We start from the raw sequence: 115,343 nt of genomic DNA on the forward strand, positions 1-115,343 counted from the left end.
TCGATGCAGAGTGCGACGCCGTCGTTCATGGTGACGGCGAGCGGCTGGGCGCCGCCCATGCCGCCCAGCCCTGCGGTCAGCGTGATCGTGCCCGCGAGCGAGCCGCCGAACTTCTTCGCGGCGACGGCGGCGAAGGTCTCGTAGGTGCCCTGGAGGATGCCCTGGGTGCCGATGTAGATCCACGAACCCGCGGTCATCTGCCCGTACATGGTCAGACCGAGGGCCTCCAGGCGGCGGAACTCCTCCCAGGTCGCCCAGTCCCCGACGAGGTTGGAGTTGGCGATCAGGACACGCGGCGCCCACTCATGGGTCTGCATCACGCCGACGGGACGGCCGGACTGGACGAGCATCGTCTCGTCCTGCTTGAGGTTCCGCAGCGTGCGGACCATCGCGTCGAAGGAGCGCCAGTCCCGCGCGGCCTTGCCGGTACCGCCGTAGACGACGAGCTTGTCGGGGTGCTCGGCGACCTCGGGGTCGAGGTTGTTCTGCAGCATCCGCAGAGCGGCCTCCTGCTGCCATCCCAGGGCGCTCAGTTCCGTACCGCGCGGTGCTCGAACGGGCCGGGGTCCTGACATGGTCTGCCTCCTGGTGGACGACCGCACGCGGCCGGTGGCGCGCGGGACTGGTGCAGTTGTTATTCACATCCTGGCGACCTGAATAGATGTAGTCAATACGTTCGTGTGCCAGCGGCGCGGCGACAGGGGTGTTTGGCTGGATGCATGTCCGCAGAAGGTGACAGGGGAACGGGGGACACGGTGACAGCAAGGGACAACGAGACGGAAGTGACGGCAGGGACCGGGCATCCGGCGGACGCCGGACGGGCGGCGCGTCGGGACGAGGCCGTACGGAGCGCCGTCGAACAGGGCTTGCTGGGAGCGGACGCTCCCATCGTCGGGCTCCTGGACATCGCCGGCATCCGGGACTCGGCGGCGGAGTTGCGGGCGGCCTTCGACGCGGTGGTCGCGCCGGGCACCCCGGTGCTGCACGCCTTCGCGGTGAAGGCGACACCGCTCGTACCGGTGCTGCGGCTGCTGAGCGAGGCCGGCCTCGGAGCGGAGGTGGCGAGTCCGGGGGAACTGGCCCTTGCCCGGGCGGCCGGGACAGCGCCGCAACGGACCGTCCTCGACTCGCCCGCCAAGACACCGGCGGAACTGCGGGAGGCGCTGGCACTGGGCATCGCCGTGAACGCGGACAGCCCGCAGGAACTGGCGCGACTCGACGACCTGGTCCGCACGACCCGGACGGACTCCCCCCTGGGGATCCGGGTGAATCCGCAGATCGGAGCCGGTTCGATCGAGGCACTGTCGACCGCGACGGCCACGTCCAAGTTCGGGGTGGCGCTGCGGGACGAGGGGGCGCGCGAGTGGGTGGTGCGTGCCTTCACCGAGCGGCCGTGGCTGACGCGGCTGCACGCGCACTCCGGCTCGCAGGGCGTGCCACTGTCGCTGATGGCGCGGGGCATCGCGGAGACGTACGCGCTCGCCGAGGAGATCAACCATCAGGTGGGACGCCGACAGATCGACACGATCGACATCGGCGGCGGGCTGCACGTGAACTTCGCCTCCGAGGTCACGACGCCCACGTACACCCAGTACGCGCGGCTGCTGGCGGAGGCGGTGCCGGGACTGTTCGACGGACGGTACGGGCTGGTCACCGAGTTCGGGCGGTCGCTGCTGGCCAAGCACGGCACCGTGGTGGCGCGGGTGGAGTACGCGAAGAGCGCGGGCGGCCGGGCCGTCGCGGTCACGCACGCGGGCGTACAGGTGGCGACCCGCACGGTGTACGCGCCGGCGTCCTGGCCGCTTCGGATCGCGGCGTACGACGCGAAAGGGCGCCCCAAGGAGGGTCCCGACGTGGTGCAGGACGTGGCGGGCCCGGCGTGCTTCGCGGGCGACCTGCTGGCCGAGGGCCGCAGTCTGCCGCTCCTGGAGCAGGGCGACTACGCGGCGGCACTGGACACCGGGGCGTACTACTTCGCGCACCACTACGCGTACAACTCCCTGCCACGGCCGGGGGTGTACGGCTACGCGCGGGGCGAGGGCGGAGGGATCCGATTCGCCCTCGCACGGGAGCCGCAGAAGGTCGAGGAGATCGTGGCGGAGTCGGGCGGAGCACACGCGGGTGCGCTGACGGCGCTGTGACCGCGCCCGTACGCGCCTCGCCCGGACACCCGCAACATCGGCACGAACACACCAAGACGACCCTCAACGCCCTTGACAGGGAGGTCAATCGACTCACTCTAGTAACCCCGCGCATGTCCCACTGGAAAATGCCAGAAGCCTCACTCCGTCGCACATACGTTGCGTAGCCTCGGCGTTACTCAGCCGTACCCGAGGTCGGGAGGGGGCGACGGTGCCCGGAATCGACGAGTGCCTGCTGGAAGCCATGCGACTGCCCGGTGCCCGGGGCGCCGCGGTGGTCGACTGGACCAGCGGGCTCGCCCTGGGCACGGTCGGGGAATCGCCTGGCGGTGACCACGAGCGGACCGCCGCGGAGGCGGCGGAACTGGCCCGCCTGGCCGCCGAGCACCGCGCGTTCGCCCCGGAGGGGGATGCCGAATGGTCCGAGAACGCATGCCCGGTCGAGGACCTGATCATCGCCAACCGGGACAGTTACCACCTGCTGCGGTTCGTCCCGACCACCTTCGACAGCAGTGTCTTCCTGCATCTGTGGCTGGCCCGCGAGGAGGGCAACCTGGCCCTCGCCCGCATCCGGCTCGGTGAGATGGCAGGACGGCTGGTGCTGGGATGACGACGATCAGCACGCCTCCGCCGCCCCGTCTGCCCACGCGAGAGCGGGCCCAGATGCCGGGCGGCGGCCTGTCCCCCATGCTCAGTCGGCTCGCCGACGAACGGGCCACCGGAGTGCTGATGCGCGAGGGCGGCATGCTCCACCTGTCCGAGGGCCAGGTGGTGTACGCCGAGAGCCCCGCCACCCCGGGCCTCGACGCCCTGCTCATCGCCCGCGGCACGCTCGACGAGGACGGCTGGCGGGAAGCGTTCGCGCAGGCGGGGGAACGGCAGCGGGTGGGGCGGTTCCTGGTCGACAGCGGCCGCATCGGCAAGGGCGCGCTGGAACTGTGCCATCTGGGGGCGCTGTACGACGCGGCGTACTTCGTCCTCGGCCCGAGCAGCGCCCCGGTCCGCTTCCGCTACGGCGAGGCGCACTGGCTGGGCCCCGTGCATCCGGTCCCGGTCGCCGCGCTGGAACGCGAGACGCTGCGCCGCCGCGAACTGCTCCATGGGATCTGGCCCGACTCGAGGACGGACGACGCCCCGCTCGTCCGTGCCGCCCACACCGCGGGACGCACGGTCACACCCCGCCAGGGGGCGGTGCTCGACCGGATCGACGGAGTACGCACGGCGGCCGACATCTCGCGCTCGCTCGGCCGCCCCGCCTTCCACACGCTGGTGGACGTACGGCGCCTGGCCGCAGCGGGCGTCGTCACGGCCGGCACGGGCGGCGGCCTGCCGCCTGGGGAGCCCGCGCCCGTCGACCGGGCACCCGCCCCCGGCGCGCCGACGCCGCCGCCTTACGCCGACCCACACGTCACGTTGCTGAAGAGGCTCAGGGATGCGCTGGAGGCCCTTTGACCGGATCGAACGGCAACGCCTTGCCGAGAGGAGACCCCTGATGGACGCGGAGCCCGAGATCCTGGCCGAACTCCACCACCTGCGAGCCCGCATCCCCCAGCTCACCGGTGCCCTCGCCGCCAGCGTCGACGGACTCGTCCTCGCCCAGGACACCCCGGGCATCGAGGCGGAGGGCGTCGCCGCGCTCACGGCCGCGGCACTCGGCGTCGCCCTGCGGATGGCCGACGCCACCGGCCAGGGCGACTTCCGCGAACTGCTCGTCCGCGGCGTCCACGGCTATGTGGCCACGTACGCGGCGGGCCGCAGCGCCGTCCTGACGCTGCTGGCCCAGGACCGCGTCAACGTAGGCCGACTGCATCTGGAGGGCCGCCGCGCCGGCACCCGGATCGGGGAGCTGGTCGATGAAGCCGCCGCCCGAACCGAGCCCGCACCGCAGTCCCGTGCCGCCAGGACCCCGCCGAAGAACACCGCCGGGCCCACCCCACTGCCGACCCGCACCCCGCGCACCACCGCGCGCCCCCGACCGGCCGCGAACGCGCGTACCACCACCGAAAGTTGAAAGGACGCACCCCGAAATGGCCAACACCGAAACCGCGTTGAAAGAGGCGCTCTCCTCCATCGAAGGAGCTACCGGAGTCGCTCTCGTCGACTACACCAGCGGCATGGCTCTGGGCACGATGGGCGGCAGCAAGAGCTTCGACCTGACGGTCGCGGCCGCGGGTAACACCGATGTCGTACGGGCCAAGCTGCGCACCATGGAGCACCTGGGGCTCAAAGGGCAGATCGAGGACATCCTGATCACCCTGAGCGACCAGTACCACCTGATCCGGCTGCTCACCGGCCGCGGCGGCAACGGTCTGTTCCTCTACCTCGTCCTGGACGCCAAGCGCGCCAACCTGGCGATGGCCCGTCACCAGCTCAAGAAGATCGAGGAGGAACTGGAGGTCTGACTCTCCGGCACGCCCGCTGTCCGCGCGGGCCGCACGAGCGCTGTGGTACGGCGGCGCACCCCGCCCGGGGCCGCGCCGCCGGCCGCGACGCCGGTGCCGCGCCGGCTCATGACCGGCCGTCCCGCCGGCGCGTCGCCGGGCGGGCGAGTCCGCCGCCAGGGCGGCAACGGGCCCGGAGCGCCGGCACCCGCAGGACTACTCCACGAACAGCCCCCTGGCTGCCGCCCGCGCGTCGAACTCCTCGAGCCTGGCCTGGGCGTCCGGCAGGTCGTCGCACATCGCCTCCAGCAGGACCCGGCCGAGCAGCATCGGCGCGCAGACCGTGTCGAAGGCGAGCCCGGTACCGACCGCGGCCGGCAGCAGCAGGTCCGAGACCTTCGCCACCGGCGCGAACGCCGAGTCGGCGACCGTGACCACCGTCAGGCCCGCCTCCTGGGCATACGCCAGCGCGTCCACGACCTCGCGCGGATGCCGGGGCAGCGCGAAGCACAGCAGGGCGCTCGCGCCCGCCCTCACGGCCGCGTCGACACGGTCCTGGAGCATCGTGCCGCCCTCGTGGAGCAGCCGTACATCCGGGTGGACCTTCGCGGCGAAGTAGGCGAAGCCGTACGCCTGCGAGGCCGCGGCCCGCAGGCCGAGCACGGGCAGGGGCCGCGAAGCGGCGAGGATCCGTCCCGCCCTGCGCACGGGCCGCGGATCGGCCAGCACCTGAGCCAGATGCCTGAGGTTCTCGATCTCGGCCTCGACGGCCTGCTGGTACTCGTTGCAGGAGCCGGAGTCCACCGTCGGTTCGGCGGGCGCGACCTCGCGCAGGTGCCTGCGCAGCGCGGGGTAGCCGTCGAAGCCGAGGGCGACCGCGAACCGGGTCACGGAGGGCTGGCTGACCCCGGCGAGTTCGGCCAGTTCGACGCTCGACAGGAACGGCACGTCCGAGGCCCGCCGCACCATGCTGTGCGCGATGCGCCGCTGGGTCGGCGTCAGCCGGTGCCCCTCGAAGAGCGCCTGCAGCCGTGCTGCAGGGCTGTCGGTCACGCTCATGACGTGCTCCCCCTCTCGAACCGGACATCGAAGCGTCCCACCACCACGATGACCAGCGAAGAACGCTGACCCATCAATAACCTATTCAAACACCAGGGAACCTGCATGGCGATATGCAAGCCGGTCATCCGGGCGCGCTTCCGGCAGCCCCCAGCCGGACCAGGGGGCTACCCCCAGTGCGTCAGGCGCACCGGCTCTCTACTGTGGTGCTCATGACCGGTATGGACGAGCGGGACGCCGACCTCAAGAAGGAACTCGACGCCAGCCTGCGGGCCCGCAAGGACCTGGGCGAGGAGTACGAGTCGGCTCTGGTCGAGTCCTTCCTGGAGAAGGTCGACCAACGCATCGACACCACGATCGACCGCCGGGTGCGGCGGCAGTTGGCCGAGCAGCAGATGGTGGTCGCGCGCGGCACACGATCCCCGAACGCGACGGACTCCTGGGCCGAACGCTTCGGCTTCGGCGTGGTGTCGTTGGTTCTGGCGATCCCGCTCTCGGCGATCGGCGGCAGCCTCGCGGACATGACCGGTCTCGTGGCCACCTGGGTCGGCATTGTCGGCGTCAACGTGGCGCAGGCAGCGCGCACCAACCCCGACTTGTTCGGCCGCCGCAGCAGGTCCTCCCGGGACGGCGACTGGCAGGACTGAGCACGCCTGCCGGCGCCCCCTGCCCCCTGTACTCACCCCCACCGCACGATGGACGCGTGCCCGGGGACCGCGTGGCCGACGGCCCGCGCACGAGCTGACGCACCACCAAGTACATGCGCGGGAACCGCCACGCTCCCGTTTCCGGGGGTGGAACGACGGCGGTCCCCGCGCGGGCCGACGGGGCCGGGCGTCCAGGGATGTTGACTACTGCTTTCCACCCTTGGCCAGGAAAGCCAGCAGGTCCTGTCGGCTGACCACTCCGGTGGGCTTGCCCTCGACGAGCACGATCGCCGCGTCGGCCGTACCGAGCACGGACATCAGGTCCGCCACCGGCTCGCCGGAGCCGACCTGCGGCAGCGGCGCGGACATGTGCTTCTCCAGCGGGTCCTCGAGCGAGGCGCGCTTGGTGAACAGGGCGTTCAGCAGTTCGCGCTCGACGACGGATCCCACGACCTCGGCGGCCATCACGTCCGGGTGGCCCGCGCCCCGCTTGACGATCGGCATCTGCGACACGCCGTACTCGCGCAGCACCTCGATGGCCTGGCCGACCGTCTCTTCGGGGTGCATATGGACGAGGGAGGGGATGGAGCCACCCTCCTTGTCGTTGAGCACGTCACCGACGCGAGCGCTCGGGCCGGTGTCCTCCAGGAAGCCGTAGTCGGCCATCCACTCGTCGTTGAAGATCTTGCTGAGGTAGCCGCGGCCGCTGTCCGGCAGCAGCACGACCACGACGTCGTCCGGGCCGAGCCGCTCGGCGACCCGCAGTGCTGCCACGACCGCCATGCCACAGGAGCCGCCGACCAGCAGCCCCTCCTCCTTCGCCAGCCGCCGGGTCATCTGGAAGGAGTCCTTGTCGGACACGGCGACGATCTCGTCCGCGACGGTGCGGTCGTACGCGGTCGGCCAGAAGTCCTCGCCGACGCCCTCGACGAGGTACGGGCGCCCGGAGCCGCCGGAATAGACGGACCCCTCGGGGTCGGCGCCGACGACCTTGACGCGCCCGTCGCTGACGTCCTTCAAGTAGCGCCCGGTCCCGGAGATGGTCCCGCCGGTGCCGACGCCGGCGACGAAGTGGGTGATCTTCCCCTCCGTCTGCTCCCACAGCTCCGGGCCGGTCGAGTGATAGTGCGAAAGGGGGTTGTTGGGGTTGGAGTACTGGTCGGGCTTCCAGGCGTCGGGGGTCTCACGGACGAGGCGGTCGGAGACGTTGTAGTAGGAGTCGGGGTGCTCGGGCGCGACGGCGGTCGGGCACACGACCACTTCGGCCCCGTATGCGCGCAGCACGTTGATCTTGTCGGTGGACACCTTGTCGGGGCACACGAAGATGCACTTGTAGCCCTTCTGCTGAGCCACGATCGCCAAGCCCACCCCGGTGTTCCCACTGGTCGGCTCGACGATCGTGCCCCCCGGCTTGAGCTCGCCGCTCTTCTCGGCCGCCTCGATCATGCGCAGGGCGATGCGGTCCTTCACGGAACCGCCGGGATTGAAGTACTCGACCTTGGCGAGGACAGTCGCCTGGATGCCGGCGGTCACGCTGTTGAGCTTCACCAGCGGGGTATTGCCGACGAGGCTGATCATCGAGTCGTGAAAATGCACCGTTGTCTCCGGTCGCTGCAAAAAACGTGGTCGTGATGGTCCCGCCAGCGTAAGCGTTCCCGTGGCCGGGCGGTCCCCAAGCAGCGAGCCGTCCCGGGTGTTCACGCCCTGTCGAGATTGGGCGACGGGGCGTACGGGGCAAGCACTGGGTGTACGGCTACGAGGAGGTGGCGGCGACGCATGTCGAGCATGTCCAGAGCGAGGGTGGCCCGTCGCATCGCGGCGGGCGCGGCGTACGGCGGTGGCGGGATCGGTCTGGTGGGCGCGGCCGCCGTGGGGCTGGTGCTGGCGGAGGTGCAGATGGCCAAGCGCCACGTGGGCAACGGACACAGCCCGCACCCGCCGAGCGCCGACGGTCTGTACGGATGGATGTCCCCCCGTGCCGAGTGCGGGGAAGAGTCCACACCCCGGGACGAACCGCACCTGAGACTGACCATGCTCGGCGACTCCACGGCCTCCGGGCAGGGCGTGCGCCGCTCCCGCCAGACACCTGGCGCACTGCTGGCGTCAGGACTGGCGGCGGTGGCGGAGCGCAGGGTGGAGCTGCACAACGTGGCACTTCCCGGGGCCCAGTCGGACGACCTGGACCGCCAGGTCACACTGGCGCTACAGGACCAGGAACGCCTGCCCGACGTCTGCGTCATCATGATCGGCGCGAACGACGTGACACACCGCATGCCGCCGACGCGCTCTGTGCGCCATCTGTCGGCTGCGGTTCGCCGGCTGCGCACGGCGGGCGCGGAGGTGGTGGTGGGCACCTGCCCCGACCTGGGCACGATCGAGCCGGTCCAGCAGCCGCTGCGCTGGCTGGCCCGCCGGGCCTCCCGGCAACTGGCCGCGGCCCAGACGATCGGAGTCGTCGAACAGGGCGGCCGCACGGTGTCGCTGGGCGATCTGCTGGGCCCGGAGTTCGAGGCGAACCCGCGTGAGCTCTTCGGCCCCGACAACTACCACCCCTCGGCAGAGGGCTACGCCACGGCGGCGATGGCGGTCCTGCCGACGGTCTGCGCGGCCCTGGGCCTGTGGCCGGCGGAAGAGGAGCGCCCGGACGTCTTCCGCCGCGAGGGCTTCCTCCCGGTGGCCCGCGCCGCGGCCGAGGCGGCCTCGGAGGCGGGCACGGAGGTCACGGCCGCCATGCCGACGGGCCCTCGGGGCCCATGGGCCCTCCTCAAGCGCAGGCGCCGTCGGCGTCTCCCGACTCCGGACGCCACACCGGACCCCGCCCCGGAGCAGACAGTGTGATCACCGAGTTCCCTCGCCCTACCGACCCTGCCCGTCCCCTCGAGGGCACGGGACCCCTGGCCCCGGACTGGGGGCCGTATCCCCGCATCCGTCCCCCCAGGGCAAAGCAAGCGCTTAGGAAAGTGCGGCCCGCGTCACACCGCCGCGCCCGTGACCTCCACCGTACGTACGGGTAACTTCGCCCACAGCCCCTGCCTCCCCTCGTGCAATGGAGCCCTGATGCCCGAAGCCGTGATCGTCTCGACCGCCCGCTCCCCCATCGGCCGCGCCTTCAAGGGCTCCCTGAAGGACCTCCGCCCCGACGACCTCACCGCCACGATCATCCAGGCAGCCCTCGCCAAGGTCCCCGCGCTGGACCCGAAGGACATCGACGACCTGATGCTCGGCTGCGGTCTGCCCGGCGGCGAGCAGGGGCACAACCTCGGCCGGATCGTCGCCGTGCAGATGGGAATGGACCACCTTCCGGGGTGCACCATCACCCGTTACTGCTCTTCGTCCCTGCAGACCTCCCGTATGGCTCTGCACGCCATCAAGGCCGGCGAGGGCGACGTCTTCATCTCCGCCGGCGTCGAGATGGTCAGCCGCAGCGTCAAGGGCACCTCCGACGGCCTCCCGGACACCCACAACCCCCTCTTCACCGACGCCGAGGCCCGCACCGCCGCCGTCGCCGCGTCCGAGGGCGCCGACTGGCACGACCCACGTGAGGACGGCCTGCTCCCCGACGCGTACATCGCGATGGGCCAGACCGCCGAGAACCTCGCCCGCCTGAAGGGCGTCACCCGCGAGGAGATGGACGAGTTCGGCGTCCGTTCGCAGAACCTCGCCGAGCAGGCCATCGCCAAGGGCTTCTGGGAGCGCGAGATCACCCCGGTGACCCTCCCGGACGGAACGGTCGTCAGCAAGGACGACGGCCCGCGCCCCGGTGTCACCGTGGAGGGCGTCGCCGGCCTCAAGCCCGTCTTCCGTCCCGACGGACGCGTCACCGCCGGCAACTGCTGCCCCCTCAACGACGGCGCCGCCGCCCTGGTGATCATGAGCGACACCAAGGCCCGCGAACTGGGGCTCACGCCGCTCGCACGCATCGTCTCCACGGGCGTCTCCGGGCTCTCCCCCGAGATCATGGGCTACGGGCCCGTCGAGGCCAGCAAGCAGGCCCTGAAGCGGGCCGGCCTCACGATCGACGACATCGACCTGGTCGAGATCAACGAAGCCTTCGCCGCCCAGGTGATCCCCTCCTACCGCGACCTGAACATCCCGCTGGAGAAGCTGAACGTGAACGGTGGCGCCATCGCCGTCGGCCACCCCTTCGGCATGACCGGCGCCCGCATCACCGGCACCCTGATCAACTCGCTCCAGTGGCACGACAAGCAGTTCGGCCTGGAGACCATGTGCGTCGGCGGCGGCCAGGGCATGGCGATGGTCATCGAGCGCCTGAGCTGACGGGCCTCCACTCCCGCGCACGGCCCGGAGCCCCGGATCCTTCGAGGCTCCGGGCCGTTCCGTGACTCAATCTCCCCCAGGATGTGACCTTTCTCCCTCCGCATGGGATCGGCGCAGGTCAGAGTCCGTTCACTGGGAAGGCCCCAAGTCAGGACCCTGTCCGTTTCGTGACGTTACGCACTGACAGCCGGTGAGGGTGCCCTTCAACCTGATGTAGGAAGTCGAGGGTCGACTGTGAACCGGGAGTACGTTCAGTGAGCACCATGCCGATCGCTCTGCTGCTCACCACGGCCGCCACCGCGGGCGTGGGCGTGGCCGTCCTGTGCTCCGTGCGGGCGCTGCGCCGACAGGTCGTGGCCCTGCGCAGCGAACTCGCCGCGAGCCGCGCCGCGCACACGCGGGCGCCGGTGCCCGCCGCCCGCCTCACCGCCGACGCGGCGGAGATACGCGCCGCCGTGTCCGAGGCGCTCGCCGAGGAGCGGGAGCGCGAGCTGGCCGAGGCGCGTGCCTTCTGGGCCGCCCAGGAGGCCCGTGACACCGCCGACTTCCCGCCTCTGCTCGGCCTGCCCGACACCGAGCTGTTCCTGCCCCGCCAGTCGGACCTCGCGGGCCCGGAGCACGACAGCCTGGAGCCGGTGGCCGAGTCCGCCGCCGACGAGAGCGAGTTCGCCCCAGACTCCCCCGAACTGGCCGCGGCCCGCCGCCGTCACCCCTCGCACCCCGACTTCGTGCCGTCCCCGTCACCGGTCGTGAGCGACCACGAGCGTACGGTCGCCTGCCTTGAGGGCCTGGCCTCCGCCCGCACCGAACTCGCCGATGTCCGCCCGGGCCCGCTGGGCACCCTGGACATCTACGTCTTCGCGGACGGTACGACGCTGTGCATGACCCCGGGCCACCGCGAGACGGCGGAGCGCCTTGCCGCGGCGCTGAGCGCCGGCCGTACGCCGGTCCTGCTCGGCGGTTCGGGCGTCTCGGGCGCGTACGCCCTCACGTTCGAGTGCGGCGACGAGAGCGTCTACGTCCTCGCGGACCGCGTCGTCGCGTCCCTGTAGGCGACGCCCGCCTCGCGTCGTCGCGGCCCGGGGTTCCGTCGCGGGTCAGACCCCGGCGCGTTTCAGCGCCTCCTCCACGAGGGACACCGCCTCCGCGAGCTCCTTCTCGTCCCGCAGGACCAGTGCCAGGTCGTGCGCGGCGACCGTGATCTGGTCGGCTGCCGCGAACATGCCCGCGTCCGGCATTTCACGCGGCTCGGCGGAGGGGTCCTCGATGAGCTGGGCACGCCGTGCCAGTTCCCTGGCCAGACCGAGCGCCTCGGCCGCCGCACTCCGCTGGAGCCTGCTCTGCGGAGCGGCCCGCAGCCGGTCGGCGAAGTGATCAACGGCCCGGGTCAATGGCGTCGTATCAAGCACTCCGCGAGACTACGCGCCCCAGTTGGACTGTTGCCAACACACGAACGCTCAGGCACGGTGACCTGAAGGACCGGCTTCAAGCGTCCGGAGGCGCCGATGTCCCGAGTCTTCTCCGAGGAGACCCATCGCAATCTGCTCGCCCACATCCCCCAGTGCACCGGTCGTGAAGTCTCCGACTGGCTGCGCACCGTCGAAGAAGGCCCCGCTCTCTGCTTCGAGGAGAAGGTCAGCTGGCTTCGGTACGAGCACAACCTCGCGTACGGCCACGCCAAGGCGATTGTTCATGAGTACGACCTGAGGAGGGCCGCGCGCAAACTCCGGTAGGCGCGGGCCGTCTGGACGACGAAGAAGGGCCCCGGTGGAACCGGGGCCCTTCTTCTGTCAGCTGTGAGCTGTCAGCCGTGCGGTTAGTCGCTGCTGTTGAGGATCGCGATGAGCCGCAGGAACTCCAGGTAGATCCACACCAGCGTCATCGTCAGACCGAAGGCCGCGAGCCAGGCCTCCTCGCGCGGCGCTCCGTACGCGATGCCGTCCTCGACCTGCTTGAAGTCCAGGGCCAGGAAGCAGGCACCGAGCAGGATGCCGACGATGCCGAAGACGACACCGAGCGTGCCGCTGCGGAAGCCGAGGCCGTCACCACCGCCGAAGACGGCGAACAGCATGTTGACCATCATCAGCAGGACGAAGCCGAGCGCGGCCGCCATGACGAAGCCGTAGAAGCGACGGTTGACGCGGATCCAGCCCGCCTTGTAGGCGATCAGGACACCGGCGAACACCGCCATCGTGCCGAGCACCGCCTGCATGGCCGCGCCGCTCGCGATGCGGTTGTCGACGATGCTCGAGAGGACGCCGAGGAAGACACCCTCGAAGGCCGCGTACGACACGATCAGCGCCGGCGAGGCCTTGCGCTTGAAGGACTGGACGAACGCCAGGACCATGCCGATCAGCGCGGCGCCGATGCCGATGCCGTAGGACCGGCTGATGTGGGCGTCGTCCACCGGCAGCAGCGCCCAGGCGAGCGCGGCCGTCACGATCAGGGTGCCGAGGGTGGATGCCGTGCGCAGCACGACGTCGTCCATCGTCATCCGGCCGGCGGTGGCCGGGGCCTGCTGCAGGTCCTGCTGGGCGTAGGGGTTCTGCGCGTACGGGTTCTGCGCGTAGGGGTTGCCCGCCTGCTGGGCGTAGGGATCGCCCTGCGCGTACGGGTTGCCCTGCGTACCGGCAGCGGCTCCCCCGGCCTGCGGCGCGGTGTTGAAGCCCGCGTAGCCGTTGTCGCGGCTGAACCCCCGTCGCGAGAAGACCGGGTTGCTGCTCCTCATTTCACTCCTCCATGGCCACCCTGCGCGGCCTTGGGCTCAAGAGTAATAGGTAGGCAAAGGATTGATGCTAGTGCTTGGGGAGGATCTTTCCCTGACCGTTGTCCGCAACACGCTACGCGCACGGCCGATTCCCCGCGTGGACCCCCTCCCTTCCATGACCGACTCGAGACCCGGTCGATACCGGCCACTCACCCAACGGGTGCTCCACGTCACTCGAATGGGGCATGGCGGGTGTCACTCGCACGGGAAACCCTCGGAGCACGGCGTACGCCTTTCCCGGCGGTGAGGACGGGTCAGGCCCCCGCGGGAATTCCGACGCGATACGACGCGGCTCCCGTTCCGCGGTGCGTGGCCGCCGGGTCGGCCGGGCCGAGGGGCTGTGCACATCGGACCGGCAAGCAGGACCATTGACCCTGGAGAGGATGAGATGGATGTCTTCCGGGCGAAACGGCTCCGATGTGCCTCTGTCCGCGGGACCACGCGATCTCTTCAACGCGTCCAGTGACGCGACGGCGGTGGTCCGCGCCGACGGTGTGGTGCTCGGCTGGACTCGCGCGGCGGAAGCGCTCCTCGGCTACTCCGCCGAGGAGATGGTCGGCCGCTCCGCGGCGCGTCTGCTGGCCATGCCGGGAGATCCGTTGCGTGTCGCCGGCGTCGCGGAGCGTTGCCGCGCGGGGATGGGGTGGAGCGGTCTGGTCCTCCTGGGACACCGCGGCGGCAGTCGTATCGAGGTCGACCTACGGGTGTCCGCGTCCTTTCGGATCGGCGCGGACGAGTGTTTCCTGATCTCGGCACGGGAGCGGAAGCAGCAGTGGACGGTGGGCCAGTCCGTCCTCGACGGGTTCGTCACCCGCTCGCCGGTCGGCATGGCGGTGCTGGACGTCCAGCTGCGCTACGTCTGGCTGAACGACACACTGGAACGTCTCGGCGGTGTGCCCCGTGAGCAGCGGATGGGGCGTCGTCTCAGTGAGGTTCTGCCGGGTTTGCAGGCGGACATCCTCGAGGACCTGATGCGCAAGGTGCTGATCACCGGAATACCGGTCGTCGACCATGAGTACGAGGGATGGAGCTGGGCCGATCCGCATCGGCCGCGCGCCTACTCCGGCTCCTTCTTCCCTCTGGTGGACGCCGACCAGTCCGTCACCGGCATCTGCTACATGGTCGTGGACGTCACCGAACGGTGGAACGCCCGCCGGATCCTGTCGCTGATCAACGAGGCCGGAACCAGCCTGGGCAGGACCCTGGACGTGATGCGGACGGCTCAGGAACTCGCCGATTTCGCCGTTCCCCGCTTCGCGGACTTCGTCGCCGTCGATCTTCTTGAGACCGTCCTCAGCCCCGAGGGGCGTGAGGTGTGGCAGCCCGATACCGGACCGCCGGCCGTCAGACCGGTGATGCGACGGGCGGGTATGAGCTCGGTGCGGAAGGGCTGTCCGGAGGCGGTCGCGCGGATCGGGGAGAGGGTGGACGTCGACCCGGTGCCCGCCAGGGTGAACCTGCTCATCCATGGCGAACCGGTCTTCGTACCGGTCCTCGATCCGGCCACCCCCGTGTGGGCCGCAGACCAGTCCGCCAGGTATGCACGCATCAGCGAGTTCGGACTCCACTCCCTCATCTGTGTGCCGTTGCGGGCGCGGGACACCGTCTTGGGCCTCGCCACGTTCATACGGTCGGTCAACCCGCTCTCCTTCGACCCGGACGATGTCCCGCTGGCCCGGGAGCTGGTGGCGCGGGCAGCGCTGTGCGTCGACAACGCCCGCCGTTACAGCCGGGAACACGCGGCGGCGGTCACGCTTCAGCGCAGTCTGCTGCCCCACGCCCTGACCGGCGGATCGGCGCTGGAGGTGGCCTCGTACTATCTGCCGGCCAACGCGAGCGGCGGGGTCGGCGGCGACTGGTTCGACGTGATCCCCCTGTCCGGCGCCCGTGTGGGCCTGGTCGTCGGCGATGTGGTCGGTCACGGCATCACCGCGGCCGCGGCCATGGGCCGGTTGCGCACCGCGGTGCAGACACTCGCCGACATGGACCTGCCGCCCGATGAACTGCTCGCCCACCTGGACGACCTCGTGCTCCGGCTGAGCGAGGAGGAGGAAGGTGACGAGACGGCCGGCGGGACCGGCTCGACCGTCCTCGGAGCAACCTGCCTGTACGCCGTCTACGATCCGGTGACGCGGCGCTGCACGGTGGCCCGGGCCGGGCATCCGCCGCCTGTCGTGGTAACCCCTGACGGGCAGGTGTACTACCCGGAGCTTCCCGCCGGTCCGCCGCTCGGGCTGGGCGGGATGGCGTTCGAGGCCGCCGAGATCGAGCTCGCCGAGAACAGCTTGCTGGGTCTCTACACCGACGGCCTCGTCGCGGGAACCGACCGCGACATGGAGCTGGGCCTGACTCGTCTCGGAGACGCGCTGTCCCAGCCCTCCTCCCACCTCGAAGCGCTGTGCGCGACCGCCGTGGCGCACCTCGTCCCCGTGCCCCAACCGGACGACGTCGCGCTTCTGCTGGCGCGCACGCACGCCTTGAGCGCCGACCACGTCGCCTCCTGGGACGTGCCCGTCGATCCGGCCGCCGTCGGTGAGGCCCGCGCCCGGGTGACGCGCCAGCTGGAGGCGTGGGGCCTTGAGGAGTTGGCCATGACGACGGAACTCATCGCCAGCGAGCTGGTGACCAACGCGATCCGCTACGCATCGGGGCCCATACGCCTACGACTGCTCCGCAACTCCTCCCTGACCTGCGAGGTCGCCGACGCGAGCAGCACGGCCCCACGGCTGAGGCACGCCCGGAGCACCGACGAGGGCGGCCGTGGCCTCTTCCTCGTGGCGCAGCTCGCCCATCGCTGGGGCACCCGTCATTCGGCCGCAGGAAAGACCATCTGGACCGAACAGGAAATCCCCTGAACGGGGGCGGTGACACCACGCGGCAGGCCAGGCGGCCGAGGCCGACCGTTCGCGTGGAAAGCAGGAGGGCTTGCTCCAGGGGGCTCCCACAGAGCGGCACGGCACCTTCCTGCCGTTCTGACAGGTCAGGTGCCATGAGTCGGAGGTGCCCGGAACCGGACTCGAACCGGCACGCCCGCGAGGGGCAGCGAGGTTTAAGCTCGCCGTGTCTGCATTCCACCATCCGGGCAGGCCATGGCCTCCGCATCTTGGCTCCGAGCCTATCGGGGCGCATCCCCCGAACAGCGGGTGGTCGATGCGATGTTGTCTTATTTTATTGATGTCTGAGGGTGCATCAGCACTCGGTACGGGCCATCCACACTTGCCGACAGCCTTTCTGGCCACCGCGGCCCCCGCATGTGGAATGACGGAATTTCACCGCCCGGGATGAGGCGGTGGGAACGGTTCCGCATGACGTGCGCAATCGCCTTCCCCTCAGGAGGGTCTCAGGGGAACATCATCCCCAGGTATGACCCGGGCCGGAGCGGTCCGACCCGAGGCTGCCCCCAGAACCGGAACAGGGGGTGACTACACGGCCCTGATCAGCGGGGATGATGGAACATGTCCCCTTTGACCGACGTCCTGACAGGAGCACCCTCCCGTGACCAGCACCCCCCTCGCCGACCGGACCACCGCAGTGGCCGCCCGTGCCACGGATCTGTCGAAGGTCTACGGGCAGGGTGAGACCCAGGTGGTGGCCCTGGACCGGGTCACTGTCGACTTCCAGCAGGCCCAGTTCACGGCGATCATGGGGCCGTCGGGCTCCGGCAAGTCGACGCTGATGCACTGCGTCGCCGGGCTCGACTCCTTCTCCTCCGGCTCGGTCCGCATCGGCGACGTCGAACTCGGCTCCCTGAAGGACAAGCAGCTCACCAAGTTGCGCCGGGACAAGATCGGCTTCATCTTCCAGGCGTTCAACCTGCTGCCGACACTGACCGCGCTGGAGAACATCACGCTGCCGATGGACATCGCCGGCCGCAAGCCCGACAAGGAGTGGCTGGACCGCGTGATCCAGATGGTCGGCCTGTCGGGGCGGCTCGGTCACCGGCCCTCGCAGCTGTCCGGTGGCCAGCAGCAGCGCGTCGCGGTGGCGCGGGCGCTGGCTTCCAAGCCGGAGATCATCTTCGGTGACGAGCCCACCGGCAACCTGGACTCACGCTCGGGTGCGGAGGTGCTGGGCTTCCTGCGCAACTCCGTACAGGAGTTGGGGCAGACCGTCGTGATGGTCACCCACGACCCGGTGGCGGCGGCATACGCGGACCGGGTCATCTTCCTGGCGGACGGGAGGATCGTGGACGAGGTGTACCAGCCGTCCGCTGACGCGGTGTTGGACCGGATGAAGCGGTTCGACGCGAAGGGCCGTACCAGCTGAGCCCGGGGGCCCGCCCCCGGGCTCAGCCCCCCAACGCACCTTCGACCCATCCGTCGCACCACCCATCCCCTGGACAGAGAGAATGTTCCGTACTGCCCTGCGCACCGTGCTCGCGCACAAGGCCAGGCTGCTGATGACCGTGCTCGCCGTGATGCTCGGCGTGGCCTTCGTGTCGGGCACCCTGGTCTTCACCAACACCATCTCGGACGCCTACCAGAAGAGCTCCGCCAAGGGCTTCGACCATGTCGACGTGGCCGTCCAGCCGGAGGACCGCAAGAACACCGGCGACACACTCGGCAAGAAACCCGAACTGACGCAGGCCCTCCTCGACAAGGCCGCCGGGGTGCGGGGCGCCGACTCCGTCATCGGTGTGGTCGGCGGCTTCACCGCCATCGCCGACAAGGACGGCAAGCTCATCGGCAACGGCTTCCAGTCCAACGGCGGGAACTACTGGGGCACCAAGGACTCCCGGTACCCACTGGTCAGCGGCCACGCGCCCAAGGGAGCGGACCAGGTCCTCATCGACTCCAAGACCGCCGAGCGCGCCGGATACAAGGTCGGCGACACCGTGCGGATCTCCATCGACGGGCCCGTTCTCACCCCCGAGATCACCGGCGTCTTCACCACCGATGACGGCAACGTCGCCGCGGGCGGCAGCCTCGCCCTGTTCGACACGGCCACCGCCCAGCGGCTGTTCCACAAGACCGGCACGTACGACGAGATCGACGTGAAGGCCGCCCCCGGCACCAGCCAGGTCGCGCTGCGGAACGCGCTCGACGAGGTCCTGCCCAAGAACATCGCCTCCACCACCACCGGCAAGAAGCTCGCCGACGACCAGGCACAGCAGATCTCCGACGCCACCAGCAGCATGCGCACCGCCCTGTTGGTCTTCGCGGGCATCGCACTGTTCGTCGGCACGTTCATCATCGCCAACACCTTCACCATGCTGGTCGCCCAGCGCACCAAGGAGTTGGCCCTGCTGCGCGCGGTCGGCGCCTCCCGCCGTCAGGTCACCCGGTCCGTACTCATCGAGGCGTTCGTGGTCGGCGCGGTCGCGGCTGTCGCCGGCCTGCTGGCCGGGATCGGCATCGGCGCCGGCCTGCGTGCCCTGATGAGCTCCTTCGGTGGCAGCGTGCCGGACGGGCCGCTCGTCATCAGCCCGGGCACGGTCGTCGCCGCCCTCGCCGTCGGCATCGTGATCACGATGCTGGCCGCCTGGCTGCCGGCCCGCCGCGCCGCGAAGATCCCGCCGGTCGCCGCGATGAGCAGCGTCCATGCACAGGCGACCACCAAGTCCCTCGTCGTGCGGAACACGATCGGCTCCCTGTTCGCCGGGGCCGGCGTCGCCACCGTCCTGTACGGCACCACGCTGAACAGCACGGACGGCCAGGCCCCGATGGGTATCGGCGCGGCGCTCCTGGTCATCGGCGTCTTCGTCCTCACCCCGCTGCTGTCCCGCCCGCTGATCGCCGCCGCCGCACCCCTGCTGCGGGTCTTCGGGATCTCCGGCAAGCTCGCCCGGCAGAATTCGGTGCGCAACCCGCGCCGCACCGCGGCCACCGCCTCGGCCCTGATGATCGGTCTGACCCTGATCACCGCGCTGACGGTGATGGCGGGTAGCCTGCAGACGGCGATCGACAAGATGGCGTCCTCCTCGATCAAGGCGGACTACGTGGTGTCGATGGCTACCGGCAATCCGCTCTCCCCCGACGTGGAGAAGACGCTGAGGTCGACCGACGGCGTCACCGCGACCAGCGCGCTGCGCTTCGGGCCGTCCCGCATCGACGGCGAGACCGAGTACCTCACCGGCGTCAACGGCGCGACGATCGGCAGCCTGACCGACCTCACGGTCAAGGACGGGTCGTTCACGGTCGGCGGCACCCGGGTCGTCGTCGACGAGGACACCGCCAAGCACCACCACTGGACCGCGGGTTCGCGCTTCACGGCCTCCTTCGAGGAAGGCAAGAAGCAGCGGCTGACGGTCGCCGGGATCTACCACGGCAACGAGATGATGCGCGGCATCATGCTGGACAACGCGACACTCTCCGCGCACCAGAGCCACCCGTCCGACGTCCAGGTCATGGTCAAGACGTCCGGTGGCGCCGGCTCTTCGGTCAAGAACAAGCTGGAGAAGGCGCTGGGCTCCAACCCGGCCATCCAGGTCCAGGACAAGAAGGACATCTCCAACAGCATCGGCCAGATCTTCACGATGATGCTGAACATGCTCTACGGTCTGCTGGCCATGGCGGTGATCGTCGCGGTCCTCGGCGTCATCAACACCCTCGCCATGTCCGTCTTCGAGCGCTCGCAGGAGATCGGGATGCTCCGCGCGATCGGCCTGGACCGCAGGGGCATCAAGCGGATGGTCCGTCTGGAGTCCCTGGTGATCTCGCTCTTCGGCGGCGTGCTCGGCATCGGTCTGGGCGTGTTCTTCGGCTGGGCGGCCGGTCAACTCGTCGGAACGCAGATGGCGACGTACGAGCTGATCCTGCCGTGGGGACGGATGGCCGTCTTCCTTCTCCTGGCGGCGGTCGTCGGCGTGCTGGCCGCCCTATGGCCGGCCCGGCGTGCAGCCCGGTTGAACGTGCTGACGGCGATCAAGTCGCAGTAACAGCAGTCGTGTCGGGGCCCCGTCCGGTCGTCTTTCGCCGGGCGGGGCCCCTTGCCGTTCGCGGATCGGTTCCGGGAACGGGGTCGGTTCCCGAGGACCGGATCAGTTCCAGGTACGGGACCTCAGCGGCGTCCCGGACGCTCCCGATTCCGGCGTCCGTACCGCGAGGACCTGGTTGACGCCGATGCGGTTGCGTTCGAAGGCGAGGGCCGATGCGGCCATGTAGAGGCGCCAGACGCGGGCCCGGCCCGGGCTGGTGAGGCGCCGCGCCCGCTGCCACTGCGCCTCCAGGTTGGTGACCCACTGCCTCAGGGTGAGGGCGTAGTGCTCGCGCAGGGACTCGACGTCGCGGACCTCGAACCCGGCTCGCTCCAACTGGGTCACGGTGGTGCCGATAGGCGCGAGTTCCCCGTCCGGGAAGACGTAGGCGTCGATGAACGCGTCGACCGCGTACGAGGACTCGTCCCGCTGGGGCCTGCGCGCGATCTGGTGGTTGAGCAGCCGCCCGCCGGGCCTCAGCAGGGCTTGCAGGGCGCGGGCGTACTCCAGGTACCGCTCGGCGCCGACGTGCTCGGCCATGCCGATGGAGGAGATGGCGTCGTACGGCCCGTCGGCCACGTCGCGGTAGTCCTGTACCCGGATCTCGACGCGATCGGTGAGTCCCTCGTCGGCGACCCGCTTGCGGGCGTAGGTGGCCTGTTCTTCGGAGAGGGTGATGCCCACGACGCTCACGCCGTGCTCGCGGGCCGCGTGGATGGCCATGGAGCCCCAGCCGCAGCCGACGTCGAGCAGCCGCTGACCGGGCTTCAGGTCGAGCTTGCGGCAGACGAGTTCGAGCTTGTCGCGCTGGGCGTCCTCCAGGGTGCCCTCCGGGGAGTCCCAGTAGGCGCACGAGTACACCATGGACGGGCCCAGGACGATCTCGTAGAAGTCGTTCCCGACGTCGTAGTGGTGACTGACGGCGTGTTTGTCGCTGCGTCGGGTGTGGAGGTGGCCGCGAGCTTTGCGGACCTCCTCGCGCGGGGGCGAAGGCGGCGGCAAGGGACCGGCCAGCCTGGCCAGGCCGCGGACGGCGGCGCGGACGTCCGGGTCGCGGAGGGCCTGGGCGAGGGTGCGGGCGTCCTCGCCGCGTTCCCAGATGAAGCCGGCGAGGAGGCCGAGGGCGGTGTAGAGGTCTCCGTCGATACCCAGGTCGCCGGCGACCCAGGCGCGGGCGAGACCCAACTCGCCCGGTTTCCACAGCAGACGGCGCAGCGCCCGGCGATTGCGTACGACCAGGACAGGAGTGCCTGGCGGGCCGGCCTCCGAGCCGTCCCAGGCGCGGACGCGCATCGGGAGCGGGGCTCCCAGCAACTGTTCGATGAGGCTCTTCAACCGCAGTGCCGCGTCAGCCATGGCGCACACCTCCGTGACAGGATCCCGGAATGTCCAACACCACGTAAACATCTACGGGCCCGCGCCACAGTCCCCCGTTGGCGTCACGGCTCGGCAAAATGCTGTGCGCACACCGCGAACCTGCCCCCCAGCCCCCGGCTCGTCGACGGCTGCCGGGGCCGGACGCCGTCGCCGGACGCCGAAGGGCCTCCCGCACCACGGATGGCGGGAGGCCCTTGGACGGATCAGTGCCGGAAGGTCAGGAGGCCTTGGCCTTCTCCTCGGTCTTGCTCGCGGCACGAACCGGGGCCGGCTTCGCGGCCTCGTAGAACTCCTCGCGCGGAGACTCGATGGCGCCGAGCGAGACGACCTCGCGCTTGAGGAACATGCCCAGTGTCCAGTCGGCGAAGATCCGGATCTTCCGGTTCCACGTCGGCATCGCCAGACCGTGGTAGCCACGGTGCATGTACCAGGCCAGGCGACCGCGCAGCTTGATCTTCATCTTGCCGACGACGATCATCGCGACGCCCTTGTGGAGGCCGAGGCCCGCCACCGCGCCCTTGTTGGCGTGGCTGTACTCCTTCTGCGGGAAGCCCCGCATACCGGAAAGCACGTTGTCGCCGAGCACCTTCGACTGACGCAGCGCGTGCTGCGCGTTCGGCGGGCACCAGGCGTTCTCGTTGCCCGCCTTGCGGCCGACGAGGTCGGGCACCTGGGCGTTGTCGCCCGCGGCCCAGATGTAGTCCGTGCCCTGGACCTGGAGGGTGGGCGCGGTGTCCACGTGGCCGCGCGGACCGAGCGGCAGGCCGAAGCGGGACAGCGCCGGGTTCGGCTTGACACCCGCGGTCCACACGATGGTGTTGGAGTCGACCTCGAGGCCGTTCTTCAGCACCACGTGGCCGTCGACGCAGGAGTCCATGGAGGTGGACAGGTAGACCTCGACTCCGCGGCCCTCGAGGTGCTCCCTGCCGTACTGGCCGAGCTTGGGGCCGACCTCGGGGAGGATCTTGTCGGCGGCGTCGACGAGGATGAAGCGCATGTCCTCACGGGACACGTTCTTGTAGTACTTGGCCGCGTCCCGGGCCATGTCCTCGACCTCGCCGATGGTCTCCGCGCCGGCGAAGCCACCGCCGATGAAGACGAAGGTGAGCGCCTTGCGGCGGATCTCCTCGTCGGTCGTGGAATCGGCCTTGTCGAGCTGCTCCAGAACGTGGTTGCGCAGGCCGATGGCCTCCTCGACGCCCTTCATGCCGATGCCCTGCTCGGCGAGGCCGGGGATCGGGAAGGTGCGGGAGACCGCGCCCAGCGCGATGACGAGGTAGTCGAAAGGCAGCTCGTACGCGTCGCCGACCAGCGGGGCGATCGTGGCGACCTTGCGGTCCTGGTCGATGGTGGTGACCCGGCCGGTGAGAACCTCCGCCCTCCGCAGCACGCGTCGCAGCGGGACGACGACGTGCCGAGGCGAGATGCTGCCGGCGGCGGCTTCGGGCAGGAAGGGCTGGTAGGTCATGTACGAACGCGGGTCGACGACCGTGACGGTCGCCTCGCCGTAGCGCATCTTCTTGAGAATGCGGCGAGCTGCGTACAGGCCTACGTACCCACCGCCTACTACGAGGATCCTGGGACGCTCCGTGGTGCTCATGCCATCGAGTATCCACCTGCCCCCCAGGGGTCGCTCGTGCGCCCCTTCACAAGCTTGCACAAGGGGTCTGCTACACTGCGCGGCCCACGTGACGAACGTCATGGTGCCGCGGCGGAACCACCGCGCGGGGCGGCCTGCCGTCAAGGCCGCGTGAGCTGCCCTTCCGGATGTTCCGAAGATCTGCTGCGGAGGCGTTCCGCCACCGGCGGGAGACCGAAGGAACACTCGCTCGAGCGGCCGTACGGGAGCCTCGGACCCACAGGACGGTCTCGCGGGCCCAAAACGTCGCCCAGCAGGGGCGATTTCTTGTGAAGAACTTCACAAAGCTTTCCGGCGGCATGCTGTCACAGAGGTTCTCGAGGCCCCCCGGGAGCCCGCTCACACGTTATCCGACCTGCTCAGGAGAAGCTACTTGCGAGTAGCAAAACGGCGGCCGGAGCAGTCCTGAACGGCTGTCAGGCCTCACGCCGTCCGCCGGGGTGAGCCACCCGCCGAGTCCCGTCGCCGAACTCCCGCCCGCCACGCGGGCGAACGACGGGAGTTCCACGACGGGGCCCCGGTGTCGCGACGGACGAACGTCGCCTGCCGGGGCATCAGGCAAGGGACCAGGCGATGCCGTCGAGGATGTCGTGCTCGCTCACCACGACCTCCGCCGCCCCGATCCGCTCCATGACGGCGAGCAGGACGAGGGCGCCCGCACCGATGACGTCCACCCGGCCCGGGTGCAGGGAGGGGATCGCCGCACGCTCGGCGTGCGTGGACCTCAGCAGCCGGTCGGTGATCTCCCGGACGCGGTCATGGGAGACCCGGGAGTGGTGGATCGCCGTCGAGTCGTACTCCGGGAGGTTCTGGGCGATCGCCGAGACCGTGGTGACCGAGCCCGCGAGTCCGACCAACGTACGCGCCTGGCTCAGCGGCACCTCCCGCTCCACGAGGTCCAGTGCGGCTTCGATGTCGGACCGTATGGCCGAGATCTGCTCCTCGGTGGGCGGATCGGTGACGACCCCGTCGCGCACCAGGTGACGCTCCGTCATGCGGACACAGCCGACGTCGACGGACCGTGCGCCGCGCACATGGTCGTCACCGACGACGAACTCCGTGGACCCGCCACCGATGTCCACGACCAGATAGGGCCTGACGAGGTCGGTGCGGCCCGCCAGTTCCCTGGTCGCGCCCGTGAAGGAGAACTCCGCCTCCTGGTCGCCGGAGATGACCTCGGGTTCGACGCCGAGGATGTCCACGACCCCGCGGACGAACTCGTCACGGTTCTCGGCGTCCCGGGACGCGGACGTTGCGACGAAACGGACGCGCTCGGCGCCGTGCTCCTTGATGATCCCGGCGTACTCCCGGCAGGCGACGAACGTGCGCTCCAGCGCCTCGGGCGCGAGCCGGCCGGTCCGGTCGACGCCCTGACCGAGCCGGACGATGGTCATCCTCCGGTCCAGTTCGGTCAGCTCGCCCGTGGCCGGCTCGATGTCCGCGACCAGGAGCCGGATGGAGTTCGTACCGCAGTCGACGGCGGCGACGCGCGTCACGCGCCCGCCTCCCCGGAATCGACGGGCCCCGCGGCGAACCAGCCGGAGTCCGACGTCTCCGCCTGCCACTCGTCACCGGACGGCCCTCCCGCGGGCGTCACGCACGATCCCTTGCGCCACCACTCCGGCAGCATCGCGATCGCCTCGTCGCCGAGCGGGTTGACACCCGGGCCGGCGGCCAGCGAGTGCGCGACGAGCACGTGCAGGCACTTGACCCGGTCGGGCATGCCGCCCGCGCTCGGGAAGCCCTCGAGGACCTCGATGGCGTCACGGCGGGCGATGTAGTCCTCGTGCGCGGCTCGGTAGGCGGCGGCCAGCTCGGGGTCGGTGGCCAGGCGCTCCGTCATCTCCTTCATGACGCCGTTCGCCTCCAGCGTGCCGATGGCGGAGGCTGCGCGCGGGCACGTCAGGTAGTACGTCGTCGGGAACGGCGTGCCGTCGGGGAGCCGCGGCGCCGTCTCCACGACGTCCGGCTGCCCGCACGGGCACCGGTGCGCGATCGCGCACAGCCCGCGCGGCGTGCGGCCGAGCTGCTGCTGGATGGCCGCGATGTCCGCGTCCGTGGGCTCGGTGCGAGGGGTGGGCGGCGGAGGGGTTTCCATGGCTGTCTTTCCGGCTGTCTTTCGTGTCGGTCCGGCGCGGCTCGCCGGTTCAGTGGTCGGACTTGTCGGGATTGTCGGCCTTGTCGATCCCGTTCCAGAGACCGGTGTACCAGGGACGCGCGGCCGTCGTCAGGTCCGTGCGCGACGGCTTGGCCGCTTCCGGGTCGACCACGATGTAACCGGTCTCCCCCGGCATCACATAGTGCAGCCGCTGCCGGATCTGCTGCTTGGCGTACGCGTCGTCCTGCCAGCGTGCCTTGAGGTCCCGCAGTTGTTCGACCCGTTGGTGGGCCTGCTCCTGTTGCCGCTCCATGTCGGCGATCTGGGCGCGCTGGGAGAAGTACTGCCGCATCGGGTACGCGAGTGCCACGATCAGCGAGCACAGGACGAGCGCGAGGAGGGCGGCCCGGCCGGTGAGCCGGGAGCGACGGGCCTGCCGTTTGGTCTGGGAGCGGTAGACCCGGGCCGCTGTCTGCTCGCCGAGCACCCGCAGCCTGGTCGCTGTGGAGAACCGGTCGCGGTCCTTCACGGCCATCTCTCCCGCCTCCCCTTCACACGTACGTACGTCCCCGCACACGGTACGGGACCGAATACGGGGACGTACGGGCGACGGGCTCAGGGCTGTCCCGTAATCCCTGGGGGATGGCCTTGAACCGTCAGCCCTTGAACCGCGGGAACGCGCTGCGGCCGGCGTACACCGCGGCGTCGTCGAGGATCTCCTCGATGCGCAGCAGCTGGTTGTACTTGGCGACGCGCTCGGAGCGCGCCGGGGCGCCGGTCTTGATCTGGCCGCAGTTGGTGGCGACGGCCAGGTCGGCGATGGTGACGTCCTCGGTCTCGCCGGAGCGGTGGGACATCATGCACTTGAAGCCGTTGCGCTGGGCCAGCTCCACGGCGTCGAGGGTCTCGGTCAGCGAGCCGATCTGGTTGACCTTGACCAGCAGGGCGTTGGCGGCGCCCTCCTCGATGCCCCGGGCCAGGCGCTCGGGGTTGGTGACGAACAGGTCGTCGCCGACGAGCTGGACCTTGTCGCCGAGCCCCGCGGTGATGGTCTTCCAGCCGTCCCAGTCGTCCTCGAACAGCGGGTCCTCGATGGAGACCAGCGGGTACGCCTCGACCAGCTCGGCGTAGTACTCGGTCATCTCGGCGGCCGAGCGCTGCTTGCCCTCGAAGACGTAGGAGCCGTCCTTGTAGAACTCGGACGCGGCGACGTCGAGCGCGAGGGCGATCTGCTCGCCGGGGGCGTAGCCGGCCTCCTTGATCGCCTCGAGGATGAGGTCGAGGGCTTCCCGGTTGGAGCCGAGGTTCGGGGCGAAGCCGCCCTCGTCGCCGAGGCCGGTGGACAGGCCCTTGTTCTTCAGCACCTTCTTGAGGGTGTGGTAGACCTCGGCGCCCCAGCGCAGGGCCTCGGAGAAGGACTCCGCGCCGATCGGGGCGATCATGAACTCCTGGATGTCCACGTTGGAGTCGGCGTGCGAGCCGCCGTTCAGGATGTTCATCATCGGCACCGGCAGCAGGTGCGCGTTGGGGCCGCCCAGGTAGCGGAAGAGCGGGAGGTCGCTGGCCTCGGATGCGGCGTGGGCGACGGCGAGGGAGACGCCGAGGATGGCGTTGGCGCCGAGGGAGCCCTTGTTGTCGGTGGCGTCCAGGTCGAACATCGCCTGGTCGATCAGGCGCTGCTCGGTGGCGTCGTACCCGACCAGCTCCGGGCCGATCTGCTCGATGACGGCGAGAACGGCCTTCTCGACACCCTTGCCCTGGTAGCGGCCCGGGTCTTGGTCGCGGAGCTCGATGGCCTCGAAGGCACCGGTGGAGGCGCCGGACGGGACGGCGGCACGACCCGTGCTGCCGTCGTCGAGGCCGACCTCGACCTCGACCGTGGGGTTGCCTCGGGAGTCCAGGATTTCCCGGGCTACGACGACGTCGATGGACGGCACGAGCATCTCCTTCTGGGATGTGACGCTGAGAGTGCGGGGCACCTTGCGACTAGAGCCTATCCGTCTGGGGGTCCCGGCCGACCGACCGACCGTCCCGCGGACAGGGTGACGGTCCATGTTGTTTCAGCGCGGAACGGAACGAGGTCGTCGCGGGGCGCGAAGGCAGTGAAGCCCCGCTCCGGCACGTACGGGGGAACACGCACCGGAGCGGGGAGTTCGTGGGGACGGGGGCCCTCTCCACGCGACCTCGCTCCGGAGGCCGCGTGGAGAGGGGGCTGTGGCCCGGCTACCGAACGCCTGTCACTTCAGGTGGAGCTGCTGGCCCGGGTAGATGAGGTCGGCGTTCTCGACGATGTCCTTGTTCAGCTCGAACAGCTTGTGCCAGCCGCCCCGGACGTGATGCGTCGCGGCGATGGAGCTGAGGGTGTCGCCCTTGGTGACCCGGTACTCGCCGTCACCCTTCTTGACCTTCTTGCCGGTCGGGGTGGTGACGGTCTTCTGCGCCACCGGGCGTTCCGACGAGCGGGCCGCCCGCTGCTCGGTCGGGCGGGACGCGGTGCCGCTCTGCGCGGAGTCGCTGGAGGAGCTGTTGCCGCTGGAGGAGCTGTTGCCGCTGGAGGAGGCCGCGCCGCCGTTGTAGGCAGTGCTGGACAGACCCTTGCCGCAGACCGGCCAGGCACCCTTGCCCTGGCCCGCGAGGACCTTCTCGGCGACGGCTATCTGCTGCGCCTTGGTGGCCAGGTCGGCGCGCGAGGCGTAGGCGGTGCCGCCGTACGCGGCCCAGGTGGAGTTGGTGAACTGCAGACCGCCGTAGAAGCCGTTTCCGGTGTTGATGGACCAGTTGCCGCCGGACTCGCACTGGGCGACGGCGTCCCACTCGGCGGCGGTGGCGGCGGAGGCATTGCCGGCCGCCATCAGCGGGGCGGCGACGGCGGCGCCGGTGACACCGGCGAGCGTGATGGCGCGGACGGCCTTGGACGGGCGACGGTGCTTGCCCTTGCCGGAAGACAGCATGGTTCGTTCCCCTCACCGACGCCTGCGAGGTGAGCTGTCGGGTTCGGGCCGGTTGAGTCGCCCGGCCGCGCACCTGAGGGCACGCGGCTTCACCCCAAGCCGCCCCGGTCAACTCCCGGGTGCGGCACTTACCTTGGGTCCCCCGCTCCTGCCTACGGCGCTTGACGCGACGACTGTTCCCGGGCGGCCGCTGGCAGGATTCGGCGTTGCGACCGTCGGGGCCCGCTGTGGCGAGCGGTCATGACCGTAAGCAGCCGATCCGTCGAATTTCAAAGACGATCAGCACTTATGAGACTCATATCTCACTCTCGCCAAAACGGACATTCAACTCGAAGTAGGACGTGAACTGTCGTCAGAGGAGCGACAGTTCAGCGCTCCCCCTCGGTCCGCTCACCCTGCAACGCGAGGTTCTGACCGGGGAAGATGAGGTCGGGGTCGGAGCCGACCGTCTTCTTGTTCGCGTCGTAGAGCGCGCCCCATCCGCCGTGAAGGTCAAGCGAGTCGGCGATGGCGGACAGACTGTCTCCGGGGCGGACGGTGTACGAGCCGTCGACGGGGCCGTGCGCGACGTGGGAGTCACGCGAGCCATGCCGACCGGCCGAGTCACCCCCATGCCCCTTCGTGCCACCCTCGTCGGCACTGCCGCCGCGGTGACGCCCCCCGCTGGAGGCCCGGCCCGCATCCACGTCCGAAGTGTCTCCACTCGGCACGGACTTGTCCGACTTGCCGTGCTTCGTCGCATCCTCCGACGGTCCACGGGACTCCCGCGCGTCGCCCGCACCGGCGTCGTTCGCGGTCGAGCCGGCGCTCGGCTTCGCATGAGAGGAGGAGTCGGGCGCGGAGGACGACGGGGACGTCGAGGGCGCGGGGGAGGAAGAGGGAGAGGGAGAGGAGGGGGAAGCGGGAGAAGCGTGCGACGGTCCGGCCGACTTGGAAGAGCCGTGCGAGTGGGACCGGCCGTGGCCGGGCGTCGAGTCGGCGGTGGGGCGGGAGGAGTCGTCGGCGACGCCCGTGTCCACACGGGTCGAGCCGGAGTGCTTGTTCAGGCCGGAGACGGGGGCGCAGGTGTGCCACGCGGAGACACCCTGGTGGGCCAGGAGCCTCTCGGCGACGGCGATCTGCTGCGAGCGGCTGGCCTGGTCCGCGCGGGGCGCGTACTCGAGGCCGCCGTACTTCTCCCAGTCCGCCTGCGTCAACTGGAGCCCGCCGTAGCGTCCGTTGCCGGTGTCGGCGCTCCAGGAACCGCCGCTCTCACACATCGCGACCTGGTCCCAGGCGGTGGCGTCCGCCGCACTCGCACTGGTGGCACCGAGGAGCGGGATCGCGATCGCCGATCCGGTCACTCCGGCCGCGACGATGAGGGCCGGGGCTTGACGGGGGCGACGGTGACGGCCGTTCCCGGGGAGCATACGGTTGCCTTTCACACGACAGCAGGGGCCAACGCCGGCGGCCGTGACGCACCGCCGCGTTATTGCGTGAACGTATCGGCAGTCGAACGCTTGTCACAAGTTAATGCAGCGTAGATCACGCAAACATCACAGAGTTGTGGAAGCGTCATGTTCCGGGTGACCCCGACGCGTTCGCCGCGTCGTACGGATCCTCAACGGCCCGGTACCGAAACCGGTGTGAACTCCACGGGCAGGGAGCGCAATCCCCGCATGATGAGCCCGCCACGCCAGCGCAGATCGGCGGGATCTCCCGCCAGCCGCAGGTCGGGGAGGCGGGTGAGGAGCGTGGCGAGCGCGGTCTGACCCTCCAGGCGGGCGAGCGGAGCGCCGAGACAATAGTGAATGCCGTGCCCGTACCCGAGGTGCTGGTTGTCACGGCGGGAGAGGTCGAGGAGGTCGGGGTCGACGAACCGCTCCGGATCCCGGTCCGCGGCGGCGAGGACGACAAGGACCGGGTCGCCGGGTGCGATGTCCTGCCCTCCGATGGTGAGCGGCCGGGTGGCGAACCGCCAGGTGGCCAGCTCGACCGGCCCGTCGTAGCGGAGCAGTTCCTCGATGCCGGTTTCGAGGAGGCCGCGGTCCCCGACGGCGAGGTCCTGCTGCAGGCGGGTGCGCTGCTCGGGGTGGGTGAGGAGGGCGTACGTACCGTTGCCGATGAGGTTGACGGTGGTCTCGAACCCGGCGAAGAGCAGGATGAAGGCCATGGCGGCGGCCTCGTTCTCGGTGAGGTGCTCGCCGTGGTCGGAGGCGCGGATGAGCGCGGAGATGAGGTCCTCGCCGGGGCCGGGGGTGTCGGACAGGGCGGCGCGCTTGCGGTGGATGAGGTCGGAGAGGTAGCCGCGCATCTTCTTGACCGACCGCGCGACCCCGCCCCTGGGTCCCCCGCCGTGCCGGATCATCATCCCGGCCCAGTCCCGGAAGTCGTCCTGGTCCTCGCGGGGAACGCCGAGCATGTCGCAGATGGCGTAGATGGGCAGCGGGAAGGCGAACTCGTGGATGAGGTCGGCTTCGCCCCTGCCGGTGAACTGGTCGATGAGGTGATCGGTGAGTTCCTGGACGCGCGGCGCGAACTCGGCGACGCGCCGCGGGGTGAACGCCTTCGAGACGAGCCGACGCAGCCGGGTGTGGTCCGGCGGGTCGATGTTGAGCAGGTGGGTCATCAGCTCGGCCTTGCGCTCGCCGGGGATGCCGGTCTTGCCCTTGGCGTGCGCGGGCTCGTCGTGGTGCGCCGGGTTCTTGCTGAGCCGCTGGTCGGCCAGTGCCTGCCTGGCGTCGGCATAGCGGGTGACCAGCCAGGCCTCCACACCGCTGGGGAGTGTCGTCCGGTGCACGGGTGCGTGCTCGCGCAGCCAGGCGTAGGCGGGGTACGGGTCGGCCGCGAACTCCCAGGTGAAGAGTTCGGGGGCGGGAGAGGGAGAGGCGGGCTGGTGCTGGTCGGTCACCCCTCGACGGTATCCGGCGGGGCGGGATGGTCCGCGACCCGCTCCGCCTCGGCCTTCGCCTCCACGGTCGTCACCTCAGCGACGCCGCGTCTGGAGCCGCGGCGGGCAACGGCGCTCAGTCCCCGCTCTCCACTCCTCGGATTGCATCCCGGTAGGCCCGCGCCGCCGCCCGCAGGGCTGCCTCCGGGTCCACTCCCTCGGCCTCCGCGCGCGCGGCTGCCGCCAGCAGTTCGTAGCCGACGCCCTCGCCCTGCGGGAGCGGGACATCGAGGCCCGCCGTGCGGACACGGGACGACAGTTTGGCCGCCAGGGCGAGGCCGGGCTGGCCCAGGGGAACGCCCTCCGTCACCGAGGTGCGCCGCTTCTCGACCGCCTTCGTGCGCAGCCAGTGCTCCTTGACCTCCTCCGGCGTCGTCGCCCTCTCGTCGCCGAAGACGTGGGGGTGGCGGTGGATCAGCTTGGCGACGATGCCGCCCGCCACGTCGTCGATGGAGAAGGGCGCGTCCGGGTCCTCCTCGGCTATCCGGGCGTGGAAGACGACCTGGAGCAGGACGTCGCCCAACTCCTCGCGCAGCTCGTCGCGGTCGCCCTCCTCGATCGCCTCGACCAGCTCGTAGGCCTCCTCGATGCCGTACTTCGCCAGGCCCTTGTGGGTCTGCCGGGAGGACCAGGGGCACTCGGCACGGATGCGGTCCATGACCTGCACGAGGTCGAGCAGGCGGGCACCCGGGAGGTCGTAGGAGGCGGGCAGCAGCTCCAGCTCCGGCATGTTCACGCGACCGGAGCCGGCGAGACGGGCCAGGCCGTCGGTGAGGCGCGGCTCGCCCTCGCCGGTCGCCACCACGACGACCGTGTGCCCGCCCGCGCAGGCGTCCACCAGGTCCTGCGCGGTCGGGGCGCTCTCCTCGACGGCTATGCCCGCCTCGCGCAGATACGGAAGCTGCGGATGCGCCCCGTCCGCGCACAGGACCCGGTCGGCCTCTCGCAGCGCCCGCCAGGCGGGCCAGGACAGCAGCCCGGGGGCGACCCGGTGGCTGGTGGTGAGCAGGACGATCCGGCCGGGGGCGGCGGCCGCCTCCGGGCCCTGGGCGCCTTCGAAGCTGGTTGCGTTCACCCCTCGAACGTAACGCACGGCACCGACCGCCTCGGTAGTTGTCCACAGGCCGGTGGCCTTGGGGACCGGTCGTCCACAGGCGGCGATCGGTCCCCGGCGAAACGCCGCGGGCTACGCGGGCTGCTGCTGTGTCGCCGCCACCGCCGTGACCTCCTTGACCCACGGCGTCTTCGCGTCCACCCGGCTGCTCTTGCGCACGTCCCAGGTGCCGTAGCGCGGGTTCAGGTCGACGTGGAGTTCCTTCGACGCCTGCGACATCGCCTTCCAGAAGGTGTTCTTGCCGTCGATCGTGGTCATGTCGGCGCCGAGCGCGGCGGCCAGCTTCTGCGCCTCGATGTTGGTGCGGAGGTTGTCGTCGACGCGCCCGGGGGCCACTCCGTACTGCTCCAGCCAGGCGGTCTCCAGCGCCTTCGCGCCGCCCGCCTGTCCCTCCAGGCTCGTACGCAGGTCCTGGATGTCCTTGCGGGTGACGCTGACGCCCGCGTCCTTGGCGGCACGTTCCAGGACCCGGTCGAGGACCAGGCTGTGCAGGGTGTCCCGGGTGAGGCTGCCGGTCCGGGCGACGGTCTGCTGGTACTGGGCGTCGTTCGTGGCGGCGGCGCGCTGAGCGGTACGCACCTCGTTCACCCGGTTCTCCAGTTGTGCGACCGTGATCCGATCCTGCCCGACGACGGCCGCGGCGCCCGGATGCGGGGTGCCGCCGCAGGCGGTGAGGAGGAGGGCCGCGGCCAGAGCGGCGCTGAGGGCGATCGCGGTGCGACGGCGGTGCAAGGTGGCCTCCCTGGGAGCTTGTGCGATGGTGCACAAAGTCTTGCGATGATCGATGGTAGGCAGTGGCCCAGCTCTGGCCAACCCATTCGACCAACGATTCAACGGGAGTTCGGGCACCGTCGGACCTGCGACGGCCGATTCCTCGGTGCCCTGCGTGCATCGGTGATGCGCGCAGGGCACCCTGTCTCAGCCGGTGATGGCGACGGGTGCGTCCCATGTGTCACGGTCCACGGTGATCGTGTACCCGCCCCGCGTCTCCTTGCTGTTGACCATGTACTGGTGGCCACGGCTGTGGTCGGTGAACTGGGTGGAACCCCACGGCCAGTCCGCGGTCGTGGTGTCCTTCTGGTCCCACAGCGCGTACCAGAGGTTGCCCGGCAGGTCGGTCTTGTTGGTCGCGGTGGCGATGGCCTTGGCGCTGGAGCTGGTGAAGCCGTAGTAGCCGGCGCGGTAGGTCTTGGCCCGTAGCTGCTTGTCGAAGGCGCGGACGTACGTCAGCACGGCGTCGTTGCACGCCTTGTTGGTGATGTCGTACGGCTCCATGTCGAGGTAGATCGGGCTTCCGGCCTTCATGCCGAGCGCCGACGCCTTGGCCACCGCGTCCGTCGCGTCGCTCGTGCCGAGGGAGGCGGCGTTGGAGGCGGTGAGCTTTTCGGGGTTGGCGCTGGTCTGGCAGGGCGGCTGGGCGCCGACGTAGATCGGGATGAGCTTCCAGCCGATCGAGCTGACGGACTTCACCCAGGAGGCGGTGAGGTTGGGCTGGTTGCACCCGCGGTTCTTGCCGCCGACGTAGACGGCGGCCGCCCCGTAGTAGCCGGTGTGCCAGGCCTTCATCGCGGCGAGCGACGGCGCGGTGCAGGTGTCGAAGGCACGGCCGGTGAACGTCTTCTGGGCGGGCCAGGTGGTGGCCGCCATGGACGTCTGCGCCGCGATCCCGGCGCCCGCGACGACGGCGACGCCGGTCACGCCCCAGCCGATGTATCTGCGCTTCCTGGACAGTCGATGGCTCGACATGAACGGCCCACCCCTGATGGTGCGATCTCCGTGTTTGACACAAGCTCAGGCAACTTATGGGACGGCGTCTCTTCGGTCGGAAAACGGACCCCCTGACATCGCACAAGTTTTCCTCAAGTCACTGCAAACCCGGGCGCGCCGTGCGTGTCCTCAGACATGCACCTGCCCCAGCCACTGCAGGGTCCGGCGGATGTCCACTGCCAGCGGATGACCGGGCCCGTGCAGGCGTTCCACGTCGTGCAGGAGTCGCACCAGGGTGTCCTGGGCGGCCACCCGGTCACCCAGGGCGAGCAGCAGATGGCCGATGCGGCGGCGGACCTCCAGGGCGAGTTCCGGGTCTCCCGCCACGTACTGGTTCTCGTAGTACGGCAGCAGGGCCCGGTACTCCGCGAGTGCCGCCGCCGGTTCCCCGAGCTGTTCCAGACACTGGGCGGCGTCGTAGCGGAAGCGCAGGGACTGGGGGTCGGCCTGGCCCGACTCGGTGGCGCGTTCGTCGGCGAGGCGGCGCAGTTCGGGCAGCGCCCGGCGGTACTGGCCGTCGTCCATGAGGGTGGCCGCGTACTGCTTGCGCAGGGTGCGGACGACTGGCGAGTGCTCGCCGTGCTGGGCGGCGGCGGCCGGGAGGATCGCGCCGAGGATGTCCACCGCCTGGGTGACACGGCCCTCTCCGAGCAGCCGCTTGACCTCGTCGACGGCGCCCGCGACATCGGGTCGACCGACCGCCGTGGCCGACTGCGGCCGGGGCGCCGGGACGCGGGCTCGGTACGGCCACGGGGCATGCGGGCGAAGGAAGGGGCGCGTGGGGTCGAGGGGGGCGCCCGTGGGCGTGCCACGCGCCGGGATGAGTGGGAGTAGCTGCTCGTAGGTCTCCTGGGCCGAGGCCGGGCGGTGCTGGGGGTCCTTGGCGAGCAGGTGCAGAACGAGCGTCTCGAGTGCCTCGGGCACCTCGGGGCGCAGGCGGCGCACCGGGACGGGCGGGTCGTAGAGGTGGCGGTGCAGCACTCCGAGGGCGGTGGTCCCGGTGAACGGCACCTGTCCGCTGAGGAGTTCGTGCAGGAGCACCCCGAGCGCGTACAGGTCGGTGTAGGGGCCGACCGCTCCGCCCATCGCCTGCTCGGGCGCCATATAGGCGGGCGAGCCGATGGGAGAGCCGGTGTGGGTGAGGCGGGTCGTGTCCGTGTCCATCACCGAGGCCACACCGAGGTCGAGGACGGTGATCGTGCCGTCCGGTCTGACCATCACGTTCCGGGGCTTGAGGTCCCGGTGCACGATCGGTACGGCGTGCACGGCGGACAGTACGGCGCACAGTTGTGCGGCAACGGCCACCGCCCACTGCCAGGGATAGGGGTCGTGCTCGGCGAGGTGGTCGGCGAGGTCGGCCCCGTCGACGTACTGCATCACGAGATACAGCTCCTCCCCCTCACTGCCCGCGTCGTGCACGGTGACCAGCCCGGGATGGTCGACCTGCGCGGTCACCCGGCACTCCCGCACGAAACGGCGGCGCAGTTCGTCGGCCTCCTGGCCGGCCACCTTGTCCGGGCGCAGCAGCTTGACGGCCACGCGCCGGTCCAGGCGCTGGTCGTATCCCGTCCAGACCTGTCCCATGCCGCCCTGGCCGATGAGCGTGGACAGTTCGTAGCGGTCGGCGATGACGCGTCCGCTCGCCATGGTCACCGGCCGTCCTGGTGCTTGCGGAGATAGTCGCTGAGCTCGTCGAGTTCGGCCCGGACCTGGTCGATGCGTGCGGGAGCGGGATGCTGCGGCTGCGGGGGCGGCGGAACTGTCGGGTACGGGGCCGGCGGGGGCTGGGTGGCGGCGTACGGCTGCACGGTCGGGTAGCCGTAGCCCGGCTGCGGCGGCGCGGGGACCGGGTAGCCCGACGGCACGGTGGCCGTGGTCTGCGGCGGCATCGGCCCGAAGGGCGAGGCGACGCGGTGGTGACGTATGTCGAAGACCAGGAAGTAGGCGGTGCTGAACGCGCCGAGGAGAAGGAGCACGCCCATCGCGATGTCGCCCCGGAAGTCACTGTCCGGGAGGGTGCCGACGACGGCGAAACCGGCGACGGACAGCGGCAGGCTGAGCCAGGCCAGCAGCCAGTCCCCCCGCCTGCCGCGCAGCATGGCCACCCGGAACAGCGGAAGGCAGGCGAGCAGTCCACAGCTGAGCAAGCCGACGACGGCGAACAGTACGCGCAGGAAGATGACCGTGCCCGAAGTGCGGGTGGGCGGCTGCACACCGTGGCCGTACATGGCTGCTCCAAGGACCTTGGTGAGGACGGACGAAGGTCGGAGTCCGAGCGTATAGCCCTCCCCGGACACCTGGTCACGGGTGGGGCGTCACCTCTGTTGCTCCGGTCGGACGGTACGGGCGGGGCCGCCGCGGGTGCGGCGCGCCCCGCGGCGCCCCAGTTGCTCGTCAGTCCGGTGTGACCGTACCGTCCGTCAGTCCGTCGTACAGGCCGCGGACGAGCTGTTCCCCGAGGCGGCCGGCGAGGCGCAGCGTTTCCTCGAACGCGGCGAGCGCCTGGAAGCGTTCGCCGTAACGGCGCTGTCGGTCCAGCGGGAGCCGGGGGAGCTGGAGGCGGCGCACATCGAGCCGGGTCGCGGTGGAGGCATAGCTGCTGGCCTGGCGGTTGTTGGCGGTACCGCGCAGAAAACCGGCGAGGAACCAGGGGTCGAGCGCGGCCGGGTCGGGACGCAGCAGCGTGAGGTTGCGCCCCAGGGCGGCTCCGGCGGTCGCCCGGTCGATCACCCGCGCGACGGCGCCGCCGCCCAGGACGGGCACGACGACGTCGCCCTCCTCGACGAGGACCGGCTCCTCTCCGACCGCGGGCAGCGTGCCGGACGGCGCGGTGCCGGCCAGGACGTCGTGGTCGGTGAGCACACGCGCGGAGGGGCCGTTTCCGCCGGTGCGCATCACCAGGGCGGCCCCGCGGGCGAGTTCACCGACGGTCGTGAGCGACCAACGGGTCTGTTCGGCGGTGCCGAGGGGGGCGCCGCCGGGCCCTGATGCGGTCGAGGGCGCGGGGAAGGGCGGGGAGAGTTCGGCGGTGCGGCGGAGAGTCTCGCCGAGGCGTGCGCTCAGGGCCGTGAGCTCCTCGGCGCCGCCGCCCGCCGCGGGCGGCGGGAGATGGCGGGCAGGGGTCAGGTCGACGTCGTCGTCGAGGAGTTCGATGACGGGTACCGAGCGGCTCACGCCCGGCACCTCCGACGCGCTGCCGCTGCGCGCGAACGGGCGCCAGGCGTCGAGGACCGCGGTGCGCACGGTCTCCCAGTCCGGGCCGCCGCGCGCCTCGGCGGTGGCCGCGCCGCCGTCCGCGACCAGCAACTCCGGGTGCGTGGGCGCCCCTTCGGGGCGGCGCAGCACCCACAGGTGCAGCGGGATGTTGTACGGGGGCGCCGCGCCGGCCGGCAGGGCGATCACGGCGCGCAGGGCGCCGCGGCGCAGCAGATCGGCCCGGATGCGGCGGCCCGAGCGCCGGGAGGCGGCGGCGGGCGGCATCAGCAGGACGGCCGTGCCACCGTCCCTGAGGCGGGCCAGCACGTGCTGCACCCAGGCGAGTTCGGATTCCGTACGGGCCGGGAAGCCGTACTCCCAACGGGGGTCGTAGGCGAGTTCGTCGTGGCCCCAGTTGCGTTCGTTGAACGGGGGGTGGCACAGCACCACGTCCGCCTTGAGGGTGTCGAACGCGTCCGCCCGGAGGCTGTCCCCGGCGGCGGTGCGCACGGCGGCCTTCGTGTGCAGGGCGAGGCGCAGCGCGGTGAGTGCGGCCAGACCGGGGTCGCTGTCCTGGCCGTAGAGCCGCTGGTCGGGCACGGGGGCGACGGCGCGCAGCAGGGCTCCGGTGCCGCAGGCCGGGTCGAGGACGGTGTGGGCGGATCCCGCGATGTCGGCCATCAGGGCGGCGGGGCCGTCCGGGGTGAGCGTGTACTGGCGTGGGTTGGCGTCGAGGTGCCGGCGGAGCAGGAACTCGTACGCGTCCGGGGCACCCAGTTCGGCGGCGAGTTCGGCGACGCCGCGCAGCAGCGGAACCGACGACTGGAGCCGCTCGGGGGCCGGGATGGGCAGGGCGGACCCGTGGAGCGTGCCGGAACGGACCATGAGTACCTGTTCGAGGGCGGTGGGCAGCAGTTCGGCGAGGTGGGCGTCGGAACCCGCGCTCGCCTCCTTCCAGTCCCCGGGCCGGTCGTGGACGAGCACCAGGACGCAACCCGCGAGGACGAGCGCCGTCAGAGGCCCTTCCGGGTGGCCGGCCAACTGCTGCCACACCCGCTCCCGCAGCGGTACCTCCGCGAGCTTGCCCTGGCGGCGCAGCCAGTCCTCCACCTCGGCGAGCGCGAAGGAGGGGCTGGTCTCCGTGCCGCCGACCGGCTTGGGGAAGTCGGGGTGGCGGCGGCGCCAGTTACTGACGGCGGCCCGGCCGACTCCCGCGAGCCGCGCGATACCGGCCGCGGTCACCTCTGTCCCGTTGTCCTCCACCCACCGGCTCCCCTCTGCCCCGTGCGGCCGTTGACGGTGCGGCGTCTCCTGGTCTCCGCGGCGCCCGCACTCCGTGTGTCATCGAGCATACCGACGCACGCAACAGATTCCCCTTCACAACTGTGCACGAGGCCCAACCTGTGAACCGTGTTGACTCGGTTCACAAGCTCTGCTGTTATTGACGCATCGAACGAGCGATCGCCGGACACCGGCGTATCGCCTGGGGGGAGGAATTCGCCATGGGTATGAAGGGCAAGATCGCGCTGGGCGTGGTGGTCGGGGTCGTCGTCATCGGCGCGGTCTCCGCGAACGCGGGCAACGACGAGGACAAGAGCGGCAAGGACGCCTCCACGGCCTCGGGGCAGCACTCCGGAACCGGATCCGGCCAGGACTCCGGCCACAAGGCCGAGTCCGGCAAGAAGGACTCGGGCGGCAAGAAGGACGCGGGCGGCAAGGCCCCCGCGTTCGGTGGCGAGGGCAGCTATGTGGTCGGCAAGGACATCAAGCCCGGCACCTACCGGACGGCCGACAACTCCGACAACTGCTACTGGGAGCGCGCCAAGGACGCCTCGGGCGAGTTCGAGTCGATCATCGCCAACGACAATGTCACCGGCACGAGTTACGTGACCATCAAGGCGAGCGACAAGCTGTTCAAGACCAACGGCTGCAAGGACTGGCAGACCGTCGAGGGGAAGCCGTCCGGCGCGCCCGGCACGCAGAAGGTCGACGGCGACGCGGGGATGCTCAGGGTCGGCGTCGACATCGCCCCCGGCACCTACAAGTCCGCCGGCAACAAGGACGACGGGTGCTACTGGGAACGCACCAAGGACGCCCTGCACTCCCTCGAGTCCATCGCGGCGAACGACAACGTCACCGGGACCGCCGTTGTCACGGTCGCCGCGAACGACGCCTACTTCAAGACCACGGGTTGCAAGGACTGGACGAAGTCCTCCTGACCCGCCGGATCCCGGGGTCTCCCGGCCGGGGCGGCCTGTCTCGCCGCCCCGCCCCGGCACCTCCCACCGCACCACATGTCACATCACCCTCAAGGAACTCCCATGCGTCGCACCGCATTTGCCGCCCTCTGCCTCGCCGCCGCAGCCGCCGCCGGAGTCACCGGCTGCCTGCCCGGCGGGAAACAGGCCGACGACAAGCCCAAGGAACCGTTCGCCGGAATCTCCGGAGGAGAGATCGTCCAACGCGCCGTGAAGGCCACCACCGGGGCCTCTTCGCTGCGCATGACGGGGGACATTCACGACGACGAGAGCGGCGGCACGATCCGGATCGACATGGCCCTGAACAAGAAGGGCGAGTGCGCCGGCACGATGCGCATGGAGGGAACCGGCAACGCCGAGCTGATCAAGACCGGCGGCACCCTCTACATGAGGTACGACGAGCAGTTCCTGCGCGCGCAGAGCGAGGGCGACTCCAAGGACGAGACCGACGCGGTGGTGTCCATGATGGCCGGGAAGTGGACCAAGATGGCGGCCACGGGCAAGGACGCCAAGGACATCGCGGGTTTCTGCGATGTGAACACGGTACTGGCCGGGGCCGCCGAGGGGTCCACGGACGCCAGGCGCGGCGCGACGACCAAGGTCGACGGCACCCCGGCGCTCGTCCTGCGCGAGAAGGACGGCAAGGAGACCTACACGGCCTATGTCGCCACCGAGGGCAAGCCTTACCTGCTGAAGATCACCAGCGACTCCAAGACGGACCCGGTGGCGGTGGCCTTCACCGACTTCGGGAAGCCGGTGAAGGCCACCGCACCCCAGGGCAAGATCCTCGACCTGGACGAGCTGGGCAAGTGACGCGAGCGGGCGACGCCGTGTGATCCGGGCCGTTGGAGGGGGCGGTCCGGATCACACGGCGTCGCCCGCCTCACACCCCGAACGTGACCGGAAGACTTCGACGCGGCACCTGCGAGGACGGCCACGGAGTCTCAGTTCGCGTGGAACCGGTCCGGCGCCTTGGTCGGGTTGCCGCCGGAGGGAAGCTTCTGGCTCCGGCAGCCGGTGAGGACGTTCCTCATGGCCGTCTTCTCCGCGGCCGTCACCCACAGCCCGTACTTCTTCTTCACGGCTACCTGCGCGGCGACGTACCGGCACTGGTACGCCTTGTTCGACGGGAGCCAGGTCGAGGCGTCGCCGTCGCCCTTGCTGCGGTTGGGGGTCGCGCCCACCGCGAGCAGGTTGAGCGGGTCGTTGGCGAGGGCTATGCGCTTGCTGGGGTCCCAGTTCTGGGCGCCCGTCTGCCAGGCGTTCGAGAGCGCCACTATGTGGTCTATGTCCACCTGGCTACGGCCGCGCGCGTAGTCGATGTCCTCGCCGCTGTACGGGTCCCTCACCAGCAGCCCCGACACGACCTTGCACGCCCCGTCGGTGAACTTCACGTTCCGCAGGTCGCGTTTGAGGATGTCGTCGCGGGTGTTGCAGCCGTTGGAGTCGGTGTCGGCCCACGCGCTGCCGAACCTGTCCCGGCCGTATCCCGTCTTCGGCGCCGCTCCCTTGACGGTCAGCGAGTCGAGTGCCGTGAGTGCGGCACCGCCGGACGCCGTCTTCCGCGGACTCGCGGTCCCCGCCGTCTCCTCCGGGCCCGCGGACCCCTCCGTCTCCACCGTGCAGCCACTCACGGCGACCAGTACCAGAGCAGCGGCAGCGACCGCACCCCTCAGACGCACCACGCGACGTCCTCCCCTTGCATGTTCCACTCGTGCGGGCCGCCCTCCGCGGGCGCGTTTTCCCTGGTCCCACGGTAACTGGCGATGCGTCATGCTCCTACGGGCGCCCAACCGTCCACGGATGTACTCCGGTTGTGCGGCCGGTGGTGAAACACGCCCGGCGAGAATCCCCTCCGCCCGCCGGTACGCGGTGACTTGCCCCCGTGCGTCCTACGAGCCCAGGATCGACGCCAGGAACTCCCCGGCCCAGCCCAGCATCTCCCGCCCGACCAGCGGCTTCCCGCCCACCTTCGCGGTCTTCGGGCGTGGTACCAGCACCTGGTGCGTGGCCGGCTTGATGACGGTTCCCGGGTACAGCCGCTTGAGCCGCAGCTCCTGGGACTCCCTCAGCTCCACCGGGGCGAAGCGGACGTTGTTGCCCTGCAGGACGATCTCCCCCACACCGCACGCACGGGCGAGCATGCGCAGACCCGCCACCAGCAGGAGGTTCTCGACCGGCTCCGGCAGCTTGCCGTAGCGGTCGACGAGTTCCTCACGCACGGACTTGATGTCCTCCTCCGTGTTCACGGAGGCGATCGCCCGGTAGGCCTGCAGACGCAGCCGCTCTCCGGGCGCGTAGTCGTGCGGGACGTGCGCGTCGACCGGGAGTTCGATCTTGACCTCCAGGGGCGGCTCCTCCTCGACACCGCCCTCCAGGGACGCGCGGTAGTCCGCGACCGCCTCGCCGACCATCCGCACGTACAGGTCGAATCCCACGCCCGCGATGTGGCCGGACTGTTCGCCGCCGAGCAGGTTGCCGGCGCCGCGGATCTCGAGGTCCTTCATCGCCACGTACATACCCGCGCCCATCTCCGTGTGCTGGGCGATGGTCGCCAGGCGCTCGTGGGCGGTCTCCGTCAGCGGCTTCTCCGGCGGGTAGAGGAAGTAGGCGTAGCCCCGCTCGCGGCCCCGGCCGACGCGGCCGCGCAACTGGTGCAGCTGGGAGAGACCGAAGTTGTCGCCGCGCTCCACGATCAGCGTGTTCGCGTTGGAGATGTCGATGCCCGACTCGACGATCGTCGTGGAGACCAGGACGTCGTACTTCTTCTCCCAGAAGTCGACGACGACCTGCTCCAGCGTCTGCTCCGACATCTGACCGTGGGCCGTGGCGATGCGTGCCTCGGGGACGATCTCGCGCAGGCGCGCCGCGGCCCGGTCGATCGACTCCACCCGGTTGTGGATGTAGAAGACCTGGCCCTCGCGCAGCAGTTCGCGGCGGACGGCGGCGCCGATCTGCTTCTCCTCGTAGGGGCCGACGAAGGTCAGCACCGGGTGACGTTCCTCCGGCGGGGTCGTGATGGTGGACATCTCGCGGATGCCCGTCACCGCCATCTCAAGGGTCCTGGGGATCGGGGTCGCGGACATCGTCAGCACGTCGACGTTCGCGCGCAGCTTCTTCAGCTGTTCCTTGTGCTCAACGCCGAAGCGCTGCTCCTCGTCGACGATGACCAAGCCCAGGTCCTTGAACTTCGTCTCCGACGAGAACAGCCGGTGGGTGCCGATGACGACGTCGACCGAGCCTTCCCTGAGGCCCTCCAGGACCGCCTTCGCCTCCGTGTCCGTCTGGAACCGGGACAGCGCCCGTACGTTCACCGGGAACTGGGAGTAGCGATCGCCGAACGTGCCGAAGTGCTGCTGCACCAGCAGGGTGGTGGGCACGAGCACCGCCACCTGCTTGCCGTCCTGCACCGCCTTGAACGCGGCCCGGACCGCGATCTCCGTCTTGCCGTATCCCACGTCGCCGCAGATCAGACGGTCCATCGGGACCGACTTCTCCATGTCCTCCTTGACCTCGGCGATCGTGGTGAGCTGGTCGGGGGTCTCCGCGTAGGGGAAGGCGTCCTCCAGCTCGCGCTGCCACGGTGTGTCCGAGCCGAAGGCATGGCCGGGGGCCGCCATGCGCGCGCTGTACAGCTTGATCAGGTCCGCGGCGATCTCCTTGACCGCCTTCTTCGCGCGTGCCTTCGTCTTCGTCCAGTCCGCGCCGCCCAGTCGGTGCAGGGTCGGGGCCTCGCCGCCGACGTACTTGGTGATCTGCTCCAACTGGTCGGTGGGGATGTAGAGGCGGTCGCCGGGCTGGCCGCGCTTGGCCGGCGCGTACTCCACCACCAGGTACTCGCGGGTGGCGCCCTGCACGGTGCGCTGCACCATCTCGATGTAGCGGCCCACGCCGTGCTGTTCGTGGACGATGTAGTCGCCGGACTCCAGGGTCAGCGGGTCGATCATCTTGCGGCGGCGTGCGGGCATGCGGGTGCCGTCGCGGCCGGCCGCCTTCTGGCCGGAGAGGTCGGTCTCGGTGAGCACGGCGAGTTCGAGGGCCGGGTCCACGAAGCCGTAGTCGATCGAGCCGCAGGCCACGTGCACGACCGACGGGGACAGCGTGCCGAGGTCGGCGTCCAGGCGGGCGGCGATGCCCTCGCCGCCCAGGACCTCGACGGTGCGGGAGGCCGGGCCGTGGCCCTCCGTGACGAACACCGTGCGCCAGCCGTCGGCGAGCCAGCCCTTGGTGTCGGCGAGCGCCTTCGCGGTGTCACCGCGGTAGGTCTCGGGGGCGTGCATGCCGAGCTTGAGGGTGTCCCCGTCCAGGGCGTCCAGTTCGTCGTCCGCCGCGAACGGCGACACCGACCACCACATCATGCCCAGCTCGCGCGCCCGCTCCCGGACGTCCGCGATGGACCACAGGGAGGCCGCGCCGACGTCGATCGGCGCCTCTCCCCCTCCGGCCGTGGCCGCCCAGGAGGCCTGCAGGAACTCCTGGCTGGTCGCCACCAGGTCCGCGGCCCGGGTCCGTACCCGCTCCGGGTCGCACACGACGGCCATGGCGCCCGCGGGCAGCACGTCGAGCAGCAGTTCCATGTCGTCGACCAGGACGGGGGCCAGGGATTCCATGCCCTCGACGGCGATGCCCTCGGCGATCTTGCCGAGCAGCTCGCCGAGTTCGGGGTGGCGCTCGGCGAGGGAGGCGGCCCGTCGGCGCACCTCGTCCGTCAGCAGCAGTTCACGGCACGGGGGTGCCCACAGCCCGTGCTCCGCGACCTCCAGGGAGCGCTGGTCGGCGACCTTGAAGTAGCGGATCTCCTCGACGTCGTCGCCCCAGAACTCGATGCGCAGGGGGTGTTCCTCGGTGGGCGGGAAGACGTCGAGGATGCCGCCGCGCACGGCGAACTCGCCACGCTTCTCGACCAGCTCCACCCGGGAGTACGCGGCCGCGGCGAGGGCCTCCACGACCTCGTTCAGATCGGCCTGCTCGCCCGTGCGCAGGGCGACCGGTTCCAGGTCGCCGAGGCCCTTGACCTGCGGCTGGAGCACCGAGCGTACGGGCGCGACGACGACGGAGACCGGGCCGGTCTCGGGGTCGTCGGGCCGTGGGTGGGCCAGGCGGCGCAGGACGGCGAGGCGGCGGCCCACGGTGTCGCTGCGCGGGCTGAGCCGCTCGTGCGGGAGCGTCTCCCAGGAGGGGTACTCCACGACGCTCTCCGATGGCAGCAGCGAGCGCAGCGCCGCGGCCAGGTCCTCGGCCTCGCGGCCGGTCGCCGTCACCGCGAGGACGGGGCGGGCGGCCTCGCGTGCCAGGGCCGCGACCGCGAAGGGGCGAGCCGCGGGAGGGCCGACGAGGTCGACGTGCATGCGATTGCCGTCACCGGCCGCGGAGATCGCTTCCGCGAGGGCGGGGTCCTTGACGACGGCGTCGAGCAGACCGTGCAGGCTCATGGAGGAGGGCTTTCCGTCCGGAGGTGGGCAACGCGGCAGGCCCGACACGCGTCGCGGGCCGGGGGTGAGTCCAGCCTACGACGCCGACGGCGTGGCCGGTGGGGCTGTGGATGACGCGGGCGACCGAAGCGCACGGGCCCGGGGCCGGGAAGTCCGCTGACTTCCCGGCCCCGGGCCTTGTCCGTGACCCCCGTCCGTGGAGGTCCCCTCGCGCTCGCCGGTCGTCAGTCCGTGGCGATCGCGTTCAGTACGTTCATCCGGCCCGCCCGGAATGCCGGGACCAGGGCGGCGAACAGGCCCACGAAGGCCGAGCCGATGAAGACGTAGGTGATCGTCGGCCAGGGGATGTCCAGCGTCTCGAAGCCCTCCAGGGCGAGGAGCTTGTGCGTGGTCGTGCCCCAGACCATGCCCAGGCCAAGGCCCAGCAGAGCACCGAAGACGGCGATCACCACGGACTCCAGGCGGATCATGCGGCGCAGTTGGCGGCGGGAGAGGCCGATGGCCCGCATGAGACCGATCTCCCGGGTCCGCTCGACCACGGACAGGGCGAGTGTGTTCACCACGCCGAGGACGGCGACGATGATCGCGAGCGCCAGCAGCCCGTAGATCATGTTCAGCATCTGGCCGATCTGGTCCTGCAGCGCCTTCTTGTAGTCGGTCTGGTCGCGGACGGTGTACTGCGGGTATTCGTGCAGCGCGGACTTGAGCGCCTTGTAGGCGGCCTCCTGCTGACCGTCCTTGGCCGTGGCCAGGACCATCAGGTCCAGCGGCATCTTGTCGGCGGGCACGTACTTGGCCACCGTGGCGATAGAGGCGAACATCGCGCCCTTGTTGAAGACGACGTCGTCACTGGTGATGGCACGGACGGTCAGCTTCGCCGTCGTCCCGTCCGTGAAGTTCACCGCGACGGTGGAGCCGAGCTTGATGCCGTGCTCGGCGGCGAAGCCCTCAGGGACGGACATCGAGTCCGGCTCGTAGGCCTTGGCGAGCGTGCCGGTGACCGTCTCGGTGCGCAGGTCCTGCGCGTAGCTCGGGTCGGCCGCGTCGATCTTCTCGTCCTTGAGGACGGCCCCGTCCGGGGTGGTCAGGGACGCGTCCACCTGCCTGAACTCGGTGACCCGGGCCAGGTTCGGCACTGACTTCACCGCCTCGACCGCCTGCGGGTTGATGATCCGGCTCTCGCCGCTGTCGAGGATGAAGTCCGCGCCGACGCTCTTGTCGAGCTGGTCATTGGCGGAGGCGACCATGGAGGAGCCGACCACCGACAGGCAGGCCACCAGGGCCAGGCCGATCATCAGCGCGGCGCCGGTGGCACCGGTACGGCGCGGGTTGCGCAGGGCGTTGCGCTCGGCCATCCGCCCGACCGGCCCGAAGACCCGCAGCATGACCGCACCGAGGACACGGACCAGGCCGCCCACGAGCAGCGGGCCGACGACGACGAGGCCGATCAGGGTCAGCACCACACCCAGGCCCAGCCAGGCCGAGCCGCCCTTGGCCGCGTCCGCGGTGGCGGACACGTACAGGCTCGCGCCGCCTGCGCCGGTGAGGAGCAGGCCGATCACGGCGCGTACGACACCGGCCTTGGCGTCGGCCGGGGTGCCGGCCTCGCGCAGCGCGGCCATCGGGGAGATCTTCCCCGCCCGCCGGGCGGGCAGGTAGGCGGCGAGGACGGTGACGATCACGCCGAGGATCACACCGATCACCGGGGTGGTCCAGGCGACGGTCAGGTCATCCGTGGACAGGTGCATGCCCGCCTTGCCCATGAGCTTCATCAGACCGACCGCGATGCCGACGCCCGCACCCACTCCGAGCACGGAACCCACCACGCCGAGCAGCAGCGCCTCGACGAGCACGGACCGGTTGATCTGCCTGCGGGAGGAGCCGATGGCGCGCATCAGGCCGATCTCACGGGTGCGCTGGGCGACCAGCATCGAGAAGGTGTTGACGATCAGGAAGATGCCGACGAGGAAGGCGATCCCGGCGAAGCCGAGCATCGCGTACTTCATCACGTTCAGGAAGCTTCCGATCTCCTTCTGGTTGGCGTCGGCCACCTCCTTGGCGGTCTGCACCTTGTAGCCGTGGCCGAGCGCGGCCGTCACGTTCTTCTTCAACTGGTCGTCGGTGACCCCCTGGGCGGCGGTGACGTTGACGTTCGTGTACACGCCGGTCCGGCCGACCAGGGTCTGCTGGGCAGTCTTCTTGTCCAGGTAGAAGATCGCCGCGCCGGGGTTGGTGACGGTGAAGTCGGCGATGCCGGACACGTGGGCGCGGTGCGTGCCGACGACGGTGATCAGGCCGATCTCGTCGCCCAGCTTCAAGTGGTGCTTGTCGGCGGTGTCCGCGTCGACCATGACCTGGTCGGGGCCCTTGGGCACCGCACCGGAGGTGATCTTCATGGTGCGGGCGTCGTTGCTGTTCCAGCCGCCGACGATGGTCGGGCCGTTGCCGGGCGACAACTTCTCCTTGTCGGCGTCGACGACGGTCACCGAGGTCGAGAACACCGTGCCGTCGGCCGACTTCACACCCTCGGCCTTGCGTATCTCACCGACCACGGAGGCCTGCAGGACCGGCGGCTTGCCGGTGCGGGAGGTGGTCTCCCCGCTGCTGGACGCGTCCTTGGGGCTGACCGTCACGTCCGAGGCCGTCGCCTGGAAGAGCTTGTCGAACGTCGTGTTCATCGTGTCGGTGAACACCAGCGTGCCGCACACGAACGCCACCGACAGCAGCACCGCGATGGCGGACAGGGCCATGCGTCCCTTGTGCGCGAAGAAGTTGCGCATCGAGGTCTTCAGGACGGTCATGACGTGCGCCCCCGGGCGTCGAAGTCCTTCATCCGGTCCAGGACCTGGTCCGCCGTCGGCTGGTACATCTCGTCGACGATCCGGCCGTCGGCGAGGTACAGCACCCGGTCCGCGTAGGAGGCGGCCACCGGGTCGTGTGTGACCATCACGATGGTCTGGCCCAGCTCGTCGACCGAGCGACGCAGGAAGCCGAGGACTTCGGCGCCCGCGCGGGAGTCCAGGTTTCCGGTCGGCTCGTCACCGAAGATGATCTCGGGCCGGGCGGCCAGCGCCCGTGCCACGGCCACCCGCTGCTGCTGACCGCCGGACAACTGGTTCGGCCGGTGCTTGAGCCGCCCGGCGAGCCCCACGGTCTCCACGACCCGCTCCAGCCAAGCCCCGTCCGGCTTCCGCCCGGCGATGTCCATGGGCAGCGTGATGTTCTCGATCGCGCTCAGCGTCGGCAGCAGGTTGAACGCCTGGAAGATGAAGCCGATACGGTCCCGGCGCAGCTGTGTGAGCTTCTTGTCCTTCAGGCCGGTGATCTCGGTCTCGTCGAGGAAGATCTGGCCGCCCGTCACCGTGTCGAGGCCGGCGAGGCAGTGCATCAGCGTCGACTTGCCGGACCCAGAGGGGCCCATGATCGCGGTGAACTGGCCGCGGGCGATGTCGACGTCGACGTGGTCGAGGGCGACGACGCGGGTCTCCCCGGCTCCGTACGCCTTGACGACCTGTCGTGCCCGCGCGGCAACGGCCGTACGCCCTCCAGTGCCCTCGTGCCTGGGAATGGTCACGGCCGATGTCATGTCAGTTCTCCCTGTCCGAACAGCTAGCGGAACGCGTGGTGCCACGCCACGTCGGTGCGTGCTGGATACGTCGATAAGTCTGGTGCCGGAGGTGGTCCGGGCGCGCTGGTGCACGACCCCGTCCTCGACTGGGGAAAACCCCACCCCTTCCGATGCGGCCGGCACGACCCCCGTGCGTGTCGACCGCCCCCCCCAGCGGCGTAAAGCCAGGTTAAGGACGCCCCTCGCGCCCTTTCGTCCTCCGCCGGTACGAACCCTCCCCGAGCCCTTGTGGGGAGATACCCCTAGGGGCGGTCCACCGGCAGGTGGAGCCTTTCTCAGGGTCGGCTCCCCCCGTGGGCTCAGTCAGGCTCCACCCTCCCGCCGCGTCATGGTCAACTCCCCTGCCGGACATGAGTCGATAAGCGTGCACGAGTCGATGGGCGTGCAGTCGGCAGTCGGCAGTACCAACCCCGTTCGGTGCACAGCAGCGGCCCGCGGAGGTACTGGCGGCGGCTACTCCGCCGGAGCCCGGTCCGTGAGGGTGGCGAGGCTGTGGCGTACGTGGTCCATCTGGGCCTGTACGCAGTCCCGTTGCTCGCTGTGCTCCCGCAACACCCGTTCCGTCTCACGGGCGACGCGGTCGGCCCGCACCCTCGCCTCGGCGACCACCTCGGAGGCGCGCGCCTGGCCGTCCCGCTGGATCCGCCGGGCCGACTTCTGGGCCTCGGCGAACGCCCGCTTCGCCTCCGCCAGGGCGACCTTCGCCTGTGCCGCCCGATCCGCCTCAGCCGCGTCCAGCGCCGCCGCCCGTTCGGCCGCCTCGCGCTCCTGGACCTCCAGGCGCTCGGCCTGTTCCGCTTCCTGGTCGGCGAGCAGCCCCTCGGTACGCTGCCGCACCTCGCGCAGCGCGGTCAGCGCCTCCCCGCGCCTCTCCTTCACCTCGCGCCGCGCCTGGATCCGTACGTCGTCGGCCTCGGCCCGCGCGGCCAGCAGCCGGGTACGGATCCGCTCCTCGGCCTCGCCGAGCACCTCGTCGGCGTACGCCTGCGCGGCCTCCCGCACCCGCCGGCCCTCCTCCTCCGCCTCGGCGACCAGGCACTCCGCCTCCCGCCGGGCGTCCTCCCGTACGGCCGTGCTCTCCTCCTGTGCCAGGGCGAACACCTGCTGCGCCCTCTCACCGAGGGACTCGTAGGTCTGCTGGGGTAGCTGCGCCACCGTCTCGCGCAGCAGCGCCAGGTCGGCCTCCATCTCCCTGGCCAGCACGGTCAGCCGGGCGGCCCGCTCCCAGGCGGCGTCTCGTTCCCGGGAGAGGGTCGCGATGTACGCGTCGACCTGGCCGGGGCGGTAACCGCGCCGCACGGACGGGAAGCCGTGCGGCGGCTCAGATGCGCTGCCCATCGTGAGACCCCTCTCCATCTGACCCACACTAACCGATGATTTCGCGCACATCTTGATGGATCAGGCGTAAGCGCTCATAACACGACACTCCGCGCATCCGCAGCGAATGAAGCCGGGCACAAAAGACGCGAGTGCCGCCACATACACGAAAGGGCCGGTCCGATCGCACGAAGTCGCACGATCGAACCGGCCCTTGACGGCACGTCAGGAACGGCTCACAACAGCCCGTCCCACATCTGCTCCAGCACCACCGACCACCAGGCCTCCGGAGAGCCCAGAGCCGCCGGGTCGAGGGAGGCGAGCTGGGCCTGGAAGTCGACGGTCCAGCGGCCCGCCTGCTCCTGGTTGAGCCCGTACCGCAGCCGCCACATCCGGCCGAGCAGCGCCAGACAGCGCACGAACTCGGGCAGACCCGTGTTCACGAACTGCGGCGGTACGGACGCTCCGCCCGGACCCGCCTCCACGGGCACCGCGACGATGTTCGCCGTGCCGTACTGCACACAGATCGCCTTGCCGAAGTCGCTGCCCACGACGAGGTACGAGCCCGCGTCCGGGCCCGGCTGCACCCCGCGCTCCTGCGCCAGTTCGGCCAGCGTCGGCACCGGGCGGCCCGGCTGGGCCTGAGCCCAGAAGAAGGGGCCCATGTCGAGGGGCAGTCCGGCCACCATCAGGGTGTGGGCCACGACCGGCGGCACGCCCTGCCGGGAGACCGCGACCTGATCGAACCGGAAGATCCCGGGCCCGAAGGAACCAGCCAGCTCCTGCGCGGCACCCTCCGGCGGGACGGGCGGAGCGGGCTGCACCGGCGGCAGCGGGGCGCGTACCGGACCCGGGCGCGCCGGACCGTCCGCCACCTGATGCAACTCACCCTGGTGCGCGAGCAGTTGCTGCATGCCCTGCTGGCGCGAGGCATGGTCGGTGCCGTACGGGGCGATGCTGGTGATCCGCGCCTGCGGCCAGTTCTCCCGGATCATCCGTGCGCAGTAGGCGCCCGGCAGCTCGCACGACTCCAGCTCCGTGTGCAGTTCCAGCACCTGGTCCGGCGGGACGTTCATCGCGCGCAGCTCGTGGAAGATCTGCCACTCCGGGTGCGGGGTGCCCGGCGCCGAACGGCGGATCAGCTGCTGCTCGGAGCCGTCCTGCGCGCGGTAGCGCAGCACGGCCTGGTAGCCGGGACCGACCGTCGGCTGACCGGACTGCGGATAGCCGTAGGCCGGCTGCTGCCCCGGTACGGGCTGCGGAAAACCGGCCGGCATACCGGGAACACCCGAAGGCGGCGGGGGCACGCCCGGACCACCGGCCGGCATGGCCGCGGCGGGATGCCCGGCACCGGGCGCGGCGGGTGCACCCGGAGCACCGGGAACTCCCGGAGCACCCGGAGGCACGCCGGGCGGGCCCGGAGGGTTGGGTGCCCCTGGTGCACCAGGGGCACCCGGCGCGCCAAGGGCACCCAGGCCGCCCCGGCCCGGGTCGGCGAGCATCGTGGCCGCATGGTGCACACCACCCGGAGGCGTACCACCCGGCGGCTTCGGCGCACCCGGAGGCTGCGGAGCACCCGGCGCAGGCGCACCCGGCTGACCGGGAGCACCGGGCGGACCGGGCGGGTTGGGTACTCCGGGCTGACCGGGAGCGCCAGGCGGGCCCGGAGGATTAGGGGTACCAGGGGCACCCGGAGCACCCAGACCGCCCCGGCCCGGGTCCGCGAGCATCGTGGCCGCATGATGCACACCACCCGCAGGCGTACCACCCGGCGACTTCGGCGCACCCGGAGGCTGCGGAGCACCCGGCGCAGGCGCACCCGGCCCCGCCGCGCCCTCGGGGCCGTCCGGGTCGAGCTGCGAGACGAACTGCGTGGGCACATAGCCGCCCGCCGGAGTACTCGGCGGCGTGGCACCCGGCTGCACACCCGGCGCACCAGGGGTGCCCGGCGGATGGGGCGCACCACCGGCGTGCGCACTTCGCGGAGGCGCCGCCTTGCTGGTCGCGGCGTCGGCGATGTCACCGGCGTTCGGCGCCAACCGCCGCCCGGACACGGCCGAATCGGCCGGAGGCTGAGACGAGTCGGGCACACCAGCAGCCTGCGGAGCACCAGGCGGAGGCATACCGGGACCACCCGAAGAACCCTGCTGCGGAGCACCTGGAGGCGGCGTAGCCGGCACACCCGGCGGCGGGGTTCCGGGCATCTGCCGCTCATCCAGCGCGGGAGCCACCGCCGTACGCGGCAGTTGGCTGCCGCCCGCCATCAGCGCGGTCTTCGCATCCGGTGTGGACGTGGGCGGCGGCGTATCACCGTCGACATCACCCAGCGGCGGCGCGAACACAGTTGCCGGCAGCGGCACCGAACGGTCCTCATCCGCCTCGTCGCTGATATCGGCCCCCGCCCACGGCGTCGCCCCCGCGGACCCGTCCGACACCTCGTCCCGCACCCCGTCGCCGCCCCCGGCAGCAGGCCACGAAGCACCCGACGCCCCGCCACCCGCAGCCGCCCCGGAATCCGTACCCGCCGAAACAGCCGGCCCGGACGCCGAACGGGAACCGGCCTCGTCCGACACACCGGACGACGACCCGCCGCCCTGCCGACGATCCGGAATACCCATCTTGTCCGCCGCCTCCTGGAGCCACTCCGGCGGGCTCAACAGGAACGACGTCTGATTCAGATCCACCCGGGCCGCAGGCGCCGGCGCCGACTGCTCCGCCGCGCCCTTCGCCCCGTACTCCTCCTCGTACCGGCGGATCACCTCACCCACCGGCAGACCCGGCCACAGCGTCGCCTCACCACTGTCCCGGGCGATGACCAGCCGCTGCGCGCCCCCGTCCGACCGAGGCCCCTCACTCCGGTCCTCCGCCCACACCACGAACCCGAGCTCGAACTCCCGCACCCGCACCTCACGATGCTGGTACGACGACACGTCACCGTTGATCCACTCTTCGGCGCGCTCCTGCGCCTGCGCGAACGTCACCATCGCCCGAACTCACTCCCCACCCGACGACACGGGCACCGCACGCGCGAACCCACCGTCCACCATCAGGCTCGCCACGGTCTCCAACTCCGGCGGATGCCCCGCGAGCCGGGACAGGAAATCGTCGAAATCATCACCGCACGGCAGCAACAGCCGCCGCACACGCTCAGCCGGCGGCCACGACGCATCCACATCACGCGCATCGTCGTACGCACAGAACCAGACCGAACCGATCCGGTCACCCTTCACCTTCACGGCCAGCAGACCACCCTGCACAAACCCGACACCCAGGTAATCCTTGGTCAGATGGTCCCGCAGACACTTGTTCACATACACCAGGTCATTGACCGCCGCCTCATCACGCACCGTGAAGAACGGCTGGTCGACCAACAACCCCAACTCCGCGTCGAGCGCCGCACCCACCGGCGCACAACCACCCGCCGCCTTCAGAAACGACCGATAGGCGCCCGGCAGCCGATACCCCAGGTCCTCCTCGACCCCCTGCACCTGCTGCTCCGACACCGCCACCGACGACTTCGGCAGCCCGAAGTGCGCGGGCCGCGTCTCCTGCAACGGCCGCGTCCCCCGCTTGCCCTGATCGACGTGCGCCGTCGCGATCCCACCGTGATGGCGCAGCAGCGCCTTCACCTCGACCGGGACCAACTCCAGACGACGCACCCCCGGCACGTGATGCCAGGTCCAGCCGTGCGGGGTCGCCACCGCCGGAATCGTGTCCCACAGATCGTGCCCCGACGCCGCCAGCGCCGCGTTCGCCGACACATAATCCGTCAGCCGCAACTCGTCCACGCCGAAACCCTCCGGCGGCTCCGCGATCTCCGCGGCTGCACGCGCATACGGCGAGAAGTCGGGGTAGCCGTACTCGTCCACCCGCACCCCTCTCGGGTGGCGAGCAGCCCGCACCGGATCGGGAAAGTGCACGACCTGCCCGGCGTAGGCCGCGTTCGGCGGCGCGGCGTGTCCCCCGGCCTGGCGGCCGGGAGGCGCCCCCAGCCCGAGCCGACCTGTCGTCATGGCGGTTGCCCCCTGCGGCGTTCTGTCTGGCCTGTACGGCAATACGGATCGTGGACGCCGACAGCCTATGCGGTACGACGACACCGGTCACCGGGCCTCCGGTTCCAACCCCAACGACCCGGCAACACCGTGACCAGCCGTCACCCCACCGTGACAGAACACCGAACATGGGCGTGTCACCACGCCCCAGCTTCCGCAGCAGCCACGGCATTTGGCAGTCTGTGTCCCGTCGGGGGGATGCACGGGAGGGGAAAACAATCATGAACGCGACACAGACAGACACACACGGAGACCCACGCATCGGCTGGAGCGCCACCGACGCCACCCCCGCCCCCGCCCTCCGCCACCGCCGCGACGGCATACTCCCCACCATCGCCGCCGCCCTCTCCGTCCGCGGCACCACCCTCACCGGCACCGCCGCCCGCGGCGACCAACCACCCGCCCTGCACCCACTGGTCCAGGACTTCCTCGACACCCTCACCAGCACCCAGCGCGACCGCTACACCGGCCGCTGCGCCGAAGCCATCCTCATCTCACGCCACATCACCGCCGCCGACGCCGCCCGCAGCAAACGCGCCTCCCGCAAACCGATGACAAACGGCGAAGCCCGCAAAGCCCTCAAACAGGCCAAACTCACCACCCGCCGCATCCGCGAGGACGGCGACCCGCTCCACGGCAGCTTCGCCACACCCTGCCGCGCCTGCACCGCACTCAGCGACCACTTCGGCGTACGCATCATCGACCCCACCACACAGAACTGACCCCCACCCCAGCCCCACCCCACACGACCCGCACGACGGCGCCCACACCGGCCCACGACACCCGACGAACGAAGGGCAGATGCACGCCGACCGCCCCACCTCCCCCAAACCCTCCACCGCACGCTTCTCCGTAACCGTGGACACCGCACTGCGCACCGCCGGCTGGCAACCCGGCCGCTGGAACATGAAGCAGGCCGAACTCTGGGCCGACACCCTGCGCAGCCACGAATCCCCAGCCGGCCACCGACACACCGTCTTCCCCGCAGCCGTCGAGGCATGGGCGGAATTCGGCGGCCTGCACATCACCACACAAGGCCCCGGCCGCCAACTCGCCCCCACCACCCTCCACCTCGACCCCCTGCACGGCCTCCACATGGCCCGCACCCTGGGCGACCTCGGCCGCGCCCTCGACACCGAGGTCTGCCCCCTCGGCGAGGAACCCGACAGCCGCGCCCTGCTCGCCATCGACACCGAAGGCCGCGTCTACGCCCTCGACCACACCGGCGACTGGTACCTGGGCCCCGACATCGACCACGGCCTCACCACCCTGCTGGCAGGCACCGCACCCCAACGCCTGACAGCCGGATGACAACGCGGGAAACCCTCAGACGAACTCGGCCGGAATCACCGCCGACACCCGGAAACCACCCGCGTCCGTCGGCCCCGACACAAACACCCCACCCAGCGCGCTGACCCGCTCCTTCATCCCCACCAGACCATTACCGCCACTGGGCAGCCGCGCAGCCACCGCCCCCGAACCCTGCTCCGGCGGCGGCTCGTTCTCCACCTGCATCGCGATCTCCGCGGAACGGTGCGCCAGCCGCACATGCGTCTTCGCACCGGCCGCGTGCTTGTGCACGTTGGTCAGCGCCTCCTGCACCACGCGATACGCCGTCTGCTCCACCTCGCGCGCATACGCGCGCACCTCACCCTCCACCGACAGCCGCACCACCATCCCGGCCGCCGCCGACTGCCCGACCAACTCCCCCAGCTCAGCGATACAGGGACCATCGGCGAAGTCATCGACAGCCCGGGACGCCGCCGCGGCTGCCGCCACCCCCACCGCAGCGAGCGGCACCGACCGATCCGCCCCGCCCACGAACCCCTCCCCGCTACGCAAAACCCCGAGCATCTCGCGCAACTCCGTCAAAGCCTGCCGCCCCATGTCCCCCACCAACGCGGCGTTCTTGACAGCCTTCTCCGGATCCTTACGGGCCACCGCCTGCAGAGCCGCCGCATGCACAACCATCAGACTCACCCGATGAGCAACGACGTCATGCATCTCCCGCGCGATCCGCGTCCGCTCCTCGTTCCGCGCCCACTCCGCACGCTCCTCGGCCCGCTCGGCAAGCAGCATCAGCTCCCGCTCCAACGAGTCCGCACGCTCCCGCAGGCTCTCCATCAGCCGTCGCCGGGCACCGACATACAACCCGAGCAGCACCGGAGGAGCAGCCATACCCAGAGCCGTGGTGACGGAAAGGAACGGAATGTACCCACCGGCGATCGACAGATCCCCCCGCACCACGCCCTGCTGCGCCCGCACATACGTCACGATGAACATCCCCACGACCGACATGCCCGCGAGCGCGCCGATGATCCGCCGGGGCAGTTCGGAGGCGGCGAGCGTGTACAGCCCGACGACACCCATCAAGAAGCCCATCTGGGCGGGCGTGATGGCGATGGAGACGAGCACCACCGCGATCGGCCAGCGCCGCCGCAGCAGCAGCGTGGCCCCCGCGAACAGGCCGAACACCGTCCCGACGGGCACGGGCAACCCCGCGTCCCGTGAGAACTGGACCCCCTCGACCGCGCACTCCAGCGCGGACACCGCACCGAGCGAGACATCGAGTACGGCACTGCGCCACCGCCCCCACCACCAGGGCCCGCCCCTGGCCCCGGTGTGGACTTCCCCCGTCGTGGTCATGCCTCCAGCCTACGGGCGCGGGACGGGGGTTTTCCGGCGAGTTTCGACTGAGACGTCACACCACACTCCGTAATCGAACAGAAGCGAAACCATCCGGTATCCCTCGAACTGCTGAATCACACACCGTTCGACCCCGGAAGCCCGGATTCCGCCTGAGGTTATGCCCATGGCACACACAGGGGGCAAGTACGCCGACTTCGAGGAGCTCAGGGAGCGGGCGGTGGCGCTCCGGCGCGGGGGCTACAGCCTTCGGCAGATCCGCGACGAGCTTCAGGTTCACAACAAGGAGACCCTCCAGCGCCTCGTCGAAGGCGAGCCGCCACCGGAGTGGACGAAACGCCCCCGCGCGAAGGACGACCTCCGAGAACGGGCACGCGAGCTGCGCAAGCAGGGTTGGACGTACAACCAGATCCAGGCAGAACTGGGCTGCTCGAAGAGTTCGGTGTCGCTTTGGGTGCGAGATCTGCCACACCCGGAACCCAAGTGCACGCCAGAGGAGCAGAGGGCGCGCATGAACGCGGGGCTCGCGCACCTGTATGCCTCGCGGGCTCGTGAGCGAGAAGCGACCAAGCAGGCCGCGTCCGCCGCCATCGGCGAACTGTCGGACCGCGAGCTGTTCATCGCGGGCGTGGCCCTCTACTGGGCCGAGGGTACTAAGGACAAGCCATACGCCAGGCGCGAGAACGTGCTCTTCGTCAACAGCGACCCCAGCGTGATTCAGACCTTCCTTGCCTGGCTCGATCTGCTCGGCGTGGAGCGTGAACGCCTGAGGTACCGAGTCATGATCCACATGACGGGAGACGTCGAAGGAGCGAAGCAGTACTGGGCCGATCTGGTAGGTGTGGACGCCTCCGAGTTCCAGAAGACGACCATCAAGAAGCACAACCCCAAGACTGTCCGCAAGAACGTGGGCGAGGACTACCGCGGCTGTCTCGTGATCCGCGTCCTCCAGAGCGCTGACCTCTACCGCCGGATCGAGGGCTGGTGGAAGGGAATCGTGACCCAAGCGCAGGCACGTCTCCGGTAAGGTCTGAAGCGCCGTCCCCCGTGGTGTAACTGGCAGCACACTGGTTTTTGGTACCAGCAGGACAAGGTTCGAATCCTTGCGGGGGAGCCACAGCACACAAAGCCTAGGTTCGGGCCCTGACCCCAAGGTCAGGGCCCACTCTCATGTCCCCCCACAAACGCCCCGGTATCCTGCGGATGTCCACCCCACCCCATGAAGCCGAAGGGCATCCCCGTGAGCGCCAATCGCCCGGCAGCCGTCGTCGTTCTCGCAGCGGGTGAGGGCACCCGTATGAAGTCGGCCACACCCAAGGTCCTGCACGACATCTGCGGCCGCTCCCTGGTCGGGCATGTCCTCGCCGCCGCAGGTGAGTTGGAACCCGAGAACCTGGTCGTCGTGGTGGGTCACGCCCGGGAGAAGGTCACCGAGCACCTCACCCACGTCGATCCGGGTGTGCGCACCGCTGTCCAGGCCGAGCAGAAGGGGACCGGGCACGCGGTCCGGATGGCTCTCCAGGAGCTGGGTGGGTCCGTCGAGGGAACCGTCGTCGTCGTGTGCGGCGACACCCCGCTGCTCACCGGTGAAACGCTCCGCCGGCTGGCCGCCACCCACGCCGAGGACGGCAACGCCGTCACCGTGCTCACCGCCGAGGTTCCCGACGCCACCGGCTACGGCCGTATCGTCCGCGACGACGCCACCGGTGCTGTGACCGGGATCGTCGAGCACAAGGACGCCGACGAGGGACAGCGGGCGATCAGGGAGATCAACTCCGGGGTGTTCGCCTTCGACGGGTCACTGCTCGCCGACGCGTTGAAGAAGGTCCGCACCGACAACAGCCAGGGTGAGGAGTATCTCACCGACGTTCTCGGGATCCTGCGCGTGGCCGGGCACCGGGTCGGTGCGTCCGTCGCGGGCGACCACCGGGAGATCGCCGGTATCAACAACCGGGTCCAGCTCGCCGAGGCGCGTCGCATCCTGAACGACCGGCTTCTCACGAGCGCCATGCTCGCGGGGGTCACGATCGTCGATCCGGCCACCACGTGGGTCGATGTGACCGTCACCTTCGAGCAGGACGCGATCGTGCAGCCGGGTACGCAGTTGCTGGGCTCCACTCATCTCGAGGAGGGGGCCGAGGTCGGCCCCAACTCGCGGCTGAAGGACACCCGGGTGGGTGCGGGGGCGCGTGTGGACAACACCGTCTCCGACGGCGCGGTGGTGGGGCCGCAGGCGAGCGTCGGTCCGTTCGCCTATCTTCGCCCGGGTACGCGTCTCGGTCTCAAGTCGAAGATCGGGACGTACGTGGAGACGAAGAACGCCTCGATCGGTGAGGGTACGAAGGTGCCGCACCTGTCGTACGTGGGCGACGCGACGATCGGCGCGTACACGAACATCGGTGCGGCGAGCGTCTTCGTGAACTATGACGGAAAGGACAAACACCACACGACGGTGGGGTCCCATTGCCGTACTGGTTCGGACAACATGTTTGTGGCTCCTGTCACGATCGGGGACGGCGCCTACACCGCCGCGGGCTCTGTGATCACCAAGGATGTGCCGCCCGGTTCGCTGGCCGTGGCCCGTGGTCAGCAGCGGAATATCGAGGGTTGGGTGGCTCGGAAGCGTCCGGGGAGCGCGGCGGCGAAGGCGGCCGAGGCGACCTCCCGGGAGCCGGGACGCGAAGGCTGACCGGAAACAGGTGCGTCTGACACGGCGTACCGTGATAAGTGCACACCCGCACCCCCACCCAGCTGATACGGCCGTTCGCATCCAGCCGCGGCGGCGGCTACGGCCTCTGGACACCCAGCTGAGACACCTCTGAGGAGACAGTGCTGTGACCGGGATCAAGACGACCGGCGAGAAGAAGATGATGTTCTTCTCCGGGCGCGCCCACCCCGAGCTTGCCGAGGAGGTCGCCCACCAGCTGGGTGTCGGGGTCGTCCCGACGAAGGCCTTCGACTTCGCCAATGGCGAGATCTACGTTCGTTACCAGGAGTCGGCGCGTGGTGCGGACTGCTTCCTGATCCAGAGCCACACGGCTCCGATCAACAAGTGGATCATGGAGCAGTTGATCATGATCGACGCGTTGAAGCGTGCGTCGGCCCGTTCCATCACCGTGATCGTGCCGTTCTACGGTTACGCGCGGCAGGACAAGAAGCATCGTGGGCGTGAACCCATCTCGGCGCGTCTGATCGCGGACCTGATGAAGACGGCCGGTGCGGACCGCATTCTCACGGTGGATCTGCACACGGACCAGATCCAGGGCTTCTTCGACGGCCCGGTGGACCACCTGTTCGCGTTGCCGCTGCTGGCGGACTACGTGGGTGCGAAGGTGGACCGCTCGAAGCTGACCGTCGTCTCGCCGGACGCGGGCCGGGTGCGGGTCGCCGACCGCTGGTGCGACCGTCTGGGTGCGCCGCTGGCGATCGTGCACAAGCGTCGTGACAAGGACGTCGCGAACCAGGTCACGGTGCATGAGGTCGTGGGTGAGGTGAAGGGCCGGGTGTGTGTCCTGGTCGACGACATGGTCGACACGGGTGGCACGATCTGTGCGGCGGCGGACGCGTTGTACGCGCATGGTGCGGAGGATGTCATCGTCACGGCGACGCATGGTGTGTTGTCGGGTCCGGCGGCCGACCGTCTGAAGAACTCGAAGGTGAGTGAGTTCGTCTTCACGAACACGCTGCCGACCCCGGGTGAGCTGGAGCTGGACAAGATCACGGTGTTGTCGATCGCGCCGACGATCGCGCGTGCGGTGCGTGAGGTGTTCGAGGACGGTTCGGTGACGAGCCTCTTCGACGAGCAGTGAGATTGCGCCGGTAGAGCCGGCGGAGATCGTTTTGGGTGCGGCCTCCCTCTCCGAGTAGACTGTTGCAGTTGCTCGGCGAGGGAGGCCGTACTCATTGGGGTACGGCGGTCCGTTATCGACGCGCTCTTCGTAGCAGGCCGTTCGTGGCCGGGTGACTCCCCCAGTCTCGACTCCGTTCGAGCGGGGAACCCCCAGTCGATTCACTGGTTTCTACGAGGAGTGACCATGTCCGAGGTGAAGATCGCCGCCGAGACGCGCACCGAGTTCGGTAAGGGTGCCGCGCGCCGTATCCGTCGTGACAACAAGGTTCCGGGTGTGCTGTACGGCCACGGCTCGGACCCGCTGCACCTGACGCTTCCGGGCCACGAGCTGCTGATGGCGCTGCGTACGCCGAACGTCCTTATCTCTCTGGACATCGACGGCAAGGCCAACGAGCTGGCGATTCCGAAGGCCGTGCAGCGTGACCCGCTGAAGGGTTTCCTGGAGCACGTCGACCTGCTGCTGGTGAAGCGCGGCGAGAAGGTCACCGTCGAGATTCCGGTCCAGACCGAGGGTGAGCTGGCTGCCGGTGGCAACCTGCTGGAGCACGTGCTGTCGGCGCTGCCGGTCGAGGCCGAGGCGACGCACATCCCCGAGGCTCTGACCGTGTCGATCGAGGGTCTGCAGGCCGGTGCGTCCGTCCTGGCCAAGGACGTCACGCTGCCGTCCGGTGTGACCCTGGCGGTCGAGGAGGACGCGGTGGTCCTTCAGGTGCTGGCCGCGCAGGCGGAGGAAGCGCCGGCCGAGGGTGAGGGTGAAGAGGCCGCCGAGGCCTGATCCTCGCTGTCATCGTTTCGTCAGCCGCTGTTCCCGGGAGGGGCAGCGGCTGGCGCGTATCAAGGAGACATGAAGGTGACTACCTCCGCAGGCGCCCCCTGGCTGATCGCGGGCCTGGGCAATCCCGGATCCGAGTACGCCATGAACCGGCACAACGTGGGGTTCATGGTGGCTGATCTGCTGGCCGAGCGGATCGGGGGGAAGTTCAAGCGTGCGGGCAAGGCGCAGGCGCAGGTGATGGAGGGCCGTATCGGTCCTCCTGGTCCGGCGAACCGCCGGGTGATCCTGGCGAAGCCGATGTCGTTCATGAACCTGTCGGGTGGTCCGGTGAACGCGTTGCGCGATTTCTACAAGGTGCCGGTGGCGAACATCGTTGCCGTGCATGACGAGTTGGACATCGACTACGGCACCCTTCGTCTCAAGCTCGGTGGTGGCGACAACGGTCACAACGGCCTGAAGTCGATGACGAAGGCGATGGGTTCGGACTATCACCGGGTGCGGTTCGGGATCGGGCGTCCTCCAGGTCGTATGCAGGTGGCCGATTTCGTGCTGCGGGACTTCTCGTCGGCGGAGCGCAAGGAGTTGGACTACTTCGTGGACCGGGCGGCGGACGCGGTGGAGTGCCTGGTCATCGAGGGGCTGGAGCGGGCGCAGAGCACGTACAACTCCTGAGATCGTCTGGGACTTTGGCTGTGTGGGCGTCGATACGTGGGTACAACTCGGGACTTGTCGTCTTCGGGATGGGGCCCGGGTTGACCGGGCGCAGAGCCATGACCAAGGATCGCCGGCATGCCTTCTGCCGTCTCCTCCTCTCAGGGCACGGTCGCGGTGCTGCGGTTCGGGCGGCTCGCGGCGATGGGTGCGGTCGCCGTACTGCTTCTGATCGCCGGCTTCTGGGGCTCCTGGGGCACCGCGCAGTACGTGATGCTGCCCAAGGGCCGTGAGCGCGGCACGATCGAGGTGATGCGGTGCGGCCCGGACATGTGCAGTGGTCCCTTCACACCGTTGTCGGCCGGGGCGAGGGCGCGCGGGAGCGTGGTCATCGAGAAGACGGTCGCGGTGAAGCGGGGGAAGACGTACGCGGTGGTCGTGAAGCCGGGCTCGGACGATGTCGTGCGCTCGGGTCCGGCCGGGGTTCTGTACGCGTGGGTGCCGCTGGGTGGGGCGTTGTTGCTGGCCTCGGTGGTGGTGGCGGGCGGGCTGCGGCTGGTGCGTGCGGGGTGGGTGTTGGCGGGTGCGGGGGTCGTGGTGCTCGCGGCCGCTTTTGTCACGCTCTGAGGGTGTTCGGGTGGTGTCGACTCTGTGACAGGACTGTTTGTTGTCTGTTCGTGATTGACCAGTCGTCAGATGGGGCTGATGCTTGACTGACCCCCCATATCGTCCCTTTCGCTTCTCGAAGATGGACCTTTCCCATGCGTACCCTTATTCGCGCCGGCGCGTTGACCGCCGGCGTTTCTGCCGCGCTGCTTGTTGCGCCGGCCGCGCACGCCACCGCTCCCGGTGACAACGGCACGGTGAAGATCCACGACGCCAAGACCGGTGAGGAGCTTCGCCGCAACGAGCCGCACGTCTGCACGTTCTATCTGGACGCCTTCGGTTTCGACAAGGTCCAGCAGGTCGACTGGCACATCGAGGCCTGGGCTCCGACCGCCGCCACCAAGGGTGAGACGGTGAAGTCCGGTGCCATGGTGCTGGATTCCGAGGGCCACGGCCGTACGGATGACCTGTCGCTGCCCGACGGGCACTACAAGCTGTTCTGGAACTTCAAGGGCGAGAAGGGCGCCGCCAAGCACAAGATGTTCTGGACGGACTGCAAGGACTCGGGCGGCGGTGGCGGTACGACGCCGCCCGCCACCGAGTCGCCTTCGCCGTCGGAGTCGCCCTCGTCGTCCGAGTCGCCTTCGTCGCCGGAGTCGCCCTCGTCCTCCGAGTCGCCTTCGTCCTCGGAGCCGCCCTCGTCGTCCGAGTCGCCCGCGCCTTCGGGCTCGGCCGGGATGACGTCCTCGCCGAGTGCGTCCGCCAGTGAGGGTGGAACGGTCCCGTCGGCCACGGCCTCTCCGTCCACGCCGGGCCCCGACGGCGACCTGGCCGAGACCGGCAGCAGCGCCCCGGTGGGCCTGCTGTCGGGTGCCGCTGCGGCGCTGGTGGCCGTGGGCGGCTTCCTGGTGCTGCGACGTCGCAAGGCCTCTCGCGGCTGACGTCCGCCGGGCATGAGGGTGCCCCCGTGCTCGTCCTGGTGACGAGTACGGGGGCACCGTCGTGTGTGGGGCGGGGTCAGCCGGTGTTGCGCAGGCCCGCTGCCACACCGTTCACCGTCAGCAGCAGGGCCCGGGCCAGCAGTGGGTCCGCCTCGGCGCCGGTGGCCGCCGCTTCGCGCTGGCGTCCCAGCAGGGCGACCTGGAGGTAGGAGATCGGGTCGAGGTAGGCGTCGCGGATGGCGAAGGTCTGCTTGAGGACGGGGTGGTGATCGAGCAGTTCCTTCTCGCCGGTGATTCGCAGGACTTCACGGACCGTCAGCTCGTGTTCCGCCTCGATGGTGGCGAAGACGTGCTTGAGCTCGTCGGGTACGAGGGTGTCGACGTAGTGGCGGGCGATCCGCAGGTCCGTCTTGGCGAGGGTCATCTCGACGTTGGAGATGAAGTTGCGGAAGAAGTGCCACTGTTCGTGCATTTCGGCGAGGACGGTGTCGAGGCCGGCTTCGCGCAGTGCCTTGAGGCCGGATCCGACGCCGTACCAGCCGGGCACGATCTGCCGGGACTGGGTCCAGCCGAAGACCCAGGGGATGGCCCGCAGCCCGTCGAGGCCCGCGCCGGAGTCGGGGCGCCGGGAGGGTCGGGAGCCGAGGTGGAGGTCGGCGAGTTGGTCGACCGGTGTGGACGCGAAGAAGTAGGCGGGCAGGTCGGGGTCCTCGACCAGCTTGCGGTAGGCGGTGTGGGCGGCGTCGGAGACGACGTCCATGGCGGCGTCCCAACGGGCCAGTGCCTCGACGGACTGGCGGGGGGCGGTGTGCAGGGCGGAGGCCTGGAGGGTGGCGGCGACGGTGAGTTCCAGGTTCTCCCGGGCCAGGGACGGGATGAGGTACTTGTCGGAGATGACCTCGCCCTGTTCGGTCACCTTGATCTCGCCCTCCAGGGTGCCCCAGGGCTGGGCGAGGATGGCGTCGTGGGTGGGGCCGCCGCCGCGGCCGACGGTGCCGCCGCGGCCGTGGAAGAGCCGCAGGCGTACGCCGTAGCGGTGGGCGACGTCGCGCAGGCGGCGCTGGGCGCGGTGGATCTCCCACTGGGAGGTGGTGATGCCGCCGAACTTGGAGGAGTCGCTGTAGCCGAGCATGACCTCCTGTACGTCGCCGCGCAGGGCGACCAGGCGGCGGTAGGACGGGTCGGCGAGCATGTCCTCCAGGATGGTGTCGGCGGCCTTGAGCTCGTCGGTGGTCTCCAGGAGGGGAACGATGCCGATCTTCGCCCAGCCGGCGTGCAGGTCGACGAGGCCGGCCTCGCGGGCGAGGACGGCGGCGGCGAACACGTCGTCGGCGCCCTGGCACATGGAGATGATGTACGACTCGATGACCTCGGGTCCGAAGGCCTCCATGGCCCGCTTGACCGTTTCGAACACGCCGAGGGTCCTGGCGCCGGCCGCGTCCAGCGGGGCCGGGGTGGGGGCGAGGGGGCGCCGGGAGCGCAGTTCCCTGGCGAGCAGCTTGTGCCGGTATTCGCGCGGCATGTCGTCGTACCGCCAGGACTCCTCGCCGAGCCGGTCGAAGAGCTGACCGAGGGCGTGGTGGTGCGCGTCGGCGTGCTCGCGGACGTCCATGGTGGCGAGCTGGAGGCCGAAGGCGGCGAGGGTGCGGATGGTGCGGGCGAGGCGGCCGTCGGCGAACAGGCCGCCGCGGTGGGCGCGCAACGAGGTCTGGATGATGCGCAGGTCGTTCAGGAGTTCGGAGGTGCCGAGGTAGTCCCGTCCCCGTTCGTGCCGGGTGCTCCTGGCGAGGCGGCGCTTGGTGTTGACGAGCTTCTGGCGGATGCAGGTGGCCTTGAGCCGGTAGGGCTCCTCGGCGTTGAGGCGCTTGTAGCGGGGGCTGATCTCGGGCAGCAGGTCGAGGTCGGCCTGGAGGGATTGCAGCAGTTCCTCGGTGGCTCCGGCGTAGCGGATCGAGTTGGAGAGGAGGCCGCGCAGTTCGTCGATCGTCTCCAGCGCGTCGTTGATGCCGTGCTCGTGCTGGAGGATCAGCACTTCCCAGGTGACCTCGGGGGTGACGTTGGGGTTGCCGTCGCGGTCGCCGCCGATCCAGGTGCCGAAGGTGAGGGGGCGGGTCTCGTCGGGCACCTTGACGCCGACACGTTCCAGTTCGGCGGTGAGGTCCTCCAGGACGTCGCCGACGGCGCCGGCGTGCAGCTCGTCCAGGTAGTAGACCGCGTTGCGGGCCTCGTCGGCGGGTTCCGGGCGGACGACACGCAGCTCATCGGTCTGCCAGACGAGGTCGATGTTCTCGGCCAGGCGGATGTCGTGGCGGCGCCGGTCGGTCTCGAGGACGGGGATCTCCAGGAGCGCGGCGATACGGCGGAGCTTGTTGAGGACGGACCGGCGGGCGGCCTCCGTGGGGTGCGCCGTGAACACCGGGCGCACGTTGAGGTTCCTGACGGTCTCGCGCAGGTGTTCGGGGTCTGCGTCCTTGAGCCGGTCGGCCGTCCGGGCGATGAGGCCTCCCTCGGCGGCGCGCTTGGCGCGCAGTTCACGCCCGCGGTGCACCTGCTCGGTGACGTTCGCCAGGTGGAAGTAGGTGGAGAAGGCGCGTACCAGCTTGGCCGCGGTGTCCAGTTCGGTGCCGCGCAGCAGCTCCGCGGCGGCCTCTCCGTCCTCTCGGGTCAGTCGGCGAACCCGCTCGACCAGTTCCAGGAGCTCGGGGCCCTCCTGCCGGACGAGGGTCTCGCCGAGCAGGTCACCCAGTCGGCGGATGTCGGCGCGCAGCTCGCTGCTCGTCGTCGTGGTCTGGTCGTCGGCACTGCTCACAGGTGCGGCTCCTTGCAGTCTTGAAGCTCTCTGGGAGGGGCCCGGACGGGTGCCGTGCGCGACGGGTGCCGCATACGGACGGGGACATCCGGGAAGAAAACAGTGCGGACCGCGCTGTCCGACCGATTCCAAGGATAGGTCTCCGCATGGCCGCGTAGGCCTACGGGCTCTTGCCGTCGGCGACGCGCTGCCATACTTACGACGCCGTAGGTTACGGACCCGTAGGTCTCCCGATCCCGGGAGCTCAGGGCCCGTGTCCTGGGCACTTGCCACGACCCTCGATCCCAACAGGGGACGCCCCATGACCACGAGCTCCGAAGTGTCAGAAGACGCCCGGAAGGCGCCCGACGGCACTCCCCTGCCCTCCGCCACGCTGGGCGGCGAGCAGAAGCGCTCGCTCGAGCAGATCACCCTGCTGCTGTTCATCATCGTCCCGTTCCTGGCGCTCGTCGCGGCGGTGCCGCTGGCGTGGGGCTGGGGCGTGAGCTGGCTCGATGTGGGCCTGCTGGTCTTCTTCTACTTCCTGGGCTGCCACGGAATCACGATCGGCTTCCACCGCCACTTCACCCACGGTTCGTTCAAGGCCAAGCGGCCCTTGAAGATCGCGTTGGCGATCGCGGGTTCGATGGCCGTCGAAGGCCCCTTGGTGCGCTGGGTGGCCGATCACCGCAGGCACCACAAGTTCTCCGACGCGGAGGGCGATCCGCACTCTCCGTGGCGTTACGGGGAGACGATCCCCGCGCTGATGAAGGGCTTGTGGTGGGCCCATATCGGCTGGATGTTCGACGAGGAGCAGACGTCGCAGGACAAGTACGCACCAGATCTGATCAACGACGGGGCGATGCGGACGATCTCCCGTCAGTTCGTGCTGTGGACGGCGGTGTCCCTGCTGCTGCCGCCGCTGATCGGCGGGCTGGTGACGATGTCCTGGTGGGGCGCGCTCACGGCGCTCTTCTGGGGGTCACTCGTCCGGGTGGCGCTGCTGCACCATGTGACCTGGTCGATCAACTCGATCTGTCACGCGGTGGGCAAGCGTCCGTTCAAGTCGCGTGACCGTTCCGGGAACGTGTGGTGGCTGGCGGTGCTGTCGTGCGGCGAGTCGTGGCACAACCTGCATCACGCGGACCCGACGTCGGCGCGGCACGGTGTGGAGCGGGGCCAGCTTGACTCCTCGGCGCGGATCATCCGCTGGTTCGAGCGGCTCGGGTGGGCGTACGACGTGCGCTGGCCGTCACGCTCGCGTATCGATTCCCGGCGCAGCACGGACGGGAACGGCTCCCGGCGCGGGAAGGTGACCGCCGACGCGGCATGATGGACGGCGTGGCGACCGACTCCAGTACCCCCAGCAACGAGAAGCCGCGGCGTACCCGCCGTACCCGGATGACCGGTGCGGAGCGCCGGCAGCAGTTGCTGAAGATCGGCCGCACACTGTTCGCCGCCAAGGGGTTCGAGGGCACGTCGGTGGAGGAGATCGCGGCGAAGGCCGGGGTGTCCAAGCCGGTGGTGTACGAGCACTTCGGCGGCAAGGAGGGGCTGTACGCGGTGGTGGTGGACCGCGAGATGCGGCGCCTGCTGGACATGGTGACCGGTTCGCTCACCGCCGGGCACCCCCGTGAGCTGTGCGAGCAGGCGGCCTTCGCTCTCCTGGACTACATCGAGGAGTACACGGACGGCTTCCGTATCCTGGTCCGCGACTCGCCGATTCCGCAGTCGACGGGTTCCTTCGCGTCGTTGATCTCGGACATCGCCACCCAGGTGGAGGACATCCTGGGCCGCGAGTTCAAGAGCCGCGGCTTCGACCCGAAGCTCGCTCCGCTGTACGCGCAGGCGCTGGTCGGCATGGTCGCGCTGACGGGCCAGTGGTGGCTGGACGTACGCCGCCCGAAGAAGGCCGAGGTCGCCGCGCACCTGGTGAACTTGGCGTGGCACGGGCTGGACGGGCTGGAGCCGAAGCCCCGGCTGATAGGCCATCGAAAGAACTGAGACGCGGCCGAGTCATCACTCGTTGTGATGACCCCTGTCGGTTACGGCGGCTACCGTGGGCATACAGGCCCAGAATCCCGTTCATGGGAGGAATCACCATGACTGCCGAGCCGATCGCCGAGCCGACCCCCGAGCCCGCCGACGAGCCCGGCACGCGTTGGCCCGTGCCGCCGCCTGACGGATACACCGTGGACGACCTGTTCACCCTGCCGGACCTCCCGCCGCACACCGAGCTGATCGACGGGAGCTTGGTCTTCGTGAGTCCGCAGCGGGTTTTCCGCAGCCGCATGATCGACCTCCTGGTGAACGGGCTGCGGCGTACTGCACCCGAGCGCCTGAAGGTCTTCCGCGAAATGACCATCGTGCTGGACCGACGCAACGGCCCCGAGCCGGACGTCAGCGTAGTTCACGCGGACGCTGTCACCAGCCTGGATCAGACTCGGTTCCGAACCGAGGACGTGGTGCTCGCCATCGAAGTCGTCTCTCCTGACTCCGAGGCCCGCGACCACGATGCCAAGCCACGCAAGTACGCCGCTGCGGGCATCGCGTACTTCTGGCTGGTCGAGATGGCGGAGGGGAACCAGCACCCGGTGGTCAGGACCTACGAGATCGACCCGGTCAGCAGGACGTACACGCTGACGGGCATCCACCACGACAAGCTGAACCTTTCCGTGCCGTATGCCATCGACATCGACATCACGCTGGACGCGCTCAGGAAGTTGTAGCGACGGGCTCCAGAAACTCCAGCCGGTTGCCCACCGGATCCTCCGAGTAGAACCGGAGGTGACCCGGAAGGTTGTCGTCCCAGGTCACCGTCGCTCCGCGAGCGGCGAGCCGGGCCGCGTACGCCTCGATGTCCGTGACCCGCAGCCCCGGGTGGGCCTTCTTCGCGGGCCGGAAGTCCTTCTCGATCCCCAGGTGCAGTTGCACCGCCCCCGCCTGGAACCAGCAGCCCCCGCGGGCGGCCATCGCGGCCGGTTTGGGGATCTCCGTCATGCCGAGGACGTCCGCGTAGTACGTACGCAGGAGGTCCTCCGAGCCGGGCGGGGCCGCGAGCTGGACGTGGTCGACGGCACTCAGCATCGCTCAGGCCCTCTTCGTCGCGACGGCGAAGATGCGACGGAAGGGGAACACCGTGCCGTGGCCGGTCGCCGGGTAGGCCTCGCGCAGCGCCGTCCGGTAGTCGGCGAGGAACTCCTCCGCCTCGTCGCCCAGCTCGGCGAGGATCGGCCGCAGTCCGGTGCCCTTCACCCAGTCGAGGACCGGGTCCTCGCCCTGAAGCAGATGGAGGTAGGTCGTCTCCCAGACGTCGGCCTCGCAGCCGAGGGCGATCAGGCGTTCCAGGTACTCCTGAGGCGCGAGCACGGCGTCGTCGTGGCGCAGGGTGTCGGCCAGGCGGTCCTTCCAGCGGGCCGAGTGGGCGAGTTCCCGCATCAGCCGGTGGCTGGGGGAGTCGAAGTTCCCGGGGACCTGGAAGGCGAAGGTGCCGCCGGGGGCGAGGCCCGCGATCCAGTCGGGGAAGCGGTCGGCGTGTCCGGGTACCCACTGCAGGGTGGCGTTGCTGATGATCAGGTCGTACGGCGCGGATGGCACCCAGGTGCGGGCGTCGGCGTGGGAGAAGTCGAGGCGGCCGCCGCCCGGGGTGGGGCCCTCGTGGTGGGCGTGGGCCGCGTCGAGCATCTGGGGCGAGTTGTCGTACCCGGTGATGTGCGCGGTGGGCCAGCGGTCGACCAGCAGGGTGGTGACGTTGCCGGGGCCGCAGCCCAGGTCGGCGATGCGGGGCGGGTTGCCGGGAATCTCGGGGACCCGGCCGAGCAGGTCGACGAAGGGACGGGCGCGGTGGCCCGCGTGGCGCAGGTACTGACGGGGGTCCCAGGTGGGGGCGGCAGCCATGGGTGTGGCCCTCCTCGAAGTCACCGAATGTCGCGAACTGAGGCGTGATCCCAACGGTTCCAGCCTCACACCCCATATATCTCTACGTCAAGAGAGTTGATATCAAGAGACTGCACGTCAAGAGACTTCATGTCGACACAACCACTACACTGATCGTCATGGAGGACGAGGTCGATCGGCTGGTCGCGGCGTGGCGCCGGGAGCGCCCGGACCTCGACGTGGAACCGCTCGAGGTCCTCAGCCGGGTCAGCAGACTGGCCCGGCACCTGGACCGCGCGCGTCGACTGGCCTTCTCCGAGCACAGCCTGGAGCCCTGGGAGTTCGACGTCCTCACCGCGCTGAGGCGAGCCGGCAGCCCCTACCAGCTCTCCCCCGGCCAGTTGCTGACGCAGACACTGGTCACCTCCGGCACGATGACGAACCGTATCGACCGCCTGACGAAGAAGGGCCTGGTCGAGCGCCTCCCGGACCCGACCGACCGCCGGGGCGTGCTGGTGCGCCTCACCGAGGAGGGCCAGGACCGGGCGGACCAGGCGCTCTCCGGACTGCTGGAGCAGGAACGCGCGATCCTGTCGGAGCTGAGCCGGGCCCAGCGTAGTGAACTGGCCGCGTTGCTACGTCAGTTGATCGCCCCGTTCGACAACATCCCCGGCTAGCGTTCGGCAGGCAGCGTTTACGCGGGCTTCAGGCCGGTTCGGCCGGTGGGAGTGCCGGGCGCTGCGAGGGGGCGAACGTCGCCTGTGGGCGCACCAGGTCGGCCGGCCCGACCCCGGCCCGGCGGGCGAGGGCGACGGCGGCGAGGGTGGAGTGGACGCCCAGCTTGCCGAGGACGTTCTGCATATGGGTGCGGACGGTGTGCGGGGAGAGGAACAGCCGCTCGGCGACGGCCTTCCGGCCGAGCCCGGCGACCATGCAGCGCAGCACCTCCCGCTCCCGCGGTGTCAGGGACTCCACCAGCCGCTCGCTCTCGGTGCGGTGCTTGCGGGCCGCGGTCAGCTCGCGCAGAACGCCGGTGAGCAGGGCGGGCGGAAGGTGGGTCTCGTCCCGCAGCACGCCCCGGATGACCGTGAGCAGCCGGGAGAGCGAGCAGTCCTTGGCGACCCAGCCCGAGGCGCCCGCCTGCAGGGCGAGGGCGGCACGGCGCGGGTCGTCCCTCTCGGCGAGGACGACGGTCCGTACGCCCGGCTGCCCGGTGCGCACGCCGGCGACGAGCGAGATGCCGTCGACGAGCCCGTCCTCGTTGCCCTCCTGGACGGGGACCGCCGGGCGTGAGCCCGGGACGTGACCCCCGAGGTCGGCGTCGACGAGCATCACGTCGAACCTGCGGCCCTCCGCCGCCGCCCGGTCCAGGCAGCGCAGGGCGGCCGGGCCACTGCCTGCGGCGGACACGTCGACGTCGGGCTCGGCGGCCAGCGCGGCTGCCAGTGACTCGGCGAAGATGCGGTGGTCGTCGACGACCAGGACTCGGATGCGCACCACTGAAACCCCCACTGCTCGGGGGACGGCCGGCGCGGGTACGGCGTCCGGTGTGCCCCCGGTTGTACACCTGGGACGGGGCGACGCAGCCGCACGGCCGCCGCCGCGCTGGAACCGCTGCCCCCACTCCGGGCGTCGTACCCGACTGTCTCGCCCCCTGATCAGCACCGGCCCCCACCGGCGCTGTTCACAGCGTAGGGCCGTGAGCCGGGAGCGGAAGGAAATTTGCAGAACTGATGACCCGGCGCGTTTATGGTGAGCCGCATGTTTCGTATCGATACGGAAGTCGACAAGGAGCGGCGGGATCTGCTCCACGCCCGGCTGCGCGAGACGAACACGGCGGCGTCACCGGTGCTGCGCGCACTGCGCGGAACCCCCTGCGAACGTGAAGTACCGCTCCATGTCTGGGCGTTGGACGCGGCGGGGGAACTGGCGGGCGGGCTGGTCGGCCATACCTGGACGACCTGGATGCATGTCGCCTACCTCTGGGTGGACGACCGTCATCGGGGTGCGGGCCTGGGCACGCGCCTGCTGGCGGAGGCGGAGCGCGCTGCGCGCGAGGAGCGCGGTTGTGCGGCCGCGCGCCTGGAGACCTGGGACTTCCAGGCGCCGGAGTTCTACCGGAAGCAGGGCTACGAGGTGGTGTGTGTGATCCCCGACTATCCGCCGGGGATCACGGAGTACACGCTGACGAAACGACTGCGGTGAGCCGGCGGGCACCCGGCCACGGAAACCGCGGCTGCGCGCACCTTGTCCGGTCATGCGGGGTCGTGCGGAACTTCCTCGACCACCGACTCCGCGAAACGCCATGACCCCTGGTTGCCGAACGCCTCCGCGCGCAGCCCCGTCTCCCAGGCGATCCGGGCGGCCCGGCGACGGGACACGTCGGGATACTCCTCCGGGTGCACTGTGATGCAGCCGCGCCGGTCGGGGCCGAGGGTGCGCAAGGCCTCGCGCAGCTTCTCCTCCTGTTGCTCCCGGCCGCCCTGGTCCTGCGGGACGGTCCCGAACGTCCGCCGTACCCGGGGCGTGTTCTTTGCGCCTCTCCCTCGGCGGCATCGTCGGTCAGTGTGAGGGCATACGCGAGGACGCCCTTTTTTGGGTGGTCACCTGGACGGTTGGGCAGTAGGTAGCGCGGTGTGCACCGCCCGGTGGACCGCTCTGGCCAGACGGGCACCCCACAGGGAGCGGGGACCGCAGAAGGCGTGAACCTCCTCGCCGGGGGCAGGCGAGTGCGCGGCGACACACACCGCGTCCGTAGGGGTGCCGGAGCAGTCGAGGCCCGCGTCGAGCAGGGCCTGGACCTTTGCTTCGGTGGCGGTTGCGACCGCGTTGACCAGGGCGGCGTCGGTCAGCGCCACGGGAAGGACGGCGATGATGTTGATGGTGCCCGGCTGGGCGGGCACGGTGGGGTCCTTGGCCGGGGAGGCGGCCCAGCCCCGTACGGAGATGCCCGCGGTGACGATGGCCTCGACGCCGCCGTCCTGTGCGCGGGCATGGCGCGAGACGTCGGCCGCCGTCATCAGGCCCACGCCCGGCCCCTCCACGCCCGCGTCACCGGCGAGGTCCGCGAGATGGCGGTCCGGGTCGGTGCGCCGGTAGCCGTGCGGCACCTGGGCGTTGAGCACCCAGCCGCGCTCGCCGATGCCGCCGCCGAGCACGGCGTTGCTGATCATCCGTCGGCCGGGGCCCACCTGCCACAGCAGCGCGTGCAGCCGCTCACCATGCTCCACGCGGGGCAGCAACCGCACCGCGTGCAGTGCGGTGTCGGCGGATGGGGGGTGGACGGCGGTCACCGGTCAGCGCTCCTTGCGGTGGGGACCGGCCGATCGTATGCGGGCCCTGTGCGGGTGCGTGCGCGTGGGCCCCGAAGTACCGCCTCAGCTCAGCCGTCGAGCCCCCGCCGAAGGCACCGCCGGGAACACCCGTGGGGCCGTGAAGCCCGCGGCGGTGAACGCCTCTTCGATCGCCTTGGTGATCGTGTCCGTGTCGGACGCCTCCACCAGCACGATGGCCGAGCCGCCGAACCCTCCGCCCGTCATCCGGGCGCCGAGCGCGCCGGACGCGTTCGCCGTGTCGACCACCAGGTCCAACTCCGGGCAGGAGATGCGCAGGTCGTCCCGCAGGGAGACATGCCCCTCCGTCAGCACGGACCCGATGGCCCGGACCTCGCCCGCGTCCAACAGAGTGATGACCCGCTGGACGCGATGGTCGTCGGAGACGACGTGCCGCACATAGCGGCGCACCCGCTCGTCGGACAGGCGGGCGAGCGCACCGTCAAGGTCCTCGTACGCCACGTCCCTCAGGTGGGAGACGCCGATCTGTCGTGCACCGTCCTCGCAGCCTTCGCGCCGCTCGGCGTAGGCGCCGTCGCCCAGCGCGTGCTTCACCCGGGTGTCGACCACCAGGAGCGCCAGGCCCTGGGAGGCCAGGTCGAAGGGGATCTGACGGATCGACAGATCACGGCAGTCCAGGTGCAGGGCGTTGCCTTCGACGCAGCACGCCGACGCCGTCTGGTCCATGACGCCGCACGGCACACCCACGAAGTCGTTCTCCGCGCGCTGGGCGAGCCGCGCCAGCTCGGGGCGGGTGAGGCCGAGGTCGTACAGGTCGTTCAGGGCGAGGGCGGTGACCACTTCCAGGGCCGCCGACGACGACAGGCCCGCACCCGTCGGCACCGTCGAGGACAGGTGGAGGTCCGCGCCGGTGATCGCGTGCCCGGCCTGGCACAGCGCCCAGACGACGCCCGCCGGGTACGCGGCCCAGCTGGTGTCGGTCAGCGGGCTCAGTTCGTCGACGCGCAGTTCGACGACCGGGCCCTCGATGTCCGCCGAGTGCAGGCGCAGCACGCCGTCGGTGCGGCGCGAGAGGGCCGCGACCGCGGTGTGCGGCAGGGCGAGCGGCATCACGAACCCCTCGTTGAAGTCCGTGTACTCGCCGATCAGGTTGACCCGGCCCGGTGCCGCCCAGACGCCCTCGGGAGCCGCCCCGTACAGCCGGGTGAAGCCTTCGCGGACCTGCTGTGCCCCCATCTACCGCTCCCCTGCGATGTGTTGTGCGAACTGCCAGGCGTCCGCGACGATCCCGGCGAGGTCCGCGCGGGACGGGTTCCAGCCGAGCCGCTCGCGGGCCGTGGCCGCGGAGGCGACCAGGATCGCCGGGTCGCCTCCGCGGCGCGGGGCGACGACCTCCGGGATCGGGTGCCCGGTGACCTGCCGAACGGTCCCGATGACCTCGCGCACGGAGAAGCCGTTGCCGTTGCCGAGGTTGCAGATCAGGTGCTCGCCGGGCCGGGCGGCGTCCAGCGCCAGCAGGTGTGCCTCGGCCAGGTCCGCGACGTGGATGTAGTCGCGGACGCAGGTGCCGTCCGGTGTCGGATAGTCGTCGCCGAAGACCGAGATCGCCTCCCGTCGGCCCTGCGCGACCTGGAGCACGAGCGGGATGAGGTGGGACTCGGGGTCGTGCCGCTCACCACAACTGCCGTACGCACCCGCCACGTTGAAGTAGCGCAGCGAGACCGCGGCCAGTCCGTGCGCGGTCGCCTCGCCGGTGATCATGTGGTCGACGGCGAGCTTGGAGGCGCCGTACGGGGACGTCGGCGCGGTCGGGTCCGTCTCGGTGATCGGAGTGTTGACCGGCTCGCCGTAGGTCGCCGCGGTCGAGGAGAAGACGAGCCGTCGCACACCTGTCTCGCGCATCGCGGCCATCAGCGCCATCGTGCCGCCGACGTTGTTCGCCCAGTACTTCTCGGGCTTCACGACCGACTCGCCGACCTGTGAGAACGCGGCGAAGTGCAGGACCGCGGCGAACGAGGGGTCCAGCCACTTGGCGGCGTCGCGGATGTCACCCTCGATGAAGGAAGCGCCCGCGGGCACGCCCTCACGGAAGCCGGTGGAGAGGTTGTCGAGGACGACGACCTCGTGGCCCGCCTCCAGCAGGTGCTGCGCGACCACGCTGCCGACGTAGCCGGCGCCGCCGGTGACCAGGTACTTCCCACTCATGAACTCGCTACCTCCCGCAGTCGCCGAGCCGCGGCTTCCGGCGGCACGTCGTTGATGAACACGTTCATGCCGGACTCGGAACCCGCGAGGAACTTCAGCTTGCCGGAAGTACGGCGGATGGTGAAAAGCTCGAGGTGCAGCGCGAAGTCGTCGCGGCCCACGCCTTCGAACTCCGTGAGCGGGCCGAAAGGCGCCTGATGCCAGGCGGCGATGTACGGCGTCGGAGGCTCGCCCTCGCCGAATATCCGGTCGAAGCGCCTCAGGAGTTCCAGATAGACCTTGGGGAACTCGGCGCGGGCCGCGTCATCGAGGGCGAGCAGGTCGGGGACGCGTCGACGGGGGTAGAGGTGGACCTCGTAGGGCCAGTGCGCGGCGTACGGCACGAAGGCCACCCAGTGGTCACTCTCCAGGACGACCCGCTCGTCGGCGAGTTCGCGCTCCAGGACCGCGTCGAAGAGGTTCTCCCCGCCGGTCGCGCCCTTGTGGGCGGCGAGCGAGCGGAGCATCAGGGCGGTTCGCGGGGTGGTGAAGGGGTACGCGTAGATCTGGCCGTGGGGGTGGCCGAGGGTCACGCCGATCTCCTGGCCGCGGTTCTCGAAGCAGAAGACCTGCTCGACGGAGGGCAGGTGGGACAGCTCCGCGGTCCGGTCGGTCCAGGCGTCCAGGACGAGGCTCGCCTGTTCCTCGGTCAGGTCGGCGAAGGAGGCGCTGTGGTCGGAGGTGAAGCACACCACCTCGCAGCGGCCCGAGTCGCCGGCCAGTGAAGGGAAGCGGTTCTCGAAGACCACCGCGTCGTACGAGGAGTCCGGGATCTCGCTCAGCCGCTCGCCCTGGGAAGGACACAGGGGGCACTCGTCGGCCGGTGGGAGATAGGTGCGGCCCTGGCGGTGCGAGGCGACGGCGACCCGGTCGCCGAGCAGCGCGTCGTGGCGGATCTCGGAGGTCGTGACGGTGCGTTCCAGCGGCCTGCGGTCGACCGCGTCGCGCACGGAGTCGTCGCGCAGGTCGTAGTAGATGAGCTCACGACCGTCGGCCAGTCGGGTCGAGGTCTTTTTCACGACAACTCACCTTTCTCCTGCGGCGCGGGCCAATAAACCGCTTCAGTCTTCAAACATAACCCAACACACCAAAACACAACAGACCACAAACGTCAACATCACAATCGAACAAAGATCACTTTGGAAAGTGTTTAAATATCGAACACGGACGCGTAGGTTCCACCCCGAACGGTTCACGCAACGAAGCGAGTACTCATGCAGACCCCCACATATCTGGCATCCGGGCTACGGTTGCCGACCAACGGCCTCGATTACGCGATCCTCGGGATCTACTTCGTCGTCGTCCTCGGCATCGGTTTCGCCGCCCGCCGCTCCGTGAAGACCAGCCTCGACTTCTTCCTCTCCGGGCGCTCGCTGCCCGCGTGGATCACCGGTCTGGCGTTCATCTCGGCCAACCTGGCCGCCACCGAGATCCTCGGCATGGCCGCCAACAGCGCCCAGTACGGTGCCTACACCGTGCACTGGTACTGGATCGGCGCGATCCCGGCCATGGTCTTCCTCGGCCTGGTGATGATGCCGTTCTACTACGGCTCCAAGGTCCGCTCGGTCCCGGAGTTCCTGCTGCTCCGCTTCGACAGGTCGGCACACCTGCTGAGTTCGATCCTGTTCGCCTTTGCCGCGATCCTGGTCGCCGGCGTGAACCTCTACGCCCTCGCGATCGTCGTCGAGGCGCTGCTGGGCTGGCCGCAGTGGGTGGCGATCGTGGTCGCCGGCTTCTTCGTCCTCGCCTACATCACCCTCGGCGGTCTGTCGTCCGCGATCTACAACGAGGTGCTGCAGTTCTTCGTGATCCTTGCGGCCCTCATCCCGATCACCGTGCTCAGCCTGAAGAAGGTCGGTGGCTGGGACGGTCTGACCGACTCCCTCACCAAGGCCCACGGTGACAACTTCGTCAGCGCATGGGGCGGCACCGGCATCGGCAGCGCCAACCCGCTGGGCGCCAACTGGCTGACGATCGTCCTCGGCCTCGGCTTCGTGCTGTCCTTCGGCTACTGGACGACCAACTTCGCCGAGGTGCAGCGCGCCCTGTCCGCGAAGAACCTCTCCGCCGCCAAGCGCACCCCGCTGATCGCCGCCTTCCCCAAGATCTTCATCGTCTTCCTGGTGATGATCCCGGGCCTGGCCGCCGCCGTCCTGGTCCCGAAGATCGGCACCTCCGCCTCGGGCCTGCAGTACAACGACGCGATCCCGTACCTGATGCAGGAACTGCTGCCCAACGGTGTGCTCGGCATCGCGGTGACCGGTCTGCTCGCCGCGTTCATGGCCGGTATGGCGGCCAACATCTCGTCCTTCAACACGGTGTTCACCACGGACATCTGGGCGAAGTACGTGGCCAAGGACCGCGAGGACACCTACTACGTGCGCTTCGGCCGCCTCATCACGGCGATCGGTGTGCTCGCGTCGATGGGCACCGCGTTCCTGGCGTCGTCCTTCTCGAACATCATGAGCTACCTGCAGACGCTCTTCTCGTTCTTCAACGTCCCGATGTTCGTGGTCTTCATCATCGGCATGTTCTGGAAGCGCGCGTCCATGAAGTCCGGCTTCTGGGGCCTGCTCGCCGGTACCACCGCGGCGATGGTGAACTACTTCGTGATCTACAAGCAGGGGATCATCGACATCCCCACCGACCAGGGCGCCAACTTCGTCTCGGCGATCGCCGGTTTCGTCGCCGGTGCGGTGGTCATGGTCGCCGTCTCGCTGTTCACCAAGCCCAAGCCGGCGGAGGAACTCCAGGGTCTGGTCTACGGCACCCGCTCCCCCGGCATGGCCGAACCGCCGGCCGCCGGCGACGACGCCTGGTACCGCAAGCCGGCCCTGCTCGGCTGGGGCGCGGTCGTTCTGGCCGCCGCCTGCTACATCCCGTTCTCACTCTGACCTGGGAGGATCGAGAGACCATGTCCGAGTACTCCGAGCACGAGATCCAGCGCGAAGTCACCGAGCTGGAGACCAAGTCCGCGACCGCCGCCCGACTCTTCGACATCCGCCGCATCATCGGCGGCCTGTTCGTGGTCTACGGCGTCATCATGACGATCGCGGGCCTCACGGCCTCCGACGCCGCGATCGACAAGGCGGTGGGCGTCAACATCAACCTGTGGACCGGCCTGGGCATGCTGCTGCTCGGCCTGTTCTTCCTGGTCTGGCTGAAACTGCGCCCGACGGCACCGCCGACCCCGGACGAGCTGCCGGACGAGGAGCCGACGCGGTGACAGCCGAGCTGTAGCCGGGCCACTCGGCCCGGGAAGTGGGCCCTACGGGCGTGAGCCCCGTAGCCCCTGCGGTGACGCCACCGTAGGGGATGCGGGGCTCAGTGCTGTTCCGGCGCCGCGCCCTTCCACGAACCCTCGGGCACCCGGCCACCCGCCGGTGGTGTCGCGTGGGTCAGCGGGCCCGCCCGGTCCAGCAGGCCCGTGCGGGCCGCGAGCGCCGCCGCCTCCAGGCGGGAGCCCACGCCCAGCTTCATCAGGACCCGCTGGACGTGGGTGCGGGCCGTCGACGGGGCGATGCCCATGCCGGCCGCGATCAGCCGCGTGTCCTCGCCGTCCGCGACCCGCAACAGGACCTCCACCTCGCGCGGGGTGAGCGCCTCCAGCAACCGCTGGCCCTCGTCGTCCGGTTGCGCGGCCGGGTTCAGCAGTTCGCCGAACGCGCCCTGCAACAGTTGCGGCGCCACGGCCGCCTCACCCGCCCGCGCCTTCATGATCGCCCGCTCGACGCCCTCGATGCGCTCGTCGTGGCGTACGTAGCCCGAGGAGCCGGCGGCGAACGCGGCCGCGATCCCGCGCGGGTTCGGCACCGGTCCCAGGACCAGCACCGCGACCTGCGGACGCTCCCGCTTGATCCGCACCACCGGATCCAAGGCCCCGGGCTCGGCGGGTGCCGCCGTCCCCAGCAGGCACACCTCGGGCGCCCTGGCGATCACCAGTTCCGCCGCGCCCGCGGCGGGTGCCGCCGCGGCGAGCACCCGGTGCCCTCGCAGCTTCAGCGCCGAGGCCAGCGCCTCGGCGAGCAGTCGGTGGTCGTCGACCACCATGAGCCGCACTCCCATCGAGCAACCCCCCAGTCCCCCATGGATGCCCACTGGTCCGCACGGACAGTCGCCCCGGCGCACCTCCCGCCCTTCATCCTCCCGGAAGCTACACGCTCGTTCGGCGTCGCGCTGCCCCAACGGTGAGAAGTGGCTCGGATTGCCGAAACCCGCCCGTCGCGCCCGACGAGGCAACGCGAAAGGCCTCGCCCCCAACAGGAGCGAGGCCGTCGCCGTGCGCGCTACGCGCTACTTCGCGCCGAAGGCGAGCGCCGTGTACGACTTGTCGGTCGCCGAGTACGGCTTGCTGACCAACTGCTGACCGAAGAACAGCCGCCCGTCGGCGTAGAGCAGTTCCGCGCTGTCCGGGACCATGGAGCTGATCGCCCTCTGCACCGGCTCGGAGGCCGGGGTCTCCAGCAGCTTGGTCTGCTTCAGCGTCTTGCCGTCGATCGAGACGACCTGGGACCCCTTGTCGTACGGGCCGTCCTTGTACGCCAGGACGTTCGGGCCGTCCATGCGGATCGGGGAGATCTTGTACCCGTCGCCCGCGTCGATCCGGTCACCGGTGGTCTGCCCGGTGCCCAGCGAGAACGAGATGATCTCGTTGCTCCGGCTTGCCGAGCTGTAATCCTCCTTGGTCGGGACGTACAGCTTGTCGTTGCCGACCGTGATCCCGTGGCATTCGTGGACCTTGTTGACGGCGCAGTCGTGCTCGTACTTGCCGTCCGCCAGCGTGATCTTCGCGCGCAGCTTGCCGTTGTCGTCCAGTGAGAAGACGTCCGTGACGCCGGAGGCGGTGATCTCTCCCGAGTCCACACCGAAGACGACCGGCTTGGTGGAGATCACCTTGGCGTTGTCGATGCCCGGGGGGATCTTGTAGCTCCACTTGTCCTTGCCCGTTTTCGGGTCGAGGAGCTGTACCTCGTACGACTCGTTGCCGTAGTCGCCGCACTTGCGCACCGCGACGAGCTGCTCGCCACCCGCGTAGCCGACGTCCTGGCAGGAGCCGATCTTGGGCTGCCACAGGACCTTGCCGGTGGTGAGGTCGAGGGCGGCGCCGCCGTAGGAGCCGCCGCCGACCGCGACCGTGCTGCCGCTGATCGTGACCTCCCGGAAGGGGATCGGGCTGTCATTGCTGGTGACCGACTTGGTCCACAGCTTCTTGCCGGTACCGACCTCGAAAGCGGTGATGTCACTGCACGGCTTGCGGTCGTGCGGGCCCGACCGCTTGCCCGCCTCGGACACCACCGCGGCGACGCCGGAGGAGGTGACCTCGACCGAGCCCGCGCAGGTCTGACCGTTCAGCGGCAGCGTCCACTTGGTCGAGCCGGTGTCCGCTTCGTAACCGACGATCTTGTTGATGTCGGCCTTGGCGTAGACGGAGCCGCTGACCCAGGAGCCCACGACGCTGTCGATCCGGCTGTCCTTGATGTTGGGCGCGGAGAGCTGGAAGAGGACCTTGGCGCTGGTGTTGGCCGGCACCTTCTCCTTGGCCGCGCCGCCGGACCCGCCGGTGCCGCCGGTGCCGCCCTTGCCGTTCTCGCCGCCGCTGCCACCGCTGCCACCGCTCGTTTCGGACGCGGAGTTCTTGCCCTTGTCGCCGTCGGAGGAGCTGTACCAGACTCCGGCACCGACGATCAGCGCGATGGCCGCGACAGCCGCCACGATGATCCACACCTGGGCGCCAGGTCCCTTGCGGCCGCCGCTCTGGGTGGCCTGCGGCTGCATCGGGACGGTCTGCGCCTGCGGGTAGCCGTAACCGGGCTGCTGTGGATAGCCGGGCGGCGTCTGGGGCTGCCCGTACGGTTGCTGCGGCAGGGTCTGCGGCTGCGGGTAGCCGTACCCCGGGCCCTGTGCGGGCGGCGGGGGTGCCTGAGGCGGCGTCTGCGGCGGCGGGGGTGGCGTCTGGGGGGCGCCGAAACCGCCCGACGGCGGACTCTGCGGAGCTCCGAAACCACCCGACGGCGGGTCCTGCGGAGCTCCGAAGCCCTTGGGCGGCTGGTCCTGGGGGGCGCCGAAGCCACCCGACGGCGGCTGGTTCGGGGGTGGAGGCGGCTGACTCATGACGTGGGTACCTCGGAGGACGGAGGGGTGGCGGGCGGGGACGGGAGGGTCAGGAGCCGGATCACTTGCCGTAGGCCATCATCAGCTTCTCCTTCGCCTCCGTGCCGCCCGTCAGCCGGGTCGTGGAGATGTAGAAGCGCCCGTCCACGTAGTCGATCGTCTTGGAGAAGAAGCTGTTCTCGACCGAGGAGGCGCTCGACGGGTTCCGCAGCAGCCTGGTCGTGCTGTGGCTGCTGCCGGTCGTCGCGACGGAGACGACCTGGCCACCGGAGTCGTACGACGGCTCGACGTACCCGATCAGGTTGCTGCCCTCCAGCTTCAACGGGAGCATCGACTTGTCCCCGGGGGACTTCACCCGCCACCTCTCCTTGCCGGTGTTCAGGCTGATCGCGACGACCTCGTTGGGGCCTGTCTTCGCCTCCGTCGGCAGGTAGAGGGTGCTCGCGTCCACCACGACACCGATGCAGTCCTGGAGGTTGCGGTCGAAGATGGACCAGCCGCACTCAGGCGCGAAGGCCTCGTTCACGTGGAGTTGGGAGCGCAGCGAGCCGTCGTTCCCGTACGTGACGACGTTCCACGACTTCTTTTTCTCGTTGGTGACGTAGAGGACGATGGGGTCGACGGAGTAGGCGCGCTTGACCGTCCAGCCCTTGTGGATCGGCTTCGTCCACTTGGCCTTGCCGGTCGCGGGGTCGAGTAGCTGAAGCTCGTCGTGCTCGTTGGGGGTGCTCGCCCCGCAGGAGGCGACGGATATGAGCTGGGTACCGCCCGCGAACGCGCTCGGGAAGCAGGACGTGCCGTACTTTCGCTTGTCCCACAGCTTCTTGCCGGTGTCGACGTCGTAGGCGGTACCGGACTGCGAGCGCGCGACCACCAGGGTCTTGCCGGTGATGGTGAGGCCGAGGTTGAGCGTGAAGTCGAACAGGGAACCCTCGGCGACCTGCGTGCTCCAGCCCTTCTTACCGGTGTTGAGGTCGATCTGCTGGAGCTGGTTGCACTTGGCGTTGTCGCTGACGCCGCTCATGTAGGCGATGAAGACCTTGTTGTCGGCGGTCTTCTGCTGCGAGACGGCACAGATCTTCTGCGGGAAGGTGATCGGGTCCCAGGTGGGGTTGCCGCCGTCGACGTTGTAGGCGACGACCTGCTTGAAGGCGGCCTTCACCGCCGCCTTGTCGGTGATCCACATACCGGGGGCGTCGGCGCCCCTGCTGGGCACTTCGGGTGCCTCCTTGTACCAGAGGACCTTGCTTTCGCCTTCCTGGCGGCCCGCGTTGAGGTCCTCGTGATCGTCACCGCCGTCGCCGCTGCCGTCGCCCGGGTTGACGGGGGCGGAGGCCGTGGCGGAGGGCTTGGTGTCGTGGCTCTTGTCGGCGATGGGCTTCTTGTCCCCACCGCCGTCTCCACTGAGGGCGTACACCGTGCCGCCTATGACGAGCAGCGCGGCCGCGGCGGCGACAGCCGCCAGCACGGGCTTCTTCTTGAAGGGGTTCTTGGAGCCGCCGCCGGGAGGCGGGGTGGGTGCGCCGGGGAACTGGGGCGGCTGCTGCGGATAGCCGTAACCGGGCTGGGGCGCGGCGTAGGGTCCGGGCTGCTGGCCGTACGGGCCGGGTTGGGGCGCGGCGTACGGTCCGGGCTGCTGGCCGTACGGGCCCGGCTGCGCGTACGGGCCCGGCTGCTGCTGGGGCTGACCGGGCACCGGCTGCGGTGGGGCGGGGGGCTGGGCGGGCGGCGGGGGTGTGGCCTGCCGCGGGTCCTGAGGAGCACCGAAACCACTTTGCGGCGGATTCTGCGGTGCTCCGAAACCACCCTGCGGTGGCTGGTTCGGCGGCTGAGTCATCAGCGCGTTCCCCCTCTTCAACTGATGTGTCGCCACGCCCGTGGTGCTCTTGTTTCCGCCACGCCGGTGGTGCTCAAGTTCTTCTCAGACGGCCCTTTCTATCACTGTGCCCACCTCGAACAAGGGGCCGGTCCTGCCCCTGTTCCCAAGGGAGAACCGGCCCGTGATGCCGTTGTTACTCGCCTTCACACCCCTTCACGCCCCTTCACGCGCCATTCACGCCGGGGCCGCGTGTGGGACGCCTCGAATATCTAGGCGTCGTCGGCGAGTTCCAGCCAGCGCAGCTCCAATTCCTCGCGCTCGCCGATGAGTTCACGCAGCTCGCCGTCCAGCTTGGCCACCTTTTCGAAGTCCGTGGCGTTCTCGGCGATTTGCTCGTGGAGTTTGGCCTCTCGCGCGGAGACCTTGTCCAACTGTCGCTCGATCCGCTGGAGTTCCTTCTTGGCGGCACGGGCGTCGGCGGCGGAGACGGTCGACTTGTCCGCCACGGGTACGGGGGCGGCTGCCGCGGCGGCGGCCTCCTCCATCCGGTGGCGCCGTTCCAGATACTCATCGATGCCGCGCGGCAGCATCCGCAGCGTGGCGTCGCCGAGCAGGGCGTACACCCGGTCCGTGGTCCGCTCGACGAAGAACCGGTCGTGGGAGATCACGATCATCGAGCCGGGCCAGCCGTCGAGGACGTCCTCCAGTTGCGTGAGGGTCTCGATGTCGAGGTCGTTGGTGGGCTCGTCGAGGAAGAGGACGTTGGGCTCGTCCATGAGCAGGCGCAGGAGCTGCAGCCGACGACGCTCACCACCGGACAGGTCCCCCACCGGCGTCCACTGCTTCTCCTTGGTGAAACCGAAGGTCTCGCAGAGCTGCCCGGCGGTCATCTCGCGGCCCTTGCCGAGGTCGACGCGTTCACGCACCCGCTGCACGGCCTCGAGGACGCGCCAGGTGGGGTCGAGTTCGGCGACCTCCTGCGACAGATAGGCGAGCTTGACGGTCTTGCCGGTGACGATCCGGCCGCCGACGGGCTGCTGTTCCCCCTCGCTGCGTGCGGCGTCGGCCATGGCCCGCAGCAGGGAGGTCTTGCCGGCGCCGTTCACGCCGACGAGGCCGATCCGGTCACCGGGGCCGAGATGCCAGGTGACGTGCTTCAGGAGCACCTTGGGCCCGGCCTGGACGGTGACGTTCTCGAGGTCGAAGACGGTCTTGCCGAGCCGCGAGGAGGCGAACCGCATCAGCTCGCTGCTGTCCCGGGGCGGCGGCACGTCCTTGATCAGTTCGTTGGCGGCCTCGACGCGGAAGCGGGGCTTGGAGGTACGCGCGGGCGCGCCGCGCCGCAGCCAGGCCAGCTCCTTCCTGACCAGGTTCTGCCGCTTGGTCTCCTCGGAGGCGGCGATGCGCTCGCGCTCCGCGCGGGCGAAGACGTAGTCGGAGTAACCACCCTCGTACTCGTGGACCGTGCCGCGCTGCACGTCCCACATCCGGGTGCACACCTGGTCGAGGAACCACCGGTCGTGGGTGACGCACACGAGCGCGGAGCGGCGCTCGCGCAGATGCTGCGCGAGCCAGGCGATGCCCTCGACGTCGAGGTGGTTGGTGGGCTCGTCGAGCACGACCATGTCCTGCTCGGCGATGAGCAGCTTGGCGAGCGCGACACGGCGGCGCTCACCGCCGGAGAGGGGACCGATGACGGTGTCGAGCCCCTTCGGGAAACCGGGCAGGTCCAGCCCGCCGAACAGCCCGGTGAGCACGTCACGGATCTTGGCGTTGCCCGCCCACTCGTGGTCGGCCATGTCCCGGATGACCTCGTGCCGGACGGTGGCGGCCGGGTCGAGGGAGTCGTGCTGGGTGAGCACGCCGAGGCGCAGCCCGCCGGAGTGGGTGACGCGGCCGGAGTCGGCCTCCTCCAGCTTGGCGAGCATCCGGATCAGGGTGGTCTTGCCGTCGCCGTTGCGCCCGACGACCCCGATGCGGTCCCCTTCGGACACACCGAGCGAGACGCCGTCGAGCAGGGCACGCGTGCCGTACACCTTGCTCACGTTCTCGACATTGACCAGGTTGACGGCCATTTCACTCCTGCCCCGGGGGATCGATCAGCCTTCAAGCGTAGGCCCTCCGGGGGAGCGGGCGGGGCGTGTGGGGGGCGTCACTCTTTGTGGTGACGTGATCGTCGATCGACGGCTACGGTGGGAAGGCAGGCTCCAGGATCCCGTCCATGGGAGAAACCATGACCGCCGAGCCCACCGAGCAGTCTCACTGGCCGATGCCGCCGTTGGACGGCTACACCGTGGACGACCTGTTCACGCTGCCGGATCTCCCCCCGCACACAGAGTTGATCGACGGGAGTCTGGTCTTCGTGAGTCCGCAGCGGAACTTCCACGCCGATGTGATCGACCTGCTGGTTCTGGGCCTGCGTCGCACGCTTCCTCGATCACTGCGGGTCAAGCGGGAGATGTCCGTTGTCCTGGACCCGCGCAACGGTCCCGAGCCCGATATTTCGGTCGTCCATGCCGAAGCGGTCACGGGGCCCGATCAGACGTACTACTCCGCGCCGGACGTGCTGCTGGCGATCGAGGTGGTCTCACCCGATTCCGAGGCCCGTGACCACGACACGAAGCCCCGCAAGTACGCCCAGGCCGGCATCCCGCACTTCTGGCTCGTCGAGAGGCTGGGCGGGAACGCCCGGCCCACCGTGCACACCTACGTACTCGACCCGCACACGAAGGCGTACGTCTCCGCCGGGGTGTACCACGACCACCTCAAGGTGGACATGCCGTACGACATCGACATCGACCTGACCGCCATCGACGAACTCTGACGAGAGGCCTTGAGCCCCGTCGGTCAGAGCACCGTCGCCCCCGGCGCCGGGGACACCGCCACCCGCGCCGATCGGCACGTCCCCGATGCCACCAGTGCCTGCGCGATCCGCTCCGCCGCCTCGGCGTCCTGCGCCAGGAACGCCGTCGTGGGCCCCGACCCGGACACCAGTCCCGTCAGTGCCCCGGCCGCACGCCCCTCGGCCAGGGTCCGCGCCAGTTCCGGGAACAGCGACAGCGCGGCCGGCTGGAGGTCGTTGGAGACCGCCGCCGCGAGCGCCACGGCATCGCCCTTCGCCAGCGCGTCGAGCACGTCCTGCGAGACAACGGGCTCGGGTACCCGTACGCCTTCGGTCAGCCGGTCGAACTCCCGGAACACCGCGGGGGTCGACAGCCCCCGCCCGGCCGTGGCGAACACCCAGTGGAAGGTTCCGCCGACCTCCAGCGCCGTGAGCTTCTCGCCCCGCCCGGTACCCAGAGCCGCCCCGCCCACCAGGCTGAACGGGACATCGCTGCCCAACTCGGCGCAGATGTCGAGGAGTTCCTCACGAGAGGCGTTCGTGCCCCACAGCGCGTCGCAGGCCACCAGTGCGCCCGCGCCGTCCGCACTGCCGCCCGCCATGCCACCGGCGACCGGGATGTCCTTGGTGATGTGAAGGTGCACGGCGGGGCTGCGGCCGTGACGTTCGGCGAGCGCGAGGGCGGCACGGGCGGCCAGGTTCGTACGGTCCAGGGGGACCTGGCCGGCGTCCGGGCCCGAGCAGGTCACGCGCAGTTCGTCGGCCTCGGTGACGGTGACCTCGTCGTACAGGCCCACGGCGAGGAAGACGTTGGCGAGGTCATGGAAGCCGTCGGGACGGGCGGCGCCCACCGCGAGCTGGACATTGACCTTGGCCGGGACGCGGACGGTGACGCTCACTGGTTTCCGGGCTCCTCTGTCGTGGATGCGGAGGCCGTCCTCTGCCGTGCCGCGGCTTCCGCGATACGCGCGAACTCCTCCACAGTCAGCGATTCACCGCGCGCCTGCGGCGAGACACCGGCGGCGACGAGCGCCGCCTCGGCCGCCGCCGCCGATCCGGCCCAGCCGGCGAGCGCGGCCCGCAGGGTCTTGCGTCGCTGGGCGAAGGCCGCGTCGATGACGGCGAAGACCTCGCGCTTGGTGGCCGTGGTCCTGACCGGCTCGGTCCGGCGGACCAGCGACACCAGCCCGCTGTCCACGTTCGGCGCCGGCCAGAAGACATTGCGGCCGATGGCTCCGGCCCGCTTGACCTGGGCGTACCAGTTCGCCTTGACGGACGGCACGCCGTAGACCTTGGACCCGGGGGTGGCCGCGAGGCGGTCGGCGACCTCCGACTGCACCATGACGAGGGTGCGTTCGATACTCGGGAAGGTGTCGAGCATATGGAGCAGGACGGGCACGGCGACGTTGTACGGCAGGTTCGCCACCAGCGCGGTGGGAGCGGGTCCCGGCAGCTCCGCGACGTGCAGGGCGTCGGAGTGCACCAGCGCGAACCGGTCGGCCCGCTCGGGCATGCGGGCGGCGATGGTCGTGGGCAGTGCCGCCGCGAGGACGTCGTCGATCTCGACGGCCGTGACCCGGTCGGCGACCTCCAGCAGCGCCAGCGTCAGCGAGCCGAGCCCGGGACCCACCTCCACCACGGTGTCGTCGGGCCGCACATCGGCGGTACGCACGATGCGCCGCACGGTGTTGGCGTCGATGACGAAGTTCTGGCCGCGCTGCTTGGTGGGGCGTACGCCGAGGGCTGCCGCCAGCTCACGGATGTCGGCGGGGCCCAGGAGGGCGTCAGGGGTGGGGCTGCTCACGGACCAAGGGTACGGGGCCGCGAAGGGGCGCGAGCCGCACGTCCCCGCTCAGCCGCGCAGCCGCCGCCCGCAGTGCGGCCAGGGGCTGGTCCCGTGGCGGACGTACAGCTTCTTCGCCCGGTACGTCTGCTCCTGGACCGAGGCGTCCTGAGGGCGGCCCGTGCCGCCGATGCTGCGCCAGGTGCGGCGGTCGAACTGATAGAGGCCGCCGTAGGTGCCGGACCGGTCCACCGCGTCCGGCCGGCCACCGGACTCGCAGGCCGCGAGTTTGCGCCAGTTCAGGTCCTCCGCGCCCGCCACGGTGGCCGCGCGCGCTTTGGTGCCCACCCGCACCATCTGGGGCATGGGCTCCAGCACGACCTCGGAGTCGGTGTGCGTCGGTCTTTCCCGGATCCCGTTGACGGAGCGCAGGACGTACGTCACCCGGCGCGTGCCCGGTTGCCCGGCGCGTGCCACCACCTCCGTGCCCTTGAGCAGCGTCGGATCGTCCCTGCGTCGCACCTCGAAGGGGATGGCCTCCTCGCGGATCTCCTTCCAGCCGGACACCCGCAGCACGGTCACCGTCTGCCCGTCGCGCGGGAAGCTCTCCGCCGCCACGGACGTCGTGTCCTGTCCGCGCAGGACGACCCCGGCCTGCTCGACGGCCTCGCGGACGGTCGACGCGTTCGTCTGGATCGTACGTACCTGCCCGTCCGCCACGACCGTCACCGTGCGCTCGCTGCGCACGTCCAGGGCCAGGCCCTCCCGGCCGATCGGCAGGGAGCGCGAGGTCGAGACGTACGCGCCCTGCGCGCGCATCCCGAGCTGCTGAAGCGCGCCGTCCACCGTGGTGGCCGTGGTCCACACCTGACGCGGGCGGCCGTCGATGGTGAGGCGCAGGGGGCGCCCGTAGCGCACGGCCACCTCGTCGCCGCTGGCGAGCCGCGCCCGTCGCCCAGGGGCGACGACATCGTGCCTCCCCACCTTCACGCCCTCCTCGGCGAGCAGCTCGCCCACATCGTCGGCGAAGGTGTGCAGTATGCGCGGCCTGCCGTCCACGGTCAGCTCGACCGCCTTGTCCTGGGCGACGAACGCGGTGGTGCCACCGGCGAGGAAGGCGACGACCAGCGCCTGTGGAAGCAGACGTCGCACTGGGTCGGGGCACACGCCCCCGCCCCTCCCGCGCCGCGCGGCGTGCCGGGCCTGGGCGCGTCCTGTGGTGCGCGGGGTGGCGTTCGCGGGCCGGGACGGCGGTGGTGCTCCGGCCTCCGCGGCACGCGCCGCGCGCACCCGCGTCTCGTAGGCCGGCCGGTAGGTGTCCGAGGACGCCTGGCCATACGGCTCGCGGTCCTCGTACGGCGGAATCGGGCCGTAGGTCCCATACAGCAAGTTATGCCGATCGTTCACGACGACACGCTCCAGAGAGGGGTCCGAAACGGGGAGACCAGAACCTAACGGCTGGCCGTCACTCTCCAAAGCAACGCGGTGACTCGGTGTGGCGACACGGTCCGCGGTCTCGCGAGCGAGGTGCAGGGAGCGTCCGCGAGTGCTTATCGGTCAGTATGAGGAGCCGAAATTAGTAGTCGAAGGCGCGTGCCGTGTTCTCCTCGATGGCCGCCGCCAAGGCGTCCTCCCCGATCCCCCTCACCGCGGCCATGGCGCGAACCGTGACCGGAACGAGGTACGGCGCGTTGGGCCGTCCGCGGTAAGGCGCCGGCGTCAGGAACGGTGCGTCGGTCTCCACGAGGACCAGTTCGAGGGGGGCCACCGCGAGCGCGTCGCGCAGCGGCTGGGCGTTCTTGAACGTCACGTTGCCGGCGAACGACATGAAGTACCCGGCGCGTGCGCACACCTCGGCCATCGCCGCGTCGCCCGAGTAGCAGTGGAAGACGGTCCGCTCCGGCGCGCCCTCCTCCTTGAGGACGCGCAGCACGTCGGCGTGGGCGTCACGGTCGTGGATGACCAGGGTCTTGCCGTGCCGCTTGGCGATCTCGATGTGTGCGCGGAAGGACCGCTCCTGTGCGGCCTTGCCCTCGGGCCCGGTGCGGAAGTAGTCGAGACCGGTCTCGCCGACGCCCTTGACGTGGGGCAGGGCGGCGAGGCGGTCGATCTCGGCCAGTGCCGTCTCGAGCGCCGCGTCGCCGCCCGGCTCGCGCGCGCCCTGCCGCGACCAGCCTCCCCCAGGATCTCCGTGCACGATGCGCGGCGCCTCGTTCGGGTGCAGTGCCACCGCCGCGTGCACGGCCTCGTACGCGGCGGCGGTCTCGGCGGCCCAGCCCGAGCCGCGCACGTCACAGCCGACCTGTACGACCGTCGTCACGCCGACCGACGCTGCCTTGGTGAGGGCCTCCTCGACGGTGGAGGACTGCATGTCGAGGTGGGTGTGCGAGTCGGCGACGGGCACGCCGAGGGGCTCGGGAAGCGGCGGCGGCGCGTTTTTGTCGGACGCTTGGGAAGACATGCCCCGATCCTACGAAAGGCCGATCCCACGCATCTCCGTTCGAACGGCCGGCCGCCCTTCACCCCGCTTTGCGGTGGTGGAAGGGGTGGAGCAGGTGCGACAGATGCCAGTGGTGCTCCTGGTGCTCCCCCCGCAGACGGCTCTGGGCGGAGGACACCTGGCCGGGGCGCATGATGCGCACCACATGACTGTCGCAGTTCAGGCAGGTGGGGCGGCTCAGCGGCGACGGGACGACGCGTCCGGCCGCCACGTACATCACGAACTCGTTGCCGTCCCCGTCGAGATGGTGCTCGATGTCGTACGACTGCTCCCAGCCGTGCCCGCATCGCATGCAGGCGAAGGAATAGGACTCCTGGACGACAGCGGTCGCCGTACCTCGGTCGGTCTGCCCTGCGATCTCGGTCATGCCAGCTCCTTGGTTCCGCTGGACAAGAACCCCGGCGAAGCGGGGTTCCCAGGGACGGAAACGTCCCTTCAACCAGTGGACGCTTCCGCGGTCGCGAACGCATCAGACCTGTCGACTGTTGGAGTCATTTTGGTCAGCTCTTGTCAGAAGGCTTCCAGAGTGCGCCCTGAGCTTTGCTTTTCGCGTCACTCCTTTGCTAGTGCATGAGCGTCAACGGGCCGCGTTCTTCGCCGCCACGACCGCGTCGAACACGTCGCGTTTGGGAATCCCGGCCTCCGCGGCGACCGCCGCGATCGCTTCCTTACGGCGCTCGCCCGCCTCTTCCCTCACCCGCACCCGGCGCACCAGTTCGGCAGCGTCCAGTTCCTCGGCGGCCTTCTCACCGGCGCCCTCCACGACGACGGTGATCTCGCCCCGTACGCCCTCGGCGGCCCACAGCACCAGCTCGCCCAGCGGACCGCGCCTGACCTCCTCGTACGTCTTGGTCAGTTCACGGCAGACGGCGGCCCTGCGCTCGACGCCGAACGCCTCGGCCATGGCGGCGAGGGTGGCCTGAAGCCGGTGCGGGGCCTCGAAGTAGACGAGCGTGCGCCGGTCCTCGGCCACCTCACGCAGCCGGGACAGCCGCTCGCCCGCCTTGCGCGGCAGGAACCCCTCGAAGCAGAACCGGTCGACGGGCAGCCCGGACAGGGCGACCGCGGTGAGCACGGCGGACGGACCGGGCACGGCGGTGACCCGGATGTTCTCCTCCACGGCGGCGGCGACCAGCCGGTACCCGGGATCGGACACGGAGGGCATCCCCGCGTCGGTCACGAGCAGCACGCGCGCCCCGCCCATCAGGGCTTCGACCAGCTCCGGCGTCCGGGCGGACTCGTTGCCCTCGAAGTACGACACGACACGCCCGGTGGGCTGCACGCCCAGCGCCTGGGTGAGCCGGCGCAGCCTGCGTGTGTCCTCGGCGGCGATCACGTCGGCGGTGGCCAGCTCCTGCGCGAGCCTCGGCGGCGCGTCCTCGATGTCCCCGATGGGGGTGCCGGCGAGAACCAGGATTCCAGGCATGGCCCCGGTCGGGGTTGCGGTCGTGGTGGCGGGTGTCACTGTCACGTTTCCATCCTCGCAGGCGCCGTCCGCGGGACTCACTCAGTCGGGTTCCCTACGATGGCGCGGTGACCAGTACCGCGTCCTCCACGGACACCCGGCAGGGCCAGGCCACCGAAGACCAGCGGCCGTCGTGGCAGCAGCGGCTGCGCCATTTCGGCTATACGGCGCGCCCGGCGATCGACGTCCGCGACCGGCTGGTGCCACCGTTCAGCGAACCCAGCCCACGCCTTTGGGCGGCGATCGGGCTGCGCCGGGAGGTCGCCGACCGCCTCACGCGCTGGTCGGCGTGGGGCGGACCGCTGCTCGTGACGCTGATGGCCGGGCTGATGCGGTTCTGGAACCTGGGCAGCCCCAAAGCGGTGATATTCGACGAGACGTACTACGCCAAGGACGCCTGGGCACTCGTCCACAACGGGTACGAGTCGAACTGGGCGAAGGAAGCCAACGACCTGATCCTCCAGCACCACGGCCATGTGGCGATCCCGACGGACGCCGCGTACGTGGTGCACCCGCCGGTCGGCAAGTACGTCATCGGGCTGGGTGAGCTGATCTTCGGGTTCAACCCGTTCGGCTGGCGCTTCATGACGGCGCTGCTGGGCACGCTGTCGGTGCTGCTGCTGTGCCGTATCGGCCGCCGGCTGTTCCGCTCGACGTTCCTGGGCTGTCTGGCCGGTGCGCTGCTGGCGGTGGACGGGCTGCAGTTCGTGATGAGCCGCACCTCACTGCTCGACGGCGTGCTGGAGTTCTTCGTGCTCGCGGCCTTCGGCTGTCTGCTCGTCGACCGGGACCGGGCACGCGCCAGGCTGGCGGCGGCGCTCCCGGTGGACGCGGACGGCCGGGTACGCCCCGACGCGCACACCGCGGAGGCGACGCGCCTCGGATGGCGGCCCTGGCGCTGGCTGGCGGGCCTGATGCTCGGCCTCGCCATCGGCACCAAGTGGAACGGCCTCTACGTCCTGGCCGCCTTCTGTGTGATGACGGTCCTGTGGGACGTGGGCGCGCGCCGGGTCGCGGGCGCCCACCACCCCTACCTGACGGTCCTCAAGCGGGACACGGGGCTTGCGTTCCTCGCGACGGTCCCGGTCGCACTGGTCGTCTACCTCGCCTCCTGGACCGGCTGGATCCTCTCTCCCGCCAACGGCTCCGGCGGCTACTACCGCAACTGGGCGGCCACCGACGGCAAGGGCGGCTTCTGGTCCTTCCTGCCCGACTGGCTGCGCAGCCTGTGGCACTACGAGCACGAGGTCTACCAGTTCCACGTGGGCCTGTCGTCCCCGCACACGTACCAGTCGAACCCGTGGAGCTGGCTCGTGGCGGGCCGCCCCGTCTCGTACTTCTACGAGTCCCCGTCCCCCGGCCAGGCCGGCTGCCCCGCGGACGCGGGCGGCAAGTGCGCCCGTGAGGTGCTGGCGCTCGGCACGCCGCTGCTGTGGTGGGCGGCCTGCTTGGCGATCCTTTACGTGCTGTGGCGCTGGGCGTTCCGCCGCGACTGGCGGGCGGGGGCGATCGCCTGTGGCGTCGCGGCCGGCTATCTGCCCTGGTTCATGTACCAGGAGCGCACGATCTTCTACTTCTACGCGGTCGTCTTCGTCCCGTTCCTGTGCCTGGCGGTGGCGATGATGATCGGCGGCATCCTCGGCCCGCCCGGCTCGAACGAACGCCGCCGGGTCGTGGGAGCGGCGGGCGCGGGCGTCCTGGTCCTGCTGATCGCCTGGAACTTCATCTACTTCTGGCCGATCTACACGGGCCGGGCGATCCCGATCGAGTCGTGGCGGGCGCGGATGTGGCTGGATACCTGGGTCTAGCCGGGCAGGCACACCACGGGGGCAGCCTGGGCCCCCTGTTCGTCACCCGTTTTGCTCTGCCTTCCCGACCTGCGGCTAGTTTGTGTGAACTACAGGTAGGCACGCCCGTGGCGGCAGAGGTGCACGGGGGAAGGGAGGTCGGGAGAAGTGTCGCTGCGTGGAGGTGATCCAGCCGAGATCGGCGGCTATCCGCTCGAGGCGCGGCTCGGCTCGGGTGGCATGGGCACGGTCTTTCTGGCCCGTACGAGTTCGGGGCGACCTGTCGCGATCAAACTGATCCACCAGCAGTTCGCGGGGGACGACGAGTTCCGCATCCGTTTCCGGCAGGAGGTGGCGGCGGCGAGGCGGGTGAGCGGCGCGTTCACCGCCGCCGTGGTCGACGCTGACCCCGAGGCCGAGCAGCCATGGATGGCGACGACCTATATCGAGGGGTACACGCTCGCCCAGCACATCGCCACGAAGGGCCCGCTGAACGGAGCGGAGCTGAGGCGGCTCGCCATCGGACTGGCGGAGGCGCTGCGCGACATCCACCGGGTGGGGGTCGTCCACCGTGACCTGAAGCCCTCGAACGTCGTGCTCTCGCCCGAGGGACCGCGCGTCATCGACTTCGGCATTTCGCGCGCCGTGGACAACCAGACGCTGACGATGACAGGGCGGGTCATCGGTACGCCGCCCTTCATGTCCCCGGAGCAGTTGCAGGCGCCGCGTGGTGTGGGGCCGCGGTCCGACGTCTTCTCGCTGGCGACGCTGCTGGTGTACTCGGCGACGGGCCGCGGGCCCTTCGACGCGGACAGCCCGTACATGACGGCTTATCAGGTGGTGCATGAGGAGCCGTCGCTGGGCGCCGTGCCGGTGGCTTTGCGCGCGGTCGTCAAGTCGTGCCTGGACAAGGAGCCCGAGCGGCGCCCCTCTGCGGACGAACTCCTCGTGCTGCTGCGGGACCTGCCGGCCGACCTCGGTGGGACCGACGCGAACGGGGCCGGTGCGGGCTGCACCCGTGACGTGAATACCCAGCATCACTTCGCGATGCGGGCCACCCCGGCGCCGACTGCCCCGACCACCGCCCCGGCCGGTCCCGGTACAGGGAGCACTGGCACCCCCACCGGCCGCCGTCTGCGTCGCCGATGGCGTCCTGTGTTCGCGGCCGCGGTCGCGGTGGTGGCGATCGGCGGAGGAGTCGCCGCCCTGAAAGCGGGCAGCTCCGGGGGGAACAGCGGCGGCGACAAGGGCCACCGCGTTGCGGCGCCGGGTGCCACACTTCCGGACGGTTTCGAACCGTGGCGCAAGACCGTTCAGGGCGGTCGCGAGGACATCCCCGACGAGTTGCGTTGCGTCGCGCGCGGCGACGCGCTGTTCTGCGGGGGCGGCGGTGTTGTCGCGACCCGTATCAGGGCCGTGGACGGCTCGCGGGTGTGGACGGTGAAGAGCCCGGGCGTCCCTGTCCAGGGCATGCACCTGGTGGGCGCCACCGACGACACAGTGCTCGGTTACCGCTTCGCCGCCGAGGACGCCCCGCAGGACCCATCCAGCGAGGTGGTGGCCATCGACGCCGACAACGGCCGCGAGCTGTGGTCCGTGCCGTCCGGCGCCCGGTCGACGGCCGTCACGGGTCGGACCCAGGACGCCGTTGTGGTCGGCTCCACCGTCGTGACGGTCGACGCGTCCAACGCCCGCTTCGAGGCCCGGGACGCGCACAGCGGTGAGGTCACCTGGACGACGTCGTTCCCCACAGGTACCCAGTGCGCTCCCGTCCCGGTGGGCCCACAACTCCTCGCGATGTGCGCGACGGATGCGGAGGTGGATGCCTCAGAGGTGCGCCACCCCACCCTGTACACGGTCGACCGTGCCTCGGGGACGCTGGGCGGGCCCATCGCGGTCAACGGCCCCGCCGTGCCGATGGGCGTCACCAACGGCAAGCTCGTACTCCTTCAGGCACACATGGAAGGAGTGGCACTGGCCGGCTACGACGGGGTGGCGCGGGTCGACCCCGCCTCGCGGAAGGTCACGTACTCCCGACTGGCCAAGACATACGCGGGGACGCCCGGCATGGCGGACGGCACCGTCTACGTGAGCGGGCAGACCGGTCTCGTCACAGCGCTCGACCCCGCGACCGGCCGGAAGAAGTGGTCACGGCAGACTGCCGTGGAGGGCGCCTCGGGTCCCGTCGCGGGAGCCGGCGCGCTGTACTTCAGCTCGGCCACCGGCCGGGTGGTCGCGCTGTCGCCGTACGACGGCAAACCCCTGTGGACAACGGACCCGCAGGCCGATGGTTTGACGGGCGAGCAGGGCGCAAGCCCACGCGTGACCGTTGCGGGGCGTGCGGTGATCGTGGCCGCGGCCAAGAACACTCTCTTCGCCTTCGACACCCAGAAGCCGCCGAAGTCGGGCTGACCCGGGCGCCACTGGGCATCGGCCGCTTTCCTTGCCGTGCGGACACCTCAGCCCCGAGATGGGCCCCATTCACGGACAGGACCTTAGATCACTCTTCGGACAACAAACGATCACAGCCTTCACCAGTTCCCCTCGGGCCCCTACAGTGCGAGGCCTCTACGGGGAGGGGACGTCGTGCGCACAGGGGCCAAGGCCGCCGTAGTCGGTGGGGTGTTCGCGGTGATGGTGGGTGGTGCGGGGTACGGAGTGTACAACTTCCTGAACGCGCTCAACGACAGTCCCAAGAGCAGCGTCGAGGGGCCCGCCCCCGTGAGGACCGGGCCGCCGTCCGCGGACGAGGTCAAGGAGGCGAGTACGAAGTTCCTCGCCGCCTGGGCGAAGGGTGACGCGGCCACCGCGGGCTCGCACACGAACAACTCCGAGGACGCGGAGCGGCTGCTGACCGCGTACGGCGCCGACGCGCACATCGGCGCGGTGCACATCACGCAGTGTGCGCGGAGCGGGAACTCGGTGCCGTTCTCGGTGAAGGCGACGGTGTCGTACGGAGGGAAGTCCAAGCCCCTCACGTACGACAGCGCGCTGACCGTCGTGCGCGGGGTGAGCACGGGCCGCGCGCTGGTCGACTGGCAGCCGTCCATCGTCCATCCCGGCCTGGAGAGGGGGGACACGCTCGTCACCGGTGAGGCCAAGGTCCCGCCCATCGAGGCGGTGGACCGCAACGGCGTGGTGCTGACAGGCAAGAAGTACCCCTCCCTCGGCCCGATCCTGGACTCGCTGCGCGCGAAGTACGGCGACGCGGCCGGCGGCAGGCCGGGCGTCGAACTGTCCGTCGTGCACGCCGACGGGAACGCTTCCGGCAAGACGCTGATGACCCTCGCCAAGGGCAGCCCGGGAACGCTGCACACGACGCTCAGCGCCGGTGCGCAGGCGGCGGCCGAGCGGGCAGTGGCCAACTATGCGGAGTCGTCGGTGGTGGCCGTGAAGCCGAGCACCGGTGAGGTGCTCGCGGTCGCCAACCACCGCAAGGACGAGTTCAACGCGGCCTTCGAGGGGCGGCTGGCACCCGGCTCCACGATGAAGATCATCACGTCGGCGATGCTCATCGACAACGGCGTCACCACGATGAACGGCCCGGCGCCCTGCAAGGACACGGCGGTATGGCAGAGCCAGACCTTCCACAACCTCAAGAACATGCCCCCCGATGAGAACGCCACCCTCGCGAACAGCTTCATGCGCTCGTGCAACACGGCGTTCGTGCAACTGATCGACGAAAAGACGCTCACGGACGGGTCGTTGACGGCCGAGGCCCAGGAACGGTTCGGTCTCGGACGGGACGACTGGAAGACGGGCATCGTCTCCTTCGACGGCAGCGTCCCCGCCTCCGGCGGCCCGGACCGGGCGGCCAACGCCATCGGTCAGGGCCAGGTCCAGATGAACCCGCTGAACATGGCGTCGGTCACGGCGACCGCGATCACGGGCACCTTCCGGCAGCCCTACCTGGTCTCGCCGAAACTCGACAACCGTCAACTGGCCACCGCCAGGGGCCTGGCGCCGGGCACGGTCGCGCAGCTCAAAGCGATGATGCGGCTGACGGCGACCCAGGGCACCGCCAGGCCGGCGATGGCAGGGCTCGGCGGGGACATCGGCGCGAAGACCGGGTCCGCGGAGGTCGACGGCCAGACGAAGTCCAACAGTTGGTTCACCGGCTACCGGGGCGACATCGCGGCGGCGGCCATGACCCAGGAGGGCGGGCACGGCGGCGACGCGGCCGGTCCTATCGTCGCAGCTGTGCTACGAACCGGCGGCTGACGTCACTCGTGTCACCCCGGGACTCTAGGGTGGTTGTTCTCGTTGAGGAGTGTGAGGCGCCGGGGGGCCTGGGGACTGTGGAGGTTCGAAAGCTGTGGGCAAGAGAAGGCGCGTCACCGAGCAGAGGACGAGCCGGCCGCTGGTGATCGGAGGGCTGATAGCCGCCGTCGGCGTGGGTGGGGCGGTCGCCGGCTACAGCTTGATGGGCGGCGCGGCCGCCGAGGACCGTACGACGGCCACAGCCGACCACAAGCCCGTGAAGACGGGCCCGCCGTCGGCCTCCGAGGTCCGGACGACGGCCACGGCGTTCCTGACGGCCTGGCAGCGGGGCGATGTCGCGAAGGCGGCGGCCGCGACGGACGATTCGGCGGCCGCGACCCGGGCCCTGACGGGTTACGGCAAGGACGCCCACATCACGGGCGTCACCCTGACCCGTGGGACGCCGTCCGGGGCGTCGGTCCCGTTCTCCGTCAAGGCGACGGTGTCGTACCAGGGCAAGAGCAAGCCGCTGACGTACGAGTCGAAGCTGACGGTGGTGCGCCGGGTCAAGGATGGTGTGCCGCTGGTGGGTTGGCAGCCGTCGGTGGTGCATCCCGATCTGACCGACGGCGACCGGCTGGTGACGGGTGAGGCGGGCGCGCCCCCGATCAAGGCCCTGGACCGGGCCGGCGGCGAACTCACCACGGCCGCGTACCCGTCCCTGGGCACGGTGCTGGACGGCCTGCGCGAGAAGTACGGCAAGACGGCCGGCGGCAAGGCGGGCGTGGAGCTGCGGGTCGTACGCAAGGCGCCGGCGAAGGGCACGCAGAAGACCCCCGACAAGACACTGGTCACGCTGAGCGCGGGCACGCCGGGCACGCTGAAGACGACGCTGAGCCCGAGTCTCCAGGCGAAGGCGGAGCAGCAGGTGGCCAAGAAGGACAAGGCGTCCGTGGTCATCATGCGCCCGTCGACGGGCGAGATCCTGGCGGTGGCGAACTCGGGCCACGGCTTCAACGTGGCGTTCCAGGGATCCCTCGCCCCCGGGTCGACGATGAAGATCGTGTCGTCGACGTTGCTGTTCGAGAAGCATCTGGCGTCGGCGGACAAGACGCACCCGTGCCCCAAGTACTCCACGTACGGCGGCTGGAAGTTCCAGAACGACAAGAAGTTCGAGATCAAGAAGGGCACGTTCAAGGCGAGCTTCGCGGCATCCTGCAACACGGCCTTCATCAGCCAGGCGAAGAAGCTCCACGACGACGACCTCACCAAGGTCGCCCAGCAGGTCTACGGCCTGGGCATGAACAACTGGGCGACCGGCGTCCCGACCTTCGACGGCGCGGTCCCGGTGCAGAGCGCGGCCCAGATGGCGGCGTCCCTGATCGGCCAGGGCGGGGTCCGGATGAACCCGCTGAACATGGCCTCGGTGGTCTCGACGGCGAAGACCGGTGTCTTCCGCCAGCCGTATCTGGTCTCCCCGTCGGTGGACAACCGCTCCCTGGCGAAGGCGAGCCGCACGATGTCGGCGTCGGCCCAGTCCCAGTTGAAGGAGGTCCTCCAGTACACGGCCGCGGCGGGTACGGCCGCCAAGGCGATGGCGGGCCTGGGTCCGGACTTCGGTGCGAAGACCGGCTCGGCTGAGGTCGACGGTCAGGAGAAGCCCAACGGGTGGTTCACGGCCTGGAAGGGCGACCTGGCCGGCGCGGGCGTGGTCCAGTCGGGCGGCCACGGCGGTGACACTGCGGGGCCGATCGTGGCGGCGCTGCTGCGGGCCGGGAGCTGACGCGGGCGCGCGCCCGCCATCTGGAATCGGTTCGCATGCGGCGTACCCGCGTCGCTAGTGCTGTGACCGGAAAGGTTTGCCGGGAAGCTCGCGGCGCCCGGTGCTGGGGGTACCTCCCACGCCCTTCAGGCAGTGGGGGAGCATCGCAAGGCGGAGCATCACCCGCGTACTGGATGTACTCGGGTGATGCGACAACGCGGCGTGGGGGTCCCCCCTGCTCGAAGAGCTTGGGGGAGTGCCGTGCCGGGCGTCGCGAGCCGGTGAACCTTTCCGGTCACAGCGCTAGCGTGGCGTTCTCGCCTTCCTCGCCTGTCAAGGAGTTTCCGATGACGACGCCCCCCGCAGCAGACTCCGGAGCCCACCCCCGTTTCGCCGAAGCCCTGGAGGAGCTGGGGCTCGGCGAACTGCACACCCGGATCCGCCGCTTCCCGGACGCGACGCGTACCGCCGCCGAGGCCGCCGCGGCGATCGGGTGCGAACTGAGCCAGATCTGCAAGTCGTTGATCTTCGCGGTGTGGGGGTCTCCCCTGCTCGAGCCAAGTCGAGAGCTTGGGGGAGTTCCGGTCCTCGTTCTGATGGACGGGGCGTCCCGGGTGGACGTGGAGCGCGTACGGGAGGAACTGGGTGCCGAGAAGGTGACCCGGGCGAAGGCCGACCTCGTGCGGGAGACCACCGGGTACGCGATCGGCGGTGTGCCGCCCTTCGGGCACCGTACGAAGACGCGGGTGCTCGCCGACCGTTCGCTGCTCGACCACGACACCGTGTGGGCCGCGGCGGGCACTCCGCACACCGTGTTCCCGATGGACCCGAAGACACTGATCGCCCACGCGGGCGGCACACTGGTGGACGTGCGCGAGCGGTCCGTATGACTCCCGCCGTCACCACGGCGGTGAACGAGCCGAGTGGTGAGCTTGTGCAGATTGTCGCGCCTGCGGTCGGCGATGCGAGCATGGATGCGAGCGACCTTCTGGCGGGCCTTGGCCCGGTTGGCACCGTCACCCTTGGCCTTGCGGGACAGTTCCCGCTGGGCCCTGGCCAGGCGTGCGCGGTCACGCCGCTCGTGCCGGGGGTTGTGGACCTTCTCCCCGGTGGACAGGGTCAACAGGTGGTCGAGCCCCGCGTCCACACCGACAGCGTTATCGCTGCCCGTGAACGGTTTGACGGTCGGGTCCTCACACAGGAGAGACACGAACCAGCGTCCGGCCGCGTACTGCGACACCGTCACCGTGGACGGAGCGGCACCCTCCGGCAGAGGACGCGACCACACGATGTCCAACGGCTGCGCCATCTTCGCCAGTGTCAGCTCCCCCTCACGGAAACGGAACGCACTGGTGGTGTACTCGGCACACTTGCGGGACTTCTTCCGCGACTTGAAGCGCGGGTACTTGGCACGCTTGGCGAAGAAGTGGGTGAACGCCGTCTGAAGATGGCGCAGGGCCTGCTGCAGCGCGTTGTAGGTGACCCGCTCCTGCCGCAGCGTCCACGCCTCGGTAGGTGCCGTGAGCGCGAGGTTGTAGACCTTCCGCACGCACCCGAACGTCCGCGACAGCTCGGCTGCCTGCGCATCGGTCGGATAGAAGCGGTACTTGAACGCCCGCTTCACAGAGGTGACCCCCACCACTCACACGCTAGCCCGTCGCCTTGTGGGTCGTGTGGCGGTTACGGAAAGTGCGCCGGTCCGCCCTGACGGCGAGCCGGCGTCCCCTGCCCTGCTCCGCAGGGGTTCGATTCTCTCCCGCAAGCGGGAGGCACCCCCACCCCGCCCTGAAGGACGGGGTTTCCTCGAAGGAGACCAGATGACCGACAAGCTCACCGTGAGCGTCCTGGGCACGGGGATCATGGGGGCCGCGATGGCCCGCAACCTCGCCCGCGCCGGGCACACCGTCCGCGCCTGGAACCGCACCCGCGACAAGGCCGAACCGCTCGCCGCCGACGGCGCGCACATCGCCGGCACTCCCGCCGACGCCGTGCGCGACGCCGACGTCGTGCTGACCATGCTGTACGACGGCGCGACCGTCCTCGAGGTCATGCGGGAGGCCGCCCCCGCCCTGCGCACCGGCACCGCCTGGGTGCAGTCGACCACCGCCGGGATCGAGGCCGTCGGCGAGCTGGCCGGCTTCGCCCGCGACCACGCCCTGGTCTTCTTCGACGCCCCCGTGCTGGGTACCCGCCAGCCCGCGGAGGCCGGGCAGCTGACCGTCCTCGCCGCGGGCCCCTCGGACGGCAGGGAGGTGGTGACGCCCGTCTTCGACGCCGTCGGCAGCCGCACCATGTGGATGGGTGAGGACGGCGCAGCGGGCGGTGCCACCCGGCTCAAGCTGGTGGCCAACAGCTGGGTCCTGGCGGTCACCGCCGCGGCCGGTGAGGTGTTGGCCCTGGCGCGGGGCCTCGGCGTCGACCCGCAGAACTTCCTCGACCTCATCGCCGGCGGTGGGCTCGACATGGGCTATCTGCGCGCCAAGGCGGACGCCGTTCTGAACGACAAGCTCACTCCGCCCAGTTTCGCGGTGACCACCGCCGAGAAGGACGCCCGACTGATCGTGCGGGCCGGTGAGCGGCACGGCGTCCGCCTCGACGTGATCGAGGCGACCGCCGAACGCCTCTCGCGCGCCGCCGCCCAGGGCCACGCCGCCGAGGACATGGCCGCCGCGTACTTCGCCAGTTTCGACGACAAGTCCGCGTCCGACGACAAGTCCCCGTCCGACGACAAGCCCGCGTCCTGAGGGCAGACCGTGGGAGAGCGCGGGCAACGTGCGAAGCGCCCGCGACCGTGCGTCCCGCTGCCAGGAGGAGCACCCTGGAATCAGCGGTTCCGGAGGTGATGGTCATGGTTCTGCACACCGCGGTGGGATGGCATGTCGAGCTCGAGTTCGAGGAGGATCAGGACAAGACCCGGGCGGCGGCGCTCGTACGGCTTCCCGACGGGAACGAGGTCCGCTCGCGCGGATACGCCAGCCGCCACCACTCCGACGCGAATCAGCCGCGCGTCGGGGAGGAGATCGCGGGGGCGCGTGCCCTCAACGAGTTGGCGATGCGGCTGCTCACGAAGGCGCATGAGGAGATCGATGAGGCGTCGGGGAGGACGTCGCGTCCGCTGACGCACTGAGTGCGTCCCGGTGATGCCCGTACGCGCCGATGCGTACGGGCATCACTGTGCCCGTACGCCAGGACTTACGTCAGTGACGTACGCACCGCCCGTACCAGCGCCTGCGCCCGCGGGTCCGCCGTCACGCTCGTACGGAAGCCGTTGGTGACATAGCCGAAGGCGATGCCCGACTCGGGGTCGGCGAAGCCCAGGGCGCCGCCGCGGCCCGGGTGGCCGAAGGAACCGGGGCCGAGGAGCGGGGACGCGCCGCCGTGCAGCATGTAACCGAGGCCGAACCGGGTGGCGACGACGAGCACCCGGTCGGGGCCGGCGGAGGCCTCCGCGCGGGCCTGTTCCAGCGTCCACGGCGTGAACAGGCGTACGCCGCCCACCTCTGAGGTCAGTGCCGCGTAGAAGCGGGCGAGGCCGTCGGCCGTCGCGATGCCGTTCGACGCTGGAAGGACCGCCGCGCGGTAGGCCGGGTCGTTCTCGTCGGGCGCCGGGCTGATCGCGGCGAAGGCGCGGCGGGTCAGGCTGTCGGGATCCGCGTACGCCTCGGCGACCGCGCGCTTGGGGCGGGTGCGCAGCGCGCCGTCCTGCACCGGTGCCTCGATGGGGCCGACCCGGCCCACCCGCTGGGCCTCGGCCCCTGGCAGGCCCACCCACAGGTCGAGGCCCAGCGGGTGGGCTATCTCGGTGGCGATCCACTCGCCGATCGAGCGGCCCGTGGCCCGCCGCACCAGCTCACCGGTCAGCCAGCCATAGGTGTGCGCGTGGTAGCCGTGGTCCGTGCCGGGTTCCCAGGCGGGGGTCTGCGAAGCGAGCACGGTGGCGGCGAGGTCCGGGTCGGCCGCCTCGGCGGGCGTGAGCGGACGGGCCGGCGCCGGTACGCCGGCGCGGTGCGCCAGCACATGCCGCACCAGCGTGCGCTCCTTGCCGAGTGCCTTGAACTCAGGCCAGTAGTGGCCGACCGGCGCGTCCAGGTCCAGTTCCCCGCGCTCGGCCAGCATCAGCAGGACGGCCGCGGCCACCCCCTTGGTCGCCGAGCGCACGATCTGCGCGGTGCCCTGCTCCCAGGCGGCGCTGCCGTCGACGTCCCGTGTCCCGCCCCACAGGTCCACGACCTTGCGCCCGTCGCGGTACACGGCCACCGCCGCGCCGCGCTCCCCCAGCGTCTCGAAGTTCCGTACGAACGCTTCCCTGACCGGCTCGAAGCCCTCGGCCACAACGCCGTTCACGTCCACGCCCGTGTTCCCTTCACTCACCTACGCCCACACACGCCTTTGATGGTGAGTGCAACACGCATCGAGTGCCTTCGATTCCTTGAGTCCCCGGCCGTCGTGCGGCGAAGGTCACACACCACCCGTGCCCGTCGGCACGGTTCGGGGATCGAAGCCGAAGGGCAGTTCCAGACGGTGTGCGCGCATGAGCTCGTCGTCGGCGAGGAGATCGGCCGTCTTTCCGTCCGCCGCGATCACGCCCTCGCTGAGGACCAGAGATCGCGGGCACAGCTCCAGCGCGTACGGCAGGTCGTGCGTGACCATGAGGACAGTGACGTCCAACGACCGCAGGATGTCGGCGAGTTCACGCCGCGAGGCGGGGTCGAGGTTGGACGACGGCTCGTCCAGGACGAGGATCTCCGGCTCCATGGCCAGGACGGTGGCCACCGCCACCCGGCGTCGCTGGCCGAAGGAGAGGTGGTGCGGCGGGCGGTCCTTGAACTCCGCCATGCCGACCAGTTGGAGCGCCCGGTCGACACGGGCCTCCAGTGCGGCGCCCTTCAGGCCGGCCGCCGCGGGTCCGAAGGCCACGTCCTCGCGGACGGTCGGCATGAAGAGCTGGTCGTCCGGATCCTGGAAGACGATGCCGACACGGCGGCGGATCTCGGCCATGTGCTGCTTCCCGACGGGGAGCCCGGCGACGGTCACGGTCCCGGTACCGCCGCTCAGAATGCCGTTGAGGTGCAGCACGAGCGTCGTCTTCCCGGCGCCGTTCGGCCCGAGCAGTGCGACCCGCTCGCCGCGGGCGATGCGGAAGTCGACACCGAAGAGGGCCTGGTGTCCGTCGGGGTAGGCGAAGGCCAGTCGGGCCACTTCCAGCGAAGGTGTCACAGGGTCCATCCCAGCAGGCAGACGACGAGGGCGGCGAGGGGCAGGGCGAGGGCGCAGGACCACTGGGCGCGGGAGGCGGTCACCTCGTCGATGACCGGCATCGCACCGGCGTAGCCCCGGCTGACCATGGCCAGGTGCACGCGCTCGCCGCGTTCGTAGGAGCGGATGAAGAGCGCGCCGGCGGACTTGGCGAGCACGCCCCAGTGGCGGATGCCACGCGCCTCGAAGCCGCGCGACTCCCGGGCGATCCGCATCCGCCGCATCTCGTCGGTGATGACGTCGCCGTAGCGGATCATGAAGGAGGCGATCTGTACGAGCAGCGGCGGGAGTCTGAGCCGCTGCAACCCGAGGAGCAGTTCGCGCAGTTCGGTGGTCGAGGCGAGCAGGACCGAGGCGGCGACGCCGAGGGTGCCCTTGGCGAGCACGTTCCAGGCACCCCACAGCCCGCTGACGCTCAGCGACAGCCCGAGGACGTGGACCCGCTCGCCCTCCGCCACGAACGGCATGAGCACCGCGAAGGCGACGAACGGGATCTCGATCAGCAGCCGCCGGAGCAGGAACCCGGCGGGTACCCGGGCCGCGTACGCGACGGCACCGAGGAGGACGGCGTACAGAGCGAACGCCCACATCGCCTCGCGCGGCGTCGACACCACGACCACGACGAAGGCGAACGTGGCCGCGAGCTTGGTGTGCGGCGGCAGTCCGTGCACGGGCGAGTGCCCGTGCCGGTAGAGCCTGTGCGCGTGCCCGGCACCCACTTCAGCCGACCTGGGTGGTCTCGACCTGCGAGGGCTCGCTCGTACGGCGGCGGCGAACCGCCCAGAAGACGGTGCTGCCCGCGACAACGGTCACGCCGACGCCGATCGCGCCCGCGAGACCGCCGGAGAGACGTGCGTTGCCGATGTCCTTTACCCCGTAGTCGGCAAGCGGCGAGTCGGCGCTCGCGTGCTCCCGCGTCTTCTTGTCGATGCCCTGGTCGGCGGCGACCTTCTCCAGTCCGTCGGGGCTGGCGGAGGCGTAGAAGCTGACGAACCCGGCGAGGACGAGGGAGGTGACGAGACCGGTGATCCAGAGCCCGCGGCGGGACCGGGCGGCGACGGGCGCGGGCTCGGCCGCGGGCGCGTCGACCAGCTCTCCGCCGACACGCAGCTTGAGGCGCTGCTGCAGGCCCCGGGCGCCGTACACGAGGTCGGGCCGTACGGCGATGACGGCACCCACGGTCAGGGCGGTGATGGCGGCCTCACCGAGGCCGATGAGGACGTGGACGCCGATCATCGCGGTGGCGACCTTGCCGATCGAGACGTCGGTGGTGCCGCCGATCGCGTAGATCAGCGTGAAGGCGACGGCGGCGGCCGGCACGGAGAGCAGGGCAGCGAGGAAGGAGGCGACGGTGACGGAACGGCGCGTGCGCGGGAGCACCTTGACCAGCCCGCGGAAGACGGCGTACGCGACGACGGTCGTGACGATCGCCATGTCGGTGATGTTGACGCCGAGCGCGGTGAGGCCGCCGTCGGCGAAGAGGATGCCCTGCATGAGGAGCACGACCGAGACGCACAGGACCCCGGTGTAGGGCCCGACGAGTATGGCGGCGAGCGCCCCGCCGAGCAGATGTCCGCTGGTGCCGGCGGCTACCGGGAAGTTCAGCATCTGTACGGCGAAGATGAACGCGGCCACCAGGCCGGCTAGTGGCGCGGTGCGCTCGTCGAGTTCACGTCGGGCGCCCTTGAGGCTGACAGCCAAGGCGCCCGCGGCGACTACGCCGGTCGCGGCGGAGATGGGGGCGTTGATGAATCCGTCGGGCACATGCACCGTTCGAGAATACCCGCTTATTGCGAATGGTTCGCAAGAGCGAGAATGGCTCCGAACCCGTCCGCACGCGACCGGAAGCCCCTTTTGTCCCGTTATGGGACATTGGAGAGGTGGCGGATTCAAGGGGTCCGCCGTGGTGACGTAGCGTGAGGAGCGGTGCCATGTCCGTTGTGGAACAGTACGCACGAGCCCATGTCGTCACGGACTCCCTGGACGCTCCGGACACGATCCCCGTCATCCTGCGCTACGACCCGAGCGACCCCCGCTCCATCCACATCGGCCTGCCCGGCCCCCAGGAGTGGTCCGTCTCCCGGGACCTGCTGGAACAGGGCCTGCGCGCCCCGGCGAGCAAGGACGACGTGAGCATCTGGCCGTGCGGCCGGGTCCAGGCGGTGATGGAGTTCCACTCGCCGCAGGGGGTCGAGGTGGTGCAGTTCGAGTCGCAGACGCTGCTCCGGTTCCTGCGGCGGACCTACCTGGAGGGGGTCGCGGCAGGCTGAACGGAGAGGTGGGTGACGAAGTCCGCCCAGGTGGTGGGGGTGACGGTGAGGTGGGGGGTGCGCGGGGTCTTCGAGTCGCGGATGTGGATGGTGGTGGGGGCTGTCGCTACCTCGACGCAGTCGTTGCCGTTGCTGCTGTCGCTGTGGCTGCTCTTGAACCAGGACGCCACGTCGCCAGCAGTGCCCGCGTGCCGCCACCATGCGCTCCAACTCCACGGAAGGGCGCCCCCGAGTGGGGCGCCCTTCGCATTCAGTCACACCTTCTCAGGCCCGTACCAACTCCCGGTCCGCGTCCGGATCCCGGTGCCCCTCCTCGGCGGCCGTCAGTCCCTCGCCCTCCACGTCCACGTTGGGCAGGGCGCGGTCCAGCCACTTCGGCAGCCACCAGGCCTTCCCGCCCAGCAGCGCCAGTACCGCCGGCACGATCGCCATCCGCACCACGAACGCGTCGAAGAAGACCGCGATCGCCAGGCCGAAGCCGATCATCTTGACCATCGACTCGCTGGAGCCGATGAAGCCGGAGAACACCGCGATCATGATGACGGCCGCGGCCGTCACCACCCGCGCGCCGTGCCGGAAGCCGGTCACGACCGCCTGGCCGGGGGTCTCCCCGTGGACGTACGCCTCGCGCATACGGGTCACGAGGAAGACCTCGTAGTCCATCGCCAGACCGAAGACCACGCCCACCATGAAGATCGGCATCATCGACATGATCGGGCCCGTCTCCTCGACGCCCATCAGACCGGAGAGCCAGCCCCACTGGAACACCGCGACCACCGCGCCGAGCGCCGCCATCACCGAGAGCAGGAAGCCGAGCGCCGCCTTCAACGGGACCAGGATCGAGCGGAAGACCACGATCAGGAGCAGGAACGCCAGGCCCACGACCAGCGCCAGATACGGGACCAGCGCGTCGTTCAGCTTCTGCGAGAAGTCGATGTTCATCGCCGTCGTGCCGGTGACCAGCAGCTCCGCGTCGGTGTCCGCCTTGACGCCGGCGCGCGCGTCACGGATGCCGTGCACCACGTCCTCGGTGGTGGTCGAGGACGGCTTGGAGCTGGGGACGACCATGACCATCGCCGTGTCGCCGGCCTTGTTGTACTGCGCCGGGGTCACCGTCACGACGTTCTTGAGATCCTTGATCTCGTCCGTCACCGTGGCGACGGCGCCCTTGGGGTCCGCGCTCGCCTTCGCGTCGACCACGACCATCAGCGGGCCGTTGAGGCCGGGGCCGAAGCTCTCCGAGAGCAGGTCGTAGGCGCGGCGCTGCGTCGTGGACGTCGGCTGCGAACCGTCGTCCGGCAAACCAAGCGTCAGCGAGGCCGCCGGGATCGCCGCCGCACCGAGACCGAGGACGCCGAGCAGGAGGACGGCGACCGGGCGGCGCACCACGAAGCTCGCCCAGCGCGTGCCCATGTTCGGCCTGCCCGCCTTCTTCGCGGCCCGGCCCCCGCCCAGCAGCCTGCTCTTCTCACCGGCCGGCTTGACCTTGCGGCCGGCGTAGCCCAGCAGCGCCGGGATCATCGTCAGGGCGATCAGCACCGCGATGGCGACCGTGCCCGCCGCGGCGACGCCCATCTTGGTCAGCATCGGGATGTTCACGACCGCGAGGCCGACCAGTGCGATCACCACCGTCAGGCCCGCGAAGACCACCGCGGAGCCCGCCGTGCCGACCGCCCGGCCCGCCGCCTCCTCGCGCTCGCGGCCCTCGGCCAGTTCCGCGCGGTAGCGGGAGACGATGAACAGGGCGTAGTCGATGCCGACCGCGAGGCCGATCATCATCGCCAGTGTCGAGGTGGTCGAGCCCAGGTCCAGCGCCTTCGCCAGCGCGGTGATGGTGGAGACGCCGATACCGACGCCGATCAGGGCCGTGAGCAGTGGCAGCCCGGCCGCCACCAGCGAGCCGAAAGTGATGACGAGGACGACCGCGGCGATCGCGATGCCGATGACCTCCGTCGCACCCGTCTCCGGCACGGCCATCAGCGCGTCACCGCCGACCTCGACGGTCAGCCCGCCGTCCCGGGCGTCCTGCGCGGCCGACTTGAGGGCGTCCCTGGAGGAGTCCTTCAGCTCCATCCCGGGGACTTTGTACGTCACCTGCGCGTAGGCGGTCGTGCCGTCCTTGCTGACGGCGTGCGCGGTGAACGGGTCGACGACGGCGGCGACCTCGGAGCCGCCGCCCAGTTCCTTGACCGTCTTCTCGACGACCGCCTTGTTGTCCGTGGCGGTCACCTTCTGCCCGTTCGGCGCCTTGAAGACGACACGTGCGGTCGCCCCGTCGGCGGCCATGCCGGGGAAGCGCTGTTCCAGCAGGTCGAAGGCCTTCTGGGCCTCGGTGCCCGGCATGGAGAACGAAGCGGAGCCCGCTGTGGGGGCGCTGGCGGCACCGACGCCCGCGAGCGTCAGCAGTGCCACCCAGATCAGGGCAACGAAATGCCGTCGCCTGAAGGCCAGTCGGCCCAGTCGATAGAGGAATGTGGCCACGAGGGCGTACTCCCGGTCAGGTCGTGTGTGAGCAGGGCAGGATTGATCAGCCCGACGACGTGAGCGGTGACGTCAAGTAGTGGGCTTACCGGGGACTGGTCAGGTGGTGGGTACGCCGAGGGCGGGGAGGACCACGGCGTCGATGTACGAGGTGAGGAAGGCTCGCGTCGGCGGCTGGTCGTCGAGCAGCGCACGCGTGATGAACCCGCCGACCATCATGTGCGGCAGGAAGTCCAGCGCCGGGCAGTCCGGCCGGATCTCGCCACGGTCGATGGCACGCTGCAGCATGTGCCGGAACTGCACCATCTCCGGTTCCACGATCTGCTCGCGAAAGGCCTGGCGCAGATCCGGGTTGTGGTGCATCGCCATGGCCACGCCCCGCATCAGCGCGGAGTTCCGCTCTCTGGTGCAGTCGTCCTCGAGCGCGGCCAGCGCGTGCAGATCGCCTTGGAGCGAGCCGGTGTCGATCTCGTTGGTGCGGCCCCGCTTGCTGTGCCGTATGGCCTTGACCACCAGCTCGGCCTTGCCGCCCCACTGGCGGTAGAGCGTCGCCTTGCTGGAGCGGGTGCGGGCGGCCACGGCGTCCATGGTCAGGGCGTCGTAGCCGACTTCGCGGAGCAGATCGAGCACGGCCCCGTACAGCTCGGCCTCACGCTCGGGCGTGATCCGACTGCGGCGCCCCGGTGCACGCACCGGCTCCGCCGGAGCAGCTACCGCCGCGCCCTTGGATGCCTCAGTCATGTCACTCCGCCTCTCCTGCCCCGCGCCCGGAGCGGCAGGGCTCCGAACGACACGGTTCGCACGACTCAGACAATACCCCCGCGCCTGATCGAAACGAAACAGTTTCGTACGTGTCCTGGATCACGGGTCCGACGCTCAACCGGTGGACGGTTCCGGCACGCGCCGGGCTCCGAGTTGCCGTGCCCCGTTCGGAGGAAAAGCATGGGTGGGTGAGCGACACGAGCGACGTGTACGAGAACAGCCCCGGCTATCTGCGCTATCCGCATCTGCACGGCGACCGGCTCTGCTTCGTCGCCGAGGACGACCTGTGGATGGCCCCGCTGGAGGGGCCGGGACGTGCCTGGCGGCTCACCGTCGACCGTACGAAGATCGGCCATCCCCGCTTCTCGCCCGACGGCCGTCACATCGCGTACACGAGCTGGCGCAACCTCGTACCCGAGATCCATCTGATGCCGGTGACCGGCGGCCCCGGCCGGCGGCTCACCTACTGGGGCAGCGCCGACACACGGGTGTGCGGCTGGACGCCCCCCGATCCGGACGGAACGGCCTCCATCCTCGCCGTCGCCTCGCACGGCGAGCCGTTCTCCTACTTCACCTGGGCCTACAAGGTCCCCACCGACGGCGACCCCGGCGGCAAGCTGCCCTGGGGCCCGGTCTCGGACATCGCCGTGGCCGACACCGAGGGCGAGCACCGGACGCTGCTGCTCACCGGCACCCCGCCGCACGAGCCGGCCTCCTGGAAGCGCTACCGCGGCGGCGCCACCGGCCGACTCTGGCACCAGGGGCAGCAGTTGCTCGCGGATCTCGACGGCCACCTCGACTCGCCGATGTTCGTCGGCGGGCGGATCGCGTTCCTCTCCGACCACGAGGGCATCGGCAACCTGTACTCGTGCGCGTACGACGGCTCCGATCTGCGCCGGCACACCGACCACGACGCCTTCTACGCCCGGCACGCCGCCAGCGACGGCACACGGGTCGTGTACCAGTGCGCGGGCGACCTGTGGATCGTCGAGGACCTCTCCCCCGACTCGGTTCCGCGCCGCCTGGACGTACGGCTGGGCGGGCCGCGCGCGGGGCGTCGCAAGTACCAGGTCCCGGCCGCACAGCACCTGGACGGTATCTCGGTCGGCGAGACCGGGCGGGCCAGCGCGGTCGTCGTCCGCGGCAGCCTGTACTGGCTCACGCACCGCGACGGTCCCGCCCGTACGATCACCGACACCCCCGGCGTGCGGATCCGGCTGCCGGAGATGCTCGGCAGCGGAGGCGGGGTCGCCTACATCACGGACGCCGAAGGCGAGGACGCGGTCGAGATCGCGTATCTGCCGCGGGCGTCCGGTGACCGGGAGCCGCGCAGGCTGGCCTCCGGGGAGCTGGGCCGGGTGCTGGAGATGGCGTCGGACCGCCAGGGCGAGCGGCTCGCGATCGCCTCGCACGACGGACGGCTGCTGCTGCTCACCGTGTCCGAGGAGGCGAGCGCCGCGGGGGCCCAGGAACTGGGCGGGGAGGTCACCGAACTGATCCGGTCGGACAACGGGCCGGTGCGGGACCTGGCGTTCTCCCCGGACGGGGCATGGCTGACCTGGTCGCACCCGGGGATCGGCCGGACACTGCGGAAGATCAAGATGGCGCGGATCAACGACCGGCTGATCGTCGACGTGACCAACGGGCGCTTCGAGGACGAGAACCCGGTGTTCACCCGCGACGGGCGCTACCTTGCGTTCCTGTCCTGGCGCGGCTTCGACCCGGTCTACGACGTGCACACCGGGGACCTGTCCTTCCCGCTGGGCTGCCGCCCGTACCTCGTCCCGCTGTCCTCGGCGACCCCGTCCCCCTTCGCGCTGAACCCGGACGGTCGGCCCGCCGCCGGGGGCCTCGACCCGCTGGAGGAAGGGGAGGGCGGCGATGGCACGGTCACCGTCGAGCTGGAGGGACTGGAGAGCCGGGTGACACCGTTCCCGGTCGCCGCGTCCAAGTACTCGGCGCTGTGTCCGGTCGCGGGCGGAGGCCTGGTGTGGCTGCGCTGGCCGATCTCGGGCGCACTGGGCGAGACCTTCGCGAACCCGGACGACGTCACCGGGCGGCCGACCCTGGAACACTTCACCATCAGCAAGGCGAAGAAGACCGAACTGGTCGGCCATCTGGACTGGTTCGCGGTGAGCGGGGACGGGACGCGGCTGGTGGTCGTCGACGAGGGGGTCCTGCGGGCGGTCCCGTCCACCGAGATCGGCGACAGCGACACGACGGTGTGGATCGATGTGCGCCGGATCATGCACGCGGTGGAGCCGGCGGCGGAGTGGCGGCAGTCCTACGCGGAGGCCGGCCGGCTCATCAGGGCGTACTTCTGGGAGCCCGGCATGGGCGGCATCGACTGGGACGCGATCCTGGCGCAGTACCGCCCGCTGGTCGAACGGGTCGCGTCGCCGGACGACTTCGCCGACCTGCTGCGCGAGGTGCTGGGCGAGCTGGGCACATCACACGCGTATGTGACGCCGGCGCGGCGCAACGAGGGCCCGCCGCACTACCAGCGCTGCCAGGGCCTGCTGGGCGCGAACCTGGTACGGCGCGACGACTGCTGGGTGATCAGGCGGATCCTGCCGGGCGAGTCCTCGGACTCCAAGGCGCGCTCACCGCTGGCGGGCGCGGGCATCCGGGAGGGGGCCGCCCTGACCCATGTGGACGGGCGGCCGGTGGACCCGGTGACGGGACCGTATCCGCTGCTGGCGGGCGCGGGTGGTACGACCGTGGAGCTGACGTTCACACCGGCCGAAGGGGAAGGGCCGCCACGGCGGGTGGCCGTGATCCCCCTGATCGACGAACGCCCCCTGCGCTACCAGGACTGGGTCGCCAAACGCCGGAGGGTCGTACGGGAGACGAGCGGCGGCCGCTGCGGCTATCTGCACATCCCGGACATGGGCGGCTCCGGCTGGGCGCAGTTCAACCGGGACCTGCGGATGGAGGTCTCGCGTCCGGCCCTGATCGTGGACGTACGCGGCAACGCGGGCGGCCACATCAGCGAACTGGTCATCGAGAAGCTCACGCGCACCATCCTGGGTTGGGACCTGACGCGCCACGCCCAGCCGGTGTCGTACACGTCCAACGCCCCGCGGGGGCCGATCGTGGCGCTGGCCGACGAGGCGACCTCCTCGGACGGCGACATGATCATCGCCGCCATCAAGCTGCTGGGGCTGGGCCCGGTGGTGGGTCAGCGCACCTGGGGCGGGGTGGTCGGCATGACGGGCCGTCACCGCCTGGGCGACGGCACGGTGATCACGGTTCCGATGAACGCGGCATGGTTCGAGCCGTACGGCTGGGGGGTCGAGAACCACGGCGTGGCGCCGGACCTGGAGATCCAACGCACCCCGCTGGACTGGGCGGAGGGACGTCACAAGCAACTGGACGACGCGGTCGAGCTGGCACTGGACCTGCTGCGTACCCACCCGACGGCGACACCCCCGGACTACACCGCCGTTCCGGACAGGGCCCGCCCGAAGCTCCCCCCGAGGACGACCGGTTGACGAACCCGGTCCCCGCCTGGGCGAGCTGCTCGGGCGAGGCTCCGGGCGGAGACACACAAGCTGCCGAACGGCACACGACACAGAGAAGTGGGGCACCCTCAAGGATCGAGGGCACCCCACGTCACGGCCAAGGCCGAGTGCAGCGGCTAGCGGTCGTAGTCCTCGTTGAAGCGGTCCTCGTCCCGCAGCCTCTGCGCGTCGTCCTGGATCTGACGGCCGCGCTGCTGGCCTTGCTGCTGGCCACGCTGCTGCGTCTGCTGACCGCGCTGCGAAGTCTGCTGCTTCGACTGCTCGGCCTTCCGCTTGGCCTGCTGCTTCATCTGTTCGGACTTGTCCTGGTGCTGGTCCTTCATGCCCATGTGGGTTCACTCCCGAAGTGGGTGAGGGGATCGGGCTCGACCAGAGTGACACGCCCGGACACACTGCGCATTTCGATCAGTCACGCAGCGTACGCAGCCGCTGTTCATCGGCCTCTCCGCCGGCTCCGACCAGCCCCGTCCGCACCCCGCGGAGCCGTGGTTCGAACCTGCGCATCTCCCGCTGTCCCACCGTCGCGATGATTCCCGGCAGATACCCGCGCAGGCCCTGCATCCCGCGCAGCCACCACTGCGCGTACACATGGCTCGCCCGCCGCTCGATCCCCGCCACTATCCGGTCCACCGCCGGCCCGAGCGGATAGGTCTTGTTGGACGGCCAGGGCAGCCGCTGCCGCAACTCCCGCATCACGTCGTCCTGGTCGGCGCCCCGCACCATGTCCGTGTCGGTCCAGGACAGATATCCGACGCCGACCCGCACACCCTTGTGCGCCACCTCGGCTCGCAGAGAGTGCGCGTACGCCTCCACGCCCGACTTGGACGCGCAGTACGCCGTCATCAGCGGCGCGGGCGTGATGGCCGCGAGCGAGGCGATCTGGAGCAGATAGCCGCGGCTCTCGGCCAGCACCGGCAGGAAGGCGCGGGCCGTCACCGCCGAGCCGATCAGATTGACCTCGATCACCCGCCGCCACGCCTCGGGGTCGGAGTCCATGAACGGCCCGCCAGTGGCCACTCCGGCGTTGGCGACCACGATGTCGACCTTGCCGAACCGTTCCTTCACCTCCTGGGCGACCCGCGCCATCGCCTCGTGGTCGGTGACGTCCGCGTACCAGTGGTCGCTGTCACCGTACAGATGCTCGGAGACCTGCTTCAGCGCGTCC

Annotated in this window: 97 protein-coding genes, 2 tRNA genes, 1 pseudogene and 1 riboswitch (2 of these 101 only partly in view); of the genes and pseudogenes, 42 read left to right on the top strand and 58 right to left on the bottom strand. The window is 70.2% G+C overall.

Features of this window, described 5'->3' with window-relative positions:
* Window positions 1-575: the 5' end (the start) of a urocanate hydratase gene (hutU, locus tag ACWDEX_RS01905; RefSeq protein WP_450461160.1), read on the bottom strand. It extends 1,090 nt beyond the left edge of the window; 575 of the gene's 1,665 nt are visible here — the first part of the coding sequence; the start codon lies at window positions 573-575; the stop codon falls past the left edge of the window.
* 144 nt (window positions 576-719) lie between these two features.
* Here hutU and ACWDEX_RS01910 point away from each other — a divergent pair, with 144 nt between their 5' ends.
* The 5 genes from ACWDEX_RS01910 to ACWDEX_RS01930 all read left to right on the top strand — a co-directional run bounded on the left by ACWDEX_RS01910 (window position 720) and on the right by ACWDEX_RS01930 (window position 4,543).
* Complete coding sequence (locus ACWDEX_RS01910) at window positions 720-2,141, top strand: diaminopimelate decarboxylase (RefSeq protein WP_450461161.1); 1,422 nt, start codon at window positions 720-722, stop codon at window positions 2,139-2,141.
* Window positions 2,142-2,352: 211 nt separating this feature from the next.
* Window positions 2,353-2,751, top strand: a complete 399-nt coding sequence (locus ACWDEX_RS01915; protein ID WP_450461162.1) for a hypothetical protein — start codon at window positions 2,353-2,355, stop codon at window positions 2,749-2,751.
* Window positions 2,748-3,593, top strand: a complete 846-nt coding sequence (locus ACWDEX_RS01920) for a transcriptional regulator (protein ID WP_450461163.1) — start codon at window positions 2,748-2,750, stop codon at window positions 3,591-3,593. Before ACWDEX_RS01915 ends, ACWDEX_RS01920 begins: the two co-directional genes overlap by 4 nt.
* Before the next feature lie 40 nt (window positions 3,594-3,633).
* On the top strand, window positions 3,634-4,152 hold the full coding sequence (locus tag ACWDEX_RS01925; protein ID WP_450461164.1) for a roadblock/LC7 domain-containing protein: 519 nt from the start codon (window positions 3,634-3,636) through the stop codon (window positions 4,150-4,152).
* Between the two features lie 16 nt (window positions 4,153-4,168).
* Window positions 4,169-4,543 (top strand): hypothetical protein, encoded by a 375-nt coding sequence (locus tag ACWDEX_RS01930; protein ID WP_450461165.1) that lies wholly within the window; start codon window positions 4,169-4,171, stop codon window positions 4,541-4,543.
* 195 nt (window positions 4,544-4,738) lie between these two features.
* Here the strand turns inward: ACWDEX_RS01930 and ACWDEX_RS01935 are convergent, their stop codons facing one another.
* Window positions 4,739-5,581 (bottom strand): MurR/RpiR family transcriptional regulator, encoded by an 843-nt coding sequence (locus ACWDEX_RS01935; RefSeq protein ID WP_450461166.1) that lies wholly within the window; start codon window positions 5,579-5,581, stop codon window positions 4,739-4,741.
* A 212-nt stretch (window positions 5,582-5,793) separates the two neighbouring features.
* Between ACWDEX_RS01935 and ACWDEX_RS01940 the strand changes: the two genes are divergently transcribed.
* Window positions 5,794-6,228, top strand: a complete 435-nt coding sequence (locus tag ACWDEX_RS01940) for a hypothetical protein (RefSeq protein WP_450461167.1) — start codon at window positions 5,794-5,796, stop codon at window positions 6,226-6,228.
* 204 nt (window positions 6,229-6,432) lie between these two features.
* Here the strand turns inward: ACWDEX_RS01940 and ACWDEX_RS01945 are convergent, their stop codons facing one another.
* Entirely contained in the window at window positions 6,433-7,824 is a 1,392-nt protein-coding gene (locus tag ACWDEX_RS01945) for a cystathionine beta-synthase (RefSeq protein ID WP_450461168.1), read from the bottom strand.
* 180 nt (window positions 7,825-8,004) lie between these two features.
* Here ACWDEX_RS01945 and ACWDEX_RS01950 point away from each other — a divergent pair, with 180 nt between their 5' ends.
* From ACWDEX_RS01950 to ACWDEX_RS01960, 3 genes are all read left to right on the top strand, one after another.
* Window positions 8,005-9,066: an SGNH/GDSL hydrolase family protein gene (locus tag ACWDEX_RS01950; RefSeq protein WP_450461169.1), complete on the top strand. Its 1,062-nt coding sequence runs from the start codon at window positions 8,005-8,007 to the stop codon at window positions 9,064-9,066.
* Window positions 9,067-9,285: 219 nt separating this feature from the next.
* A complete protein-coding gene (locus ACWDEX_RS01955; protein ID WP_450461170.1) occupies window positions 9,286-10,506 on the top strand; it encodes an acetyl-CoA C-acetyltransferase in 1,221 nt (406 codons plus the stop codon).
* 263 nt (window positions 10,507-10,769) lie between these two features.
* A complete protein-coding gene (locus ACWDEX_RS01960) occupies window positions 10,770-11,558 on the top strand; it encodes a hypothetical protein (RefSeq protein ID WP_450461362.1) in 789 nt (262 codons plus the stop codon).
* A gap of 45 nt (window positions 11,559-11,603) precedes the next feature.
* On the opposite strand, the gene ACWDEX_RS01965 is transcribed toward ACWDEX_RS01960, so the two are convergent.
* The gene (locus ACWDEX_RS01965; RefSeq protein WP_450461171.1) at window positions 11,604-11,915 is read right to left on the bottom strand and encodes a hypothetical protein; all 312 of its coding nucleotides are present in this window, start codon (window positions 11,913-11,915) and stop codon (window positions 11,604-11,606) included.
* 96 nt (window positions 11,916-12,011) lie between these two features.
* Between ACWDEX_RS01965 and ACWDEX_RS01970 the strand changes: the two genes are divergently transcribed.
* A complete protein-coding gene (locus tag ACWDEX_RS01970; protein ID WP_450461172.1) occupies window positions 12,012-12,239 on the top strand; it encodes a DUF4287 domain-containing protein in 228 nt (75 codons plus the stop codon).
* A gap of 83 nt (window positions 12,240-12,322) precedes the next feature.
* Here ACWDEX_RS01970 and ACWDEX_RS01975 read toward each other — a convergent pair whose 3' ends face one another.
* On the bottom strand, window positions 12,323-13,234 hold the full coding sequence (locus tag ACWDEX_RS01975; protein WP_450461173.1) for a Bax inhibitor-1/YccA family protein: 912 nt from the start codon (window positions 13,232-13,234) through the stop codon (window positions 12,323-12,325).
* A 431-nt stretch (window positions 13,235-13,665) separates the two neighbouring features.
* On the opposite strand from ACWDEX_RS01975, the gene ACWDEX_RS01980 reads away from it, so the two are divergent.
* Window positions 13,666-16,128 (top strand): SpoIIE family protein phosphatase, encoded by a 2,463-nt coding sequence (locus ACWDEX_RS01980; protein WP_450461174.1) that lies wholly within the window; start codon window positions 13,666-13,668, stop codon window positions 16,126-16,128.
* Between the two features lie 146 nt (window positions 16,129-16,274).
* Here ACWDEX_RS01980 and ACWDEX_RS01985 read toward each other — a convergent pair.
* Window positions 16,275-16,357: transfer RNA gene (locus ACWDEX_RS01985), tRNA-Leu, on the bottom strand.
* A gap of 411 nt (window positions 16,358-16,768) precedes the next feature.
* On the opposite strand from ACWDEX_RS01985, the gene ACWDEX_RS01990 reads away from it, so the two are divergent.
* Together ACWDEX_RS01990 and ACWDEX_RS01995 are read left to right on the top strand one after the other, a co-directional pair.
* Window positions 16,769-17,539 carry an ABC transporter ATP-binding protein gene (locus ACWDEX_RS01990; protein ID WP_450461175.1) on the top strand — a complete coding sequence of 257 codons (771 nt, stop codon included), beginning with the start codon at window positions 16,769-16,771 and terminating at the stop codon, window positions 17,537-17,539.
* An 82-nt stretch (window positions 17,540-17,621) separates the two neighbouring features.
* The gene (locus ACWDEX_RS01995; RefSeq protein WP_450461176.1) at window positions 17,622-20,150 is read left to right on the top strand and encodes an ABC transporter permease; all 2,529 of its coding nucleotides are present in this window, start codon (window positions 17,622-17,624) and stop codon (window positions 20,148-20,150) included.
* Window positions 20,151-20,252: 102 nt separating this feature from the next.
* On the opposite strand, the gene ACWDEX_RS02000 is transcribed toward ACWDEX_RS01995, so the two are convergent.
* The 15 genes from ACWDEX_RS02000 to ACWDEX_RS02070 form a co-directional block, all read right to left on the bottom strand.
* A complete protein-coding gene (locus ACWDEX_RS02000) occupies window positions 20,253-21,545 on the bottom strand; it encodes a class I SAM-dependent methyltransferase (protein WP_450461177.1) in 1,293 nt (430 codons plus the stop codon).
* A gap of 238 nt (window positions 21,546-21,783) precedes the next feature.
* On the bottom strand, window positions 21,784-23,166 hold the full coding sequence (locus ACWDEX_RS02005) for an NAD(P)/FAD-dependent oxidoreductase (RefSeq protein WP_450461178.1): 1,383 nt from the start codon (window positions 23,164-23,166) through the stop codon (window positions 21,784-21,786).
* A 593-nt stretch (window positions 23,167-23,759) separates the two neighbouring features.
* A complete protein-coding gene (locus ACWDEX_RS02010; RefSeq protein WP_450461179.1) occupies window positions 23,760-24,701 on the bottom strand; it encodes a Ppx/GppA phosphatase family protein in 942 nt (313 codons plus the stop codon).
* Complete coding sequence (locus tag ACWDEX_RS02015; protein WP_450461180.1) at window positions 24,698-25,303, bottom strand: DUF501 domain-containing protein; 606 nt, start codon at window positions 25,301-25,303, stop codon at window positions 24,698-24,700. The genes ACWDEX_RS02010 and ACWDEX_RS02015 overlap by 4 nt, the downstream gene beginning before the upstream one ends.
* Window positions 25,304-25,352: 49 nt before the next feature.
* On the bottom strand, window positions 25,353-25,838 hold the full coding sequence (locus ACWDEX_RS02020; RefSeq protein WP_450461181.1) for an FtsB family cell division protein: 486 nt from the start codon (window positions 25,836-25,838) through the stop codon (window positions 25,353-25,355).
* 121 nt (window positions 25,839-25,959) lie between these two features.
* A complete protein-coding gene (eno, locus tag ACWDEX_RS02025; protein ID WP_450461182.1) occupies window positions 25,960-27,240 on the bottom strand; it encodes a phosphopyruvate hydratase in 1,281 nt (426 codons plus the stop codon).
* 300 nt (window positions 27,241-27,540) lie between these two features.
* On the bottom strand, window positions 27,541-28,254 hold the full coding sequence (locus ACWDEX_RS02030) for a transglycosylase family protein (protein ID WP_450461183.1): 714 nt from the start codon (window positions 28,252-28,254) through the stop codon (window positions 27,541-27,543).
* Between the two features lie 4 nt (window positions 28,255-28,258).
* Window positions 28,259-28,424: riboswitch (cyclic di-AMP (ydaO/yuaA leader) on the bottom strand.
* Window positions 28,425-28,622: 198 nt separating this feature from the next.
* On the bottom strand, window positions 28,623-29,663 hold the full coding sequence (locus tag ACWDEX_RS02035; RefSeq protein WP_450461184.1) for a transglycosylase family protein: 1,041 nt from the start codon (window positions 29,661-29,663) through the stop codon (window positions 28,623-28,625).
* 191 nt (window positions 29,664-29,854) lie between these two features.
* The gene (locus ACWDEX_RS02040; RefSeq protein ID WP_450461185.1) at window positions 29,855-31,144 is read right to left on the bottom strand and encodes a cytochrome P450 family protein; all 1,290 of its coding nucleotides are present in this window, start codon (window positions 31,142-31,144) and stop codon (window positions 29,855-29,857) included.
* A 115-nt stretch (window positions 31,145-31,259) separates the two neighbouring features.
* Complete coding sequence (locus ACWDEX_RS02045; RefSeq protein WP_450461186.1) at window positions 31,260-32,258, bottom strand: nucleoside triphosphate pyrophosphohydrolase; 999 nt, start codon at window positions 32,256-32,258, stop codon at window positions 31,260-31,262.
* A 111-nt stretch (window positions 32,259-32,369) separates the two neighbouring features.
* Window positions 32,370-33,029: a SurA N-terminal domain-containing protein gene (locus ACWDEX_RS02050; protein WP_450461187.1), complete on the bottom strand. Its 660-nt coding sequence runs from the start codon at window positions 33,027-33,029 to the stop codon at window positions 32,370-32,372.
* Between the two features lie 186 nt (window positions 33,030-33,215).
* Entirely contained in the window at window positions 33,216-34,043 is an 828-nt protein-coding gene (locus ACWDEX_RS02055) for a glycoside hydrolase domain-containing protein (protein ID WP_450461188.1), read from the bottom strand.
* A gap of 150 nt (window positions 34,044-34,193) precedes the next feature.
* The gene (locus ACWDEX_RS02060; protein ID WP_450461189.1) at window positions 34,194-35,717 is read right to left on the bottom strand and encodes a protein kinase domain-containing protein; all 1,524 of its coding nucleotides are present in this window, start codon (window positions 35,715-35,717) and stop codon (window positions 34,194-34,196) included.
* Complete coding sequence (locus tag ACWDEX_RS02065; protein ID WP_450461190.1) at window positions 35,714-36,292, bottom strand: hypothetical protein; 579 nt, start codon at window positions 36,290-36,292, stop codon at window positions 35,714-35,716. Before ACWDEX_RS02065 ends, ACWDEX_RS02060 begins: the two co-directional genes overlap by 4 nt.
* Window positions 36,293-36,458: 166 nt before the next feature.
* Entirely contained in the window at window positions 36,459-38,522 is a 2,064-nt protein-coding gene (locus ACWDEX_RS02070; RefSeq protein WP_450461191.1) for an N-6 DNA methylase, read from the bottom strand.
* Window positions 38,523-38,761: 239 nt separating this feature from the next.
* Here ACWDEX_RS02070 and ACWDEX_RS02075 point away from each other — a divergent pair, with 239 nt between their 5' ends.
* On the top strand, window positions 38,762-39,478 hold the full coding sequence (locus ACWDEX_RS02075; RefSeq protein WP_450461193.1) for a hypothetical protein: 717 nt from the start codon (window positions 38,762-38,764) through the stop codon (window positions 39,476-39,478).
* Between the two features lie 102 nt (window positions 39,479-39,580).
* Window positions 39,581-40,330, top strand: coding sequence for a hypothetical protein (locus ACWDEX_RS02080; protein WP_450461194.1), 750 nt, complete (start codon window positions 39,581-39,583; stop codon window positions 40,328-40,330).
* A gap of 131 nt (window positions 40,331-40,461) precedes the next feature.
* Here ACWDEX_RS02080 and ACWDEX_RS02085 read toward each other — a convergent pair whose 3' ends face one another.
* The 7 genes from ACWDEX_RS02085 to ACWDEX_RS02115 form a co-directional block, all read right to left on the bottom strand.
* Window positions 40,462-41,202 (bottom strand): HNH endonuclease family protein, encoded by a 741-nt coding sequence (locus ACWDEX_RS02085; RefSeq protein WP_450461195.1) that lies wholly within the window; start codon window positions 41,200-41,202, stop codon window positions 40,462-40,464.
* 207 nt (window positions 41,203-41,409) lie between these two features.
* A complete protein-coding gene (mfd, locus tag ACWDEX_RS02090) occupies window positions 41,410-44,949 on the bottom strand; it encodes a transcription-repair coupling factor (protein ID WP_450461196.1) in 3,540 nt (1,179 codons plus the stop codon).
* Between the two features lie 224 nt (window positions 44,950-45,173).
* Complete coding sequence (locus ACWDEX_RS02095; protein WP_450461197.1) at window positions 45,174-47,750, bottom strand: ABC transporter permease; 2,577 nt, start codon at window positions 47,748-47,750, stop codon at window positions 45,174-45,176.
* A complete protein-coding gene (locus ACWDEX_RS02100; RefSeq protein ID WP_450461198.1) occupies window positions 47,747-48,535 on the bottom strand; it encodes an ABC transporter ATP-binding protein in 789 nt (262 codons plus the stop codon). The genes ACWDEX_RS02095 and ACWDEX_RS02100 overlap by 4 nt, the downstream gene beginning before the upstream one ends.
* 495 nt (window positions 48,536-49,030) lie before the next feature.
* Complete coding sequence (locus tag ACWDEX_RS02105) at window positions 49,031-49,915, bottom strand: DivIVA domain-containing protein (protein WP_450461199.1); 885 nt, start codon at window positions 49,913-49,915, stop codon at window positions 49,031-49,033.
* A 215-nt stretch (window positions 49,916-50,130) separates the two neighbouring features.
* A complete protein-coding gene (locus ACWDEX_RS02110; RefSeq protein ID WP_450461200.1) occupies window positions 50,131-52,878 on the bottom strand; it encodes an SUKH-4 family immunity protein in 2,748 nt (915 codons plus the stop codon).
* 9 nt (window positions 52,879-52,887) lie between these two features.
* Window positions 52,888-53,907: an SMI1/KNR4 family protein gene (locus ACWDEX_RS02115; protein ID WP_450461201.1), complete on the bottom strand. Its 1,020-nt coding sequence runs from the start codon at window positions 53,905-53,907 to the stop codon at window positions 52,888-52,890.
* Window positions 53,908-54,167: 260 nt separating this feature from the next.
* Between ACWDEX_RS02115 and ACWDEX_RS02120 the strand changes: the two genes are divergently transcribed.
* Window positions 54,168-54,668 carry a YwqJ-related putative deaminase gene (locus tag ACWDEX_RS02120; protein ID WP_450461202.1) on the top strand — a complete coding sequence of 167 codons (501 nt, stop codon included), beginning with the start codon at window positions 54,168-54,170 and terminating at the stop codon, window positions 54,666-54,668.
* 79 nt (window positions 54,669-54,747) lie between these two features.
* Entirely contained in the window at window positions 54,748-55,257 is a 510-nt protein-coding gene (locus ACWDEX_RS02125; RefSeq protein ID WP_450461203.1) for an SUKH-3 domain-containing protein, read from the top strand.
* Between the two features lie 15 nt (window positions 55,258-55,272).
* Here ACWDEX_RS02125 and ACWDEX_RS02130 read toward each other — a convergent pair whose 3' ends face one another.
* The gene (locus ACWDEX_RS02130) at window positions 55,273-56,592 is read right to left on the bottom strand and encodes a sensor histidine kinase (RefSeq protein ID WP_450461204.1); all 1,320 of its coding nucleotides are present in this window, start codon (window positions 56,590-56,592) and stop codon (window positions 55,273-55,275) included.
* 166 nt (window positions 56,593-56,758) lie between these two features.
* On the opposite strand from ACWDEX_RS02130, the gene ACWDEX_RS02135 reads away from it, so the two are divergent.
* The 8 genes from ACWDEX_RS02135 to ACWDEX_RS02170 all read left to right on the top strand — a co-directional run bounded on the left by ACWDEX_RS02135 (window position 56,759) and on the right by ACWDEX_RS02170 (window position 63,415).
* Window positions 56,759-57,619: a hypothetical protein gene (locus tag ACWDEX_RS02135; protein ID WP_450461205.1), complete on the top strand. Its 861-nt coding sequence runs from the start codon at window positions 56,759-56,761 to the stop codon at window positions 57,617-57,619.
* Between the two features lie 14 nt (window positions 57,620-57,633).
* Window positions 57,634-57,709, top strand: a tRNA-Gln gene (locus ACWDEX_RS02140).
* A gap of 123 nt (window positions 57,710-57,832) precedes the next feature.
* Window positions 57,833-59,281, top strand: a complete 1,449-nt coding sequence (gene glmU / locus ACWDEX_RS02145; RefSeq protein WP_450461206.1) for a bifunctional UDP-N-acetylglucosamine diphosphorylase/glucosamine-1-phosphate N-acetyltransferase GlmU — start codon at window positions 57,833-57,835, stop codon at window positions 59,279-59,281.
* Window positions 59,282-59,426: 145 nt separating this feature from the next.
* Window positions 59,427-60,401 carry a ribose-phosphate diphosphokinase gene (locus tag ACWDEX_RS02150; RefSeq protein ID WP_450461207.1) on the top strand — a complete coding sequence of 325 codons (975 nt, stop codon included), beginning with the start codon at window positions 59,427-59,429 and terminating at the stop codon, window positions 60,399-60,401.
* A 225-nt stretch (window positions 60,402-60,626) separates the two neighbouring features.
* Window positions 60,627-61,217: a 50S ribosomal protein L25/general stress protein Ctc gene (locus tag ACWDEX_RS02155; protein ID WP_450461208.1), complete on the top strand. Its 591-nt coding sequence runs from the start codon at window positions 60,627-60,629 to the stop codon at window positions 61,215-61,217.
* A 69-nt stretch (window positions 61,218-61,286) separates the two neighbouring features.
* On the top strand, window positions 61,287-61,889 hold the full coding sequence (gene pth / locus ACWDEX_RS02160; RefSeq protein WP_450461209.1) for an aminoacyl-tRNA hydrolase: 603 nt from the start codon (window positions 61,287-61,289) through the stop codon (window positions 61,887-61,889).
* A 117-nt stretch (window positions 61,890-62,006) separates the two neighbouring features.
* On the top strand, window positions 62,007-62,495 hold the full coding sequence (locus tag ACWDEX_RS02165; RefSeq protein WP_450461210.1) for a hypothetical protein: 489 nt from the start codon (window positions 62,007-62,009) through the stop codon (window positions 62,493-62,495).
* 134 nt (window positions 62,496-62,629) lie between these two features.
* Window positions 62,630-63,415, top strand: coding sequence for an LPXTG cell wall anchor domain-containing protein (locus tag ACWDEX_RS02170; RefSeq protein WP_450461211.1), 786 nt, complete (start codon window positions 62,630-62,632; stop codon window positions 63,413-63,415).
* Between the two features lie 76 nt (window positions 63,416-63,491).
* Here the strand turns inward: ACWDEX_RS02170 and ppc are convergent, their stop codons facing one another.
* Window positions 63,492-66,224, bottom strand: coding sequence for a phosphoenolpyruvate carboxylase (ppc, locus tag ACWDEX_RS02175; RefSeq protein ID WP_450461212.1), 2,733 nt, complete (start codon window positions 66,222-66,224; stop codon window positions 63,492-63,494).
* A 301-nt stretch (window positions 66,225-66,525) separates the two neighbouring features.
* Here ppc and ACWDEX_RS02180 point away from each other — a divergent pair, with 301 nt between their 5' ends.
* The 3 genes from ACWDEX_RS02180 to ACWDEX_RS02190 all read left to right on the top strand — a co-directional run bounded on the left by ACWDEX_RS02180 (window position 66,526) and on the right by ACWDEX_RS02190 (window position 68,932).
* Complete coding sequence (locus ACWDEX_RS02180) at window positions 66,526-67,536, top strand: acyl-CoA desaturase (RefSeq protein WP_450461213.1); 1,011 nt, start codon at window positions 66,526-66,528, stop codon at window positions 67,534-67,536.
* Window positions 67,533-68,207 carry a TetR/AcrR family transcriptional regulator gene (locus ACWDEX_RS02185; protein WP_450461215.1) on the top strand — a complete coding sequence of 225 codons (675 nt, stop codon included), beginning with the start codon at window positions 67,533-67,535 and terminating at the stop codon, window positions 68,205-68,207. The genes ACWDEX_RS02180 and ACWDEX_RS02185 overlap by 4 nt, the downstream gene beginning before the upstream one ends.
* A 98-nt stretch (window positions 68,208-68,305) precedes the next feature.
* The gene (locus tag ACWDEX_RS02190; protein ID WP_450461216.1) at window positions 68,306-68,932 is read left to right on the top strand and encodes a Uma2 family endonuclease; all 627 of its coding nucleotides are present in this window, start codon (window positions 68,306-68,308) and stop codon (window positions 68,930-68,932) included.
* On the opposite strand, the gene ACWDEX_RS02195 is transcribed toward ACWDEX_RS02190, so the two are convergent.
* Complete coding sequence (locus ACWDEX_RS02195; RefSeq protein ID WP_450461217.1) at window positions 68,919-69,290, bottom strand: VOC family protein; 372 nt, start codon at window positions 69,288-69,290, stop codon at window positions 68,919-68,921. The two genes, ACWDEX_RS02190 and ACWDEX_RS02195, sit on opposite strands and share 14 nt — an antisense overlap.
* Window positions 69,291-69,293: 3 nt before the next feature.
* Window positions 69,294-70,100, bottom strand: coding sequence for a trans-aconitate 2-methyltransferase (locus ACWDEX_RS02200; RefSeq protein WP_450461218.1), 807 nt, complete (start codon window positions 70,098-70,100; stop codon window positions 69,294-69,296).
* Between the two features lie 158 nt (window positions 70,101-70,258).
* On the opposite strand from ACWDEX_RS02200, the gene ACWDEX_RS02205 reads away from it, so the two are divergent.
* A complete protein-coding gene (locus ACWDEX_RS02205; protein WP_450461219.1) occupies window positions 70,259-70,756 on the top strand; it encodes a MarR family winged helix-turn-helix transcriptional regulator in 498 nt (165 codons plus the stop codon).
* A gap of 28 nt (window positions 70,757-70,784) precedes the next feature.
* Here the strand turns inward: ACWDEX_RS02205 and ACWDEX_RS02210 are convergent, their stop codons facing one another.
* Window positions 70,785-71,579: a LuxR C-terminal-related transcriptional regulator gene (locus ACWDEX_RS02210; RefSeq protein WP_450461220.1), complete on the bottom strand. Its 795-nt coding sequence runs from the start codon at window positions 71,577-71,579 to the stop codon at window positions 70,785-70,787.
* A 249-nt stretch (window positions 71,580-71,828) separates the two neighbouring features.
* Between ACWDEX_RS02210 and ACWDEX_RS02215 the strand changes: the two genes are divergently transcribed.
* On the top strand, window positions 71,829-72,284 hold the full coding sequence (locus ACWDEX_RS02215; protein ID WP_450461221.1) for a GNAT family N-acetyltransferase: 456 nt from the start codon (window positions 71,829-71,831) through the stop codon (window positions 72,282-72,284).
* A 50-nt stretch (window positions 72,285-72,334) separates the two neighbouring features.
* Here ACWDEX_RS02215 and ACWDEX_RS02220 read toward each other — a convergent pair whose 3' ends face one another.
* From ACWDEX_RS02220 to galT, 5 genes are all read right to left on the bottom strand, one after another.
* A complete protein-coding gene (locus ACWDEX_RS02220; protein WP_450461222.1) occupies window positions 72,335-72,460 on the bottom strand; it encodes a hypothetical protein in 126 nt (41 codons plus the stop codon).
* Window positions 72,461-72,682: 222 nt separating this feature from the next.
* Entirely contained in the window at window positions 72,683-73,372 is a 690-nt protein-coding gene (locus tag ACWDEX_RS02225) for an adenosylcobinamide amidohydrolase (RefSeq protein ID WP_450461223.1), read from the bottom strand.
* A gap of 84 nt (window positions 73,373-73,456) precedes the next feature.
* Window positions 73,457-74,608: a galactokinase gene (gene galK, locus ACWDEX_RS02230; RefSeq protein WP_450461224.1), complete on the bottom strand. Its 1,152-nt coding sequence runs from the start codon at window positions 74,606-74,608 to the stop codon at window positions 73,457-73,459.
* On the bottom strand, window positions 74,609-75,577 hold the full coding sequence (gene galE / locus ACWDEX_RS02235) for a UDP-glucose 4-epimerase GalE (RefSeq protein ID WP_450461225.1): 969 nt from the start codon (window positions 75,575-75,577) through the stop codon (window positions 74,609-74,611).
* Window positions 75,574-76,635, bottom strand: a complete 1,062-nt coding sequence (gene galT, locus ACWDEX_RS02240) for a galactose-1-phosphate uridylyltransferase (RefSeq protein ID WP_450461226.1) — start codon at window positions 76,633-76,635, stop codon at window positions 75,574-75,576. Before galT ends, galE begins: the two co-directional genes overlap by 4 nt.
* A 195-nt stretch (window positions 76,636-76,830) precedes the next feature.
* Here galT and ACWDEX_RS02245 point away from each other — a divergent pair, with 195 nt between their 5' ends.
* Window positions 76,831-78,510, top strand: a complete 1,680-nt coding sequence (locus ACWDEX_RS02245) for a sodium:solute symporter family protein (protein ID WP_450461227.1) — start codon at window positions 76,831-76,833, stop codon at window positions 78,508-78,510.
* 20 nt (window positions 78,511-78,530) lie between these two features.
* Window positions 78,531-78,842: a hypothetical protein gene (locus tag ACWDEX_RS02250; RefSeq protein WP_450461228.1), complete on the top strand. Its 312-nt coding sequence runs from the start codon at window positions 78,531-78,533 to the stop codon at window positions 78,840-78,842.
* A 98-nt stretch (window positions 78,843-78,940) separates the two neighbouring features.
* Here the strand turns inward: ACWDEX_RS02250 and ACWDEX_RS02255 are convergent, their stop codons facing one another.
* The 4 genes from ACWDEX_RS02255 to ACWDEX_RS02270 form a co-directional block, all read right to left on the bottom strand.
* A complete protein-coding gene (locus ACWDEX_RS02255) occupies window positions 78,941-79,681 on the bottom strand; it encodes a LuxR C-terminal-related transcriptional regulator (protein ID WP_450461229.1) in 741 nt (246 codons plus the stop codon).
* Between the two features lie 228 nt (window positions 79,682-79,909).
* Complete coding sequence (locus ACWDEX_RS02260) at window positions 79,910-81,727, bottom strand: outer membrane protein assembly factor BamB family protein (protein WP_450461230.1); 1,818 nt, start codon at window positions 81,725-81,727, stop codon at window positions 79,910-79,912.
* Window positions 81,728-81,788: 61 nt separating this feature from the next.
* The gene (locus ACWDEX_RS02265) at window positions 81,789-83,564 is read right to left on the bottom strand and encodes an outer membrane protein assembly factor BamB family protein (protein WP_450461231.1); all 1,776 of its coding nucleotides are present in this window, start codon (window positions 83,562-83,564) and stop codon (window positions 81,789-81,791) included.
* A gap of 251 nt (window positions 83,565-83,815) precedes the next feature.
* Window positions 83,816-85,621 carry an ABC-F family ATP-binding cassette domain-containing protein gene (locus tag ACWDEX_RS02270; protein WP_450461232.1) on the bottom strand — a complete coding sequence of 602 codons (1,806 nt, stop codon included), beginning with the start codon at window positions 85,619-85,621 and terminating at the stop codon, window positions 83,816-83,818.
* A gap of 158 nt (window positions 85,622-85,779) precedes the next feature.
* Between ACWDEX_RS02270 and ACWDEX_RS02275 the strand changes: the two genes are divergently transcribed.
* Window positions 85,780-86,370 carry a Uma2 family endonuclease gene (locus ACWDEX_RS02275; protein WP_450461363.1) on the top strand — a complete coding sequence of 197 codons (591 nt, stop codon included), beginning with the start codon at window positions 85,780-85,782 and terminating at the stop codon, window positions 86,368-86,370.
* A gap of 23 nt (window positions 86,371-86,393) precedes the next feature.
* Here the strand turns inward: ACWDEX_RS02275 and ACWDEX_RS02280 are convergent, their stop codons facing one another.
* From ACWDEX_RS02280 to rsmI, 6 genes are all read right to left on the bottom strand, one after another.
* Window positions 86,394-87,287 (bottom strand): 4-(cytidine 5'-diphospho)-2-C-methyl-D-erythritol kinase, encoded by an 894-nt coding sequence (locus ACWDEX_RS02280; protein ID WP_450461233.1) that lies wholly within the window; start codon window positions 87,285-87,287, stop codon window positions 86,394-86,396.
* Window positions 87,284-88,192, bottom strand: coding sequence for a 16S rRNA (adenine(1518)-N(6)/adenine(1519)-N(6))-dimethyltransferase RsmA (rsmA, locus tag ACWDEX_RS02285; RefSeq protein ID WP_450461234.1), 909 nt, complete (start codon window positions 88,190-88,192; stop codon window positions 87,284-87,286). Before rsmA ends, ACWDEX_RS02280 begins: the two co-directional genes overlap by 4 nt.
* 48 nt (window positions 88,193-88,240) lie before the next feature.
* The gene (locus tag ACWDEX_RS02290; RefSeq protein ID WP_450461235.1) at window positions 88,241-89,578 is read right to left on the bottom strand and encodes a ubiquitin-like domain-containing protein; all 1,338 of its coding nucleotides are present in this window, start codon (window positions 89,576-89,578) and stop codon (window positions 88,241-88,243) included.
* A 169-nt stretch (window positions 89,579-89,747) separates the two neighbouring features.
* Entirely contained in the window at window positions 89,748-90,632 is an 885-nt protein-coding gene (locus tag ACWDEX_RS02295) for a TatD family hydrolase (protein WP_450461237.1), read from the bottom strand.
* Between the two features lie 58 nt (window positions 90,633-90,690).
* Window positions 90,691-91,038, bottom strand: a complete 348-nt coding sequence (locus ACWDEX_RS02300) for a hypothetical protein (protein WP_450461238.1) — start codon at window positions 91,036-91,038, stop codon at window positions 90,691-90,693.
* 210 nt (window positions 91,039-91,248) lie between these two features.
* Window positions 91,249-92,097, bottom strand: a complete 849-nt coding sequence (gene rsmI / locus ACWDEX_RS02305; protein ID WP_450461364.1) for a 16S rRNA (cytidine(1402)-2'-O)-methyltransferase — start codon at window positions 92,095-92,097, stop codon at window positions 91,249-91,251.
* A gap of 107 nt (window positions 92,098-92,204) precedes the next feature.
* Here rsmI and ACWDEX_RS02310 point away from each other — a divergent pair, with 107 nt between their 5' ends.
* The 5 genes from ACWDEX_RS02310 to ACWDEX_RS02330 all read left to right on the top strand — a co-directional run bounded on the left by ACWDEX_RS02310 (window position 92,205) and on the right by ACWDEX_RS02330 (window position 100,775).
* A complete protein-coding gene (locus ACWDEX_RS02310) occupies window positions 92,205-93,944 on the top strand; it encodes a dolichyl-phosphate-mannose--protein mannosyltransferase (RefSeq protein WP_450461239.1) in 1,740 nt (579 codons plus the stop codon).
* A gap of 147 nt (window positions 93,945-94,091) precedes the next feature.
* Complete coding sequence (locus ACWDEX_RS02315) at window positions 94,092-96,335, top strand: protein kinase domain-containing protein (RefSeq protein WP_450461240.1); 2,244 nt, start codon at window positions 94,092-94,094, stop codon at window positions 96,333-96,335.
* A gap of 174 nt (window positions 96,336-96,509) precedes the next feature.
* Window positions 96,510-98,144, top strand: a complete 1,635-nt coding sequence (locus tag ACWDEX_RS02320; protein WP_450461241.1) for a penicillin-binding transpeptidase domain-containing protein — start codon at window positions 96,510-96,512, stop codon at window positions 98,142-98,144.
* A gap of 94 nt (window positions 98,145-98,238) precedes the next feature.
* Entirely contained in the window at window positions 98,239-99,906 is a 1,668-nt protein-coding gene (locus ACWDEX_RS02325; protein ID WP_450461242.1) for a penicillin-binding transpeptidase domain-containing protein, read from the top strand.
* Window positions 99,907-100,232: 326 nt separating this feature from the next.
* Window positions 100,233-100,775 carry a YbaK/EbsC family protein gene (locus tag ACWDEX_RS02330; protein ID WP_450461365.1) on the top strand — a complete coding sequence of 181 codons (543 nt, stop codon included), beginning with the start codon at window positions 100,233-100,235 and terminating at the stop codon, window positions 100,773-100,775.
* Window positions 100,776-100,798: 23 nt separating this feature from the next.
* On the opposite strand, the pseudogene ACWDEX_RS02335 reads toward ACWDEX_RS02330, so the two are convergent.
* A pseudogene (locus ACWDEX_RS02335) lies at window positions 100,799-101,524 on the bottom strand (RNA-guided endonuclease InsQ/TnpB family protein); the annotation flags it as partial.
* 178 nt (window positions 101,525-101,702) lie between these two features.
* On the opposite strand from ACWDEX_RS02335, the gene ACWDEX_RS02340 reads away from it, so the two are divergent.
* Together ACWDEX_RS02340 and ACWDEX_RS02345 are read left to right on the top strand one after the other, a co-directional pair.
* Window positions 101,703-102,629 carry an NAD(P)-dependent oxidoreductase gene (locus ACWDEX_RS02340; RefSeq protein WP_450461243.1) on the top strand — a complete coding sequence of 309 codons (927 nt, stop codon included), beginning with the start codon at window positions 101,703-101,705 and terminating at the stop codon, window positions 102,627-102,629.
* Window positions 102,630-102,733: 104 nt separating this feature from the next.
* Window positions 102,734-103,012, top strand: coding sequence for a DUF1876 domain-containing protein (locus ACWDEX_RS02345; RefSeq protein ID WP_450461244.1), 279 nt, complete (start codon window positions 102,734-102,736; stop codon window positions 103,010-103,012).
* A 65-nt stretch (window positions 103,013-103,077) separates the two neighbouring features.
* On the opposite strand, the gene ACWDEX_RS02350 is transcribed toward ACWDEX_RS02345, so the two are convergent.
* The 4 genes from ACWDEX_RS02350 to ACWDEX_RS02365 all read right to left on the bottom strand — a co-directional run bounded on the left by ACWDEX_RS02350 (window position 103,078) and on the right by ACWDEX_RS02365 (window position 106,911).
* Window positions 103,078-104,235: a serine hydrolase domain-containing protein gene (locus tag ACWDEX_RS02350; protein ID WP_450461366.1), complete on the bottom strand. Its 1,158-nt coding sequence runs from the start codon at window positions 104,233-104,235 to the stop codon at window positions 103,078-103,080.
* A 108-nt stretch (window positions 104,236-104,343) separates the two neighbouring features.
* The gene (locus ACWDEX_RS02355; RefSeq protein ID WP_450461245.1) at window positions 104,344-105,111 is read right to left on the bottom strand and encodes an energy-coupling factor ABC transporter ATP-binding protein; all 768 of its coding nucleotides are present in this window, start codon (window positions 105,109-105,111) and stop codon (window positions 104,344-104,346) included.
* Window positions 105,099-105,860: a cobalt ECF transporter T component CbiQ gene (gene cbiQ, locus ACWDEX_RS02360; RefSeq protein ID WP_450461246.1), complete on the bottom strand. Its 762-nt coding sequence runs from the start codon at window positions 105,858-105,860 to the stop codon at window positions 105,099-105,101. The genes ACWDEX_RS02355 and cbiQ overlap by 13 nt, the downstream gene beginning before the upstream one ends.
* Before the next feature lies 1 nt (window position 105,861).
* Window positions 105,862-106,911 (bottom strand): energy-coupling factor ABC transporter permease, encoded by a 1,050-nt coding sequence (locus tag ACWDEX_RS02365; RefSeq protein ID WP_450461247.1) that lies wholly within the window; start codon window positions 106,909-106,911, stop codon window positions 105,862-105,864.
* A gap of 161 nt (window positions 106,912-107,072) precedes the next feature.
* Here ACWDEX_RS02365 and ACWDEX_RS02370 point away from each other — a divergent pair, with 161 nt between their 5' ends.
* Complete coding sequence (locus tag ACWDEX_RS02370) at window positions 107,073-107,411, top strand: SsgA family sporulation/cell division regulator (RefSeq protein ID WP_450461248.1); 339 nt, start codon at window positions 107,073-107,075, stop codon at window positions 107,409-107,411.
* On the opposite strand, the gene ACWDEX_RS02375 is transcribed toward ACWDEX_RS02370, so the two are convergent.
* From ACWDEX_RS02375 to ACWDEX_RS02385, 3 genes are all read right to left on the bottom strand, one after another.
* The gene (locus ACWDEX_RS02375; protein WP_450461249.1) at window positions 107,384-107,581 is read right to left on the bottom strand and encodes a DUF397 domain-containing protein; all 198 of its coding nucleotides are present in this window, start codon (window positions 107,579-107,581) and stop codon (window positions 107,384-107,386) included. The two genes, ACWDEX_RS02370 and ACWDEX_RS02375, sit on opposite strands and share 28 nt — an antisense overlap.
* A 94-nt stretch (window positions 107,582-107,675) precedes the next feature.
* Window positions 107,676-109,892 (bottom strand): MMPL family transporter, encoded by a 2,217-nt coding sequence (locus tag ACWDEX_RS02380; RefSeq protein WP_450461250.1) that lies wholly within the window; start codon window positions 109,890-109,892, stop codon window positions 107,676-107,678.
* Window positions 109,893-109,991: 99 nt separating this feature from the next.
* Window positions 109,992-110,633: a TetR/AcrR family transcriptional regulator gene (locus ACWDEX_RS02385; protein ID WP_450461251.1), complete on the bottom strand. Its 642-nt coding sequence runs from the start codon at window positions 110,631-110,633 to the stop codon at window positions 109,992-109,994.
* A gap of 209 nt (window positions 110,634-110,842) precedes the next feature.
* Between ACWDEX_RS02385 and ACWDEX_RS02390 the strand changes: the two genes are divergently transcribed.
* Window positions 110,843-114,148, top strand: coding sequence for a S41 family peptidase (locus ACWDEX_RS02390; protein WP_450461252.1), 3,306 nt, complete (start codon window positions 110,843-110,845; stop codon window positions 114,146-114,148).
* Window positions 114,149-114,294: 146 nt separating this feature from the next.
* On the opposite strand, the gene ACWDEX_RS02395 is transcribed toward ACWDEX_RS02390, so the two are convergent.
* Together ACWDEX_RS02395 and ACWDEX_RS02400 are read right to left on the bottom strand one after the other, a co-directional pair.
* Window positions 114,295-114,501, bottom strand: a complete 207-nt coding sequence (locus tag ACWDEX_RS02395; RefSeq protein WP_450461253.1) for a hypothetical protein — start codon at window positions 114,499-114,501, stop codon at window positions 114,295-114,297.
* Between the two features lie 82 nt (window positions 114,502-114,583).
* A protein-coding gene (locus ACWDEX_RS02400; protein WP_450461254.1) for an SDR family oxidoreductase crosses the window boundary here: on the bottom strand, window positions 114,584-115,343 show its 3' portion. Its footprint extends 125 nt past the window's final position; the window shows 760 of its 885 coding nt (coding positions 126-885); its start codon lies off the right edge, out of view; its stop codon occupies window positions 114,584-114,586.

It is taken from the genome of Streptomyces sp. NPDC001020 (assembly GCF_053599115.1).

Bases quoted from the DNA above. Each gene is read 5' to 3' on its own strand.
- ACWDEX_RS02080 (WP_450461194.1), top strand. From the start codon at position 39,581: ATGCGTCGCACCGCATTTGCCGCCCTCTGCCTCGCCGCCGCAGCCGCC.
- ACWDEX_RS02370 (WP_450461248.1), top strand. From the start codon at position 107,073: ATGTCCGTTGTGGAACAGTACGCACGAGCCCATGTCGTCACGGACTCC.
- ACWDEX_RS02075 (WP_450461193.1), top strand. From the start codon at position 38,762: ATGGGTATGAAGGGCAAGATCGCGCTGGGCGTGGTGGTCGGGGTCGTC.
- ACWDEX_RS02395 (WP_450461253.1), bottom strand. From the start codon at position 114,501: ATGAAGGACCAGCACCAGGACAAGTCCGAACAGATGAAGCAGCAGGCC.
- ACWDEX_RS01925 (WP_450461164.1), top strand. From the start codon at position 3,634: ATGGACGCGGAGCCCGAGATCCTGGCCGAACTCCACCACCTGCGAGCC.
- ACWDEX_RS02000 (WP_450461177.1), bottom strand. From the start codon at position 21,545: ATGGCTGACGCGGCACTGCGGTTGAAGAGCCTCATCGAACAGTTGCTG.
- ACWDEX_RS01995 (WP_450461176.1), top strand. From the start codon at position 17,622: ATGTTCCGTACTGCCCTGCGCACCGTGCTCGCGCACAAGGCCAGGCTG.
- ACWDEX_RS02265 (WP_450461231.1), bottom strand. From the start codon at position 83,564: ATGACTCAGCCGCCGAACCAGCCACCGCAGGGTGGTTTCGGAGCACCG.
- ACWDEX_RS01970 (WP_450461172.1), top strand. From the start codon at position 12,012: ATGTCCCGAGTCTTCTCCGAGGAGACCCATCGCAATCTGCTCGCCCAC.
- ACWDEX_RS02035 (WP_450461184.1), bottom strand. From the start codon at position 29,663: ATGCTCCCCGGGAACGGCCGTCACCGTCGCCCCCGTCAAGCCCCGGCC.
- galE (WP_450461225.1), bottom strand. From the start codon at position 75,577: ATGAGTGGGAAGTACCTGGTCACCGGCGGCGCCGGCTACGTCGGCAGC.
- pth (WP_450461209.1), top strand. From the start codon at position 61,287: ATGAAGGTGACTACCTCCGCAGGCGCCCCCTGGCTGATCGCGGGCCTG.
- ACWDEX_RS02200 (WP_450461218.1), bottom strand. From the start codon at position 70,100: ATGGCTGCCGCCCCCACCTGGGACCCCCGTCAGTACCTGCGCCACGCG.
- ACWDEX_RS01980 (WP_450461174.1), top strand. From the start codon at position 13,666: ATGTCTTCCGGGCGAAACGGCTCCGATGTGCCTCTGTCCGCGGGACCA.
- ACWDEX_RS02330 (WP_450461365.1), top strand. From the start codon at position 100,233: ATGACGACGCCCCCCGCAGCAGACTCCGGAGCCCACCCCCGTTTCGCC.
- ACWDEX_RS02245 (WP_450461227.1), top strand. From the start codon at position 76,831: ATGCAGACCCCCACATATCTGGCATCCGGGCTACGGTTGCCGACCAAC.
- galK (WP_450461224.1), bottom strand. From the start codon at position 74,608: ATGGGGGCACAGCAGGTCCGCGAAGGCTTCACCCGGCTGTACGGGGCG.
- ACWDEX_RS02155 (WP_450461208.1), top strand. From the start codon at position 60,627: ATGTCCGAGGTGAAGATCGCCGCCGAGACGCGCACCGAGTTCGGTAAG.
- ACWDEX_RS01920 (WP_450461163.1), top strand. From the start codon at position 2,748: ATGACGACGATCAGCACGCCTCCGCCGCCCCGTCTGCCCACGCGAGAG.
- ACWDEX_RS01910 (WP_450461161.1), top strand. From the start codon at position 720: ATGTCCGCAGAAGGTGACAGGGGAACGGGGGACACGGTGACAGCAAGG.
- ACWDEX_RS01940 (WP_450461167.1), top strand. From the start codon at position 5,794: ATGACCGGTATGGACGAGCGGGACGCCGACCTCAAGAAGGAACTCGAC.
- ACWDEX_RS02030 (WP_450461183.1), bottom strand. From the start codon at position 28,254: ATGCTGTCTTCCGGCAAGGGCAAGCACCGTCGCCCGTCCAAGGCCGTC.
- ACWDEX_RS02125 (WP_450461203.1), top strand. From the start codon at position 54,748: ATGCACGCCGACCGCCCCACCTCCCCCAAACCCTCCACCGCACGCTTC.
- ACWDEX_RS02100 (WP_450461198.1), bottom strand. From the start codon at position 48,535: ATGACATCGGCCGTGACCATTCCCAGGCACGAGGGCACTGGAGGGCGT.
- ACWDEX_RS01935 (WP_450461166.1), bottom strand. From the start codon at position 5,581: ATGAGCGTGACCGACAGCCCTGCAGCACGGCTGCAGGCGCTCTTCGAG.
- ACWDEX_RS02005 (WP_450461178.1), bottom strand. From the start codon at position 23,166: ATGAGCACCACGGAGCGTCCCAGGATCCTCGTAGTAGGCGGTGGGTAC.
- ACWDEX_RS02015 (WP_450461180.1), bottom strand. From the start codon at position 25,303: ATGGAAACCCCTCCGCCGCCCACCCCTCGCACCGAGCCCACGGACGCG.
- ACWDEX_RS02300 (WP_450461238.1), bottom strand. From the start codon at position 91,038: ATGACCGAGATCGCAGGGCAGACCGACCGAGGTACGGCGACCGCTGTC.
- ACWDEX_RS02170 (WP_450461211.1), top strand. From the start codon at position 62,630: ATGCGTACCCTTATTCGCGCCGGCGCGTTGACCGCCGGCGTTTCTGCC.
- ACWDEX_RS02180 (WP_450461213.1), top strand. From the start codon at position 66,526: ATGACCACGAGCTCCGAAGTGTCAGAAGACGCCCGGAAGGCGCCCGAC.
- ACWDEX_RS02215 (WP_450461221.1), top strand. From the start codon at position 71,829: ATGGTGAGCCGCATGTTTCGTATCGATACGGAAGTCGACAAGGAGCGG.
- ACWDEX_RS02065 (WP_450461190.1), bottom strand. From the start codon at position 36,292: ATGTACGGCCACGGTGTGCAGCCGCCCACCCGCACTTCGGGCACGGTC.
- ACWDEX_RS02135 (WP_450461205.1), top strand. From the start codon at position 56,759: ATGGCACACACAGGGGGCAAGTACGCCGACTTCGAGGAGCTCAGGGAG.
- mfd (WP_450461196.1), bottom strand. From the start codon at position 44,949: ATGAGCCTGCACGGTCTGCTCGACGCCGTCGTCAAGGACCCCGCCCTC.
- ACWDEX_RS01950 (WP_450461169.1), top strand. From the start codon at position 8,005: ATGTCGAGCATGTCCAGAGCGAGGGTGGCCCGTCGCATCGCGGCGGGC.
- ACWDEX_RS01975 (WP_450461173.1), bottom strand. From the start codon at position 13,234: ATGAGGAGCAGCAACCCGGTCTTCTCGCGACGGGGGTTCAGCCGCGAC.
- ACWDEX_RS02250 (WP_450461228.1), top strand. From the start codon at position 78,531: ATGTCCGAGTACTCCGAGCACGAGATCCAGCGCGAAGTCACCGAGCTG.
- ACWDEX_RS02260 (WP_450461230.1), bottom strand. From the start codon at position 81,727: ATGAGTCAGCCGCCTCCACCCCCGAACCAGCCGCCGTCGGGTGGCTTC.
- ACWDEX_RS02205 (WP_450461219.1), top strand. From the start codon at position 70,259: ATGGAGGACGAGGTCGATCGGCTGGTCGCGGCGTGGCGCCGGGAGCGC.
- ACWDEX_RS02340 (WP_450461243.1), top strand. From the start codon at position 101,703: ATGACCGACAAGCTCACCGTGAGCGTCCTGGGCACGGGGATCATGGGG.
- ACWDEX_RS02385 (WP_450461251.1), bottom strand. From the start codon at position 110,633: ATGACTGAGGCATCCAAGGGCGCGGCGGTAGCTGCTCCGGCGGAGCCG.
- ACWDEX_RS01960 (WP_450461362.1), top strand. From the start codon at position 10,770: ATGCCGATCGCTCTGCTGCTCACCACGGCCGCCACCGCGGGCGTGGGC.
- ACWDEX_RS02190 (WP_450461216.1), top strand. From the start codon at position 68,306: ATGACTGCCGAGCCGATCGCCGAGCCGACCCCCGAGCCCGCCGACGAG.
- ACWDEX_RS02195 (WP_450461217.1), bottom strand. From the start codon at position 69,290: ATGCTGAGTGCCGTCGACCACGTCCAGCTCGCGGCCCCGCCCGGCTCG.
- ACWDEX_RS02255 (WP_450461229.1), bottom strand. From the start codon at position 79,681: ATGGGAGTGCGGCTCATGGTGGTCGACGACCACCGACTGCTCGCCGAG.
- ACWDEX_RS02105 (WP_450461199.1), bottom strand. From the start codon at position 49,915: ATGGGCAGCGCATCTGAGCCGCCGCACGGCTTCCCGTCCGTGCGGCGC.
- ACWDEX_RS02120 (WP_450461202.1), top strand. From the start codon at position 54,168: ATGAACGCGACACAGACAGACACACACGGAGACCCACGCATCGGCTGG.
- ACWDEX_RS02020 (WP_450461181.1), bottom strand. From the start codon at position 25,838: ATGGCCGTGAAGGACCGCGACCGGTTCTCCACAGCGACCAGGCTGCGG.
- ACWDEX_RS02055 (WP_450461188.1), bottom strand. From the start codon at position 34,043: ATGTCGAGCCATCGACTGTCCAGGAAGCGCAGATACATCGGCTGGGGC.
- ACWDEX_RS02130 (WP_450461204.1), bottom strand. From the start codon at position 56,592: ATGACCACGACGGGGGAAGTCCACACCGGGGCCAGGGGCGGGCCCTGG.
- ACWDEX_RS02355 (WP_450461245.1), bottom strand. From the start codon at position 105,111: ATGGACCCTGTGACACCTTCGCTGGAAGTGGCCCGACTGGCCTTCGCC.
- ACWDEX_RS02270 (WP_450461232.1), bottom strand. From the start codon at position 85,621: ATGGCCGTCAACCTGGTCAATGTCGAGAACGTGAGCAAGGTGTACGGC.
- ACWDEX_RS02345 (WP_450461244.1), top strand. From the start codon at position 102,734: ATGGTTCTGCACACCGCGGTGGGATGGCATGTCGAGCTCGAGTTCGAG.
- rsmI (WP_450461364.1), bottom strand. From the start codon at position 92,097: ATGCCTGGAATCCTGGTTCTCGCCGGCACCCCCATCGGGGACATCGAG.
- ACWDEX_RS02185 (WP_450461215.1), top strand. From the start codon at position 67,533: ATGATGGACGGCGTGGCGACCGACTCCAGTACCCCCAGCAACGAGAAG.
- ACWDEX_RS02295 (WP_450461237.1), bottom strand. From the start codon at position 90,632: ATGTCTTCCCAAGCGTCCGACAAAAACGCGCCGCCGCCGCTTCCCGAG.
- ACWDEX_RS02275 (WP_450461363.1), top strand. From the start codon at position 85,780: ATGACCGCCGAGCCCACCGAGCAGTCTCACTGGCCGATGCCGCCGTTG.
- ACWDEX_RS01930 (WP_450461165.1), top strand. From the start codon at position 4,169: ATGGCCAACACCGAAACCGCGTTGAAAGAGGCGCTCTCCTCCATCGAA.
- ACWDEX_RS02165 (WP_450461210.1), top strand. From the start codon at position 62,007: ATGCCTTCTGCCGTCTCCTCCTCTCAGGGCACGGTCGCGGTGCTGCGG.
- ACWDEX_RS02095 (WP_450461197.1), bottom strand. From the start codon at position 47,750: ATGACCGTCCTGAAGACCTCGATGCGCAACTTCTTCGCGCACAAGGGA.
- ACWDEX_RS01955 (WP_450461170.1), top strand. From the start codon at position 9,286: ATGCCCGAAGCCGTGATCGTCTCGACCGCCCGCTCCCCCATCGGCCGC.
- ACWDEX_RS02115 (WP_450461201.1), bottom strand. From the start codon at position 53,907: ATGACGACAGGTCGGCTCGGGCTGGGGGCGCCTCCCGGCCGCCAGGCC.
- ACWDEX_RS02110 (WP_450461200.1), bottom strand. From the start codon at position 52,878: ATGGTGACGTTCGCGCAGGCGCAGGAGCGCGCCGAAGAGTGGATCAAC.